The 114,533-nt window shown below is 59.8% G+C and carries 105 protein-coding genes and 1 pseudogene (2 of these 106 running past the window's edge); 57 read left to right on the top strand and 49 right to left on the bottom strand.

What is annotated here, in order from left to right; translation table 11 throughout:
• On the top strand, positions 1-1,417 hold the 3' portion of the coding sequence (locus ACP7B9_RS04085; protein WP_425861004.1) for a beta-galactosidase. The gene continues 674 nt to the left of window position 1, outside the view; only the last 1,417 of its 2,091 coding nucleotides appear in the window; its start codon lies beyond the left edge, outside the window; the stop codon is at positions 1,415-1,417.
• A gap of 99 nt (positions 1,418-1,516) precedes the next feature.
• Here ACP7B9_RS04085 and ACP7B9_RS04080 read toward each other — a convergent pair whose 3' ends face one another.
• From ACP7B9_RS04080 to ACP7B9_RS04065, 4 genes are read right to left on the bottom strand one after another with little or no spacing between them, the layout of a single operon-like run.
• On the bottom strand, positions 1,517-2,281 hold the full coding sequence (locus ACP7B9_RS04080) for an ABC transporter permease (RefSeq protein WP_425861002.1): 765 nt from the start codon (positions 2,279-2,281) through the stop codon (positions 1,517-1,519).
• A complete protein-coding gene (locus ACP7B9_RS04075) occupies positions 2,278-3,111 on the bottom strand; it encodes an ABC transporter ATP-binding protein (RefSeq protein ID WP_425861001.1) in 834 nt (277 codons plus the stop codon). The genes ACP7B9_RS04080 and ACP7B9_RS04075 overlap by 4 nt, the downstream gene beginning before the upstream one ends.
• 33 nt (positions 3,112-3,144) lie before the next feature.
• A complete protein-coding gene (locus ACP7B9_RS04070) occupies positions 3,145-3,501 on the bottom strand; it encodes a DUF1048 domain-containing protein (protein WP_425860999.1) in 357 nt (118 codons plus the stop codon).
• 2 nt (positions 3,502-3,503) lie between these two features.
• Positions 3,504-3,854, bottom strand: a complete 351-nt coding sequence (locus tag ACP7B9_RS04065; RefSeq protein WP_425860997.1) for a PadR family transcriptional regulator — start codon at positions 3,852-3,854, stop codon at positions 3,504-3,506.
• Between the two features lie 131 nt (positions 3,855-3,985).
• Between ACP7B9_RS04065 and ACP7B9_RS04060 the strand changes: the two genes are divergently transcribed.
• Together ACP7B9_RS04060 and ACP7B9_RS04055 are read left to right on the top strand one after the other, a co-directional pair.
• On the top strand, positions 3,986-5,035 hold the full coding sequence (locus ACP7B9_RS04060) for a saccharopine dehydrogenase (RefSeq protein WP_425860995.1): 1,050 nt from the start codon (positions 3,986-3,988) through the stop codon (positions 5,033-5,035).
• Positions 5,032-5,637, top strand: a complete 606-nt coding sequence (locus ACP7B9_RS04055) for a TetR/AcrR family transcriptional regulator (RefSeq protein ID WP_425860993.1) — start codon at positions 5,032-5,034, stop codon at positions 5,635-5,637. Before ACP7B9_RS04060 ends, ACP7B9_RS04055 begins: the two co-directional genes overlap by 4 nt.
• Positions 5,638-5,718: 81 nt before the next feature.
• Here the strand turns inward: ACP7B9_RS04055 and ACP7B9_RS04050 are convergent, their stop codons facing one another.
• Positions 5,719-6,321 (bottom strand): TetR/AcrR family transcriptional regulator, encoded by a 603-nt coding sequence (locus ACP7B9_RS04050; protein WP_425860991.1) that lies wholly within the window; start codon positions 6,319-6,321, stop codon positions 5,719-5,721.
• 104 nt (positions 6,322-6,425) lie between these two features.
• Here ACP7B9_RS04050 and ACP7B9_RS04045 point away from each other — a divergent pair, with 104 nt between their 5' ends.
• The gene (locus tag ACP7B9_RS04045) at positions 6,426-7,220 is read left to right on the top strand and encodes an SDR family NAD(P)-dependent oxidoreductase (protein ID WP_425860989.1); all 795 of its coding nucleotides are present in this window, start codon (positions 6,426-6,428) and stop codon (positions 7,218-7,220) included.
• 253 nt (positions 7,221-7,473) lie between these two features.
• On the opposite strand, the gene ACP7B9_RS04040 is transcribed toward ACP7B9_RS04045, so the two are convergent.
• The gene (locus ACP7B9_RS04040) at positions 7,474-7,950 is read right to left on the bottom strand and encodes an Lrp/AsnC family transcriptional regulator (protein WP_425860987.1); all 477 of its coding nucleotides are present in this window, start codon (positions 7,948-7,950) and stop codon (positions 7,474-7,476) included.
• Between the two features lie 135 nt (positions 7,951-8,085).
• Here ACP7B9_RS04040 and ald point away from each other — a divergent pair, with 135 nt between their 5' ends.
• Positions 8,086-9,204, top strand: a complete 1,119-nt coding sequence (ald, locus tag ACP7B9_RS04035; RefSeq protein ID WP_425860985.1) for an alanine dehydrogenase — start codon at positions 8,086-8,088, stop codon at positions 9,202-9,204.
• Between the two features lie 62 nt (positions 9,205-9,266).
• Here the strand turns inward: ald and ACP7B9_RS04030 are convergent, their stop codons facing one another.
• The 7 genes from ACP7B9_RS04030 to ACP7B9_RS04000 form a co-directional block, all read right to left on the bottom strand.
• Positions 9,267-10,364 (bottom strand): FUSC family protein, encoded by a 1,098-nt coding sequence (locus ACP7B9_RS04030; RefSeq protein WP_425860984.1) that lies wholly within the window; start codon positions 10,362-10,364, stop codon positions 9,267-9,269.
• A 42-nt stretch (positions 10,365-10,406) separates the two neighbouring features.
• Positions 10,407-11,810 carry an alanine racemase gene (locus ACP7B9_RS04025; protein ID WP_425860982.1) on the bottom strand — a complete coding sequence of 468 codons (1,404 nt, stop codon included), beginning with the start codon at positions 11,808-11,810 and terminating at the stop codon, positions 10,407-10,409.
• A gap of 6 nt (positions 11,811-11,816) precedes the next feature.
• Complete coding sequence (locus ACP7B9_RS04020) at positions 11,817-13,457, bottom strand: FAD/NAD(P)-binding protein (RefSeq protein ID WP_425860980.1); 1,641 nt, start codon at positions 13,455-13,457, stop codon at positions 11,817-11,819.
• On the bottom strand, positions 13,454-14,404 hold the full coding sequence (locus tag ACP7B9_RS04015; protein ID WP_425860978.1) for a pyridoxal-phosphate dependent enzyme: 951 nt from the start codon (positions 14,402-14,404) through the stop codon (positions 13,454-13,456). Before ACP7B9_RS04015 ends, ACP7B9_RS04020 begins: the two co-directional genes overlap by 4 nt.
• A gap of 155 nt (positions 14,405-14,559) precedes the next feature.
• Positions 14,560-15,012: a hypothetical protein gene (locus tag ACP7B9_RS04010; protein ID WP_425860976.1), complete on the bottom strand. Its 453-nt coding sequence runs from the start codon at positions 15,010-15,012 to the stop codon at positions 14,560-14,562.
• A 126-nt stretch (positions 15,013-15,138) separates the two neighbouring features.
• Complete coding sequence (locus ACP7B9_RS04005; protein WP_425860974.1) at positions 15,139-15,612, bottom strand: hypothetical protein; 474 nt, start codon at positions 15,610-15,612, stop codon at positions 15,139-15,141.
• 64 nt (positions 15,613-15,676) lie between these two features.
• Positions 15,677-15,943: a DUF7218 family protein gene (locus tag ACP7B9_RS04000; RefSeq protein WP_425860972.1), complete on the bottom strand. Its 267-nt coding sequence runs from the start codon at positions 15,941-15,943 to the stop codon at positions 15,677-15,679.
• A gap of 914 nt (positions 15,944-16,857) precedes the next feature.
• Between ACP7B9_RS04000 and ACP7B9_RS03995 the strand changes: the two genes are divergently transcribed.
• Complete coding sequence (locus ACP7B9_RS03995; RefSeq protein ID WP_425860970.1) at positions 16,858-17,304, top strand: hypothetical protein; 447 nt, start codon at positions 16,858-16,860, stop codon at positions 17,302-17,304.
• A 125-nt stretch (positions 17,305-17,429) separates the two neighbouring features.
• Here ACP7B9_RS03995 and ACP7B9_RS03990 read toward each other — a convergent pair whose 3' ends face one another.
• Positions 17,430-17,939, bottom strand: a complete 510-nt coding sequence (locus tag ACP7B9_RS03990; RefSeq protein ID WP_425860968.1) for a DUF6328 family protein — start codon at positions 17,937-17,939, stop codon at positions 17,430-17,432.
• 157 nt (positions 17,940-18,096) lie between these two features.
• Here ACP7B9_RS03990 and ACP7B9_RS03985 point away from each other — a divergent pair, with 157 nt between their 5' ends.
• The 5 genes from ACP7B9_RS03985 (at position 18,097) to ACP7B9_RS03965 (ending at position 24,176) form a co-directional block, all read left to right on the top strand.
• Entirely contained in the window at positions 18,097-18,771 is a 675-nt protein-coding gene (locus tag ACP7B9_RS03985) for a DUF6766 family protein (protein ID WP_425860966.1), read from the top strand.
• 193 nt (positions 18,772-18,964) lie between these two features.
• Positions 18,965-20,629 (top strand): ABC transporter substrate-binding protein, encoded by a 1,665-nt coding sequence (locus ACP7B9_RS03980; RefSeq protein WP_425860964.1) that lies wholly within the window; start codon positions 18,965-18,967, stop codon positions 20,627-20,629.
• Positions 20,630-20,653: 24 nt separating this feature from the next.
• The gene (locus tag ACP7B9_RS03975) at positions 20,654-21,631 is read left to right on the top strand and encodes an ABC transporter permease (RefSeq protein ID WP_425860962.1); all 978 of its coding nucleotides are present in this window, start codon (positions 20,654-20,656) and stop codon (positions 21,629-21,631) included.
• Positions 21,628-22,521, top strand: coding sequence for an ABC transporter permease (locus ACP7B9_RS03970; RefSeq protein ID WP_425860960.1), 894 nt, complete (start codon positions 21,628-21,630; stop codon positions 22,519-22,521). Before ACP7B9_RS03975 ends, ACP7B9_RS03970 begins: the two co-directional genes overlap by 4 nt.
• Complete coding sequence (locus ACP7B9_RS03965) at positions 22,518-24,176, top strand: dipeptide ABC transporter ATP-binding protein (RefSeq protein WP_425860958.1); 1,659 nt, start codon at positions 22,518-22,520, stop codon at positions 24,174-24,176. The genes ACP7B9_RS03970 and ACP7B9_RS03965 overlap by 4 nt, the downstream gene beginning before the upstream one ends.
• A 12-nt stretch (positions 24,177-24,188) precedes the next feature.
• On the opposite strand, the gene ACP7B9_RS03960 is transcribed toward ACP7B9_RS03965, so the two are convergent.
• Positions 24,189-25,079, bottom strand: a complete 891-nt coding sequence (locus ACP7B9_RS03960) for a potassium channel family protein (protein WP_425860957.1) — start codon at positions 25,077-25,079, stop codon at positions 24,189-24,191.
• A 19-nt stretch (positions 25,080-25,098) separates the two neighbouring features.
• Positions 25,099-25,281, bottom strand: a pseudogene (locus tag ACP7B9_RS03955) (ABC transporter); the annotation flags it as partial.
• Between the two features lie 339 nt (positions 25,282-25,620).
• On the opposite strand from ACP7B9_RS03955, the gene ACP7B9_RS03950 reads away from it, so the two are divergent.
• Both ACP7B9_RS03950 and ACP7B9_RS03945 read left to right on the top strand, forming a co-directional pair.
• Complete coding sequence (locus tag ACP7B9_RS03950) at positions 25,621-27,027, top strand: TrkH family potassium uptake protein (protein WP_425860955.1); 1,407 nt, start codon at positions 25,621-25,623, stop codon at positions 27,025-27,027.
• A 27-nt stretch (positions 27,028-27,054) separates the two neighbouring features.
• The gene (locus ACP7B9_RS03945; RefSeq protein ID WP_425860953.1) at positions 27,055-27,243 is read left to right on the top strand and encodes a hypothetical protein; all 189 of its coding nucleotides are present in this window, start codon (positions 27,055-27,057) and stop codon (positions 27,241-27,243) included.
• Between the two features lie 8 nt (positions 27,244-27,251).
• Here the strand turns inward: ACP7B9_RS03945 and ACP7B9_RS03940 are convergent, their stop codons facing one another.
• The 4 genes from ACP7B9_RS03940 to arsB all read right to left on the bottom strand — a co-directional run bounded on the left by ACP7B9_RS03940 (position 27,252) and on the right by arsB (position 30,894).
• The gene (locus ACP7B9_RS03940) at positions 27,252-27,677 is read right to left on the bottom strand and encodes a low molecular weight phosphatase family protein (protein ID WP_425860951.1); all 426 of its coding nucleotides are present in this window, start codon (positions 27,675-27,677) and stop codon (positions 27,252-27,254) included.
• A 130-nt stretch (positions 27,678-27,807) separates the two neighbouring features.
• A complete protein-coding gene (locus ACP7B9_RS03935) occupies positions 27,808-29,313 on the bottom strand; it encodes an FAD-dependent oxidoreductase (protein ID WP_425860950.1) in 1,506 nt (501 codons plus the stop codon).
• A 14-nt stretch (positions 29,314-29,327) separates the two neighbouring features.
• A complete protein-coding gene (locus tag ACP7B9_RS03930; protein ID WP_425860948.1) occupies positions 29,328-29,750 on the bottom strand; it encodes an arsenate reductase ArsC in 423 nt (140 codons plus the stop codon).
• A gap of 64 nt (positions 29,751-29,814) precedes the next feature.
• Complete coding sequence (gene arsB, locus ACP7B9_RS03925) at positions 29,815-30,894, bottom strand: ACR3 family arsenite efflux transporter (RefSeq protein WP_425860946.1); 1,080 nt, start codon at positions 30,892-30,894, stop codon at positions 29,815-29,817.
• Between the two features lie 98 nt (positions 30,895-30,992).
• Here arsB and ACP7B9_RS03920 point away from each other — a divergent pair, with 98 nt between their 5' ends.
• A complete protein-coding gene (locus ACP7B9_RS03920) occupies positions 30,993-31,343 on the top strand; it encodes an ArsR/SmtB family transcription factor (protein WP_425860944.1) in 351 nt (116 codons plus the stop codon).
• Positions 31,344-31,359: 16 nt separating this feature from the next.
• On the opposite strand, the gene ACP7B9_RS03915 is transcribed toward ACP7B9_RS03920, so the two are convergent.
• Both ACP7B9_RS03915 and ACP7B9_RS03910 read right to left on the bottom strand, forming a co-directional pair.
• Positions 31,360-31,767, bottom strand: a complete 408-nt coding sequence (locus ACP7B9_RS03915; protein WP_425860942.1) for a VOC family protein — start codon at positions 31,765-31,767, stop codon at positions 31,360-31,362.
• 237 nt (positions 31,768-32,004) lie between these two features.
• Entirely contained in the window at positions 32,005-32,859 is an 855-nt protein-coding gene (locus ACP7B9_RS03910; protein WP_425860940.1) for an NAD-dependent epimerase/dehydratase family protein, read from the bottom strand.
• A 356-nt stretch (positions 32,860-33,215) separates the two neighbouring features.
• On the opposite strand from ACP7B9_RS03910, the gene ACP7B9_RS03905 reads away from it, so the two are divergent.
• The 7 genes from ACP7B9_RS03905 to ACP7B9_RS03875 all read left to right on the top strand — a co-directional run bounded on the left by ACP7B9_RS03905 (position 33,216) and on the right by ACP7B9_RS03875 (position 41,984).
• The gene (locus tag ACP7B9_RS03905; protein WP_425860938.1) at positions 33,216-34,688 is read left to right on the top strand and encodes a GH32 C-terminal domain-containing protein; all 1,473 of its coding nucleotides are present in this window, start codon (positions 33,216-33,218) and stop codon (positions 34,686-34,688) included.
• 53 nt (positions 34,689-34,741) lie between these two features.
• The gene (locus ACP7B9_RS03900; RefSeq protein WP_425860936.1) at positions 34,742-36,079 is read left to right on the top strand and encodes an ABC transporter substrate-binding protein; all 1,338 of its coding nucleotides are present in this window, start codon (positions 34,742-34,744) and stop codon (positions 36,077-36,079) included.
• 70 nt (positions 36,080-36,149) lie between these two features.
• Positions 36,150-37,031, top strand: coding sequence for a carbohydrate ABC transporter permease (locus ACP7B9_RS03895; RefSeq protein ID WP_425861762.1), 882 nt, complete (start codon positions 36,150-36,152; stop codon positions 37,029-37,031).
• Positions 37,028-37,927, top strand: a complete 900-nt coding sequence (locus ACP7B9_RS03890) for a carbohydrate ABC transporter permease (protein ID WP_425860935.1) — start codon at positions 37,028-37,030, stop codon at positions 37,925-37,927. Before ACP7B9_RS03895 ends, ACP7B9_RS03890 begins: the two co-directional genes overlap by 4 nt.
• A complete protein-coding gene (locus tag ACP7B9_RS03885) occupies positions 37,927-38,946 on the top strand; it encodes a LacI family DNA-binding transcriptional regulator (protein ID WP_425860933.1) in 1,020 nt (339 codons plus the stop codon). Before ACP7B9_RS03890 ends, ACP7B9_RS03885 begins: the two co-directional genes overlap by 1 nt.
• Before the next feature lie 10 nt (positions 38,947-38,956).
• Entirely contained in the window at positions 38,957-40,396 is a 1,440-nt protein-coding gene (locus ACP7B9_RS03880) for a glycoside hydrolase family 32 protein (RefSeq protein WP_425860931.1), read from the top strand.
• Positions 40,397-40,421: 25 nt separating this feature from the next.
• Complete coding sequence (locus ACP7B9_RS03875; protein ID WP_425860929.1) at positions 40,422-41,984, top strand: glycoside hydrolase family 32 protein; 1,563 nt, start codon at positions 40,422-40,424, stop codon at positions 41,982-41,984.
• A gap of 561 nt (positions 41,985-42,545) precedes the next feature.
• Here ACP7B9_RS03875 and ACP7B9_RS03870 read toward each other — a convergent pair.
• Together ACP7B9_RS03870 and ACP7B9_RS03865 are read right to left on the bottom strand one after the other, a co-directional pair.
• Complete coding sequence (locus ACP7B9_RS03870) at positions 42,546-43,421, bottom strand: MBL fold metallo-hydrolase (protein ID WP_425860927.1); 876 nt, start codon at positions 43,419-43,421, stop codon at positions 42,546-42,548.
• A gap of 41 nt (positions 43,422-43,462) precedes the next feature.
• A complete protein-coding gene (locus ACP7B9_RS03865) occupies positions 43,463-45,139 on the bottom strand; it encodes an FAD-binding dehydrogenase (RefSeq protein ID WP_425861760.1) in 1,677 nt (558 codons plus the stop codon).
• Here ACP7B9_RS03865 and ACP7B9_RS03860 point away from each other — a divergent pair.
• Complete coding sequence (locus tag ACP7B9_RS03860) at positions 45,120-45,929, top strand: TetR/AcrR family transcriptional regulator (protein ID WP_425860925.1); 810 nt, start codon at positions 45,120-45,122, stop codon at positions 45,927-45,929. The two genes, ACP7B9_RS03865 and ACP7B9_RS03860, sit on opposite strands and share 20 nt — an antisense overlap.
• A gap of 251 nt (positions 45,930-46,180) precedes the next feature.
• On the opposite strand, the gene ACP7B9_RS03855 is transcribed toward ACP7B9_RS03860, so the two are convergent.
• The gene (locus tag ACP7B9_RS03855) at positions 46,181-47,272 is read right to left on the bottom strand and encodes an SDR family oxidoreductase (RefSeq protein ID WP_425860924.1); all 1,092 of its coding nucleotides are present in this window, start codon (positions 47,270-47,272) and stop codon (positions 46,181-46,183) included.
• An 878-nt stretch (positions 47,273-48,150) separates the two neighbouring features.
• Here ACP7B9_RS03855 and ACP7B9_RS03850 point away from each other — a divergent pair.
• On the top strand, positions 48,151-49,686 hold the full coding sequence (locus ACP7B9_RS03850) for a stealth family protein (protein ID WP_425861759.1): 1,536 nt from the start codon (positions 48,151-48,153) through the stop codon (positions 49,684-49,686).
• Positions 49,687-49,718: 32 nt separating this feature from the next.
• Here the strand turns inward: ACP7B9_RS03850 and ACP7B9_RS03845 are convergent, their stop codons facing one another.
• Positions 49,719-50,660, bottom strand: coding sequence for a phosphodiesterase (locus ACP7B9_RS03845; RefSeq protein WP_425860922.1), 942 nt, complete (start codon positions 50,658-50,660; stop codon positions 49,719-49,721).
• Between the two features lie 208 nt (positions 50,661-50,868).
• Here ACP7B9_RS03845 and ACP7B9_RS03840 point away from each other — a divergent pair, with 208 nt between their 5' ends.
• The 4 genes from ACP7B9_RS03840 to ACP7B9_RS03825 all read left to right on the top strand — a co-directional run bounded on the left by ACP7B9_RS03840 (position 50,869) and on the right by ACP7B9_RS03825 (position 54,508).
• Complete coding sequence (locus ACP7B9_RS03840; RefSeq protein ID WP_425860920.1) at positions 50,869-52,284, top strand: flavin-containing monooxygenase; 1,416 nt, start codon at positions 50,869-50,871, stop codon at positions 52,282-52,284.
• 168 nt (positions 52,285-52,452) lie between these two features.
• Positions 52,453-52,842: an MmcQ/YjbR family DNA-binding protein gene (locus tag ACP7B9_RS03835; protein WP_425860918.1), complete on the top strand. Its 390-nt coding sequence runs from the start codon at positions 52,453-52,455 to the stop codon at positions 52,840-52,842.
• Entirely contained in the window at positions 52,839-53,198 is a 360-nt protein-coding gene (locus ACP7B9_RS03830; RefSeq protein ID WP_425860916.1) for an MmcQ/YjbR family DNA-binding protein, read from the top strand. Before ACP7B9_RS03835 ends, ACP7B9_RS03830 begins: the two co-directional genes overlap by 4 nt.
• The gene (locus tag ACP7B9_RS03825) at positions 53,195-54,508 is read left to right on the top strand and encodes a replication-associated recombination protein A (protein ID WP_425860914.1); all 1,314 of its coding nucleotides are present in this window, start codon (positions 53,195-53,197) and stop codon (positions 54,506-54,508) included. The genes ACP7B9_RS03830 and ACP7B9_RS03825 overlap by 4 nt, the downstream gene beginning before the upstream one ends.
• Before the next feature lie 173 nt (positions 54,509-54,681).
• Here ACP7B9_RS03825 and ACP7B9_RS03820 read toward each other — a convergent pair whose 3' ends face one another.
• Both ACP7B9_RS03820 and ACP7B9_RS03815 read right to left on the bottom strand, forming a co-directional pair.
• Positions 54,682-55,959 carry an FAD-dependent oxidoreductase gene (locus tag ACP7B9_RS03820; protein WP_425860912.1) on the bottom strand — a complete coding sequence of 426 codons (1,278 nt, stop codon included), beginning with the start codon at positions 55,957-55,959 and terminating at the stop codon, positions 54,682-54,684.
• Positions 55,952-57,262: an MFS transporter gene (locus ACP7B9_RS03815; RefSeq protein WP_425860910.1), complete on the bottom strand. Its 1,311-nt coding sequence runs from the start codon at positions 57,260-57,262 to the stop codon at positions 55,952-55,954. The genes ACP7B9_RS03820 and ACP7B9_RS03815 overlap by 8 nt, the downstream gene beginning before the upstream one ends.
• 48 nt (positions 57,263-57,310) lie before the next feature.
• Between ACP7B9_RS03815 and ACP7B9_RS03810 the strand changes: the two genes are divergently transcribed.
• The 4 genes from ACP7B9_RS03810 (at position 57,311) to ACP7B9_RS03795 (ending at position 60,905) form a co-directional block, all read left to right on the top strand.
• A complete protein-coding gene (locus tag ACP7B9_RS03810) occupies positions 57,311-58,108 on the top strand; it encodes an IclR family transcriptional regulator (RefSeq protein ID WP_425860908.1) in 798 nt (265 codons plus the stop codon).
• A 114-nt stretch (positions 58,109-58,222) separates the two neighbouring features.
• On the top strand, positions 58,223-59,356 hold the full coding sequence (locus tag ACP7B9_RS03805) for a cupin domain-containing protein (RefSeq protein ID WP_425860906.1): 1,134 nt from the start codon (positions 58,223-58,225) through the stop codon (positions 59,354-59,356).
• Complete coding sequence (locus ACP7B9_RS03800; RefSeq protein ID WP_425860904.1) at positions 59,353-60,186, top strand: fumarylacetoacetate hydrolase family protein; 834 nt, start codon at positions 59,353-59,355, stop codon at positions 60,184-60,186. Before ACP7B9_RS03805 ends, ACP7B9_RS03800 begins: the two co-directional genes overlap by 4 nt.
• Positions 60,186-60,905 (top strand): maleylpyruvate isomerase family mycothiol-dependent enzyme, encoded by a 720-nt coding sequence (locus tag ACP7B9_RS03795; protein ID WP_425860902.1) that lies wholly within the window; start codon positions 60,186-60,188, stop codon positions 60,903-60,905. Before ACP7B9_RS03800 ends, ACP7B9_RS03795 begins: the two co-directional genes overlap by 1 nt.
• Before the next feature lie 110 nt (positions 60,906-61,015).
• Here ACP7B9_RS03795 and ACP7B9_RS03790 read toward each other — a convergent pair whose 3' ends face one another.
• Positions 61,016-61,981: an aldo/keto reductase gene (locus ACP7B9_RS03790; protein WP_425860901.1), complete on the bottom strand. Its 966-nt coding sequence runs from the start codon at positions 61,979-61,981 to the stop codon at positions 61,016-61,018.
• Positions 61,982-62,010: 29 nt separating this feature from the next.
• Positions 62,011-62,322, bottom strand: coding sequence for a hypothetical protein (locus tag ACP7B9_RS03785; protein ID WP_425860899.1), 312 nt, complete (start codon positions 62,320-62,322; stop codon positions 62,011-62,013).
• Positions 62,323-62,495: 173 nt separating this feature from the next.
• On the opposite strand from ACP7B9_RS03785, the gene ACP7B9_RS03780 reads away from it, so the two are divergent.
• Positions 62,496-63,110: a TetR family transcriptional regulator gene (locus ACP7B9_RS03780; protein ID WP_425860897.1), complete on the top strand. Its 615-nt coding sequence runs from the start codon at positions 62,496-62,498 to the stop codon at positions 63,108-63,110.
• A gap of 186 nt (positions 63,111-63,296) precedes the next feature.
• On the opposite strand, the gene ACP7B9_RS03775 is transcribed toward ACP7B9_RS03780, so the two are convergent.
• Positions 63,297-63,662, bottom strand: coding sequence for a VOC family protein (locus ACP7B9_RS03775; protein ID WP_425860895.1), 366 nt, complete (start codon positions 63,660-63,662; stop codon positions 63,297-63,299).
• A gap of 71 nt (positions 63,663-63,733) precedes the next feature.
• Here ACP7B9_RS03775 and ACP7B9_RS03770 point away from each other — a divergent pair, with 71 nt between their 5' ends.
• The 3 genes from ACP7B9_RS03770 (at position 63,734) to ACP7B9_RS03760 (ending at position 65,998) form a co-directional block, all read left to right on the top strand.
• Positions 63,734-64,702 (top strand): helix-turn-helix transcriptional regulator, encoded by a 969-nt coding sequence (locus ACP7B9_RS03770; protein ID WP_425860893.1) that lies wholly within the window; start codon positions 63,734-63,736, stop codon positions 64,700-64,702.
• Positions 64,703-64,969: 267 nt separating this feature from the next.
• Positions 64,970-65,230 carry a GlsB/YeaQ/YmgE family stress response membrane protein gene (locus ACP7B9_RS03765; RefSeq protein WP_425860891.1) on the top strand — a complete coding sequence of 87 codons (261 nt, stop codon included), beginning with the start codon at positions 64,970-64,972 and terminating at the stop codon, positions 65,228-65,230.
• Between the two features lie 333 nt (positions 65,231-65,563).
• Entirely contained in the window at positions 65,564-65,998 is a 435-nt protein-coding gene (locus ACP7B9_RS03760) for a nuclear transport factor 2 family protein (protein WP_425860889.1), read from the top strand.
• Between the two features lie 328 nt (positions 65,999-66,326).
• Here ACP7B9_RS03760 and ACP7B9_RS03755 read toward each other — a convergent pair whose 3' ends face one another.
• On the bottom strand, positions 66,327-67,472 hold the full coding sequence (locus ACP7B9_RS03755; RefSeq protein ID WP_425860887.1) for an NADH:flavin oxidoreductase: 1,146 nt from the start codon (positions 67,470-67,472) through the stop codon (positions 66,327-66,329).
• A gap of 389 nt (positions 67,473-67,861) precedes the next feature.
• Between ACP7B9_RS03755 and ACP7B9_RS03750 the strand changes: the two genes are divergently transcribed.
• The 4 genes from ACP7B9_RS03750 (at position 67,862) to ACP7B9_RS03735 (ending at position 71,518) form a co-directional block, all read left to right on the top strand.
• Positions 67,862-68,728, top strand: coding sequence for an alpha/beta fold hydrolase (locus tag ACP7B9_RS03750; protein ID WP_425860885.1), 867 nt, complete (start codon positions 67,862-67,864; stop codon positions 68,726-68,728).
• Between the two features lie 43 nt (positions 68,729-68,771).
• Positions 68,772-69,767 (top strand): NADP-dependent oxidoreductase, encoded by a 996-nt coding sequence (locus tag ACP7B9_RS03745; protein WP_425860884.1) that lies wholly within the window; start codon positions 68,772-68,774, stop codon positions 69,765-69,767.
• Between the two features lie 65 nt (positions 69,768-69,832).
• Positions 69,833-70,690, top strand: a complete 858-nt coding sequence (locus ACP7B9_RS03740; protein ID WP_425860882.1) for an alpha/beta fold hydrolase — start codon at positions 69,833-69,835, stop codon at positions 70,688-70,690.
• Positions 70,691-70,726: 36 nt separating this feature from the next.
• Entirely contained in the window at positions 70,727-71,518 is a 792-nt protein-coding gene (locus tag ACP7B9_RS03735) for a strictosidine synthase (RefSeq protein ID WP_425860881.1), read from the top strand.
• Positions 71,519-71,838: 320 nt separating this feature from the next.
• On the opposite strand, the gene ACP7B9_RS03730 is transcribed toward ACP7B9_RS03735, so the two are convergent.
• From ACP7B9_RS03730 to ACP7B9_RS03710, 5 genes are read right to left on the bottom strand one after another with little or no spacing between them, the layout of a single operon-like run.
• Positions 71,839-73,080 carry an MFS transporter gene (locus ACP7B9_RS03730; RefSeq protein WP_425860879.1) on the bottom strand — a complete coding sequence of 414 codons (1,242 nt, stop codon included), beginning with the start codon at positions 73,078-73,080 and terminating at the stop codon, positions 71,839-71,841.
• Between the two features lie 30 nt (positions 73,081-73,110).
• Positions 73,111-73,857, bottom strand: a complete 747-nt coding sequence (gene narI / locus ACP7B9_RS03725) for a respiratory nitrate reductase subunit gamma (protein WP_425860877.1) — start codon at positions 73,855-73,857, stop codon at positions 73,111-73,113.
• A gap of 3 nt (positions 73,858-73,860) precedes the next feature.
• Positions 73,861-74,481 carry a nitrate reductase molybdenum cofactor assembly chaperone gene (gene narJ, locus ACP7B9_RS03720; protein WP_425860875.1) on the bottom strand — a complete coding sequence of 207 codons (621 nt, stop codon included), beginning with the start codon at positions 74,479-74,481 and terminating at the stop codon, positions 73,861-73,863.
• The gene (gene narH / locus ACP7B9_RS03715; RefSeq protein ID WP_425860873.1) at positions 74,478-76,208 is read right to left on the bottom strand and encodes a nitrate reductase subunit beta; all 1,731 of its coding nucleotides are present in this window, start codon (positions 76,206-76,208) and stop codon (positions 74,478-74,480) included. Before narH ends, narJ begins: the two co-directional genes overlap by 4 nt.
• Positions 76,208-79,921: a nitrate reductase subunit alpha gene (locus tag ACP7B9_RS03710; RefSeq protein ID WP_425860871.1), complete on the bottom strand. Its 3,714-nt coding sequence runs from the start codon at positions 79,919-79,921 to the stop codon at positions 76,208-76,210. The genes narH and ACP7B9_RS03710 overlap by 1 nt, the downstream gene beginning before the upstream one ends.
• A 625-nt stretch (positions 79,922-80,546) precedes the next feature.
• On the opposite strand from ACP7B9_RS03710, the gene ACP7B9_RS03705 reads away from it, so the two are divergent.
• From ACP7B9_RS03705 to ACP7B9_RS03690, 4 genes are all read left to right on the top strand, one after another.
• Complete coding sequence (locus ACP7B9_RS03705; protein WP_425860870.1) at positions 80,547-82,016, top strand: DUF4389 domain-containing protein; 1,470 nt, start codon at positions 80,547-80,549, stop codon at positions 82,014-82,016.
• Positions 82,017-82,027: 11 nt separating this feature from the next.
• Entirely contained in the window at positions 82,028-83,671 is a 1,644-nt protein-coding gene (locus ACP7B9_RS03700) for an ABC1 kinase family protein (protein WP_425860868.1), read from the top strand.
• Between the two features lie 144 nt (positions 83,672-83,815).
• The gene (locus tag ACP7B9_RS03695) at positions 83,816-84,286 is read left to right on the top strand and encodes a pyridoxamine 5'-phosphate oxidase family protein (RefSeq protein ID WP_425860866.1); all 471 of its coding nucleotides are present in this window, start codon (positions 83,816-83,818) and stop codon (positions 84,284-84,286) included.
• Positions 84,287-84,520: 234 nt separating this feature from the next.
• Positions 84,521-85,222 (top strand): response regulator, encoded by a 702-nt coding sequence (locus ACP7B9_RS03690; RefSeq protein ID WP_425860864.1) that lies wholly within the window; start codon positions 84,521-84,523, stop codon positions 85,220-85,222.
• On the opposite strand, the gene ACP7B9_RS03685 is transcribed toward ACP7B9_RS03690, so the two are convergent.
• Positions 85,216-86,937 (bottom strand): GAF domain-containing protein, encoded by a 1,722-nt coding sequence (locus tag ACP7B9_RS03685; RefSeq protein WP_425860863.1) that lies wholly within the window; start codon positions 86,935-86,937, stop codon positions 85,216-85,218. The genes ACP7B9_RS03690 and ACP7B9_RS03685 overlap by 7 nt on opposite strands.
• Positions 86,938-87,124: 187 nt before the next feature.
• Here ACP7B9_RS03685 and ACP7B9_RS03680 point away from each other — a divergent pair, with 187 nt between their 5' ends.
• On the top strand, positions 87,125-87,607 hold the full coding sequence (locus tag ACP7B9_RS03680) for a pyridoxamine 5'-phosphate oxidase family protein (RefSeq protein WP_425860861.1): 483 nt from the start codon (positions 87,125-87,127) through the stop codon (positions 87,605-87,607).
• A gap of 51 nt (positions 87,608-87,658) precedes the next feature.
• Here ACP7B9_RS03680 and ACP7B9_RS03675 read toward each other — a convergent pair whose 3' ends face one another.
• The 3 genes from ACP7B9_RS03675 to ACP7B9_RS03665 all read right to left on the bottom strand — a co-directional run bounded on the left by ACP7B9_RS03675 (position 87,659) and on the right by ACP7B9_RS03665 (position 90,899).
• Positions 87,659-88,579, bottom strand: a complete 921-nt coding sequence (locus tag ACP7B9_RS03675) for a carbamate kinase (RefSeq protein WP_425860859.1) — start codon at positions 88,577-88,579, stop codon at positions 87,659-87,661.
• A gap of 2 nt (positions 88,580-88,581) precedes the next feature.
• Positions 88,582-89,505: a universal stress protein gene (locus ACP7B9_RS03670; protein ID WP_425860857.1), complete on the bottom strand. Its 924-nt coding sequence runs from the start codon at positions 89,503-89,505 to the stop codon at positions 88,582-88,584.
• 884 nt (positions 89,506-90,389) lie between these two features.
• The gene (locus ACP7B9_RS03665; protein WP_425860856.1) at positions 90,390-90,899 is read right to left on the bottom strand and encodes a universal stress protein; all 510 of its coding nucleotides are present in this window, start codon (positions 90,897-90,899) and stop codon (positions 90,390-90,392) included.
• Positions 90,900-91,160: 261 nt separating this feature from the next.
• On the opposite strand from ACP7B9_RS03665, the gene ACP7B9_RS03660 reads away from it, so the two are divergent.
• The 7 genes from ACP7B9_RS03660 to ACP7B9_RS03630 all read left to right on the top strand — a co-directional run bounded on the left by ACP7B9_RS03660 (position 91,161) and on the right by ACP7B9_RS03630 (position 99,574).
• Positions 91,161-93,629, top strand: a complete 2,469-nt coding sequence (locus ACP7B9_RS03660; protein ID WP_425861757.1) for a phosphoketolase family protein — start codon at positions 91,161-91,163, stop codon at positions 93,627-93,629.
• A complete protein-coding gene (locus tag ACP7B9_RS03655) occupies positions 93,626-94,066 on the top strand; it encodes a universal stress protein (RefSeq protein WP_425860854.1) in 441 nt (146 codons plus the stop codon). The genes ACP7B9_RS03660 and ACP7B9_RS03655 overlap by 4 nt, the downstream gene beginning before the upstream one ends.
• A gap of 31 nt (positions 94,067-94,097) precedes the next feature.
• Complete coding sequence (locus ACP7B9_RS03650) at positions 94,098-94,820, top strand: VIT1/CCC1 transporter family protein (RefSeq protein ID WP_425860852.1); 723 nt, start codon at positions 94,098-94,100, stop codon at positions 94,818-94,820.
• A gap of 259 nt (positions 94,821-95,079) precedes the next feature.
• Positions 95,080-95,550: a pyridoxamine 5'-phosphate oxidase family protein gene (locus tag ACP7B9_RS03645; protein ID WP_425860850.1), complete on the top strand. Its 471-nt coding sequence runs from the start codon at positions 95,080-95,082 to the stop codon at positions 95,548-95,550.
• A gap of 174 nt (positions 95,551-95,724) precedes the next feature.
• Complete coding sequence (locus ACP7B9_RS03640; RefSeq protein ID WP_425860848.1) at positions 95,725-96,351, top strand: hypothetical protein; 627 nt, start codon at positions 95,725-95,727, stop codon at positions 96,349-96,351.
• Between the two features lie 26 nt (positions 96,352-96,377).
• On the top strand, positions 96,378-98,861 hold the full coding sequence (locus ACP7B9_RS03635; protein ID WP_425860846.1) for an Ig-like domain-containing protein: 2,484 nt from the start codon (positions 96,378-96,380) through the stop codon (positions 98,859-98,861).
• Between the two features lie 173 nt (positions 98,862-99,034).
• Complete coding sequence (locus ACP7B9_RS03630) at positions 99,035-99,574, top strand: flavodoxin family protein (protein WP_425860845.1); 540 nt, start codon at positions 99,035-99,037, stop codon at positions 99,572-99,574.
• Positions 99,575-99,754: 180 nt separating this feature from the next.
• On the opposite strand, the gene ACP7B9_RS03625 is transcribed toward ACP7B9_RS03630, so the two are convergent.
• Positions 99,755-100,432, bottom strand: a complete 678-nt coding sequence (locus ACP7B9_RS03625; RefSeq protein WP_425860844.1) for an NADPH-dependent F420 reductase — start codon at positions 100,430-100,432, stop codon at positions 99,755-99,757.
• A 255-nt stretch (positions 100,433-100,687) separates the two neighbouring features.
• Between ACP7B9_RS03625 and ACP7B9_RS03620 the strand changes: the two genes are divergently transcribed.
• A complete protein-coding gene (locus ACP7B9_RS03620) occupies positions 100,688-100,924 on the top strand; it encodes a hypothetical protein (protein ID WP_425860842.1) in 237 nt (78 codons plus the stop codon).
• A 116-nt stretch (positions 100,925-101,040) separates the two neighbouring features.
• On the opposite strand, the gene ACP7B9_RS03615 is transcribed toward ACP7B9_RS03620, so the two are convergent.
• Complete coding sequence (locus tag ACP7B9_RS03615) at positions 101,041-102,255, bottom strand: MFS transporter (RefSeq protein ID WP_425860841.1); 1,215 nt, start codon at positions 102,253-102,255, stop codon at positions 101,041-101,043.
• A gap of 29 nt (positions 102,256-102,284) precedes the next feature.
• Positions 102,285-103,172 (bottom strand): dihydrodipicolinate synthase family protein, encoded by an 888-nt coding sequence (locus ACP7B9_RS03610; protein ID WP_425860839.1) that lies wholly within the window; start codon positions 103,170-103,172, stop codon positions 102,285-102,287.
• A gap of 125 nt (positions 103,173-103,297) precedes the next feature.
• Between ACP7B9_RS03610 and ACP7B9_RS03605 the strand changes: the two genes are divergently transcribed.
• Positions 103,298-104,695 (top strand): PLP-dependent aminotransferase family protein, encoded by a 1,398-nt coding sequence (locus ACP7B9_RS03605; protein WP_425860837.1) that lies wholly within the window; start codon positions 103,298-103,300, stop codon positions 104,693-104,695.
• A gap of 118 nt (positions 104,696-104,813) precedes the next feature.
• Here the strand turns inward: ACP7B9_RS03605 and ACP7B9_RS03600 are convergent, their stop codons facing one another.
• Positions 104,814-106,556: a serine hydrolase gene (locus ACP7B9_RS03600; protein WP_425860836.1), complete on the bottom strand. Its 1,743-nt coding sequence runs from the start codon at positions 106,554-106,556 to the stop codon at positions 104,814-104,816.
• 140 nt (positions 106,557-106,696) lie between these two features.
• Between ACP7B9_RS03600 and ACP7B9_RS03595 the strand changes: the two genes are divergently transcribed.
• The 4 genes from ACP7B9_RS03595 (at position 106,697) to ACP7B9_RS03580 (ending at position 109,911) form a co-directional block, all read left to right on the top strand.
• Positions 106,697-107,644, top strand: coding sequence for a hypothetical protein (locus ACP7B9_RS03595; protein WP_425860834.1), 948 nt, complete (start codon positions 106,697-106,699; stop codon positions 107,642-107,644).
• A 426-nt stretch (positions 107,645-108,070) separates the two neighbouring features.
• The gene (locus ACP7B9_RS03590; RefSeq protein WP_425860832.1) at positions 108,071-108,565 is read left to right on the top strand and encodes a MarR family winged helix-turn-helix transcriptional regulator; all 495 of its coding nucleotides are present in this window, start codon (positions 108,071-108,073) and stop codon (positions 108,563-108,565) included.
• A gap of 117 nt (positions 108,566-108,682) precedes the next feature.
• Complete coding sequence (locus ACP7B9_RS03585; protein ID WP_425860830.1) at positions 108,683-109,489, top strand: MBL fold metallo-hydrolase; 807 nt, start codon at positions 108,683-108,685, stop codon at positions 109,487-109,489.
• Positions 109,480-109,911, top strand: coding sequence for a nuclear transport factor 2 family protein (locus ACP7B9_RS03580; protein WP_425860829.1), 432 nt, complete (start codon positions 109,480-109,482; stop codon positions 109,909-109,911). The genes ACP7B9_RS03585 and ACP7B9_RS03580 overlap by 10 nt, the downstream gene beginning before the upstream one ends.
• Before the next feature lie 947 nt (positions 109,912-110,858).
• Here ACP7B9_RS03580 and ACP7B9_RS03575 read toward each other — a convergent pair.
• From ACP7B9_RS03575 to ACP7B9_RS03560, 4 genes are all read right to left on the bottom strand, one after another.
• Positions 110,859-111,782 carry a 3-hydroxyacyl-CoA dehydrogenase gene (locus ACP7B9_RS03575; RefSeq protein ID WP_425861755.1) on the bottom strand — a complete coding sequence of 308 codons (924 nt, stop codon included), beginning with the start codon at positions 111,780-111,782 and terminating at the stop codon, positions 110,859-110,861.
• A 75-nt stretch (positions 111,783-111,857) separates the two neighbouring features.
• Positions 111,858-113,054, bottom strand: a complete 1,197-nt coding sequence (locus ACP7B9_RS03570; RefSeq protein ID WP_425860827.1) for a thiolase family protein — start codon at positions 113,052-113,054, stop codon at positions 111,858-111,860.
• A 35-nt stretch (positions 113,055-113,089) separates the two neighbouring features.
• Entirely contained in the window at positions 113,090-114,274 is a 1,185-nt protein-coding gene (locus ACP7B9_RS03565) for an acyl-CoA dehydrogenase family protein (protein WP_425860825.1), read from the bottom strand.
• A protein-coding gene (locus ACP7B9_RS03560) for an acyl-CoA synthetase (RefSeq protein ID WP_425860823.1) crosses the window boundary here: on the bottom strand, positions 114,271-114,533 show its final stretch. Its footprint extends 1,264 nt past the window's final position; 263 of the gene's 1,527 nt are visible here — the last part of the coding sequence; its start codon lies beyond the right edge, outside the window; it ends in the stop codon at positions 114,271-114,273. The genes ACP7B9_RS03565 and ACP7B9_RS03560 overlap by 4 nt, the downstream gene beginning before the upstream one ends.

The raw sequence follows: 114,533 nt of genomic DNA, 5'->3' as shown, positions 1-114,533 counted from the left end.
CTGGCAGGCGGACATTGTGCGTGAGTATTCCAACGATGAACAATTCGTGACCACCTGCATCTCCTACGAGCGCCCCACGATCCAAGACGAAGAACTAACCAAGCACCTAGATGTGACCGCGGGCAATCCTTACTACCGCATGCAGGACCAGCTTGCCCTTCCCGTCACCAACGACGGAAACCAGTCGTGGACAACCACGGGCACGTGGTCCTTGTACGCCACAGCAGATCGAATGTTTGCCTCAAAGCAGGCACCGTTCCTTGTCACCGAAACGAATGCCCAAGCCATTGGCATGTCATGGAACAACGAGCCGGCCTTCGATGGCCAATGGCGCCAGGCTGCGTGGGCGCTCGTTTCCCGTGGGGCAACAATGATCGAATATTGGCACTGGCACACTCTTCACTTCGGCGCCGAAACATATTGGGGTGGTGTGCTGCCGCATAGCGGAGAACCGGGCCGCGTCTACGCCGAGGTGGCCCAGATCGGCGCGGAATTTGCTGCTGCCGGAGAACTGGTCGCCTCACTGACCCCGGACAGCGATGTTGCCATCATCTATTCCAATGATTCAAAGTGGGCGCTTTCCGAGTACCCCCAACTCAATCACGACGGCGAACCCGACCGCAGATCCTTCCAGTCCATCTTTGATTCCTTCTACCAAGGCGCCTTTGACGCTGGACTCCAAACCCGCATCATCCACGGCTCCCAGCTCACTGAGAACCACGATCCCGCAGTATTTGCGGCGGCTCATCCCGTGCTCGTCGCAGCTGGATTCTCCATCACCACCGACGAGCAGTTGGCATGGCTGGAAAATTACGCCAAAGCTGGCGGACACCTGATCGTTGGTATCCGCACCGGATACGAGGATCACGAAGCCCGGGCGCGGACGGACCGGAAGCCGGCCATTCTCTCCGACGCAACCGGAGTTTGGTACGACGAGTTCAGCACCATCAACGCCGCACTGCCCATCATGTCCGCTGGCGACGCAGTCTTGGAAGGTAACGCAACAAGGTACATCGACGGGCTGCAAATACTAGATGCGGAGGTTCTCGCCACGTACAAGCATCCGCATTTTGAACGGTGGCCGGCAATAACCACCCGCCCCCACAGCAACGGCAGGGTCACTTATGTGGGAACCGTCCCGGATGCTGCGCTGGCAAAGTCATTCATGTCCTGGGCCGTCAATATGTCCTCGCAGTCTGCCACAAAAGACTGGTCGCCTGCTACTGAATCGCAGACGTCAACCAGTGCGACATCGGCCAACGGAACCAGAATACGATTTGTCCACAACTGGTCGTGGGAGCCAAGCAGCTTCACTATTCCGGCTCAAGTTCGGGACCTCATCAGCAATGAAGCGTATGACGCGGGTACGGTACTTGACCTGCAGGCTTGGGATGTGAGAGTCCTGGCGGAAATCTAGTCCTCGCGCTTAGAGAAGCAACTGGAGGCCGAAACGGCCCGGCCTACCACCGACTGTCGAGGGTGATAGGCGGGCCGTTGTTCCTAAGCCTGGCGTTCGTTAGCTGATTCTTCGGCGATAGATGCTGTTCGCGAAGGCATAGGCCACGGCTAGGATGCCAACCAGCCAGGCCAGTGCAATCCAGATTCCGCTGCCGACGGGCTGCTGGGCGAACATTGCCCGAAGGGTGTCGACGACAGCTGTCACCGGCTGATTTTCGGCGAACCACGCTACCGGCCCGGGCATGGACGCCGTCGGCACAAACGCCGAGCTGATGAACGGCAGAAAGATCAACGGGTAGCTGAAAGCACTCGCGCCGTCGACCGTTTTGGCTGAAAGTCCAGCAATCACCGCGATCCAGGTCAGGGCCAGGGTGAACAGGACCAGGATGCCGGCCACCGCCAACCAGAGCGCCAATGATGCTCCGGTGCGAAAGCCCATGATGAGCGCGACGCCGATAACGATCGCCACCGAGACCACGTTCGCGGCCAGTGAGGTCAGCACATGCGCCCAGAGTACGCTCGACCGGGCGATCGGCATGGATTGGAAACGTTCGAAGATGCCGCCCTGTAGGTCGAGAAACAACCGGTACGCCGTATAGGCGACGCCGGATGCGATGGTGATCAGCAAGATCCCGGGGAGCATGTAGTTGACATACGATTCCTCGGAACCAGTGTTGATCGCTCCCCCGAACACGTAAACGAACAGCAGCATAAGCGCGATCGGTGTGACGGCCGTGGTGATGATGGTGTCCGGACTACGCAGGATGTGGCGCAGCGAGCGGCCGGTGAGAACGGCGGTGTCACCAAGGATGTGGTTGCTCATCGTATTTCCTTTCCTGCGCGGACGGACCCCTCGTCGCGATTGTCCGATCCGCCGTCGGACACCCCTTTGTCGGAAACGAGAGCGAGGAAGACCTCCTCGAGTGAGGGTTGCTTCTCGACATACTCAACCTTGGCGGGCGGGAGGAGTTGCTTGAGTTCGGCGAGAGTGCCGTTTTGGATGATCGTGCCCTGATGCAGGATTGCTATCCGGTCCGCCAGATGTTCGGCCTCGTCCAGGTACTGCGTGGTGAGCAGCACCGTGGTCCCGCCCTTGGCTAGTTCCTTGACCGTTTGCCACACCTCGATGCGGGCCTGCGGATCGAGTCCGGTTGTCGGCTCATCGAGGAATATGACCGGCGGGTTGCCGATCAAACTCATCGAAATGTCTAGCCGACGTCGCATGCCGCCCGAGTAGGTCCCCGCCTTGCGGTTCCCTGCCTCGGTGAGTGAGAACCGGGCCAGCAACTCATCGGCGATTTCACCCGGATTCTTCAGGTGCCGCAGCTGTGCGATCAGGATCAAGTTCTCCCGGCCAGTGAGCACCTCATCGACGGCTGCAAACTGCCCGGTCAAGCTGATCGATTGCCGCACTTCCTGTGGGTTTGTGGCTACATTGAAGCCGTTGACAGCCGCTGAACCGGCATCGGCTTGGAGCAGGGTCGACAAGATACGCACCAGCGTTGTCTTGCCTGCTCCGTTCGAGCCAAGCAGTGCAAAAATGCTGCCGGCTTTCACGGTGAAGTCGACGCCCCGCAAAACGTGCAGGTCCTTGAACGACTTCTCGATGCCCTCCACCCGTATGGCGGGTTCGAGGGCCTGGTCTGTTGTCATGAACGTTTCTCTCTTTGTTTTTGGTCTTGGCGCTTAGTCTGCGACGCCGTCGATGGTGTCAGCTAGGCGCTTGCGCTCTTTGTTGATCCACTGGCCGTCGGAGTAGTTCTCAATGAAGGTTTCAGCGAAGTCAACCGGGTCATCCCCAACAATGTCTCGGATGGGACTGCTGTCGGCGGCAGCGCGCTCGATCAGGTCGATGAGGTCCTCAAACATCTGCATGAAAATATCCCCCTTGACGATCGACCCTGCGTACATGAAGTAGCGCTCGAGTCCGTCGATAGTGGTTCGGTAGTTCTCTGGGAGCAGATCCTTGCGGGCCTTGTATTGGCGCCAGCGCTTCTTGTCCTCGAACGATCCGGTGAGCTTTTCAATCCATTCTGCAACCATGATCACTTTCCTTCTTTCTGTGGGTTTTTGATGACGTCGTGGAGATGGTCAATGCGTTCCGAGAGGAAGTTCCACGTTTTCCAGAACTCTTCTAGGTACTCGCTCCCTTGGGGGTTGAGCGAGTAGACCTTCCGAGGCGGACCCTTTTCTGAGGGGACCTTCGTAACGTCCACGAAACCGCGCTGTTCGATCCTGACCAGCAAGGCATATACCGTGCCCTCGACGATCTCGGAGAAGCCCTGGTCTCGCAGCCGGGCCGTAATTTCGTAGCCGTACGCCGGCTTGACCGCAAGAATCGCCAGGATGATGCCCTCAAGCGTCCCCTTGAGCATTTCTGTTCTTTGCTTGCTCATGGAACCCCCCTTCTCACTACTTGGTGATATTGACTACCACTAGATAGTAACACCGAATAGCGCTCCGGCAACAGGGTCAGGTTAGGGTTTGGTGATTCGACTTAATAGGTCGCCTGACCTAAATTTGTTGCATGACAGATAATCTGCAGTACTCACCCAACGGACCCATCCTCATTGTCGGCGGCTATGGCACAGTGGGCAGCGAACTCGCACGGCTCTGCGCGCCCTCATGGCCGTTACTCCTGACCGGAAGAAACCCCGCAAAGGGGGAAACGCTTGCGGCCGAGCTTGGAGCCACCGTTCGACGCTGGGACCTTAGCGACCAGGAACCTTTCTCCGCCTCGCCCAGGGCCGTCATCAGCACGGTCAACGACCCCGAAGATAGAGTCCTACGCGCAGCCGTACGCGGAGGTATTCCGTACGTGGATGTCACCCGCTGGACAAGTCGAATGATGCGGGCAGCAACGGTGGCGACGGTGCTCCAGCCGACGGCGCCCGTTCTCTTGTCGTCAGGCTGGATGGGCGGGATCGTCAATCTTGTGGCAGCTTCCTTAAGCCACGAACTCGGCGGCGCACAAAACGTGGAGGTCGCGATTAGGTATGACGTCAATGATCGCGCCGGGAAGGATTCGGTGGACTTCATCGATCGACTCGGCCACGACTACGAGGTGCGCCGCGACGGGAAACCGGAAATGGTCAGTCCCCTCTCCGACGCCCAGTGGGTTGACATCGGCGGACATCGCACGAAGGTGGCCCTGCTGGATACGCCGGAACAACTCACACTGCCCCTCACCTTGGGCGTGAAATCCGCCACCACCCGAATCGGTTTTAGTTCCAACACCTCAACCACGACACTGCTCGCCGCCAAGGCCCTAGGATTCTTTCGCTGGGGTCGCGGCGAAAGATGGACGGGTCTGCGACGCTCCCTCCTTTACTCCCCTGGACAAGGCGGAAGCGCCGTCATCCGCATCGACGCCCGGGGTCATGAAGAATCCCGCTCGTTGACCATTACTGACCCCGCAGGCCAGGCCCACCTGACTGCGCTGGGGGGCTATCTTGGACTCCAGCAAGTCCTGGCCGCTGACGCCACCGCGGGCGTAATGTTCCCTGAATCCAGGCACGACATTGCTGGCGCCCTTGCCGAGCTGCAGTCCCACGACGTTTCCATCCAAGCCGCATGACAGCGACTAAGGGTGAGTTGCGAAAGGCTGCTCTTCTCGATGCCACCGAACATGTACTGGTGACTTCGGGCAACGCCAATGCCACGATGCGCAACTTCGCGACTGCCGCCAACGTCAGCATTGGCCATTTGCAGCACTACTTTCCCGCCCGCTCGGATCTGATGCGGGCTGTGCTGGAACGCGTACTTCAACGGTCCCTAGCGTGGATGCGTGAAACCACGGGAATTGACCTCGAAATCGGCGACAATACAGCTATCTCCCGGACAGAGAGCGGCAGGATCGTCGCATCTATGATGCAGCAACAAAATGATCCAGCAACTGTCCGGCTATACGTTGAAATCTGGGCCTTGGCGGTATCGGACACCGAGATAGCTACCGTGCTCCGAGATTTCTACAGGCAATACGCGCAGTACGTTGAAGTCATCATCAGGCGTGCGCAGCCCGGGTTGGCTGCCAACGTGCACCAAGCCAAGGCCAACGCCATTGTTGCTCTTCTCGAAGGAGCGGTGATTGTCAGCGCTGGTTTTGCAGGCCTACAGTCCAAGGGGACCGACAACGAATTGATGGGCGCCATTCAAGGCCTCATTCATGGGCCGAAATAAGATAACTGTCGACGGTGAGACTAGGCGAGGGTAGACAACGAACCATGTCATGGTGCGTCGTAGCCTCCGCCACCAAACTTCCTACAATGCAGGCATTCCTGCTGCCATTCCTGCCCACAAAAGGTCGGTTGTAGCAATAGTCAGTGCCTCGACAGACGTTCCGTCGATGAGCTTTCCGGCCGCCAAAACGGCGGCTCCATGCAGGCTCACGAAGCAGACAAGCGCCAGCAACTCCGGGTCCCCCGCCCCTAACTCACCGGCACCCTGAGCTTCAGCGATCATGACCCGGGCGACCCGAATGCTCTCCTCGCCGATACTGCGCAGATCATCGCTGGCGTCAGAGTGATGCTTGGTTGAATGCATCACAGCCAACAACAAAGGATGAGCGATCGCAAACTCGATGTAGGCCTTAGCGATTCGCACAAAACGCGATCTGTAGTCTCCGATGATTTGAGCCGCTCCGACTATTTGGGTGTTCATGGAACGAAAGCCCTCAAGGGCGAGAGCATCAAGAAGTGCCTGCTTATCTCGAAAGTGCTTACCGGGCGCCGCGTGACTCACGCCAAGGTCCCGGGCCAGCTGGCGCAACGAGAGACCATCGACTCCCGCTTGCTCGATGAAATCCATGGCTCGAGCAAGAAGTGCCTCTCGGAGCTTCCCGTGGTGATAAGGCTGATCTGTCATATCTCGATTGTAGCAATTCGGTTGTCGTTGACAACAATGGTGACACTGCCTACTATGTTGCCAGCGACTACTTCTAGTCGTTCTATGACAGAGATGGAACCACCATGAGCACTCCCATGACCTACTCCGATACAACCGCACTAATTACCGGAGCGAGCTCCGGGCTCGGTGCCGAGTTTGCCACTCAGTTCGCGGCCAGAGGGGCCAACCTTGTCTTGGTGGCCCGGCGAACGGACAGGCTTGAAGCTCTGGCCCGAACCCTTCGCGACACCCACGGCATAAACGTGACAACTCTCCCCAAAGACTTGAGCGTTCAGGGTTCCGGAGCGGAAATTCGAGATGAGCTCGCAAGACGGGGCATTAGCCTCGACACACTCATCAACAACGCCGGCTTCGCCACGAGCGGACCCCTAGCCGAGGAGGAACCAGCGGTCATCGCCTCGGAGATCTCTCTCAATGTGGCATCTCTGGTTGACATCACCCGAGCCTTCCTTCCTGAAATGCTCGTCACCGGGAAGGGAGCTCTCGTCAATGTGGCCAGTACTGCCGCTTTTCAACCCGTACCTGGGATGGCTGTTTACGGGGCCACCAAGGCCTTTGTTCTGAGTTTCACTGAGGCGGTCGCCTATGAGACGAAGAAATCCGGACTTCGCGTGCTTGCGCTCTGCCCGGGCGCTACCCGTACCGAGTTCTTTGATGTACTCGGGAGCGAGGCCGCGGCGGTGGGTCGCCTGCAGAGCGCCAGTGCCGTCGTTGAGACTGCACTCCGGGCTCTCGATCGCAGCACTACGCCTGTAAGCGTGGTCTCAGGATTGGGCAATCGCATGCTGGCAGGCATCGCCCAGCGCCTGCCCCGCCAAGTCTCCCTCGCCATGGCTGGCAACGCTGTACGTGAGTAGTCCCACGCTCGGACGCAATCTCAGCAAGTCGAAAATATCTTGGCACCTTGCACTACCGGTGACCTTGAAGCACTCCGAGCCACGAAAGTTCCAGACGGGGATCGGGCGCCAATGCACTCCGATCCCCGTGGGCGGTGGGGCTTCAACGAGCCTCAGATCTAGCCACGTAGCTTCCTTTCATCGGCGCTTGGGCTAGGAAGCCAACGTGCACGAGCTTGTCGGTGAAATAGGTACCCACAACCAATGTGACGACCTAGCCCAATGACTTTCCCCGCACATGTTCGAACACCAGGTTTGTCTGCGTGCCAGCTACTGCAGGATTCGACGAGAGATGCTCCAGAACGAACTGCCGGACGTGTTCGGTATCCCGAGCCGTGACGTGAAGGAGGAAGTCATCCGCTCCTGCTAGGACGAAAAACTGTGAAATCTCAGGGACGGCACGAAGTTCCTCGCCAAAGGCCTTCATGAGGTGCCTCGCACCTGGACGGAGCCGCACGCTAATGAGCGCTTGAAGTGAGCGCCCCAACGCTTCCGGGTCAACGTCAATGGTGAAACGCTCAATGACGCCAGCGTCTTTTAGCGCCTTCAGCCGCGCAAGACAGGTCGACGGCGCAATGCCCAAGAGATCGGCCAAGGACTGATTCGTTTGCCGCGAGTTCTCCTCCAGGAGGGCGAGCAATTTGTGATCAATGGCATCCAAAGCCTGCCGCAGTTTCTTCGGTTCGAGCATGTCGATTCATCCTACTTTCTGAAGAAAACATCCAATATAGTCTCCATTCTCGTAGATTCTACGTGGTCTATGGTGTGACTCAATAGATACTGTCATTCTTGGGACATAAATTTCCTACTTCTTCGAAAGGCAACCATGATCATCTCAGTCCCCAAAGAGATTAAGAACAACGAATTCCGCGTCGCCATCACCGCTGCTGGTGTCCAGGAACTTCGAGCCTCCGGTCATGGCGTTCTAGTCGAGGCCGGCGCCGGAATTGGGTCAGGCATCAGTGATCAGGAATACTCATTGGCCGGTGCCGAGATCGTCCCAGACGTCGACGAACTGTGGGCCCGCGCAGACATGGTCATGAAGGTCAAGGAGCCCATCAGCTCCGAGTACGGCCGATTCCGTGAAGGCCTGATCCTCTTTACCTACCTCCACCTGGCAGCAGAACCGGAACTCACACGTGCGCTCATTGAAGCTGGCGTGACGGCCATCGCCTACGAAACAGTCCAAACCACCAACCGTGCTTTGCCGCTGCTGGCTCCCATGTCAGAGGTTGCAGGCCGGCTGGCCGTACAAGTTGGGGCCTCCTCACTGATGGCACCCGCCGGCGGTCAAGGCATTCTCCTCGGCGGCGTTCCTGGTGTCCGGCCAGCAAAGGTGGTGGTGCTCGGGGCAGGTGTTGCCGGAACCAACGCGGCCTCGATGGCGATGGGTCTTGGCGCCGACGTCACGATTCTGGACATCAATATCGGCCGCCTGCGGGAGCTTGATGCCCTGTACCAAGGGCGCCTCAAGACGGTCGCCTCCAATAGCTACGAAGTAGACAAGTCCGTTGTGGATGCCGATCTCGTGATCGGCTCAGTACTCATTCCGGGTGCGAAAGCTCCAAAATTGGTCAGCAATGAGCTGGTTTCGCGTATGAAGCCGGGCTCAGTGTTGGTAGACATTGCCGTGGATCAGGGTGGCTGCTTCGAAGATAGCGTCCCCACCACACATGAGGCACCGACGTTCAAAGTTCACGACGCCTTGTTCTACTGTGTGGCAAACATGCCTGGAGCCGTGCCCAACACATCCACCTATGCCCTGACAAACGTGACCCTGCGCTACGCACTTGCGCTCGCGAATCTTGGCGTGAAAGCTGCTTTGGAGAGCGATCCAGCGCTGGCTGCAGGCCTCAATGTCATGGGCGGGAAAGTTACGAATGCGTCAGTGTGCAACGCACACGGCATTGAACTAGCTGTGTGGCAGGAGCTTGTCCCGGCTTAGTGCGTGAGCCCTAGTCAGCGTAGCCAAACTGGGGCTCATTTGGGTGCGCGCCACCGGCCTGCTCAAACCGGCTGGTCAGGATCGTCTTTGGGTAACAGTCTGTGACGGAGGGCTGTCAGAATCCGCTGTACATCAAGTGCCACGGCTGCTCCCGAGGTTGCGGCGGAAGCATCGGACTCGGCAGCGGTGGAGACCGCGGCATTGAGTGCCGCAAGGCTGTCGTCGGCCGAGTCCAATATCCCAGCCATGGCAGCATCCTCTTCCCAAGCCCGCAGCACCTCCGCCGTCGCAGTTAAACATATGCTCAACGGTTCGCGCAGATCGGCCTTAAGCTGCAGATTGAGGGGACCATCCCAGATAGCGGCGGCGAGCACCTCTGACAGATCGCGAATGTAGTACGTTATTCGCTCCAATACGGCCAGATCCTCATAAGTTTGGGCGACAAATTGGTGCCGCGACCGTCGATAGGCTCGTGGGTTGGCCCGGTGGCTCTCCCCCGCTGCATCAACCGCCCTGCGGATCTCTCCTATGACAACGTCCAAGTCGTGCTGGCGACTGGCCCAATCCTCGTGTTCTGGAGGCCATTCCTCAACGAGTGCCTTGGCTGCGTCCCGAAGTTGAGTCATAAGAGCGTTGCGGCCGCGGGAAATCTCCTCCCTGGCCGTATCCAACGTCAGTGGCGGAAAAATGGTGACATTGACAGCCAATCCAACCACCACTCCGAGTGCCATTTGTACCCCGTATCCAACCGAGAAGGTTTCAGCGTTTTGGCCACCAATGATCAACACCAGCAACGTTGCAACAGGCACATATTCACGACCGGCACCCAATCGAGGAAGCCCTGCCAGAAGTACGCCCAGCCCTACAGCCACGGAGATCGTAATGATGTTGGGGGTGCCCAATAGCAAAACCCCCGTGGCCAGCATGATCCCGAAGAGTAGCCCAACGAGTGTCTGCAGGCCCGAACGCACTGAACCCATAAAAGTGGGATACATGCTGACCAAAGCGCCTAGAGGTGCGTAATAGGGGTATTCGTCCACAACCCCAGGCATATATGGCGCCAGAATCCAGGAAAGGCCGACTGCCAACGCAGTTTTGGCCGCAAGCAAGGCCCTTTGAGCCGCCCTAGATGATGTCACCCACTTTTTCAGCTCACCCATGGATCTCCCTCTACTAATAGCGTGGTCCAACGTCCGTACGAGCTACATCTTGTCGATGTCGTCCCCCTGCCAGGCCGCACCATCCCACAGCACATTGGCGGCGAGGGGCAGTTGGTGTGAGGCGCTTTCAACAATATGCATGAGGTAGCCGGCTGTATTGGGGAATGCAACGATGTCTCGGGCGCCCACTCCCAGCGGAAATTCGAAGCGGCGTCGTAGCAGGAGCTCCTCCTCAATGCAGTAAGCGCCCACAAGGAATCCGCTGCCAGGAGTTCTTTTTCGACGCACAGGGTCCTCATGAACCAGGACCGGATCGACCAAGAAGTCAGCGGACGTGGACCGGCACTGCGTTCGATTCATGTGTAACCCAACCAGCGGCACTCCGTCGCTGCGATTTTTGGTAAACGCGACCTCAGCGAGGGTCAATCCGCACCCATCGAGCAGTGACCTGCCCGGCTCACAACGCAGCTGAATTTGAGCAGCCCGCAGTGAGGAGGCGATGGACGACGATCCGGATTCGGGTTCGAAGTCGAGTATCCGGGTCAGCCAATGCCCCCTCACGAGGTCCTGGTGATACGGGTAGACGCCAGCAGTCGGAGCACCTCCGGACACGCCAAGCCTGTCTGATTTCCACGTTAGCGTCTCATCACCGGCGGGCAATTGTTCCAGGATTGACCAAAACTCTTCCCATTGCGATCCGCTATACAGATACGACATGGGTATTCCGCCCCCCATGTCGACGAATGTCGGTTGATGGCCCATGATCCGCAGCTCTTGGATAACCTTCAGTGCCTCGGTAATTCCGTGAGCGCGTGCGGACGCTTCGTAACCGTTGAGGTGGAAGTGAATGCCAGCAACCCTGATACGCGCCCCCGGCTCAATTTCGGAAAGCACTTCCAACCATTGGGAAGCAAGGAGTCCAAAGCGTGTAGGCGGGATCGAGGTGTGGGAGATGGCAAGGCGTAGGGCCACGATGAGGTCATCGCCCCGGTCACCGGCGAGGTCCAACAGGTCACGTAACTCGTCGTCGTTGTCAATGCTGATGGTCACTCGGGATTTCATGGCCAGCTGGAGTAATTCCTTGGATTTCACTGCAGCAGTGACGATGATGCGCTCTGCGGGAACGCCACGGTGAAGGCATTGGCGCAGTTCATTCAGGCTTGCAACATCGAGGCCACATTTTTCGCGGATCGCGGCGTCGATCGCCCCCATGGTCTTGTTCGCCTTACGCGCGAAATAGATTTGAAAGTCAATACCGTGGTCCGCTGCCGAGGCACGCAAATCATTGACATTTGATCCCAGTGCTGTGAAATTGTGGACATTGACAGGGGAACCGTGGCGCTCAATCAGTTCCCGGCACTGTGTGGGACTGTTGAGGAGTTCCTCCATCCATGGTTCCAGTCGGGCAGTCAACCGGGCAGTCCCGTACATTTTTTCGTTCATCATGGCTCCCTAGGGCTCGGCTGGTTCGGTGATGAGGGCTGCGACTCGGCGGGCCCACAAGCGGTAGTCCCCATGGAGGCCACGATTTAATGTGTCGTGGCCCAACGTCGGGTCCTCGGTGAGGCGGCCTAGTGCAGCCAACGATTCATTTCTGGACCCGTCATTGGCTAGGCACGTTCCGTCCGGCTCGGTAAATAGACCCCGCTCACCGGGTCTGATCAAGACCTCGCCGGCGTCCAGGAGTCCAGCGATCACTTCACTGTTGGGGCGGCCACCGGCAACCCGAAGGGCTCCAGGCCCTGGAGTTACTGCATCAATCAAGACTCCTTCCGTGGGCCAATCGTCACCTGTTGATTGATGGAGAATCCCAGCGTCAAAGAGGGCAAGCAACTTATGAGTTGTGAACTCCGGCGGGCCGAAGGTAAACCTTTCGAGGTTGTGTGCCACGCGGCAGAATTCCCGCCACGCTTGGCTACTGCGTGGTAATCGGTCCATCGCCTGTACCAGCTCGGCATAAAGTCCCGACCAGACCCTGGCCCAAAGCCACCCTGTGGTGAGTGGAGCCTTGCGGTGATTCACGGCGACGCTGTTCCGAAGATGCCCAAGGGCGTCCAGAGGCATCGCCACACTCGCACCGTCTGGCCCAGCTTGAACGGACCGTCCCGTCAATGCGGTTCGCCACAGAGAAAGCGGCGTCACCGGAGAGCCCATGATTCGAGCACATTCTTGGGCGCAGTGAAGCAGAACCGTCCACAGCCCGGCTAGGCTCACACCGCCGTCGGGCAAAGTGTCGTCGGGCATGGTGGCGCGGACCTCCCCTGCCCACTCGCGGATCAGCCGCTTGTACGGTTCCATGGAAGCGGAAATCTCTGCCGGAACGGTCTCGCTCTTTGGGTCCATGAGGAAACCGCTTCTGGAGGTGAGGGTGATGCGCCGCGGCTCACGTCCGCAGGCAACATAGCGCAGGCCTTCAACCATTCCGCCGTCGTTCTCCGACTGCCGCCAAGACCCTCCCCGCCCCTCGGTAAGGAGCAGCGCCACATCGTAGGCCGTCAGCGCAGCACCGCGAATCCAGACATCGGACTCCGGAGGAATATCTGACATCGATAGCGAGGAGTAATCACCAATGAGAGGGTGCTGATTGAGCGCACCCGGCAGCGGTTCCCAGAGAGGATCATGGGCCAGTCCGTGTCCCATAGCCAGGAGAACTTCCTCATACTGACCAGTTCCAAATGTCCCACTCACTTGCCAATGCGACTCTTCTCGTTCAATGGCTGTGACGGCGAAGGGTTTATGGATCAACGTCATGTTCGCGCATTGGGTCAAGAGTTGGTACTGCTCGCGCAGGTACCGGCCCACCAATGCCCGCGGTGGATATTTTTCTCCAGGGGATTCTGGTGCCGTCCGGGTCACCCACCCTGCGAAATCTTCGCTACTGATCGAGGATGATGCATCCACAATGCCCGCAGCAACGTTCAATCGCAGAACCTCTGGCTGATCGGTTCGCCATACACTGCCAGAACCAGGCGGCGAAGGATCGTAAACGTCGACGGCGATGTGCGAGTCCGCGGTCGACGGCAGGCTGTCGTGGAGTGCGAGGAGGGCAAAAAGGCTCTTCGGTCCCCCGCCCACCACGGCAATTCTGATCATTTCTCCGAACGATCGCTCGGCTCGGTGTTGCGCTCCAGCTCAGGTTCTTCATTGAGCGTGGAGCGAACCCACTCGTCGTTGTAGACAGTCTGCAGATAGGGCACACCGGTGTCGTGAACCACGAAGGCAATCCGGGCTCCTGCATCGAGAGTTGGCACCAACTGTCCCATGGCGGCAACTATGGCACCGGTGGATGCGCCGGCCAGAATTCCCTCCCGACGGGCGAGAAGTCGACAGCCACGTACCATCTCAATTTCCGGGATCTGGAAGACCATGTCTGGTTCTGCGGCTGAGGCAAGTTCTGGCAGGATGCCGGCACCGAGGCCAGGTAAGCGACGAATGCCGGACTCGCCGCCGAATAGAACCGAGCCAATGGCATCCACGGCGACGACTTTCGTGTCTAGGCCCTGTGCCCTTATATATTGCTGGCACCCAAGGAGTGTGCCGGTGGTGCTGGTGGCCACGAACAGATAGTCGAGATTGCCTCCTGAACCCGCAACAATTTCGGGCATGGTGGTACTAAAGTGTGCGCGGGGGTTGGCGAGCGATCCATATTGGTTGGTGGTCACAGCACCTGCGTGCTTGGCCAGTAGTTCCTGCACGCGTTGGCGACGCGCGGCGAGCTTGTTTCCTGCGGCAGGGGTCACCACACGGTCGACCGTTGCCCCATAGGCTTTCATGAGCTCCAGCGCCAACGGATTGGCATTCTCATCGACGACAGCAATGAACTTGATCCCACGCACAACACACTGCCGCGCCAGTGCAATTCCCAAGTTTCCAGAGGTTGACTCGATAATCATTCCGCCAGCGTGGAGCTGACCCGAACCTAGGAGTTCCTCAATGAGCCCGTTCGCCGTGCGTTCCTTAGTGCTGCCAGCGAGTTGGAGCAGGTCAAGCTTGGCGTAGATGGTGATGTCATGATGCTCAAAGAGACGGCTGACTTCCACCGTCGGAGTGACACACGGATTTAGCGTTCCTTGACTGTTCAAATTAGTTTCTCCCAGTTGTGCCTCGACGCACTTTCACGCCAATGGGTCGACGATAACATGCAGTCGGGGCTGATTTTTGGTTTCCTCAACGGCGCAAAAGCGGAACTGCATGCTCATTGATCAGGTGCTTCGGCTGGCACGGCTTCATGGTTCGCCGTCCCGTGGGTCCTGCGGTCCTCTTTCATCTCAGCCTCGAACAAGTGCCGTTTACCGTCTACAAGGGCCTGACGGACTTGCCTCTCTGCTTCCTTGAACTCGGCGTAATACCCGTCGTCATAGTCTTCAACGATCTGAAATGTCCAGCGTCCGCTGATGACATTGCGGCCAACTATCCGTTTTTCCAGGTTCCCTGCCAGTTCGTGATGGCCAGCATCACGAAGCATCGACACGGCCTCCCCCAGGGCCAAGTCTGCCCTTCCAGTTAAACGGTGAAAGCCATACAACAGGCCTCTTGCGTGCTCCACGGTTTCAAGGGCTTCAGATAGTTTCCCCAAGGCCGCCACGGTTGCGTCACTCACGCCATCGCCGCGTTGATGCTCGGCATCGGGTCCGTCGTGCTCAGTCATTCGATGTGCTCAGTCATGAGTCCCATGGTCCACAGAATAGAACAAAATAGATCCACATCGCCGAAGCGGCACGCAACTCCGGGTACGGCTTCTCGTTTCATTTGCTTCGATGGATCACTCGGCGGATCATTCCTTGGCAGTTCCCACATCTTCGACGTAGCTCTTTCCATCGCTATCGGTGAAAATCACCAGGCCGGGATCAGGCAAATTCTCTTGAGCTTCCATCGCGCGCCGAGTGGGCGGCTCATCAATCGCGGACCGTTCGGCATCACCGTAGAGGGCGCCAAGTCCCTTGGAGTCATCCGTTGCTTCGCCGAGAGGAATGGCCTCACCTTGTCCCCTCGAATTTTCCGCCTCGTCCACCGAGCTCTTGCCCATGTCGGCAAACGTGTGAACCCCTGAACGATGCCAGCTCACCTTGACCATGGCGGATCCGTCGTCCGGGGTTTCAACGGACGTCTCAATTTCAGCGTCCGGTGCGCCCATTTCGCGCAGTTTGGTTTCGTAGGAGCCGGTCAGTTCCTCGAGCGTCTCCGGGGTCCACTCACCTTCAGGCATACGTGTGGAAATCTCTACTGGTTCGGTGCTGTTGCTGTCCATCTGGTTCTCCTTAAGGTAGTCACAAAAACTTGGCCTTGCTAGAGACGGGGGCTAGATGCAGGGGTTAGGAATTGCGCAGCGAGGAGATCAGCTCATCCTTGCGCTGCCTCGAATATCCGGTAAGCCCAATTTCTTTGGCCTTGCCCCTCAGCTCCGCCACGGTCCATTCCTCATAGTCCTTTGATTTTCCGCCCTTGGCTGCCACGGCAGATCTGCCACGTTTTGCCGCCGCGTTTGAAATTCTGGCCGCCTTTTGTTCAGATGCGCCATCCTCTCGCTGAGCCGCGTACATCTCTGGATCTTTCAAACTAGGATTTCGTTTCGTGGGCATGATCCCAACCTTCCGTGCCTCTCAATGAGAAAAATGAGAATTCTGGGGGTATCTAGTTTCTGGCGACACCAGGAGTGAGCCGGGTGAGCCGCTGGCGAGTTTCCGCAGTGGCGACGTGTTCAAACAAAGTTTCTCCTCCGCATTCGCATTGGGAAATATCGTGACTCCTTGGACCGATGGACTGTAACCACCGCTAGCTGGCTGCACGCCACACCGCAAGTGTCACGCGGAGATTCCCGGCGTCATCGGTCATCTTGACTCTAGCGAGGCCAGCCAGAAATTTCCATGACACTGACGACGTCGGACGCCTGGGTTTAGCTCTAGGGCCGCGGATTTCCGGGCCTTGAATGCCCAAAAAACGGTTCAGAAATCCCTCGCGCGGCGTCCGGTCCAGCACGCCTTCCGCTCAAAGAACCACCGGGCAACCCTAGACTCATCCGGGAGTGCTGGTTAGCATGGAAAACGTTCCGGCCCCTGAGCAACGGGGGCGGCACACGTGAAAGTGCATGAACCCACGAACAGACACCACTGATGAGAGGGAACAGCCATGAATGAACACCAGCCCACCGTGCCCGAGCCATTTCCGGGATCGCCAGACCCCACCGATCCTCCGTCACCTGAGCCGCCTCAGCCGGACGAGCCAAATACGCCTCCGGCCCCCGTTCCAGAGCCGAACTACCCCGGTCACCCTGACCCGTTTTTCCCGGAAGCTCCCCCGGTAATTTAGCGCTCGAACAGACGTTTCCGGGATGTCGTTCCGATCATTGGCGCGCCTTCCTTACGGTAAAAGTCCATCGCACCCGCAAGCTCCCTACAGGAACTACGTACAGGAACTATGTACAGGCCCGCCGAACTTAGAACTAACTTAGAAGCTCCGAACACGACCAGCCATCCAGTCAATAGAGGAGAACATCATGAGCATCAATGAATCCACCAGTCACCACGGCGAACCCGAGGAAGGCGGCTACGGATCCCCCAGTCCGGAAGAGGAAATGCCGGATGATGCGGCCACCAACCCTGGGTCGCCCGATCCCACCCTTGCAGGTCAGGAAAGCGATGAGGAGGCGCTCCAAGACGACAAAAGCTTGGGCGCCCCGGACCGGAATTTTTTCCAGGAAGAGGATACCGGCAGCGACGGCGAACCGGGGGCTGGGCGTTTAGGTGGCACGGATGACCAGCTGCGCGAAGAACTGGACCGTTCAGGGCCCGATGAGACTACCTCCGCAGCAGACAGCGATGCGCCGATTGACGTCCCGTCCACTGACGCACCACTGGACGAGGGCAATTCCGGTCCAGGGAGGCCCGAGCGCGAGTCGTTCTCCTCAGAGTCTGATGCGGATGCGGCTGGCGACCCTTTGTAGCCGGCCGCAGTAAGGGGACGCAGTAAGGGGAAACAGTAGCGGGACACGCTAAGGTGGACGGCAACATGAGCTTTGAAGCAGATTAATCCCTTCAACACGCCTGGCCCTCAACAGGCCTGGCGTGGCTACGTCCGGGAGCGAACAGACCGCGGATACAGCAACAGCGCAAGCAACGTGCCCACGGCAAACAGTCCCGCCGTAATTGCTGCTGCCATGCCACCCAGCACCAAGTAGAAGATCAACGACGTGGTCCCGGCCACCAGCATGGCGACCAACCACAACACGAGCGAAACGACCCTATGCCCGGACTCCACCAGGCGGTCTTTAATTCGCAGGCCAAACAACTTTCTATGCATGGCGACCGGCACGAGCATTAAGCACGTGGCGACGGCGGCCAGTACCACCAGAGCAAGATAGAGAGTAATGCCCAACTGGTCCAATTCCTTGAACCGTTGCTGGAATGGCAGTGTCAGCAGAAAACCGGCAATAATTTGCGTGCCAGTCTGCATGACCCGGAGTTCTTGCAACAGGTCGTTCCAGTTTCGATCACGTTGCTCATTGCGGGTTTCGTTCCGACCGCTATCTGCCGCTTGCCCGCCCTCGAATCTTGAATTTCCAGTATCCTTTGGCTGCATTTTTGCCTCATCTCTGCTTTGACTAGGACACGGTACACGCGTTGGCGGCGAAAGGAGCAACCATGAGGTGGCAATTTTTCGGGTACCTAGCCTGCATCGTAGCTGTCTTGGTATTTATTCTGATCGTCGGTTTTACAGATAGCTAGGAGGGGTGCCTATGAAAAGAACATTGCACGAGAATGGTCTTGGCCTGTTCTTCGCCGTGATATTTCTACTGGCCCTCTTTGGCCAGGCGGTCACAGGGCACGCACTGTTTAACGAAGAGCAGCTCACTGCTGGTTTTCCCACCGTCAGCTTCGGACAATACATATCATCGTCCAGTTTTGGTGTGGACGTGGCGGAGAACTGGCAATCCGAATATCTTCAGTTCCTGCTCTACATTGCGGCAACTATCTGGTTGGTACAGAAGGGGTCTCCGGAGTCCAAGAAACTCAACAAGGCTGGAACGGGCACCGACAAGGAACAGCTGACTGGAGCCTTCGCCACGAGCGAGTCGCCTGCATGGGCCAGGATCTCTGGCTGGCGACAATGGCTCTTCTCAAACTCTTTGCTCCTCGTCATGTCCACCATCTTTTTCCTTTCGTGGTTCGCCCAGTCCGTGGCGGGCGTGAGCGCATTCAACGCCGAGCAGCTTCAGGATAAGCAGGAAACGCTCACCTGGGGCCAATACGTGATCTCCCCCGAATTTTGGAACCGAACCTTGCAAAACTGGCAATCGGAGTTCCTAGCAGTCGGCTCCATGGTGGTGCTTTCTATTTACCTGCGTCAACGCGGATCCCCTGAGTCCAAACCTGTCGGCGCCGCCAACGACGCCACCGGAATCACCGGGTAGTCAATCCGCTTTGCCTAGGACCTTCTCAGGGCGGCTACTATGATCTGCCCCACAAGCCACTGAGCCTGACGCACCACAAACGCTAAGGTTGATGGCGGTGCACTCCACTGCGTTTCTCGAGGCCACATGTCGAGAGGAACGGATGGTAAATAATCGTGCATCGATCCCTTCGCCGGTTTGCAGGAAGAACTTCATGACGCTCGCTCGCCCTTTGGCTAATAGATTTTTCCCGGCCGCGACGGCCTTGGCCGCGGCACTCGTTCTCGCTGGTTGCACGCCGGCAACCCCCACCCCGGATGGCAGCGCCGACGCTGGCACGCCTGTCACGGGCGGCACCTTGGTCTACGCTTCGGGAGATGCCGAACCAAGCTGCCTGGATCCGCACGTTGGTGGAAACTACCCGCAGGCACTCGTTGCCTCCCAGTACCTTGAGACGCTCTACACCAAGAACTCCGACGGCGAGCTGATCCCTTGGCTGGCCGAGGACTCCACAGTCTCCGACGATGGTCTGACCCGCACGGTGACGATCCGTGACGGGATCACTTTCACAGATGGCACTGCCCTGGATGCAGCAGCCGTCAAGGCAAACTTTGAACATCTTCTGGATCCGGACACCGCCTCCTCCACCGGATTCCTAGCTTTGGGCAAGATCGATTCCATGAAGGCCATCGATGCCCGCACCCTCGAGCTCAAACTCAAGACACCGGACAACTCCCTGCTCGAGTCCTTCTCGATGCCGTGGGTGGCCATCGAATCTCCGACGGCGCTCAAGCGCACTCAGGCTGAAAACTGTGTTTCTCCGGTGGGCACCGGTCCGTTCAAGATTGAGTCCTGGAAGAAGCAAGATTCCGTAAATCTGGTACGAAACACCGACTACGTCCTCCCCGACCCGACGGCTGCACATGCGGGAACCGCCTACTTGGATGCCATCACCTGGCGGTTCATTCCCGAGGCGGCAACTCGCTACGCGGCGCTGCAAGCCGGCGAAGTGCAGATCATTGACAACGCCCAGCCGGACACCATCGCCGCAGCTGCCAAAAACTCCACCATCAAACACCTAGATGCACCGCGCCCCGGAGCATCCAACCGGATCGAGCTGAACTCATCTAAGGCACCCTTCGATGACGCCAGTGTCAGGGAAGCTTTCATCCACGCGGTGAATATTAACGCAAGCATTGACTCCCTCTTCTTCGGCACCGCCACGCGCTCGTATTCTCCCCTCTCAAGCGCCGAACCGCTGGCCTACTCTGAAGAAGCCCTCTTCGAGTACGACCCTGCGAAGGCCGGCGAACTTCTCGATACCGCAGGCTGGAGTGAACGTGATTCCGCTGGATACCGTGTCAAGGACGGCAAGCGACTATCCCTGACCTTCCCGGTCAGCACCAGTCAGTCGATCCCTGCCGAACAGTCAATTTTTGAGCAGATGCAAGCTACCGCCAAGGAATCGGGCATCGAGATAAAGATCAACCTGCTCGATCTCTCCAGCTGGTACGGCGACTTGGCCAAGAACAATTACAACCTCGTCTCGGCTCCGTACACCAAGGTTGGTCCGAGCGTTCTGTCCGTCTTGTTCCACTCCGATTCGACTACTCCTGCACCCTCGGGCTATTTCGCTAATCATTCCCAGGTCAAGAACCACGATCTGGACGAGTTGCTTGATAAGGCAGGGTCCACCAAGGACGAGGCCGAGCGCAAGGACCTCTACGCCCAAGCTCAGAAAATGGTTCTTGAGGGCTACTACCTGCTGCCGCTCTACAACCAGCAGAACCACTTCCTCTACTCAGACAAGCTTAAGAATGTGGGCGCGACCACGGCAGTGGCCACGCCCACGTTCTTTGACGCCTGGCTGGCCAACTAACTTCCATCCAAAGACAGCCCACCAGTGAGTACTTCTGCAGCCACGCGCACCCGGTTACCTGACAGTGTTGGGCTAATCCTGCGATGGCTGCTAGCTAAGTTTGCTGGGGGCATCTTCGTACTCTGGGCTGTCGCCTCAGCAATCTTCTTCGGTATCCGTTTGATTCCGGGAAATCCTGCAGAAGCGATCATGGGCGGTCCAGGTTCCCAGGCCTCAGCCGAGGCCCTCGCAGCTGCCCGCACTCACTACGGACTGGACCTGCCGCTGTACGTCCAGTACTTTCGCCAGTTGGGGCAACTGGCGAAAGGCGATTTGGGTACCTCCTATTCGCTCAAGAGCCCAGTGTCCGAGGTGCTTGGCGAGCTCCTCCCCTCCACGCTGGTCTTGGCGGGGTTGGCGCTGCTGTTTGCTTGGATCTTGGCGCTTGTCCTCGCCATGCTGTCCACACGCAGCGGGGCGCTCGGTTCGGCGCTGGCTTCGGGACTGGAAATCGTCTCGGCGGCCGTGCCACACTTCTGGCTGGCCAGCGTGCTCATCATGGTATTTTCAACTTTGCTGGGCTGGCTTCCCCCGGTAAGCACCAATACTCTTGCCGGCCTAATTTTGCCTGTCATCACCTTAGCCCTGCCACTGGCAGGCTTTTTGGGCCAAGTCATGCGAGACACCATGATGGAAGCACAAAGGTCAGCCTTTTCCTTGTCCGCCCGGGCGCGCGGAGAATCAGAGATCGGCCTGTTGCTGCGTCATTCCCTGCGGCACTCCGCCCTTCCCGGCATTGCACTCTCAGGGTGGGCCTTGGGTTCGCTACTCTCCGGTGCCGTTGTGGTTGAATCCATCTTTGCCCGTCCGGGGCTAGGCCGCTCGCTGCTCTCCGCCGTCACGTCCCGAGACATCCCTTTGGTTACAGGCGTAGCGCTGGTATCGGCTGGCGCCTACGTGGTGATCATGGCACTGTCGGACCTTGCCGAACGCTTCGCCGACCCACGGATTGGCCGATCATGATCAACCACGAACCGCGCGTGCCGACGACAGATCCGGTAGTGACCCCGCGCGTAGCTCAAACATCTCGCAGGGACGCCAACGTGGTGCGAGGACTACTCAGACAGCTTCCCCGAGGGCTAGCCGCCGTCGTGCTTCTCTTCTTTATCCTCTCAGCCATCGCACCAAACTTGCTGGCGCCGGTGGATCCGCTAGCCATCAATCCTGTCGAAGCATTCTCAGCTCCCGGTGCCGGGCATCTACTGGGCACCGACGAATCGGGCCGTGACATTTATTCGCGCATCATCCACGGCTCAAGGTCCTCGTTGCTCATAGGGGCGGCGGCAACAGCAATTGGGCTCGGTCTCGCTCTGGTTCTTGGGACCATCGCCGGTTTTGGTGGACGGTGGCTGGACTTTGGCGTTGGCCGCGTCCTAGAGGTGCTCTTTGCCTTGCCCGGACTCCTATTGGCGTTGGTCTTCATCGCCCTCGCCGGACCAGGTGTTACGACTACCGTCATAGCCGTTGGCCTGACATCGGCGCCCGGATATGCCCGGATGATCCGTGCGCAGATCATCGCCCTACGTACCTCTCCCATGGTTGAGGCCGCAACCGTTCTTGGGCGTAGCAGGGCCCGTATTCTTGCCGTCCACATCCTGCCCAACGCACTCGCCCCCATTGCCGTACTTGCAACACTGGGACTGGGACAGGCAATTCTGTGGGCGGCTGCCCTGAGTTTCCTTGGACTCGGAGCACCTCCGCCAGCACCGGAATGGGGCACCATGCTTTCGGCCGGACGCACGTACCTTTCCCTAGCATGGTGGATGACGTTTTTCCCCGGATTGGCCATCGTGCTCGTTGCCGCAAGCTCAACCGTGTTCGCCCGATCCCTGAAGCTCGGAGGCACCCGATGACCAAGACCGAACCCATCTTGCGAGTCGAGGATTTACACGTCTCATTCGCCGATACCAAAGTTGTGCGCGGCGTTTCCCTCACGGTGAACCCTGGGGAATGCTTGGCGCTGGTAGGCGAATCGGGGTCGGGCAAATCGGTGCTCGCCAGATCCATGATGGGCCTAGCCGGCGCTGGATCCACGGTGCATGCCAACACCCTTGACATTGCCGGCCGAGACGCCCGAAATCTATCCCAGCGAAGCTGGCGTGCACTCCGCGGCAAGCACGTTGGTCTCATCTTGCAGGATGCACTGACATCGCTGGACCCGCTCCGAACCGTCGGCAAGGAAATCGACGACTCGCTCCGCCTGCACACGAGAAGCTCCGGGGCCCAACGCGCCGCCCGCGTTATCGAGCTACTAGAGGCAGTGGGTATGGATGACCCGGCACGCCGGGCAGGCCAACGCTCGGGAGAACTATCCGGAGGCATGCGCCAGCGGGCACTGATTGCCGCAGCCATTGCCTTGGATCCTGTGCTGATCATTGCTGACGAACCCACCACCGCGTTGGATGCGACGATCGCCGCATCAGTCATGGAACTCCTCGGCAGTCTGCGCCAAGCCGGTTCAGGCATGCTCTTGATTAGCCATGACCTAGCGGCCGTGGCAAACGTGGCCGATTCGATTGCCGTCATGCAGGCCGGGCGCATCGTGGAGCAGGGCTCGCGAGAACAGGTCCTCATGGATCCTCAACACGCGTATACGCGGGCGCTGCTGGCGGCAGTTCCAGCAGGCAAGCCACGCTTCACACGGCTCTCCCCCGACGACGACGCACCGGCGCCCTCGTTGCCTCTGCCCGGCAAAACGGTGCCGCCCCGGGGTGAGTTGGGCGCCGTCGTTCAGCCGCTGCTGCGCGCACGTGGACTCTCCAAGAGCTTCAGCAAGTCTAAGTCCGCCAAATTCCAGGCAGTGCACAACGTCAGCTTTGAGCTGTTACCCGGCCGCACCCTGGGCGTCGTGGGCGAATCCGGCTCGGGGAAGACCACCACAGCACGCATGGCCCTGGGATTGCTGCCCCCGGACACCGGAGACGTCGAGCTCTTCGGTGAACCCTGGAGCTCAATTCCTGAATCCGAACGCCGAATCCGTCGCCCGGCCCTTGGCGCTATTTACCAGGACCCGCTTTCGTCCTTCGATCCGCGGCTAACCGCTGCTTCGCTGTTGGCCGATGCCTTGAGTTTTGGTGCCACTCGGAATCCACGCGGGCACACGAGCCGAATCGCCGAACTGCTTCAGATGGTGGGGTTAGCGGCCGGGCTGGCCGGACAAAACCCCGCCACACTCTCGGGAGGACAGCGTCAGCGCCTGGCCATTGCCCGCGCCTTGGCCCCGGGCCCGAAGGTGCTGATTTGCGATGAACCGGTCTCAGCCCTGGACGTCTCCGTGCAGGCCCAAGTCCTAGACCTCCTTGATGAATTGCAGCAGCGACTCGGCCTGAGCTACCTGTTCATCTCCCACGACCTCTCGGTTATCAGGCATATGAGCGATGAGGTGCTGGTCATGCGCGCGGGGCAAATTGTTGAGTCGGGCGCAACCGAGCAGGTGTTCACCGATCCACAGGACGACTACACACGCACCTTGTTGGCCGCCGCACCGCTCCAACTGCGTGAACGCTGAGCTCCAAGGAGATCAAGGTTCCGGGAGAGGATTGCGACGGTGCCGATGATGCTTCTCGTAGCTTTGAAATACAGCGTCTGAGGTATCTCCCGAGTGCCGAAAATTCTCGCGCAGCACCCCTGCGAAATCGTCAAGGGCGTCGTAGAGCATGCGTCCTGCGAAGCTGAGATCTGTGTTCAAACTGGATTGGGCCTCCGCGGCCAGCTTTTGGGCATAGACGATGGTGGCCGGCAGAGACTCTCTTGGATGAGCTTCGTGAAAGTAATAGGTTTCGTTAAACGACACCAGGTCTATGCTGACCGCGGCAACATTTCTGGCGAACCCTTCAAGCAGCACTGTGGCATGGGCAGGGTCTAGCAAAGACAACCCTTGCTGGTCTGCGGCCTGCCTGAAAAGATTCAGTTCATGAGCAAGAGCGCGGCGACGACTCAGGGCCGGGTAGGTTTGTAGGATCCACGAGACGGTGGCAGTCAGCAACCCGAATCCAGTCACGGCCTGCGCCGCCGTAACGAGTCGAAGCACTTGGCCTGCTGGTACTACTTCTCCGTAGCCCACTGTGGACAAGCTGACCATGGAAATGTACAGGGCCTCCATGAGGTCCCCCCGGCGCGGCACGCCTTCGGCATAAACGAACCCGCTAGGAAGATGTGGCAGGTACACCATGGCCCACCCCACGATGGACAGCAGCGCCCACGTTCCAATCACGGCCCCCATGGCCGCAGGTGCCGCAACGGTTGAGGCCCGGCCCGCGAATCGTCGGGACAACAGCCACAACGCCCGCATGATCAGCCGACAGACCGGACCCGTCCCATGCGGCGAGAGGAGCGTTTGAAAGACATCAGCGGCCATCAGCAGAATCAAGCCAATGCCCACCACGGTGACCACAACGTCCAGGAAGTCCATGCTTCAGCCTACGCCCGGGCAGGCTGCCAGCCTCTATCACCCGGCCCGCACGAATGATCGTGACCCGAACACAGAGTTGCTCAACCTCGCTGAGGATACGACTGGACAGCAGAACGGTGGCAACGTCCGCGCTGACTCGGTGAATATGCCGCCTGAACACCGAATCCATGAGCGGATCCCGACCGGAACTGGGCTCATCTATCAGTTCCCGACGTAGCCGATCGTCGGATCCCCCACGCAGCCCCGTCAGCTAGTCAATGACTTCTAGGCCGGAAAGATTTGGACACAGGCTCACGTCCCCGGGGCATAGGTGATGTCCCGGGGATCCGGTGGCTTTAACGGCTGTGTCTGTTATTGACGTCAGGGCGGTTCCCGTTTCTCGGTCCAGCGACATGAATCTGCGGCGTAAGGGTTTCGTAAAGAGGCCCTCAGGCGGCGGTTATGCGGTGCTAGGCTCTGTGGTGAGCTCAGCTGCGGACCGGCAAAACAGGCTTCTATCGGCGCAGAAAAATACCGAGAATATAGCGAAGAAGGGCCCCCAATGCCGGGAACGGTCAGCAAGGCGCCGGACCGGTCACGTGACCGTGCAAAGTCGAGGCTAATAAGGGAGAACACCTTAGCCCGCGCGCTCCTTCACCCGTTCCGCACGGTTCCACTGGCATTCCTCGCCGCGATCATTGTTGGCGCCAGCCTGCTCATGCTGCCCGTCTCACGAACGGATATTGGCGCTGACATTCTCATGCCGGCCCTATTCACGGCCGTCTCTGCGGTTTGTGTCACAGGTTTGGTCACCGTGGATACAGCGACGTTCTGGACTCCCTTCGGACAGACAGTGATTCTTGGGCTCATTCAGGTTGGCGGATTCGGCATCATGACGCTTGCAACGCTGCTGGCCATGCTTGTCCGAAAGAGCATCGGTATCAGAGGCCAGCTCGTGGCGCAGACAGAATCGCACACCTTGAATCTGGGTGACGTGCGCTCGGTGCTGCTCCGGGTTGCCAAAATCATGGTATTTTTTGAGGTCTCCACCGCGGCAGTCCTTTCGCTACGCTTTTGGCTTGCTTACGACCACAACCTAGGTACCGCACTCTGGCACGGAGTCTTTCATGCCGTATCCGCATTCAACAACGCCGGATTTGCCCTGTACAGCGACAACCTCATCAGCCTCGCCGAAGACCCGTGGATCATCGTTCCGATTTGCGCGGCCATAGTAGTCGGCGGGTTGGGATTCCCCGTGATAATTGAGCTTCTCCGGGGTCGCAAGAACAGCAGGGCTTGGACCGTTCATGTCCGACTGACCGTATACGGGACGCTGCTGCTGCTCGCCATCGGGGTCGGATTCTTTGCGATCTTCGAATGGAACCGCGCGGAGACGCTGGGCCAGTTATCTACCGGGGGCAAGTGGTTGGCGGCGCTCGCAGGTGGAGTATTCCCCCGAACTGCCGGATTCAACAGCATTGATTACGCCGATGCGGCTCCTGAGACCCTCCTGATGACGAACATCCTCATGTTCATCGGTGGCGGCAGCGCCGGTACCGCCGGAGGCATCAAGGTTGCAACGTTCCTCGTCCTCGGATTTGCAATCTGGAATGAAATCCGTGGTCGGGAGCAGGTGACAGTGGGCCACCGGGCGATCAGCTCCGCCGTTCAACGCCAGGCAGTCACCGTCGCTCTGCTCGGGGTTGCCGCGGTTATTGGCGGCACGCTCCTCATTCTGATGTTCACGGACCATAGCCTTGAAGCCGTACTGTTCGAATCTGTTTCCGCGTTCGCTACCGTGGGGTTGAGCACCGGTATTACGCTGACGCTGCCGCCCAGTGCCCAGATGGTGCTCATAGTGCTGATGTTCATAGGTCGCATCGGCACCGTCACCGTAGCCTCCGCTCTTGCCGTTTCGTCGCGACCACGCCGGTTCAGGTTGCCGGAGGAACGGCCCATCATCGGCTAGGTAACGCTCGCAGGCCGAAGCCAATCTGTGATTGCCTCCTATGTGTTCAACGGCGAATTGTTCTCCGCTTCGTCCAACGAGTTGTACGTACAGTCCAAATACGCACACGATCTCGCGCACGGCATTGTTGACATGCAGTCGTCACAACTGTGGGATGCCTGCGCCATCGCCGCCCAAGGCACGCTCACGCATGAACGCCTTGGTGGCAAGCTATGAGCAGGTCATTAAAACTTTGCCGGACTGTTGCCCAGTTCTTCCGCGAGCAGCGTCACCCGGTTCTTGATGTCGTCACGGACCAGGCGCATCCGTTCCATGCCTTCGATACCGCGTTCGGAAGGTTCGTCCGTATCCCAGTTCCGGATCTCAATGCCAGGGACCGGCTCGACGACGGCCTCGCCGCCGAGTGTAATGATGACACCCACGTTGGCGAGCATGTCTGCCGTAATGGGTTTGGTGTGTTCACTGCTAATGTCTATCCCAACCTCGGCCAGGGAGGCCACGGATTGGGCGTTCAGGGCGGGGCCGGGCTTGGTTCCGGCCGTGTAAACGGTGACGGTGTCGCCTACGAGGTGCCGCATGAGCCCACCCGCCATCTGGGATTTTCCGCCATTCTTCACGCACACAAAGAGGACGCCTGGTTTGTTAGTCATCAAAAGAACTTCTTTCACTAGTTTGCCGAGCCTGCAGCGGTGAGTCCACTCAGGAGGTAACTGACGAGAACATCAATCTCGTCGCGGCCAGAAAGGACTGGATCATTGGAGCCCTGGCCGCTTCATTCTCCTACTCGGTAAGGGTTGCGGAGCGTCCGTGGGCCAATCCAGTGGGGATTCCGATGAGAACAGGTTCCGGTGTTCCACAGCAGGACACCGGCACTTCCTGGGCTGATGAGCCATCTTCAGCTGGAGCGCCGCAGCCACCAGTGGTGGGCAGGCGAAGCAAAACTAGCTCAGGGGTGACGCAGCAGGAATCTGCCGCCTTGTCCTGTGCTGTGCCGTTTGCTACCGGGAGATCGCAGCTGCCACCCAGGTCGGTGGAGCAGACACCGGTTTCAGGCAATTCGAGGTGCACCTGGTTGGCGGCAGTTTGGTCTCCGGCCAGGGCAGCGACGATGGAGCGGACTTGTTCGTATCCGGTGGCGAGCAGGAACGTTGGGGCTCGCCCGTAAGACTTCATCCCGGCAATGTAAAAATCCTTGTCCGGATGAGCCAATACGCTTGCGCCATGGGCCGGGACTGTCCCACAAGAATGGAATTCGGGATCGATCATCGGCCCCAGGTCTCGGGGAGCCTCCACGATGGGGTCAAGTTCCAAACGGATCTCACGCAGAATCTCCAGATCAGGACGGAACCCGGTAGCCGGGATCAACACGTCCACATCCAAGGTCAGATTCCCGTCCGGGGTGGTACCGGTAACGGCAAGGCTCTCACCAACGGTGAAGGAGGTGGTGGTGAAGGAGGTATGCAGTTCAATGTGCCCATCCTCGACCAAGCCACGCAGTCGGGAGCCGAGCCGGCCACGGGCCGGCAACCCGTCTAGGTCGCCACCGCCATAGAGCCGCGACGCATCCGAGCCGCGGACCGCCCAACTAATCCGCGTGCCCGGCTCATTCTTGGCCAACTGGCCCAGTGATAGCAGGGTATTGGCTGCCGAGTGGCCAGCCCCGATAACCAGAACATGCCTGCCCACAAACCGAGCTCGGTCTGCACCGGTGACATCGGGCAACGGCTCGGTGATGAGTCCGGCCACGATGGCATCGTCCTCACCGCGGGCTGGCAGCCCGGCCTGGCCGAGCGGGTTGGGCTGCGCCCACGTGCCCGAGGTATCAATCACGGCACGCACGTGATGATCAGTCACGGATCCGTCCGCCGATTGAACACGAACAAGGAAGGGCTGATCATCGCGATCACGCGAATGAGTCTTGTCCATACCCACCCGGCTCACAGCCGTCACCATCGACGACAGATGCAGAGCTGCACTGATCGCCGGCACGGCGGCCAGCGGGTTCAGATACTTTTCCACGAGTTCGGCACCGTAGGGCAACGAAGTCAGGCGCGGTGCCTCCCAGCCGGTGGGTTCGAGCAGACGCCGTGATGCCGGATCGATGTTGTGCTCCCATGAGGAGAACAAGCGGATGTGCCCCCACTTCTGAACCGCCGAACCAACGCTATCCCCCGATTCAAAGATCACCGGGGTGATCCCGCGCTCCACGAGATTGGCGGCCGCCGCCAGCCCCACTGGACCGGCGCCGATGATGGCAATAGGCAAGTCGCTACGCAGCTCAGACATGGCAGGAACCCTTTCTAGTTAGCGGGGATGAGATCGGCGATGAGCGCCTGGATACGTGACTTGATATCGTCACGGATCGGACGCACAGCTTCAACGCCCTGGCCGGCCGGGTCTTCCAGTTCCCAGTCTTCGTAGCGCTTTCCGGGAAAGAAGGGGCAGGTATCGCCACAGCCCATGGTGATCACGACGTCGGACTCCTTCACCGCGTCAGTGGTGAGAATCTTGGGGATCTCGGTGGACATGTCAATGCCCTCTTCCGCCATGGCCTCAACGGCAGCCGGGTTGACCGAGGCGGCCGGCTGGGACCCAGCCGAGCGAACCTCGATAGCCCCCTTGGAAAGACTGGTGAGGTAGGCGGCGGCCATCTGTGAGCGGCCCGCGTTGTGGACGCAGACAAACAAAACGGAAGGCTTCTTAGTGATTTCGGTGGTACTCATGAGTTCAGGCTCCTCAAGGAAATGATCGGATTGTGGGTCAAACTTTGCGTCAAACAGGGAATGGTTAGGAGGTGAAGAATCGCTTGCGCGCCCACAGGGCAACATAGACCAAGGCAACCAGGACGGGCACTTCAATGAGGGGCCCGACGACGCCGGCCAGGGCTTGGCCGCTGGTGACACCAAAGGTGCCGATCGCGACGGCGATGGCGAGCTCAAAGTTGTTGCCGGAGGCCGTGAACGCCAATGTGGTGGTCTTCGCATAACCAAGTTTTAGGGCACGGCCAATCACCATACTGACACCGAAGACGACGATGAAGTACACCAGAAGTGGCAGGGCGATTCGGGCTACATCCAGCGGCTTGGAGGTGATGGAGTCACCTTGGAGTGCGAACAGCAGCACGATGGTGAACAGCAAGCCGTACAGTGCCCACGGGCCGAGCTTCGGAAGGAATTTGCCTTCATACCAGTCGCGACCCTTGGCCCTTTCACCGATCGTGCGGGTGAGGAATCCTGCCAGCAGGGGGATGCCGAGGAAGATCAGCACCGAGGCGGTGATGGCCCAGAAGGAGAAGTCCGCGGACGTCGACGGAAGTCCCAACCAACCCGGCAGCACCTGGAGGTAGAACCAGCCGAGGACACCGAAAGCGAAGACTTGGAACACTGAGTTGATCAGAACCAGCACCGTGGCGGCCTCGCGGTCACCGCAGGCCAGATCATTCCAGATCATGACCATGGCAATACAGCGGGCCAGGCCAACAATGATCAATCCGGTGCGGTATTCGGGGAGGTCAGGAACAAAGATCCACGCCAACGCGAACATGAAGGCCGGCGCTGCCACCCAGTTGATGATCAGCGAGGTGATCATCAACTTCCGGTCGCCCAGTACTTTGCCGGTTTCGTTGTAGCGAACCTTGGCCAACACCGGGTACATCATGACCAACAGGCCGATGGCGATGGGCAGAGACACGGAACCAACCTTCACCGCGTCCAATGCTGTATTCAACCCTGGAATGAACTTGCCCAACAACAAGCCGGCCGCCATGGCGGCGATGATCCACACGGGCAAGAACCGGTCCAGGGTGGAAAGCTTGCCAACAACGGCAGCATCCCCAGGGATGGAAGGGGTGGTGGTCGTGGTACTCATACAGCTCCCGGGCAGTTCAGCAAAAGATTGACGATTGTCGATACAGCAAGTATTTCTCGCTATATCGACAATTGTCAATCTATGGGCATAATGGTTACATGACCACTGCATTAACGATCGAGACGGCCACAGCTGAACTCTGTTGCGAACCTAGCGGGCCGCCTGCGCTCACCGCCACGGACGCTCAAGAATCAGCGCGTGTCCTCAAGGCGCTGTCGGATCCGAACCGATTGCGTCTGCTCTCCATCGTCAAGGCCGGTGAAAGTGGAGAAGCCTGCGTTTGCGACCTCACCGAACCCTTGGAGCTAGGCCAACCCACGGTCTCCCATCACCTGAAAATCTTGGTCGATGCCGGGCTATTGGAGCGGGAGAAGCGCGGTACCTGGGCCTATTACTCCATCGTCCCAGGAGCACTTGATCGGGCCGCCGCGATGATTACACAGCTATAGGCAGCACCGAGATCTATCACGTAGCCGACTCCGGCTCGTAGCCAATGAGCCAGTGCAATCCATGCCGGTCAATGACCTGACCATCTGTGGCGCCCCAAGGCTTCTGGGCCAGCGGGTCGACGACAACTCCGTCAATGGCGAGTTTATCGAACCACTCGTGGAGCACGTCTGGCTTAGCAGTCCCCAAAAGTGCGAGCATGAGGCCTTCGAAGCGAACGCTCTTTCCGCCTTCTGGAGCATCAGAGCCCGCAAGTGCTACAACGCCTTGGAGCTCTCCATGGGCAATGGCCTCCGGAGGTCCACCGTCAGGGGAAAACTCTGCGTAGGTATACAGATGGAGCTTTCCACCAAACACCTCCGCATAGAAACCGAGCGCCTCACGCGCCGTGCCGGGAAAACTGACATAAATCATAGGTGCGGCCATGACCGAAGCCTACAAAATCCACTGATCGCTTGCAATAGGCGAACAACGGCTTCGACGGACGCCAACTAGCCGATGCCAGCGGGCCTGGCCCTAGCGGCCTCCTCGGATATTTCGACTCAGCTGTTCCACGTCCACCGCGCCAACGCCATCCGTGAAGGGCTGACTCCATTCCACGCCTGGGGTTCTCTCCCAAGGGCTGCCACTTCAACAGTCCTATTCCGGCATCCAAGGCGCGCGTCAGATGTCGGCGACATGGTTCCGCCAGCTGTGCTCCGGGAGGTACCCCAGGAGTCGTTTTGCCTTGTCAATGGAAAGCATGGTCTCGTGTCCGGAAAGCTCCTTGCGGACCTCAACCCTCGGAAACACCTCGGTGGCCAGGTCTGCACTGGAACGCAGCATGACAGTGTCATCATTGGCAACGATGAACGCCTGAAATCCCGGCTGGCCATTCTCTAGCGCCCGAGCCACCGCCTGCGCACCATCCCGGCCATCAACGTATCCCCAGAGGTTCCATTTGCGCGCCATGACGTCGCTATCGAACGACGGGAATGCGGCATAGTCCGCAACGTCCATAACGTTGGAAAAGCGCAGCGCAATAATGCTCAGTTCCGGGTCCCAGCGGGTCAACTCAATGGCCATCTGCTCTTCCAGATGCTTGACCAGAGAGTATGTGCTTTCCGGCCGGGCAGGGTATTCCTCATCGACGGGAATATAAGGCGGGTCTGTGTCGAACGGCAATCCCAGCACTGTCTCACTCGAGGCGTACACCACCTTTTTAATGCCCGCCCGCCGCGCCGCCTGGAACACGTTATACGTGGAAAGCATATTGTTCTCGAACGTGGCGGCATCCGGAAGAATCCCCGGCGCCGGAATGGCACCCAAGTGCACAACGGCATCGAAGCCACTGTGTCTGTCATCCAAACCCAACAGCACGTCCACGACCTGACCATAGTTGCGCAGATCCACGATCACCAGTTCCGAGCTTCGTTCCCCCGCACGGTCCAGGTTCAACACCTGGTGCCCGTCCGCGACCAATCTGCGCACGACATGCCGCCCGAGCTTTCCGCTTCCGCCTGTCACTGCAATTCTCATCCGAACTCCTCTATCTTCGTCATTGGCTCGCACAAGTACGCGGATCCACCCTGACCTCCAGCTCCTAGCGGCGCCCGCCAAGTGGTCTAGGCCACTACGATATCGACATCCAGCTGCCATGTCAGCAATTGAGCCACCCCCTGCTGTTCCTAGGAATATTTTTCCTAGGAACAGCAGAGCTACCCTCACGGAACTCATGGCGCCGTTCGACACAATTGCGCTCAGCGGGAGTTGATACAGATCACATTTGGCCCCTATGAGAATTTGTTGAGGAATTTCCGCTTAACCGCTTGACCAGCATCGAATCAAGCCCTTATGGTCATGAATAACCGCTTAACCACTCACAATGAGGTGACATGAATCATCGAGGCTTTTACAAACCAAACGACGCATGGGTAGGAGATGTCATCCCCTGGGAAGAGGACGGCACGTTCCACCTGTTCTACCTGCATGAGACCCGCAAATCCCCCAAAGAGGGTATGCCGTGGCACCGGGTTGTCACTGAGAATCTTGTCGATTTTCAAGAAACAGGGGAAGCCCTCGCATCCAATGGCCCTGCGTCGGCCGACTTCAATATCTACACCGGAAGCATTGTCCTCGACGGCGAGGGGTCGCACCATGCCTTTTACACAGGCCAGAACCCTGCCAAGACCGGCGAGGACGGCCAGGCGCTCCAATTGGTCATGCATGCGACCAGCCAAGACGGCATGCAGTCCTGGCAACGCCGTGATTCAGACACCTTCGGAGCTACCGCCGGCTATGAGACCGCCGACTGGCGCGATCCCTTTGTCTTTTGGGATGAAGACACCCAGCTCTGGCGCATGCTCATCACAGCACGCCACGCCAACGGACCAGCCCGACGACGGGGTGTGATTGCGCAGTGCACATCACGCGACCTCGTCCGATGGGAACCGGCCCCACCCTTCTGGGATCCACGGCGTTACATCGCCCACGAATGCCCCGAGGTATTTCAATGGGGCGATTGGTGGTACCTGGTCTACTCCGAGTTCAGCGATGCCTTCACCACGCGCTACCGCATGGCCCGGAGCCTGGCCGGCCCGTGGCTAGTTCCGGAACACGATTCACTGGACGGACGCGCCTTCTACGCAGCAAAGTCGGCCGCTCGGGATGGTCGCCGCTTCTTCTTCGGTTGGATCGCCTCACGAGAAGGCGGGACCGACGACGGCGCCTGGCAATGGGCTGGCACGATGTCAGTGCTTGAAGCAGAACAGCGCGACGACGGCACACTTGCGTTCCATCCGGCCCAAGAGCTGCGTGAGACGTTCTCCGAGGAAGCCGATGAATCTTTCGCCGCAACGGTCCTGACTGCTCCTGACGGCTACGCCGATCAACTCACGGAGAAAGATACAGCGAAGGCATTTAGGATTATCGCCCGATTCGACATCGCCGGGCCCACGACTGAATGTGGTGTGGTGTTGCGGGCCAGCGCGGACGGTGACGAAGGCTATTGCCTGCGCCTGGAACCGAAACGAGGCCGGCTGGTGTTCGACCGCTGGCCACGACAGCCAACGGGCACAGAACAGTGGCAGATCTCGGGCGACGTGCCTTACGCCGTCGAACTTGAACGGTCTGTCTCCCTAGAACCCGGCGAGCACGAGTTGGAAGTCATCGTCGATGGTGACCTCTGCATCGCAACCGTTGATAACAGCACTGTGCTGAGCACGCGCCTTTATGACCGCCCAACGGGCCGCGCTGGCGTGTTTGTCGGCGAAGGCACCACGACCGTCACGGACTTCAAAGTATTCAATCGTGAAGAAGCGGCCGCGACCAAGCCATGGGAAAACGGCTTGCTCGCCGCAACTCTCTAACTTTTCTTTCAGCAAAAACCCGGCCCCGCCGATCAATCAATGGAGATTTCGACATGTCATTCACCAAACGTTCCATCGCACTCTTGGCCGCCGCTTTCGCTGCCACCTTGGCACTGAGCAGCTGCGCAGGATCAGCCGGCACTGCCGATCCGAACAACGTCAACCCGGAAGGCGAAATTGTTCCGCGTGAGATTTCCTGGTTGCTGTCCCGGCCGGCCGACGGCGGCGTGATCACGGCGATGCAGCAAATCGCCGCAGACTACGCCAAAGATCACCCCGGGTTCTCGCTCAATCTCATCACAACACCTGACCGCCCCTCATATATCCAAAAGTATGAGACGCTGGCCGCCGCGAAGAAGCTGCCCGAACTCTTTGACACCGACGCAACACCATTCGCCCAAAAGTTGGCCAGTCAGGGGCGCATGGTCAACGTTGATGCCCTCCTGACGGACCTCGAGCTGGCCGACGACTACCGGCCTGCAGCGCTCGATTACCAGCGCTTCGACGATGGCTCGTTGTACATGGTTCCGTTCGAGTTCCAACAGGAGTACTTCTGGTACAACTCAGCACTACTCAAGAGTGCCGGTGTTGAAACGCCCAAGACCCTCGATGACTTCCCGCAGATGTGTACAGACCTTCGGGCTAAGGGCATCACGCCCATCGCTCTCGATGGGCAGGATCAATGGCCACTGGAACGCTACATGGCTTACTACCCGTTCCGGATGTCTGGGCCACAGTACGTTTTGGATTTGAAAAATGGCGACGCTACCTTTGCTGACCCTGAAGGCCGGGCAGCTGCCGAGTGGCTCTACAACCTCGGCAAGGCAGGCTGCTTCCAGGAAGGTTTCTCCTCGACCGGTTATGCAGATGCCCAGGCGCTGTTCACCTCCGGACAGGCTGCCGTGTACAACATCGGCACGTGGGAGCTAGGTAACCTCGCTACCGAAAAGCTCGACCCGGCAGTACGCGATTCGGTTGATTACTTCACTCTCCCGACCATCGACGGTGCCGCCACCGCGGCGAACGAGTTCGTCACGCCGTCGGGCATTGGTATGGCCGTCAACACGCAAACCTTTGATCCTTTGGTACGCGACTTCCTTGCCTTTGCACTCAAGGAATACCCCGAGGTCTACGCGGCAACCGGGGCATTGTCGCCAACCACAACGACCAAGACCACCATCCCCGCAGATGCGACCGAACTGTACAAGCGCTCCGTCACGCAGGCGGACGAAGTAGGCAAAGCCATCGCGATGCCGTGGGATACCCAGCTCGATCCGGCAACCAACACGCGCTTGCAGCAGGAACTAACCCTTCTGGTGCAGGGCGACATCACACCCGATGAATTCATCAAGACCATGGATGCAAGCCTCGCGGAGAACAACAATGGCTAGTACCACCCACACACGAGTGGCCAAGATACCCTCCGGGCCACCCCGAAAGCCCAAGTACGTCCGGTCATCGATGCTGCCAGGACGATCCGGCCTTTCAGTTGCGGTGTTCCTCATCCCACCGCTACTGCTCTACGGACTCGCAGTCCTGCTGCCCATCGTTCAGTCGCTGGTCCTGAGCTTCTTCCGCTGGGACGGCATCACCGACATGAGGTTCATCGGACTGGACAACTACGTCAAGATGTTCACCCGCGACGACGTCTTTTGGACGGCCTTCAGAAACGCAATCATCTACCTGGCGATCTGCCTCGTGCTGCAACTCGGCGGCGCGCTCGCCGTCGCCGGACTCCTCACAGGCATCCGCAGGGCCCGGGAACTCGTCAAGACCCTCTACCTTCTGCCGGCAGTGATCTCGACAGTCGCCATCGCCATCCTCTTTCAACGCATCTATTCACTGGAACCGGTAGGTCTGCTCAACCAAATCCTGGATTGGGTGGGGTTGGACGGCTTACAAACCGCCTGGCTTTCCAATGTCCAAACGGTCCTGACAGCTGTTTCCATTCCTGAAGGGTGGCGGTTTACCGGACTCTATATGCTCATCATCTATGCCGCCCTCATGGCCGTTCCCCGCGAACTCGAGGAAGCCGCGCGCCTTGACGGAGCATCCTGGTGGCAGGTGTTTTGGCAGATCCGTTTCCCACACATCCGGCCCGTCTGGATTACGACGACGATCATGGCCACGACCTTCGCACTGCGCGGATTCGATATCCCCTATCTACTCACCAATGGCGGGCCCGGCCAGGCCTCTGAGTTGCTGACCACGTATATGTACAAAACCGCGTTCGTGCACACTGATTATGGCTATGCCAGTGCGATCTCGGTGTTCATTGTCATCGAGTGCCTCGTCGCCGTGGGCCTCATCTTCCTACTCCTTCGTCGAAAGGACGCCTCATGACCGCGCCAGTCCTCACCGCGCCCATTAAGGCCACCCCTGTGAAACCGCACGTGCCGGCAAAGAAGCCGACGAGGCTTCGCGTGCAGCGGATGCTCCTGACCGCGACGATCGTGCTCATCGTGATCGTCCAGGTGTACCCGATGGCATGGCTATTTCTGACCAGCTTTCGAACGGCCTCAGATTTCGCATCGGGCAACCCCTTTGCCTTGCCGACTGCCTACACCTTGGAAAATTACGTCCGGGCGTTCGCCACTGGAAACCTGGGGCTGAACATTCTCAACAGCCTCATCGTCACGCTCGGAGCCAGCGTCCTCATTGTCATTTCGGGCATGATGGCTGCCTTCGCGCTTCAGGTTCTTGGATTCCGTTTTAGCGGCGTGGTGCGGGGACTCTTCCTCCTGGGAATCATTGTTCCCGTTCAGATCGCGCTCGTGCCGCTCTTCATCGACTACTCCAAGATCGGACTCTTGGACACGCACCTGTCGATGATCATTCCGCTCGCCGCGTTTGCGATGCCCATGGCCGTGTACCTCTTCACTTCGTTTTACGAGTACATCCCCCGGGAAATGTATGAAGCTGCCTCCCTTGATGGGGCCGGGCCGTTCCGAATTTTCGCACAGATCACCTTCCCGCTCTCCGTCAACACCATCATCACCGTAGTGCTGGTCAACAGCATCTTCATTTGGAATGACTTCATCTTTGCCAACACGTTTGTTCTCTCTAACGGTCTCAAGACGATCCCACTGGGTCTTCAGAACTACATTGGAGCCATGGGTAATACGGATTGGACAGCGACGTTCGCCGCCGTTTGCGTGACGGTGACACCGTTGCTGCTGGTATTCCTCGTTTTGAATAAGGCCATGATTAGTGGACTCGAGAGCGGAGCAACCAAGTGATGACCAGCCCGGAGAACGGTAAGGCTGAACACGCAATTACCATGCGCGATGTGGCCAAGGCGGCCGGCGTCTCGGTCGCCACGGTATCGGTGGTCCTCAATAACAAGCCCGGTGCCCGCATTGGTGATGATGCTCGACGGCGGGTGCAAGAGGTAGTCGCCGAACTCGGCTACCGACCCAATGTGCTGGCAAAAACCCTCGCAAATGGCACCTCCCGCTTCATTGGCCTCGTCGCAGACGCGATCGCCACAACCCCTTTCGCCGGTCAAATCATCCACGGGGCACAAGATGAGGCTTGGAAGAATGGCTACGTCCTGCTGGTAGCCAACACCGACGGCAACAAGGCCGCCGAGGATGAAGCGATCGCCATGATGCTCGAGCACCAGGTACACGGGATCCTCTACTCAACCTGGTATCACCGAGAGATCAGCGTTCCCCCATCGCTCCACAAAACCACAACTGTGCTCGTGGATTGCTTCGCCAGCGGCAGCGGGCTACCCGCCGTCGTCCCGGATGAGACACAGGGCGGGCGCACCGCAACTGAGGGCCTGCTTGCCGCGGGCCACCGCAGGATCGCCTTCATCAACACCACCACACCATCGCCGGCGCAAAGCGGACGCCTAGCCGGCTACCGCTCGGCACTCGAGGACGCTGGTATTGCATACGACGACTCGCTGGTGTTCCCTGCCCTTCCCGAGCAGGAAGGCGGATACGCCTCGACAGCCAGCATTCTCGAGTCAAAAGCGACGGCAGTCTTCTGCCACAACGACCGTGTGGCCATGGGGCTCTATGACGGACTTCGCGAACACGGACTGCGGATTCCCGAAGACATCGCTGTGATGGGCTTTGACAACCAGGATGTCATCGCCGCTCACTTGCGCCCCCCGCTGTCAACGGTCGCGTTGCCGCACTACGAGCTTGGCGCTGCGGGCGTTCGAATGCTTCTTGGCATCGACAGCTCGTCCAACACGGTAGCTACGCTCGTAGCTTGTCCGCCAGTTCAACGGCAATCGGTCTAGGGCGGCCTCCGTGGAAATCAGGAAGCTGCCAATACCGAGACCTACGTTCCACTTCACTCCGCAATCTAACTGGATGAATGATCCCAACGGGCTGGTCTTTGACCGGGGTCTGTGGCACTTGTACTTCCAGTACAACCCTGAAGGCCCGGATTGGGGCAACATGAGTTGGGGCCATGCAAGCAGCACGGATCTGCAGAATTGGACCGAACACCCCGTAGCCCTGCCTTATCGCCAAGGAGAGCAGATCTACTCCGGTTCCGTCGTTGCTACGCAAACCAACGGTGATTCACTCCTGACCGCGTACTACACCAGTGCCTTCGAAAATGGCCGCCAGGCACAGTCGCGGGCGACCAGCAGCGACGGTGGTTTCACCTGGGAGCAGGACCCGCAGAACCCTGTGCTCGACCGTGGGACAAACGCATTCCGCGACCCAAAGGTGATCCGATATACCGACGACCACGGCGATTTTCGGTGGATCATGCTCGCAGTCGAGGCAGAGGATCGGCAGGTACTCTTTTACCATTCCACTGACCTGCGCTCGTGGACACACCAGAGCACCTTTGGGCCTCTGGGTGATGACCGCGTGGTCTGGGAATGCCCGGACCTTGTTCCGCTGCCAGTGGATGACGATCCGAACAACATCAAATGGGTGTTGTTCATCAGCAAAAACCCCGTGGGCGAGGACGCGGATCCTGACGGCTCATCGATGAGTTACATCATCGGAGACTTTGATGGGACGGCATTTACCACCGAGACCACCGAACTCTTGCGGTTGGATCATGGGCGGGACTTCTATGCGGGTGTAACGTTCGACAACGCACCGGGAAACGCCGCCATCATGATCGCGTGGATGAGCAATTGGCGCTACGCCGGCGCTTTCCCATCAGCTCCCTGGCGCGGATCGATGTCACTGCCACGACAACTGTCCTTGCGCACCAGCGCAGGTGTGGCCCGTCTCGTGCAGGAACCACCTGAATTCATCCGCACATCTCTCGCCGAATCTCAACCTGTCCCCAGATTGGACACGGCACAGCCCCTGAGTTTCGCGGTAAGTGGACATTCGCTCATTGACCTCCGCTGGGATCCGGCAAGCACAGGAACCCTGCGGCTGAAGCTGCAGGGTGATGCAGATGCGCAGGTCAGCATAGAACACTCACCCACGTCCGGAGCCCTGCACCTCACCCGGCAAGGACGAGACACACAGGCCGTGCATGCTGATTTCCCATCGACCAGCACCGTGCCTCTTGACGGCACCGCACCCGTGCGACTGCTGCTTAGCCTCGACGGACCGTTGCTGGAGGTATTCGTGAACGACGGCGAATCCACTGTTTCCAACCTCGTGGTGCTCGGATCGGGCACCGTCACCGCAATGATCACCACAGATGAGCCAGGCCAAGTGGCCGTCGCCATGATCAACATTCCGGCGCTAGACTGCGCCCGCCAAGACTAGAAAGACTAGAAAGGAAACCACCAAGATGCATCCCATAACCCGACGAAGTGTTATGCAAGGCGCCGGTGCCCTCGCAGTATTGATGACAGGTGCCATGCCCGCGACCGCCTATGCCGAAGCCCAGACTCAGAGTTCACTGCGAGCAAAGTTTCATATGACGCCGCCAACGGGCTGGCTCTGCGACCCGCAAAGGCCTGTCACCACCAACGGCGCCTACCAGCTGTACTACCTTCATTCCGGCCAAAACAACGGACCAGGCGGCTGGGACCACGCCACCACGAACGACGGCGTGGCCTTCACCCATCACGGGACCGTCATGCCACTTCAGCCAGACTTTCCCGTGTGGTCAGGCTCCGCCGTCGTCGACACGGCGAATACGGCCGGGTTCGGAGCGGGCGCGGTCATCGCACTGGCAACGAAACCAACAGGCGGCATCCGCAAGTACCAGGAGCAGTATCTGTACTGGTCCACCGACGGGGGCATCACCTTCACCGCGCTTGCTGATCCTGTCATCGTCAATACCGATGGACGCACCGCCACGACGCAGGCCGGGATAGAAAACGCTGAGTGGTTCCGCGACCCAAAGATTCACTGGGATGGCGCTCGCAGTGAGTGGGTGTGTGTAATTGGCCGTGCACGCTACGCGACGTTCTACACCTCAGCGAATCTGCGTGACTGGCAGCTCCAGCGCAACTTTGACTACCCAAACCATGCGCTCGGCGGCATCGAATGCCCGGACTTGTTTGAGATGACAGCGGGCGATGGCACCCGCCACTGGGTCCTTGCGGCCTGCATGGACGCTTATAGCATTGGCCTGCCGATGAGCTATGCGTATTGGATGGGTGCGTGGGACGGTGAGCAGTTCCTCACAAATGACCTCACCCCGCAGTGGCTGGACTGGGGCTGGGATTGGTATGCGGCGGTGACCTGGCCATCGGTCGAAGCTCCAGATTCGCGCCACCTCGCGATCGCCTGGATGAACAACTGGAAGTACGCTGCCCGCGATGTACCCACAGACGCAACGGACGGCTACAACGGCCAGAACTCGATCGTGCGCGAACTTCGTCTCGAGCACCAGCCGGACGGCCGCTACAGCCTACTCAGCAGTCCGATCGAAGCACTCGGAAACTATGTAACAGCAACCACCACTTTTCCTGATCAAGTTGTCACCAATAGTGTGGTGCTGCCATGGAACGGGCGGGCCTATGAGCTCGAGCTCGACATCACGTGGGACACCGCGAGCAACATTGGTGTGTCAGTTGGCCGCTCCGCCAACGGCTCGCGGCACACTAACATCGGCAAATATGGCGCGGGGCTGTACGTCGACCGCGCATCCTCTGACCTCTCGGGATTCGAACTCACACCGTACTCGCGGGCGGCCGCGCCGATCGACGCTGGAGCCCGCTCCGTCCATCTGCGGATCTTTGTTGACACTCAGAGCGTTGAAGTGTTCGTCGATGGCGGGCACACCGTGCTGTCGCAACAAGTACATTTCACCGAGGGTGACACCGGAATCTCCTTCTATTCAGATGGTGGTGCGGCCACTCTTACCGGCATCACGGTTCGCGAATTCGGCGATGTCAGCTAGTCTCCCCCGCACCACACCTAAGAGGAATGGCCAGCATTACAGTTGGGCTGAACCGTGTTCAATCCCGCCGTAGCGACGACGCGCCACGGATTCACTGAAGGAAAAATCCTAGCCCCTAGTGAGGGGGTGGTACCTGGCAACCTTTAAAAAGGAAGCCGGCACGTATATGGCGGCTTCAAACTACGGACGCTCTAGTCCATTCTGGCGGGAAGGGTTTTGAGCCTGTCGATCGAGTTCGCATGAAGCACGGGCCCACCTAACTTCGTCGGCCCTATCTCATATCGGGAGAATTTCCTTTTAATCGGTGGCAAAGACAGGCCAGCAATCCATCTCGCACGCCGGATTGAATGTCGTGTTGCATCAGGCCGGCGCGCTACTTGCGTTGCGGGCAGATTACGCCGGACTCTCCGCAACTACCACGACGAATATTTACTGAGGATTGCTACTGAGGTATCCGATGGTTTGAGCTCGGCGTCTTCCACAAAGCGGACTGGGCACCACGAGCGTCGACCTCCTAATGGACACAAGAGGGTGTCTTGAAGCGTCACAGATGCCGCGTTTCTAGGCTCTAGAAGGTGCTCGGGGCATGAAGAGATCAAGGGTTTCAAAGGCTTTTTGGACGATGAGCAGGACGTCTTCTTCTGCGCATCTGCGCTCCACGTAGTTTGTCATGACAGAGAATTTGTCGATCACAGGTGGTAGTGCACGCAGGTTTCTTGATAGGGGACGCCCGAAGTCATCCCAGTGGACGGGGATAATGCAAGAGGGGCTCGTGGCGGTAACGACGTGATGCCAGTAGTCATCTCTGAACTCCTCAGTTTGCGTCCCAAGGATGCCAACGCCGAGATAGAGCACGTCGACGTCAAGGCCAGTGAACTTGTTGGGCACGAAGTTGGCGCTCGGGTGTATGAGTACTGTTCCGGTGGGGTGAGTGATGTGGAACGAGTAGCAGGTGCCATCACGATAATTGCTGGCTTTTGTCGGAGTGACCAGAGGCGTGTCGATCGCACCTGGATACCTATTCCCAGGGCTATGGATACCTTCGATGACTCGAACTGTGAAGTCGCCAAAGCTGAACTCCTCGCCGTCGGCGATGACACTCATACGATCCTCGCCTAGCTTCGCTCCTCGCCCAACATTGAGACTGGATTCCGAACCATAGAGGGTGCCGCCAAGTTGTTTGATGACTTCTGGTGAATCCATCACGTGATCGTAGTGGGAGTGGGCGACGAATAATGCATCGAGCGCACTCACCCCTCCTCGTGCCAGGAGTTCTTGGATACGGCGGGGATTTGGAGCAATTCTTCCTAGGAGGGCGCGGAGAAGCGGTGGGCGGGTGAGGAATCCGTCGATCATGATGTGCGAGGTGCCATCCGTGAGGTACACCGTGGATGTTCCAAAGAAGGTAGCTCGCACTCCGGGAGAGTTGTCAGTCATGGGTGCACCACGTCGGCCTTTCGTGTTGGGCGGGGTAACTGTCAGAGCTGGCGGGCAATTGAGCGGCCCACAGTCCGGCCGGTAAAGATGCAACCGCCCAGGAAAGTCCCCTCGAGCGCGTTGTACCCGTGGGCCCCTCCGCCACCGAACCCGGCAGCTTCACCTGCCGCGTACAAGCCGTGGATTGGCGAGCCGTCCTTCGCGAACGCTTGTCCGTTCAGATCTGTTTGAATCCCGCCGAGGGTTTTTCGCGTGATCACGTGAAGCTTCACGGCGATCAAGGGACCATGTGCCGGGTCCAGGAGTTTATGTGGCTTAGCCACACGGAACAGCTTGTCTCCCACGTAGCGGCGGGCGTTGTGGATGCCCATCACCTGTGTGTCTTTCGAGTAAGAGTTGGTCATTTCTGCGTCTCGCTGCACAATCTGGCGTTCGATGTCGTCGTAGTTGAGTATCGGGTCATCGGTGATCTTATTCATGCCAGCGACCAGAGCACGGAGGTCCTCTGCCACGACGAAGTCCGCACCGTGCTTCTTGAATGCTTCCACAGGCGGTGTGGCGTTGCGACCGAGCCGGCTTTTCAGCATCAATTTCAGATCCCGGTCCGTAATATCGGGGTTCTGCTCGGATCCGGAGAGGGCGAACTCCTTCTTAATGATGTCTTGGGTCAAGATAAACCAGGAATAGTCGTACTTCTGAATGTCCGGGGTGGTTCGGAGCATCGTGAGGGTTCCGATGGTGTCGTACCCGGGAAGGCCGGGTGAGGGCAGGCGCCGACCGAGGGCGTCGAACCACATCGAAGACGGCCCGGGGAGAATGCGGATGCCGTGGCTTGGCCAAATCGGGTTCCAATTCTGAACGCCTTCGGTGTAGTGCCACATGCGGTCGCGGTTAACGAGCCGGACGCCAGCGTCGTCGGCGATGTCTAGCATCCGTCCGTCGACGTGCTTGGGCACCCCGGTGATCATCGTCTTGGGGGGTGTTCCTAGGCGCTCGGGCCACCACTTGCGAACCTGTTCGTGGTTGCCGCCGATCCCACCCGAGGCAATCACCACGGCCTGTGCAGTCAGCTGGAATTCGCCGACCTTTTCCCGGTTTGAGGTCACGCCACGCTTCGCGGAGTCGGGCGCCAATCTCGTTCCGTGTACTCCGGTTACCGTATTGCCATCCATGATAAGACCGTCGACTTGATGCCGGTAGTAGAAGGTGACGAGGTTACTTTCGGCAGCCTCGCGTGCTTTATCGGCGAAGGGTTCAGAGATGCCCGTGCCCGTTCCCCAGGGGACGTGAAAGCGTGGAACGGAGTTGCCATGGCCACCGGCCTTGCCATCACCGCGTTCGGCCCACCCGACCAACGGCGTGAATTTGATGCCTTGCTCTTGTAGCCATCGCCGCTTTTCGCCTGCGGCGAACTCTACATAGGCCCGCCCCCACTTCTTGGCCCACTCATCCTGAGGCAGGTCCCCGGTGAGTCGATCCCAGCCTGCACTGCCCTGCCAGTCTTGCCACGCAAGCTCGAAAGAATCCTTCACTCCGTAGCGTCGCTGCATTGGAGTATCCACCAGGAATATGCCACCGAAGGACCAAAAGGCTTGGCCACCGAGGTTCGCGGAGTTCTCCTGATCAACGATCGCGACCCGCTTGCCGGCCCGGACAAGTTCGTTCGTGGCAACGAGGCCAGCCAAGCCGCCGCCGACAATGATGACATCAGCATCCATCTCGATTCTCACTTTCCCTTTTCACGTTGAGTCGGCGGCGCATTGTCTCCGGGGACCTCGCGTGACGAGCAGCAACTACAATTTAGATACACACTGTACTAAAATCAGACTGTATCGCAATGGATGGATGAAGGAAAGTGTTATGACAGCTAGGAATCAAGTCGCGCGTGTGCCTCGCAAGCGCAGTGAAACGCGCCCCAGGATCCTTTCAGCCGCGCGTCAGCTAATGACCGAACGTGGCCTGGACGGAGTCAGTATCGAGGCGATCGCTGAGCACGCCGGCTACACACGAGGGGCGTTCTACTCGAATTTCGCTTCCATGCATGATCTTTTGCTCGCACTCTACGAGCAACATTCCGACGAGCTAATTTCGGAACTGCGATCCAGCACAAATGACGTATCGCAACCTGGAGTCTTCGACAGCTTGGAAGCAGCCATAGCCCACGTAGTCTCGGCGCTTCCCTTCGATGTTCAGTGGTTTCGCATCCGCACCAACCTCGCTGTTCAAGCCGCGCGGGATCCTGAGCTCTCGCTGCTCTACCTCGAACGCGAAAGCGCACTTCGGGAGCAACTCACCCCGAGCCTCATGGAAGTCGTCAACGCCTTCGGCTGTGAACTGACGGTGGACCCGGACACCTTTACCCGCGCTCTGGTCGCCGCCCACGACGGTGCCCTCGCCAACAGCTTCGCCGATACTGAACCGAGGGGCATCCGTGTTGTTGTGTGCACAGCAGTAGTCCTCGGACTCACCCGGCCCACAGCCGCGCCTCCTCAGCCCCAATACGCATGAGTCAAGATGGAAAGTTCGCACTCTTGGCGGGGAGTGCGGGCTCGTTGTTACTCGTCGCTAGGCGCCTTGTGCACGCTCGGTCGAACTTCAACTATCAATCCCTTTCGTGAACCGCACCTCGGCCTCATTTCTCAATGTCGGCGTCCGTATATGGTGGCTCCGCCAAAGGACGGCCAGCATCCCTGACGGCGCCTTCCTAAGCGAATGTGTTGCGTCATCACCACGCAACCACGGCTACCAGCGGGCATCCCTTAGGGGATGAGTTGGTCGGCGCGATAGCGGTCGAAAAGCGAGATGAAAGCGTCGAATGTCCGACGGTACCCGGTAAAGCCTGCGGCCCGGCTTTTGCCCATGTCGGCCACCACCTCAATGTTTCGTCCGAGGTCACCGTCCGTATGCCACCATGAAGCCATCCGGTCTAGGCGCTGCTCTGCTAGCCCGTGCTGCATCGCTAGCTCGCGCCACTGATCTTCTCGCCCCTCCATGGCCTCTTCGAGGGGTCGTGGAGCCTGATCGTACCCCTCCCATTCGACGCCGAAATGAGCTGCGAGCTTTGGCCACATCCAGCGCCACCGGAACACGTCCCCGTTGACGATGTTGAAGGCCTCGTTGGCCGCACCGGGGGGCGTCGAACCCCACAGCATGTGCTCGGCAAGGAGACCGGCGTCTGTCATGTCGGTCAGCCCGTTCCACTGAGTCTCAGAGCCCGGGAAGACAAATGGCTCTCCCGTTTCCCTGCATAAGGTCGCCTGCGCGGCGAGCGTGAGTCCCATGTTCATGGCGTTACCTACGGCGTGTCCAATGACGGTGTGTGCGCGGTGCACGGACCAGGTGAAACCCTGCTCCGCGGCCGCCGCGAACAGCTCGTCTTCCTGGGCGTAGTAGAAGTTCCGGACGGGCAGTCGCGGTTCCTCCTCGTGGAACGGTGTATCCGGCATATCGCCGGCAGCGTAGGCCTCGAATGGGCCGAGATAGTGCTTAAGCCCCGTCATGAGGGCCACATGTGCCACGGGCTTGCCACGAAGAGCGGCCAGAAGGCTGCGCAGCATGCCAGCATTGACGGCAATGTTCTTTTCCTCCGAATCCTGCCGCGCCCAAGCCGTGAAGAAGACATGTGTCGGACGCTCCGGAGCGAGAACGGCTGCTACAGACTCGGTGGAGGTCAGGTCCGCGGAAAGCCAACGCACACCGTCGCGATTGGCACCGGGCCTGCGGGACAGTGCAAGCACTGACCAGCCAGCGCCGGAGAGGGACTCCACAAGTGCGGAGCCGGCGATGCCCGTCGCACCGACCACAAGCGCCGTTCGTTGTCCATCCTGGGCTGTTTGGTTCACGATAGTCATACTGGTGGCAAGCGGCCGTACAGGCGAGATATTTCCGGCTACTCATTCAGGGTCACCCGTTGCTAGGCCACGCTGTCAACCGGCGGACAGCCCGGAAGTTCTGATTCCATCCCCGCTGACCAACAGCAAGTGCCCGAATCTACGGACGAAAGGCTGAGCGAGATTCGCTATCCCATAATCTCTGACACTTCTTCTGCACTCAACCGTCGGTGGGCATAGGCAAGACGGATCGCCTTCCGATCCAGGTTGATGGCCTCAATTCCCTTATGGATAAGGAACAGCCCGACCTTTTCTGCCATCCGTGAAGAAACCAAATTGTGTTCAATCAGTAAGCCACAACGGAGTGGGCCGGGCGCGTTTTCTTCTCCTGTCTGATGGCCTCAAGCGAAAGTTCGGTGGCAAAGCCCAACCCATGCGCCCAGTTCATCCCGGTTCCACGAGAGAATCCACCCATCGAGCAACAGGCGAGTCCGTTTGATTCCGGCATGTCTACGGCTGGGAAACGAGTCAAGGCTCGGGGATTACAACAGCTCGAGTGCAAGCCAGCAACTTCGTCAGCCGTCGGCCGGTCCAACGGCACGCGATTCGTCTCACTAATCAACCGGATGAACCTAGCTACAATCTTCATTTTCTAGCGGACATGAAATACTGTCCCCAGGCAGCACCCCGGGATGACCGGCCAAGGCACGGTCGTGTGCATCGCGACCGTAGTGGCCAGCTCGGCTCGGATTCGCCTGTATTTTTGGTCCGCCCCGTGCCGCGCAAGGTCTATTATTCAAGGAGACCCCACTTTTTTAATCACAGCATTGGAGCGCCCCATTACAGATGTGAACGCCGCACACGACGTCTTCTACGGCAATCCGGCAAGCGACGACGACATTGACCTCGTAGAGGAAACGCCGCGGTCCGCCGTCGTCCGTTTCAAGGACAGGCCCGACGTCGTCCGCCACCGCGGTAGGTACGTCTTGATCAACCGCGACCGCACTCCCAACGAGGCCATGGTGGATGACCTGCTGTTCATTCGCGCCGCGTTGGAGGCCGCGCAGCTGGACTACCTGTTGGTGCGCGGCAACGACGAGCGCCCTGTGATTTCCGTTGATTGGAAGAACCGTGCCGAGCTGCGCGAGGCACTCGTGACGGCCTGCGCCAACGAACCGTTCTACGCAATGACAGTGGATGCGCGCAAGAAGTCGGCGTTGCTGGTGGCTGACGGAACACTGGCCAAGAACCGCAAATCCCGGATCCTTCGGTTGTACCGTCCGCGGTTGGAGCCCGACGGCGGACTGGGCTATGGCGCGTCGCTGGGGGTACAGATCGAGCTCTGGAGCTTTGAGGGCGAGCACTTGATTCTGCCGGTGGAAAACTCACTGACCCGGCGCACATTGCTGGCCCAGGATGCGGTACGTGGCACGGTGGAAAGGTATGGGCACGTTTGGCCGACCATTGAGAACATGTTCGCCGATCATGCCTCGGACATCGGCTTCGATATTGACCTGGTGTTCTCTTGGGTTGATGGCAGCTCACCGGAATACATTGCCGCCCGGCGCGCCCGGATGAAGGGTGTGGTGGTGGGCGAAGGCGACGACCATGAGGCCCGGTTCCGACAGATCGACGAGCTCAAGTATGCGCTGCGCTCCGTCTACACCTTTGCGCCGTGGATTCGTCGCATCTTCATCGCCACCGACTCCCCCACCCCGTCCTGGCTGGCCGACCACCCCTCTGTGACAGTGGTGCGAAGTGAGGAATTCTTCGCCGACCCGTCGGTACTGCCAACGCACAATTCACAGGCCGTGGAATGCCAGCTGCACCACATCGAGGGCCTGTCGGAGCACTTCCTGTACTCCAATGACGACATGTTCTTCGGCCGTCCCGTCAGCCCGGACATGTTCTTCACACCCGGCGGCATCACGAAGTTCATCGAAGCCGAGACAAGGATCGGCCTCGGCGAGAACGACGCCGAACGCAGCGGCTTCGAAAACGCCGCCCGGGTGAACCGGAAGCTACTGTGGGAACGGTTCGGGAGAATCACCACCCGTCACCTAGAACATGCCGCCGCACCCCTGCGCCGAAGCGTCATGGCGCAAATGGAACGCGAATTCCCGTCGGAATTCAGTGCGACGGCGGCCAGCACCTTCCGTGCAGCGGAAAACATCTCCGTCACCAACTCCCTGTATCACTACTACGGGTTGCTCACGGGCCGGGCCGCCGTTCAAACCGGTGCCAAGGTGCGGTACATCGATACAACTGCGCGGTCCGGCTTGAACTACCTGCCCAAACTGCTGGCCAAACGCAACATGGACTTCTTCTGCCTCAACGACGGTAGCTTCCCGGAGGTCCCGGCAGCCGAGCGCGCCGAATTGGTCACCGATTTCCTGCAGAAGTATTTCCCGATCACGGCGCCCTGGGAAAAATAGCCCGCCCTGCCGAGCGACACGATTCCTGAGGTTTAGCGCTGCGCCAGCCCTCGACGTCGTGTCTGGATCGGGATACCCGTGGTGCGCGGCGCGTGGTCGGGGATGCGCACCCCGGCCGCACTCAGGCGGACGCGAGTTTCCTCGGCGCTGACCTCCTCGCCGACGGTCAAGCCGGCGCCCAGCGGCACGGTCGAGTGGACGATGGTGTGCTCATAGACGTGGACGAGGTTGAAGGACTGTCCTCCGTCCCGGCCACGAGTGCCGCCGACCGGCACGTTCAAGTCCTGGGTGTAGCACGTGGCCGAGGCGACGGATACGGGGATTCCGGCAAACATAGCGGTGGTCGAGTAGTGCAGGTGGCCGGCCAAAATGGTGCGTACGTCAGAGCCGCGCAACACAGCCGCCAGCTCAGACTGGCGGCGCAGCTCGACCAGCACGGCTAGGTCCAACACGCTGGGGACTGGCGGGTGGTGGAGTGCCAAGATGGTGCCGTCCGGAGCAGGAGTGGCAAGTTCTTTGGCCAACCACTCCAGCTGGTCCGCAGCGAGCTCGCCGTGGTGGAACCCGGGCACCGAGGTGTCCAAAGTGATGACCCGCAGTCCGTTGAGGAAATAGCTGCGGTCTATGGGAGTGCTGTGTGCGGCTTCTCCCAGCAAGCCGGCGCGGAAGTTTCCACGATGGTCATGGTTCCCCATAGCCCAAATCACCTCGGCCCCCATGGCCGTGCAGGCGGGCTCCACGATCCGGCGCAACTTGGCGTAGGCCTCAGGTTCGCCTTTATCGGTGAGGTCGCCGGTAAAGATGACCGCCTCCGGGCGGGCACCCGATGCCGTGATTTCGGCGAAGATTTGGCGCAACCGCTCTTCACTATCCACGGCCCCGTAGAGGGGATCCGGGCCGCCCAGCAGGTGGGTGTCGCTTAGATGAAGCAGGAAGTGGCGCGGCCTGGGATGTTCGGCCTCGATGATGTCCATGACTGCCTTAATGGTCGGTTGGATGCGGCGACTGCCCCATTCCTCTCATATAGCTCTATCCAACCACCGTCCCGGTGAACTGCAGGCTAACACGGCCGAGAATTTGGAATAACGTCTCGGGTTTCGCGCCCCTTCCCTGCCTGGTTCGCCAGCCCATGCCACACTCAAGTCCTCGCCGGGAGTCCACCTTCACTGCAATACTGCTGACATGGCCTACTTCGTGAAGCCCGAACACCTCGCCGGTGCGGTGACGGCGCCTATCCCGCCGGACGAGTCCCTGCCGCGTGCTTGCGTTATCGGTGCCGGGTCCTCTGGCCTCGCTGCTGCCAAGGCGCTCCATGAGGCCGGCGTGCCATTCGACTGCTTCGAGGGCGGGAGCGCTGTTGGCGGCAACTGGCTTTTTGACAACCCGAACGGACTCTCGGCCTGTTACGAGACGCTAGAGATCAACACCTCTTGCCCCCGCATGGCCTTCTCTGACTTCCCCATGCCAGCGGACTATCCGCCGTATGCCGGTCATGAACAAGTGCACGCCTACTTCGAAAAATATGTCGATCACTTCGCTTTCCGGCACACGATCACCTTCAACACGAAGGTGGAGGAGGTCACCCGGGAGTCCGACGGCGGATGGCTCGTACGTACGATCGGCCCGGACGGCGAACGGCGGCACAAGTACGCCGCGGTGCTCGTGGCCAACGGGCACCACTGGGATCCGCACTGGCCCGAACCCACATACCCGGGAACCTTCGACGGGGAACAAATACACGCCCACGATTACCGCTCCGGCGAGCAGCTCGAGGGCCGCAACGTCGTCGTCGTTGGCGCAGGCAACTCGGCCATGGACATCGCCGTGGAAGGCTCCGACCGAGCCAAAAGCGTCGCACTGTCAATCCGTCGTGGCCAGTGGGTGCTGCGCAAAATGACCTTCGGACGCCCAAGCGACCAGATCACACTGCCTGCCTGGCTGCCGTGGTGGGTGACTGCCCTGCGACTGCGCATCGGGGCGCTCACCTCAGGCAGCCTCCGGAGATACGGCCTGCCGCAGCCGCCGCATAAGCCCGGCCAATCGCATCCGGTGCAATCGGATCAAATTCGCGCGCGCATCGCCGCCGGCCGGGTCACGGTGCACGCTGGCATCGAGCGTTTCGACGGCGGTGACGTGGTGTTCCTTGACGGCAGCCGCGCAACGGCCGATCTGATCGTGTGGGCGACGGGATACAAGGTGACGTTTCCCTTCCTTGATTCCAGACTCGTCGCTGCGTCAGACAACGACCTTCCTCTATGGAAGCGAACGGTTCATCCTGATCTGCCTGGACTGTTTTTCATTGGCTTGCTGCAACCGGTCGGGGCCGTGATGCCGTTGGCCGAAGCTCAAGGTGCATGGTTGGCTGAGACTTTGGCCGGATACTACGCTCCCCCATCCGGGATCGAGATCCGGGGGCAAATGGCCCGCGACCATGAGCGCAATAAGCGACAGTTCTACGCCTCGCCGAGACACACCATGGAGGTCGATTTCGACCACTACTTGTGGGATCTTGGACGCGAACGCAGCCGTGGCCGGCAGCGGGCCCAGGACGGTGAAAGTCCGGCGCGCACGCGCGCATCCGACGGGAACAACAGCTGAGCCAGCGGATCGATCTGACAGGAAAGGTCGTTGTTGTCACCGGCGGCGCCCCGGATCGGTCGGCTCACCCTTCCGCACGCCATCCCCCCTCGATGTCAGACTATGTACGTAATATGAAACGAAGATCCATACAGCCCAGAGACGGTCAGTGATCTTAGGAGGACCACCATGCAAGGCGACACCCTCCAGCAACACGCCCGGGACCGCGTCGATGAGCTTCCGGACGCTGAACTCGGATTCCCCTTCGGGCCCGACTGGGAGGTATTCAAAGTCCGCGGCAAGGTCTTCATGCTGATCACCGACATCACGGGTGATCCGATCGTGATCGTCAAGGCAGATCCGGAGGACAGCAAGACTCTCCGCGAGAACCACGAGGACATCACGCCGGGTTACCACATGAACAAGCAACACTGGATCACCCTGCATCCAGGAGGCGAGCTGCAAAAGGGTCTTGTCGATGACCTCGTCACCGAGTCCTACCTGCTCGTGGTCGAGAAACTTGCTCGCGCGAAACGACCCGTCGATCCCGAGATCTTCGGCGACCGGAGGGGCCTGTGAAACTCTCGGGCGAGCAGTTGCAACAGCACGCCCGCGATACCGCTGTATTGCTCGAGTCCGTCACCAGTGGACACCCGTTCACTCCGCACCTGGAAGTGTGGAAGGTGCGTGACAAGGTTTTTCTCATCGTCACCGACGATGATCCGAAGCTGCAGATCATCACTGTGAAAGCCGATCCCCGCCACGGGGACGCGCTCCGCCGCGACTTCGATACGATCTCAGCAGGCCGATATTTTAACAAGCAGCATTGGATCTCTATCGGATCCGGCGCCGGGATTACGAAGAAGTTGATCGGAGACTTAGTGCACGATTCCTATGACCTCGCCGATGATCTCAACCGGAAGCGGCAGTCATGAGTGACACGCCGTCGCTGTTCGACGTCGATGACACCTCGAGGCCGCTGGCTGACCGACTCCGGCCGCGCACCCTGGACGAGGTCCTCGGGCAGGACCATCTGTTAGCCGCGGACGCACCCATCGGGCGCATGGTCGACGCTCAGAGACTTGTATCGATGGTGCTGTGGGGACCGCCCGGTTGTGGGAAGACCACGATCGCGCGACTCCTCGCCGAGCAGACCAACCTTGCGTTCGAACAGCTCTCCGCCACCTTCTCCGGCGTCGCCGACCTACGCAAAGTGTTCAGCGCTGCCCAGCGCCGGCGCGAGATCGGGCAAGGCACGATGCTGTTCGTCGACGAGATCCACCGCTTCAATCGAGCCCAGCAAGATTCGTTCCTGCCGTATGTCGAAGACGGCACCGTCGTGCTCGTCGGCGCGACCACAGAGAACCCCAGCTTCGAACTCAACGGCGCGCTGCTGTCCCGCAGTCAAGTCTTCGTTCTGAAACGCCTCGACGATGCCGCGCTCAGCACCCTCATTACCCGCGCCGAAGCGCTCATCGGCCGCCCCTTGCCGCTGACTGACGAGGCCCGTGAGGCGCTGACGGCGATGGCTGACGGTGACGGCCGGTACTTACTGAACATGATTGAGCAGGTGCAAGCCCTGCCCGCACCCGTGGACCCGGCCGACCTCGCGGCCGCCGTGCAGAAAAGGGCGCCGCTGTACGACAAAGCGCAGGAAGGCCATTACAACCTCATCTCCGCGCTCCACAAATCGATGCGAGGTTCCGATCCCGACGCTGCCCTGTACTGGTTGGCACGGATGATCGACGGCGGTGAAGACCCACTGTTCATTGCCCGCCGCATCACCCGATTCGCCACAGAAGACATCGGCATGGCCGATCCTGACGCCGTCCAACAAGCCCTCGCGGCCTGGGACGTCTACGAACGTCTGGGCTCACCTGAGGGAGAACTCGCCATCGCCCAAGCTGTCATCTATCTGGCGACCTCGCCGAAGTCGATCGGCGTGTACCGAGCGTTCAATAGGGCGCGCGCCGCTGCAAAACGCACCGGATCGTTGATGCCGCCGGCACACATCCTCAACGCCCCGACCCGGCTGATGAAAGACCTCGGCTACGGCGACGGATACCAGTACGATCCCGAGACCGAGACCGGTTTCTCCGGCGCAAACTACTTCCCCGATGGCCTGCCCCGGGAGAAATACTACGAACCCACGACGCTCGGGTACGAGCGCGCCATCACCGAAAGGTTGCGTCACTGGGCCCAGCTTCGCGATGGCGATACTCCCCTCGAATCTGACGCGGACTAGCTTAGTTCCCGAAGGAACCCCACGCACCGCTCCAGACCGGGGATGCTAGCTGACTCGAAGCCAGTAATGCATTCAATATCGATCCCTAGAATTCAAGGAGCCCTCGCAAGATTAGAAGGATCACATGAGAAAGTGCCCGCCCAAGTGTCGGGGCGGGCACTTCATTGCCTTAACTAGCCTGCAAGGACTTTGCTGCTCGGAGCATCCGCAGCCGGCACACCAGCACCTTCCTGGCCGTACAGCCAGTCGTTGTACTGGTAGTTGCCATCGCCGCGGCTCTTGAACAACAGGTTCCGGAGCGTGCGAGCCAGGCCGGAGACATGCCAGGACTCGCCCCAGACGCGGGCGGTGCGCTGGACGCGGGCCGTGCGGCTGGCGCGTGCTTCGTTGAAGTCCTTGAAGGCACCTTCCCACGCACCGGCGTCGATCCCGGCCTCCGTAAAGACGGTCCCTTGCGTCACTTCTTGCAGAACTGCAGCATCTTCGAGTGCCTGGCAGGCGCCCTGGGCCAAGTACTGCAACATGGGGTGCGCGGCATCGCCAATCAAGGTCATGCGGCCGCTGACCCAGTTCTCGATGGGGTTCTTGTCGTACATGGGCCACCGGATACCCGTGGCCAGGTTCTTCAGGGCTTCCTGCACGGCCGGGACGCAGTCCTTGTAGGCCTCTTCCAGTTCATCAACGCCGCCGTACTGCTCCTCGCCACGCTCAAAGGAGGCGGATTTGAAGACGGCCACTGTGTTTAGGAGTTCGCCCTTGCGCAGCGGGTACTGGACCAGGTGACAGTTCGGGCCCAAGTAGACGATGACATCTTCCAGATCGGCTTTCGGGGTGGCGTCCGTGATGGGCACAGTGCCCCGGTAAGCCACATACGCCGAGGGTACGGGAGTATCTTCCGAGACGGCCTTGCGCAGGGTTGACTTCAATCCGTCTGCAGCGATGACGGCGTCGGCCTCGTAGATGTCGCCGTTGGCGGCAAATGCGCGCGCCTTGTCACCGTCGGTCTCCACCTTCTCAACGAAGACGCCGTTGAGTAGGTTCACACCGGACTCTTGGCAGGCCTCCAGCAGGATCCGGTGGAGGTCGCTGCGGTGGATCACCACGTAAGGGGCACCGTAGCGTTCTGTAAATTCTTCCCCAAGCGACTGGCGTGTCAGTTCTTCGCCGGTGGTGGCGTCGCGGAACACGAGGTGCTTTGGCTGAACGCCGATCTCCAACGCTTTTTCCAGCAAGCCCCAACGCTTCAGGACGCGGGAGGCGTTCGGTGCCATCTGCAGCCCGGCACCCACTTCACCAAAAGCCGGAGCATTTTCCACGAGCGTGACAGTGGCGCCGTTTTCGCGCAGGGCGAGGGCTCCGGCCAATCCGGCCATGCCGCCACCAATCACCAGAACGTCCTGTGCCGGGGTGGTATTGATCTTCTCGGTGGTGGAACTTGATGCGTTAGACATGGCTGCTTCCTGCGGTTGTGGGTGAGGGTGATGAGGAGGGAGATGAGGAGCTGGCCTTGACCTGAACCGAGATGACCCAGAGTAGGACGGCTGCAATAGCTGCGGCGCCGGCGAAGGCCAGGAAGTTGGAGTTCACGCCAAGCCCCGCGGCGAGCAGGAATCCGCCCGCCTGGGGTGCTGCGACGGCACCAATGCGTCCGACGCCGAGTGCCCAACCGAGCGCTGTACCGCGCAGGTGGCTTGGGTATCGGGTAGCGACGGCTGCGATGATCAGGCACTGCGTGCCGTGGGTGCCGACGCCGGCCAGGACCAGCATGGCGTAAACAAGGAATACGGGAGGACCGGTCATGATGACCGCCAAGGCTACTGCTGCGACGGCTGCCGCGACGATCCCGGTGCGGATGGGACCAAAGCGGCCACCGGCCCAGGCCGTGATGACAGAACCCGCCACGGCGCCGAGGTTCAGGGCGATGGCAAAGGTCAGTGCCGAACCGAGGTTGTAGCCAGCCATTTGCATGAGATTAGGCAACCAGGTACCCAATCCGTACCAGGCAAACAACGTGGCAACGGTGGCCAGCGCAAAGAGCACGCTGGCACCCAGGTAGGGAGCCTTCAGCAAGGCGCCGAAGCCACCACGCTCTCCCGTCGAACGCGGAGCGGCCGTCTTGGGCAGGTATTTGAAGCCCAAGGGAACAACGACGACCAGGGCCAGGCCGGCGATCAGGAACATGACGGGCCAGCCGAAAAGCGGGATCAACGGGATGCCAACAAGTGCCGCCAGCGTACCGCCAATGGGGACACCGGACATCATCAAGGTCGCAATGGCGGAACGCCATTTCTCGGGCACCAATTCGGCGACGAGTGCGTTAGCAGACGGCACCAGACCGCCCAAACCAATGCCGGCGAGTAGGCGCAGTCCGCCAAAAACGTAGGCATTGGGGGCGAAGGCACATGCGGCGCTCAGAACCGAGAAAGCAATGGCGCACGCCAGGATGGTTCGTCGGCGCCCAAGGGCATCAGCGAGCCGGCCAGCTGCGATGGCGCCAATCATCATGCCCACAAACGCCAGGGAACCGACGGTACCGGCGGTTGCCTTGGTCAAGCCCCATCCGGTGTCGTTGATCAGCGAGGACTGGACGGTGCCATAGACAATCAGGTCGTATCCATCAAAGACCACCAGCAGCCAGCAAACCAGAACAGCCATCAGTGATGCACGCGGGAACTTGGCCGGCTGCGCTGCTGGCCTGGTTCGGGTCACACCGGCGGTTTTGCCGGCCGTGACGGGGTTGTTTGTGTAATCCATCTCATAAGGGTGGCCCACTTCACATCCGATAGGCAATATAATTCTAGTGTGCAGAATAATGAGTTTCGAAAAAAGCCCATGTATCCCATCGAGGCCGTGGACAACGCCCTGCTCCTGCTGCAGCTCCTACGTGACGGCGGCAAGCTCCGGCTCAAGGATGCCGCCGCCGAGCTGGGCGTGGCCCCGTCCACCGCCCATCGACTCCTGGCCATGCTGGTCTACCGTGGCTTTGCCGTCCAAGATGAGTTCAAAAACTATGTCCCCGGTGTGGCTATTGGCGTAGGACCTGCCGGGCTTGGCTGGACCAGGCAGCTGAGACAACTGGCCCAACCCCATATGGAATTACTTTCCAGCCATCTCAACGAAACAGTCAACCTCATGGTCCGTGTAGGTACCAAGGTTCGGTTCCTCAGTACCTCCGAAGGAAGCAACGCACTGCGAGTGGGAGACCGGCAAGGCAGCGTCATGCCTGCCCACAAGGCCTCCGGCGGCAAAGCCATACTTGCCGAACTGGACGCTGACATGGTCCGCAAACTATTTACCAGCAGCAGTGCCGAAATTGGCGGCGACTACATTACTGAAGCGGAATTCCCTGGCTTCACGCGGGAACTGGAAGCTATTCGTCGCAATGGCTTTGCCGCCAACTTCGAAGGTACCGAAGAAGGTATCAGCGCCTTGGGCATGGCTCTTCATAATGGCGCTGGGAAGGCGGTCGGCGCCATGAGCGTAGCAACGCCCGTGGCACGTTTCCGCCCGCTCTTTGACGCCGGACTGGTGCAGCGCCTGGCCGAGGCCAGACGCCAACTGGAGCTGGACATTGCCACCAACCCTTTCAATAGGGACTAAAAGATCAATTCTGCTAGGCAGAATTTGTTTGATGGAGTGGCCCACCCCCACCTAGGGTTGTGACGAGAGCAACATTCTTATCCATCACCGAAGGTCACAGCAGGAGGCCCCCAAGTGTCTATCAATGCCGATAACATCACGCATGAGTCAGTTGCGGCCGGGCAGGTAGTGCCCGAGGCGACGCCGGAAGAGGCTGCCGCGTTGGAGGTGCTGTACCAGGACTTCGAATCAGAGAACCTGATCCCGCTGTGGACGCAGATCGCTGATCTGATGCCGATGGTTCCGACCCCGAAGGCTGTTCCGCATGTCTGGCGTTGGGACACGCTGCTTCCCCTAGCTGAGCGCTCCGGCGACCTGGTGCCCGTGGGGCGCGGCGGGGAACGCCGCGCGATCGCCTTGGCGAATCCGGGTCTGGGCGGCAAGCCGTATGTCACCCCAACACTCTGGGCTGCGATCCAGTACCTCGGCGGACACGAAACAGCACCGGAACATCGCCACTCACAAAACGCCTTCCGCTTTGTGGTTGAAGGCGAAGGAGTTTGGACTGTTGTTAACGGTGACCCCGTTCGTATGTCCCGCGGTGACTTCCTGTTGACTCCGGGGTGGAATTTCCATGGCCACCATAACGAAACTGATCAGCCCATGGCGTGGATCGATGGCCTGGATATCCCGTTCGTGCATTACACCGATACGGCATTCTTTGAATTCGGCACCGAGCGGGTCACGGATGAATCCACCCCTGACATCTCCCGCTCCGAACGGCTCTGGGCGAACCCGGGTCTGCGCCCGCTCTCTGGACTCCAAAACACCATCTCCTCCCCCATCGGCGCTTACCGCTGGGAACACACCGACCGCGCACTGACCGAACAACTCCTCCTCGAAGACGAGGGCCACCCAGCCACCGTCTCCCAGGGCCACGCAGCCGTGCGCTTCGTGAACCCGACCACCGGCGGGGACGTCATGTCAACCATCCGCGCCCAGTTCCACCGCCTACGCGCCGGCGCTTCCACCGACACCGTCAGGGAAGTCGGCTCGAGCGTTTACCAGGTCTTCGAAGGACGCGGCTCGATCATCATCAACGGCGAAACAAACAACCTTGAAAAGGGCGACCTCATCGTCGTCCCGTCCTGGGCTGCCTGGTCAATCCACGCCGAAACCGAATTTGATCTCTTCCAATTCGGCGACCACCCCATCATCGAACGCCTCAACCTCAACCGCAGCTACACCGAAGGACGCGCCACCTCATGAAACTTCTCACTCTCCGCACCCCCCACGGCACCACACCCACCCAGGCAGTCCGCCAAGACGGCGATACCCTGACCGAGATTGATGGTTACGCCTCCGTCGGTGAATTGCTGAAGAACCCGGACTGGAAGGCCGTTGCGGCTGCCGCCAACGGTGCTACCCACGCCTACGACGGGGCTGATCTGGCTGCCGTCGTGCCCGCACCGGGCAAGATCATTTGCGTGGGCCACAACTACCGCAACCACATCAAGGAAATGGGTCGAGAAGTTCCCCCGTACCCGACACTGTTCGCTAAGTACGCCGAATCCCTGATTGGCCCCAACGATGATCTGGCGTTGCCGCCGGAATCAGACGCCGTGGACTGGGAAGCAGAGCTCGCCGTGATCATCGGCAAGCCCGGTCGCCGCATCTCAGAGGCCGACGCTGGCGAGCACATTGCCGGGTACGCCGTGCTCAACGATGTCTCCATGCGCGACTACCAGTTCCGCACCATTCAGTGGCTTCAGGGTAAGACGTGGGAGAACAGCACACCGTTCGGCCCGGCCCTGGTCACCAGTGACGAGTTCACGGCCGGCCCGCTCATGACCAGCGCGGTCGACGGAGAGATCATGCAGTCCACCCCGACCGGCGACGTGGTCTTCACTCCGGAATTCCTGGTTCATTACATCTCCACCATCATCACCTTGAACCCGGGCGATGTTATCGCGACCGGTACCCCCGGCGGTGTGGGCCATGCCCGCGATCCGAAGCGCTACCTCGCCGAGGGCCAGATCCTCGTCACCACGATCGAGGGCTTGGGCACGCTCACTAACAAAGTAGTCAAGGAAGTCTGATGGTTGCCCGCCACGATTTGACCACCGATCCGGACCTGCAGGATGCTCTCCTGCAGGCCCGGCGCGGTACGGCGTTCTTCGCCCGCAAACTCAATGAGCTGACCGATGAGCAGCTCGACGGCGCTTCGCTCCTGCCGGGCTGGAGCCGCCGACATATCGCGGCGCATATTGGTTACAACGCGCGTGCGATTGCGCGTTTGATTGAATGGGCTGCGACCGGGGTGGAGACTCCCATGTACTCCTCCCCCACCGCCCGCAATCAGGAAATCGACTTTGGTGCGACCCTGTCCCCCATCGCGCTGCGTAATCTCACCGATCACGCAGCCGTGCACCTAAGCGTGGAATGGCGCGACCTGCCCCATGAGAACTGGTCCAATCTGGTCAAGACCGCCCAAGGCCGCACCGTTCCAGCATCGGAGACTGTGTGGATGCGTACCCGCGAAGTCTGGCTCCACGCCGTCGACCTAAACAACGGCGCGACCGTCTCAGATATCCCCGCACCCATCCTGGAACGGCTCCTGACCGACATCACCGGCGCCTGGAAAACCCGCGGCACCGACACCGGACTCATCATCGACATCGAGGACACCGACACCCGATACGGCGACACAGACAATCCCAACGCCGTCGTGGTCTCCGGACCACTAACCGCCATCACCGCGTGGGCAGCAGGCCGCGGCACCATCACCAACGCACCCACAGCACCCGCCTGGATCTAACCCTCAGACTGTCGAGCGAGCGGGCACGCAAGCAACAAGGAAGTGGTGGGCTTAGGCCAAAGGCGCGGGTGCCTGTAGTGAAGGTCCCGCGCCTTTGTGTCGTCAGCTGGCTATACCCAGTCGATCTCCATGCCCTCGGGGTAGCGGGAGCCGAAACCACCGACAGGAAGGATCTCCTTGATACGAACCAAATCGGTCTCGGTCAGGATGAGATCGGCTGCGCCGGTGTTCTCCTCGACGCGCTTGGCGCTGCGGGTGCCGGGGATGGGGACAATGTGCCCACCCTGCGCGAGTAGCCAGGCGAGAGCGAGCTGCGCAACGGTGGCCTCCTTTGACGCGGCGAGTTCCGTCAGCTGACGCGTGGCCTCGACGTTCTTCTCGAAATTGCCAGGCTGCCAGCGGGCGTCCCAGCTGCGCATGTCGGACTTGTCATACGCGGAAGCCGGCTTCGCACTGCCTGTGAGGAACCCGCGCCCAAGGGGCGAGTAGGGCACAAAGCCGATTCCGAGTTCGTTCAGGACGGGAAACAACACCTCCACTTCGCGCTCGAAGAGGGAGTACTCGGTCTGGAGCACCGAGACGGGCTGAATGGCATGGGCACGCCGGAGCGTCTCCGGGCCCGCTTCGCTGAGGCCGAAGTACTTCACCTTGCCGGCGTCAATGAATTCCTTCACGGTTCCGGCGACGTCCTCGATGGGCACGTTGGGGTCAACTCGGTGTTGGTAGAGCACGTCGATGTGGTCTACTCCGAGACGACGCAAGCTGTTCTCCACGACATCTCGGATGTGCTCGGGACGGCTGTCGAGACCGTAGTCGGGTGCCGTAAACCCGAACTTCGTGGCGATGACGACGTCGTCGCGAAAGGACTTCACGGCGCGTCCGACGATTTCCTCGTTCGCTCCCCAGCCGTACATCTCGGCGGTATCGAAGAACGTCACGCCGAGGTCGTGAGCTTTTTGGATCGCTGCAACGCCTTCTTGTTCGTCACCAGGGCCGTAGGCGAGTGAGATTCCCATCGAGCCGTAGCCGATGGCGGAAGTTGTTAGGCCTTGCTGGCCAAGCGTTCGTTTCTGCATGTGATGCCTTTCAGTTTTCAATGCGCTACTCAGTCGGTTTCGTTTTCTTGGCGCCGTGAGTTATCGGGCGACGGACTCGTAACGGTCCCACCAAGACGCGATGGGTCCCAGCGCGTTCTTGGTTCTGCGGTCAGTGCGAGGTGGCGGCCAATCGCTTCCTCGTTCTCATAACGCTCGTGCTGCAGGATCGTCCCGTCAGCGGCACGCGCTAGGTTGTATTCCAAGACGTACGGCTCTTCTTTCTCGGTGACCGGAAGTACGGTTGCGAGGTACTTCTCGAACAGGTCCTCATCGAGGACACGGTAAGTGAAGAAAAAGTCGATCTGGTCAGTGGTTGGCAACGCTATTCCTTGCGTGAGTGGACTTGGCTGTCCCGTTCATTGGATTCGTGTCTGCATGACTTGGTGTCTTCGTTAGTGGTACTGACGGCAACACGCCTCTTCGATTTCGTGACATTGTCAGTATATGCGCTTTGTGTCAGCGACTGTCAAGAACTTCGCTGTATGCTTAAGATGTGAGTGAGATTAAGATGGCCGGTCGTGGGTTACGGCAGCGGACCCGAGATGCAGTACGGCAGCAGATCGCCGAGGTAGCCCTCGTAATGTTCGACGAGCAGGGATTCGACGAGACAACCGTCGACCAGATCGCAGCGGCTGTCGATATCTCGCCTCGGAGTTTCTTCCGGTACTTCGCGTCGAAGGAAGACGTTGTCCTTGGAGACCCAATGGTCTACGGCGAACCCGTTCGACAGCGTCTTGCCAAGAGCTTGGAATCGATGCCGGTTTGGGAGGCCCTACGGTCGGCATTCGAGGCAATTGTCGAGCTCAGCGAATCGAACCCAGAGTGGGTTTTGCGCGCCACACGAGTCATGATCTCCTCACCATCTCTGCGTGCTCGAAACACGGAGAAGCACTTGGCCTGGATGACCGTTCTCGTCCCCCTTGTCGCCGAGGCCCTCACGGGCCCGGAGGCAGACCGCCAGTATCACGCACGGGCAATCACACTGTGCGCCCTGACCTGCCTCGACGTCTCCTCAGCCGAACTAGTTCAGCGCGAGGATGCCACCGCATCGGGCGCGCTGCTTGACGATGCCTTCCGGATACTCAGACCTGCCGCGCTGGTCAGCTAGGACCCTTCGCGCAATCGGATAGAGCCAGCGCACCTGTCAACCCGCAAGGGGACGTCCGGGCAACCCTTTCGCCGATCAAAAATAAGGGGAACTACGCCCTGAGAGCACACACAAACCCGGGCCGGGTCGAGGATCCGGCCCGGCCCGGCGGCAGCACTCTGAATAGAACCGTTCCTGGGAAGTCCCTCAATCGACAGGGGAAACGCGGATGAGATTCCCGTCAGGATCAGCGATGACGAAGGTGCGGCCAAAGACGTCTTCGTGCGGTTCTTCGACCACTGTGACGCCCTTGGCCATCCACTTGGTGTAGCAATCGTCTACCGCGGCTTTTGAACCTGACAGCATGAGACCGATCTCGCTGGTGCGGGGCGTTGTCGACGTGAGCGTGTCGCCGCGGCCGGACCACAAAGCGAAAATCACACCCGGTGCGACTTCATAAGGAATGTAGCGGGGCGTGATAGCTACTGGCTCCATATCGAACAGGTCACTGTAAAAACGGGTGGCCCGCTCGACGTCTGTGACGTAGATAAGGAAGAGGTTTGGTGTTGTCATGGCAAGCTCCTGCGTTGGGGTATTCGGTCATAAACAGACTGCCACCAATACATGACATCTAGTGTCGTGTATTGAGCAATAATGGTGAGATGAAGTCCCAGCGCCTACTCTCGATGATGTTGTTGCTCCAGACCCGTCACCGAATGACCGCCCCAGAATTGGCCGACGAGTTGCATGTGTCGGCGCGAACAATTCTGCGCGATGTGACGGCGCTGGCGGACGCCGACGTGCCCGTGTTCGCCGAACGTGGCCGCTACGGTGGCGTAGTTCTGCTGCCGGGATCGCAACTTGACGTTTCCAGACTCAGCATTGCTGAACTCGATGCGTTGAAACTTCTCGGGCTAGACCCTGGTCAGGCGCGGCAGCTTGGCGTAGAAGTTGCAACCCGAACGGCCCACCGCAAGCTCGCTTCGCGTCGCCCTTTGGCAGACCAGTCAATGCTTCCGTTGTCCGAGTTGGTCATCGTGGACAATATGCCTTGGTTCAGCTCCGAAACACAAGGCGCCAGCGTCGCCGATCTCGGCAAAGACCTGCAATCCGGACGGCGTTTGCGGATCTTCTATCGGAGTAGCGCCGAGCGGGGTGCGTCATGGCGCACCGTGGACCCGTACGGTCTCCTAGCGAAAGCCGGCCGTTGGTACCTGGTAGCAGATTTCAACGGATCAGCACGGTTGTTTTCGCTGGAGAGGGTAAAGGACTGGGAGGTCCTCGCGGACCGCCGATGCCTCCGCCCGGGTGAGTCACTGCTCACCGTGAGCCGTCACCTCAGCGCAGGCGTGGAGCGCCGCGGTGGCATTACCGTCACTGCGGTGCTGTCGCTTAACAGGGTTGACTTGGCCCGGCGTATCCTAGGATCACGACTCATTGGCAGCAAACCACTGGACTCTGGCACCGTCGAGATCACCGTAGCCTACGACCAAGTGGAAGCCGTGCGCCAGCTGCTGCAATTCGGCGCCCACCTCCGCGTCACCGGCCCGCCCGAGGCACAAGCCGTGATGCGCGATGTTGCCACCGCCACGGCAGCTTTGTATCAAGGTTAGGCCGGGCCCTAGTCGCCCTAACTCCGTCACGCTTTGACTTTGCATTTCGACTTTAGGTCAAAGCAGCAGGTGACGTGCCTTGGCAAGCCAGGGTCTGGCGAAATACTGCCTATTCAGACAGAGAACCTTCGGCAATTCTTTGTTACGCATAGCATGCCACGCAGAAGAAATGTGATGGAAAAGTAGACCGAGCGACTACTGGCCGGTAACGTATTAGCCGCATCGCTATTCGATGTAGAAATAGAACCGTCAGTGGAGGGATAAATCATGGGATTCATTGGATGGATTGTGTTGGGCCTTATCGCAGGCGCCATCGCTAAAGCAATTAAGCCGGGAGAACAGGGTGGCGGCTGGCTCGCTACCTTGGTACTTGGTGTTGTTGGCGCGATCCTTGGCGGCTGGATTGGCAGCGCACTATTTAAAGTCAACATCAGCGAATTCTGGTCACTGTCAACATGGCTGCTCGCCATTGGCGGGTCCCTGATCGTCCTGATCATCTGGGGATTGTTGACACGCAAGAAGGCATGACAAGTACGGTGAGGGGAGGTGTTGGCCTGAAGAGGCCAGCACCTCCCCTCACTTGCACCCATTTCAAGAAGGTCGACTTCCAGACCGTTAATCGCAGCCTAGCCGCGACTAACCATTCCCGTTGCCCCGAGCTTTCGGGCACATCAGGACAGGATGAGAATTGTACGGAGACCTCTACCCTGACTGAGATCTTCCAAGGCCGCTGCAGCCTCGCCGAGAGGCTAATCCGGCCGATGAGCTCCAGAACGGGGCAAGCCGGGGAGCCGTGCCCATACCGGCCATCCCCGCCCCTCCCCCACAGTCGCCCCGTAAATTAGGATCTACGCCGTAGCAATGTTCACCTTTTCAGGCTGTGCCAAGGAGCCCAATTGGCCCAGTACCACTAGCCCCGATGCCAATTTCCCAGCCACTGCAGGTGAAATCCGCGCCGTCTTTGAGGACGAATGTGAAGCCATGGTTCGAGGTGACAGCGATGCGCTTAACGAACTTCTCACCTACGAATTCACTCTCACCCACATGACCGGGTACGTCCAGCCCAAGGATGAGTGGATGGACGATGTCCGCACCCACCAAATGCAATATCACTCCATGGGACAAGTCGACTTGGTGGCGGACCTCGATGCCGGAGCGCCCGTCCTCACCGCCCGTACCATCACCGACGCAACAATTTGGGGAGGCCGTGGCACATGGCAACTTCAGCTTCGGAGCTGGTTCGAGAACATAGATGGAGAATGGCTAATTTCACGCACTGTCGCGTCGGTCTGGTAGGACGCCGTTGCACAGCCCTGCACTCGCGGGCAGGACTGTGCATGGCCTTCGCGTTCATTGACGCTGAACGCCCGACGACGTTTGACGGTCACGCTGTCAGCCTGCCGACCGGGGGTGGTTTCCCGCGCAATTTCCAGCGCGAATTCCACTTCCCGCTCCGAGGACGAAGACGATTGCCACAAACCGGAGCGTGCTGACACCCAGAAAGGGCACGGCGATCCCGCTTATGGTCACACCTAGGGCAAAGCCGATTTGGGCGAGGATGATGCCGAAGAAGTCGCGAGCTATGACTCGAGACTTCCTACCTACGGGGTCAGCCTGGTATTCCTCAGTTCAACGTGCTGAGGTGCTCCCGGGAGTACGAGATCCGGTCGTCGAGTCGACCGCTGGAGACCTTGTTCACCCATTCTGGATCAGAGAGGAGCGCACGACCAACTGCCACAATGTCGAACTCTTCGCGCTCGAACTGCGCCAGCAGTGGCTTCAAATCGGTGTTGGCAGCCTTAGCATCCTTGTTCCATGCGTCCGTGAAGACCGCGTCCAGTCCAACCGAGCCAACCGTGATGGTCGGCAGGTCGGTGATCGCCTTGACCCAACCGGCAAGTCCGCACTCCCCTTCCACGCCAGAGAGTTCCGGAAATGCTGGCTCCCAGTGTCTGCGCGTCGACGGATGCAGCACATCAACGCCGGCGTTGACCAGTGGTGCCAGGACCTTCTCTAGCTGCTGCGGTGTTTGGGCGATGCGTGCGTCGTAGTGGCCTTCTTTCCACTGCGAGAACCGGTAGACGATTGCGAAGTCCGGCCCCACAGCCGCACGAATCGCAGCGATGACCTCTGCCGGGAAATTGGTGCGCGCCTCGAGTGAGCCTCCATACCCGTCCTCGCGAACGTTCGTCTGTGCCCACAGGAACTCATCGAGGAGATAGCCGTGAGCACCATGGAGTTCGACGCCGTCGAAACCAGTCATCTTTGCGTTCACGGCTGCGTCAACCCAGAATTGCTTGAGTTCATCAAGGTCGGAACCGGTCAAGGCTCGACCAAGGGGTGACCCATCAAGGCCCAGTCCCGACGGGCTGACCGTGACAACACTGGGGTTAAGACTGGGCTCGTTGCCCCGCTTTACACCCAAGTGCCACAACTGGGGAATAATCGAGCTGCCCTCGGCATGGACCGCGTCGACAACGCTCTTCCAACCAGCGAGACTTTCCTCGCCGTAGATTCGAGGAACGCGCGTGTCCGGACCCGCTGCAGGATGAGGAATCAGGGTGCCTTCCGTGATGATCAATGAAGTACCTCCGGCCGCGCGCTTGCGGTAATACTCGGCAACATCATCTTGAGGAACACCACCTGGTGAAAATGCACGCGTCATCGGCGCCATGGCGAATCGATTGCGTAATTTGAGGGACTTCACCTCAATCGGGGTGAAGAGTCCGGATACTTCAAGGGCGGGGTTCTGTACTGCTGATTCCATCATGTGAGGGGAACCTCCCTGGGATACCCCGTATTCCTGATGCGACCACAACTTGAGCCTTGTCACATGGAGGAATCTCTAATCCATTAACAACATGAATCCTAGGCAAGCCCATGGGCGGACGAGCCCCGGCACCTTTTCATGAATGCACCGGCTGGCTGCAAGGCTCGAAGTCTGGATTCATCCGGCCGGCACCGCCAACGAAGCGCTGCTAGAGCAGCTGGTCAGGAAATCGCAACTCCCGTTTTCACGGGGTGTTGCACCGGCCACTAGAACGCGCCCTCCCCCTTGACAGAGTAATTGATTATGTTCATTATTGAGTATACTCATGTTTAGTATTAGCGGAACCCCGCCGAATAGCTACCCAGCACAGTTTGGAGCAAGCAACCGTCATGGCGAACACACAGCAAGGACAGAACTCCGTTCCGGTGCGATTCGTCGATTCTTCTACCCGCACCGTGGCTGCGGCGGGAGTGGAATTCGTCTACCGCGAACTCGGCAGACAGCACGGCGGCGTACCCCTAATCGGACTGACGCATCTGGGAGCCAACTTGGATAGCTGGGACCCGGAGGTCGTAGACGTCCTAGCCGAAAGTCGGAGAGTCATCCTGATCGGGTACCGCGGCGTCGGGGCTTCCAGCGGGTCGGTGCAAGACCGTTTCGAGGACATGGCCACGGACATAATCTCCGTGATTCGGGCGCTGGGGTTGTCTCGAGTGGATGTGTTCGGGCTGTCAATGGGCGGCATGGTCGCCCAGGAGATACTGCGGCAGGCTCCCGAGCTACTGGAACGGGTGATCTTGGCCGGTACTGGTCCGCAGGGCGGACCCGGGCTGACGTCGATGACTAAGGTCATGATCCGGAACATCCTCCGCGGTCTGATCACGTTCACGCCCGCCACGACACTATTGTTCTTCACCCGAACGTCTAATGGCAGGCAGTCCGCGAAGGCCTATCAGGCCCGGATCAAGCAGCGTCATACTGGTCGCGACAAGCCGGTGGCCCCATCAGTGATGCGCGCTCAGCTGCGCGCGGTGAATCTGTGGGGCCAAGAGCAGCCGCAGGACAACACGTTCACTGGCCCGGCACTCATCCTGCACGGCGACAGCGACCGGATGGTCCCACTGGAAAACGTTGACCCACTGTTGGCCCGGTTCCCACACGCCGAGGTACGCGTCTTCACCGACTCCGGCCACGGCGTCGTTCCTCAGAACAGGCACGCTGTCACCGACATCATCACGCGGTTCTTGCAGCGCTGACAGCCATTACCAACCCCAAGACTCATAACAAGGAGAAATCATTATGCGAGCGTTCGTTTTCGATAAATACAAGGCACCCCTGCACGAAGGCCAGGTTCCCGAGCCCACCGTAGGCGAGCGAGATGTCCTCGTGCAGGTGCTCGCAGCGGGAGTGAACCAGCTCGATGAGAAGATCCGCGAAGGCGAATTCAAGGCGATCCTTCCTTATACAACCCCTCTGACTCTGGGCCACGACGTCGCCGGCACCGTCATCAGTACGGGCAGCAAGGTGACAGGGTTCAAGCCTGGCGATCAGGTGTATGCCCGCCCGCGGGATCACCGCATCGGCACCTTTGCTGAACGCATCGCGATCAACGAGGCCGACCTCGCCCTTGCACCCTCCACAATCAGCGCCGTAGAGGCAGCATCGCTGCCTTTGGTGGCCCTCACGGCGTGGCAGGCCCTCGTCGTCAGAGGGAACGTTCAACCTGGCCAGAAGGTCCTCATCCACGCTGGCGCGGGAGGCGTCGGCTCGATCACGATCCAACTCGCCAAGCACCTCGGCGCCCATGTCACCACCACCGCCTCCGGGAAGAACGCGGACTTCGCCAGAGAACTCGGCGCCGACGTCGTCATCGACTACCGCACCCAGGACTTCGAGAAAGAACTCTCCGAGTACGACCTAGTTCTGGACAGTCTTGGCGGGGAGAACCTCGAGAAGTCCTTGCGCATCCTCCGCCCTGGCGGGAAGGCAATCGGGATTTCCGGCCCTCCCGACCCTGCCTTCGCGAAGAAGTCGGGCTTGAATCCGGTACTGCGCCTGGCGATCACAGTGCTGAGCAGCAAGATCCGTAGGCAAGCGAAGAAGCTTGGCGTGAGCTACGAGTTCCTCTTCATGGACGCCAGCGGCGACCAGCTCCGTCAGATCGCGACGCTCGTCGACAACGGCGCGCTGCGCCCGGTCGTAGGAAAGACTTTTCCCTTCAATGAGACTCCACAGGCCCTCGACGCACTGGCCAAGGGCGGCATCCGCGGAAAAGCCGTCATCACCGTCCCGTAGCCGCACCGCCCCAGACCGACAGATCAGCACCACGCCAATGTCACGAGCTACTAAGAGAGAACATCATGAACCCAGCTAACGAAGCTGTCATCACGTCCTACGCAAAAGCCCCAGCGAAGACCATCACGGCAGGAGGCGTCACGTTTGCCTACCGCGAGCTCGGCCCGAAGGGCGGTGTTCCCGTCGTGTTCTTCGTGCACCTGGCGGCAACCCTAGACAACTGGGACCCGCGCATCATCGACCCGATCGCTCAATCTCGGCATGTCATCACCTTTGACCAGCAAGGCGTCGGCGCCTCCTCCGGCACAGTACCCGACACCCTAGAGGAAGCCGCGGACGACGCCTACAAGTTCATCACCGCGCTCGGATTCGACAAGATCGACATCTTCTCATTCTCAATGGGCGGGATGATCGCCCAAGACCTCATCGTCAAGCACCCAGACCTGGTCGGCAAGCTCGTCCTCACCGGGACAGGAGCACGCGGAGGGAAGGACATGGACAAGGTTGTCGGAGTGACTTACTACGACATCTTCCGCTCCATCATGACCCGCTCCGATCCGAAGGAATTCCTCTTCTTCAACCGCGACAGCGTTGGCAAGCAGGCCGGGAAGGCGTTCGTCGAACGCCTCAAGGAGCGCACCACCGACCGCGACAAGCCCATCAGCAACAAGGCATTCAGCCGCCAGCTCAAGGCCATCCAACGGTACGGGCGTTCCGCGCCGTCGGACTTGTCAGTGATCACCCATCCGACCCTGATCGCCAACGGCGACAACGATCGCATGGTCCCCTCCATCCTCTCGGCCGATCTGCATCAGCGCATCAAGGGCAGCGAGCTGATCATCTACCCCAACTCCGCTCATGGCGGTATCTTTCAGTACTGGGAGAAGTTCGCACCCATCGCCGCGAAGTTCCTCACCATCTAGACCGCCGAGCCCACCGAACCCCTGTAGGAGAACCGCATGAGCGACACGACCCAACCGGTCCCGTCCAAGCACTTCACATCCTCGATCCTGCTGTGGATGCGCACCGACAAGCTTCGCCAAGATGGTATGGATCGGTGGAAGGGGCCGCACTCAGGCATCATCGCCGCGACCCCCGGCCTCAACGAGTATCGGCAGATCCACCTCGCCGAACAGAATCCCGGCCGCTGGCCCGTCGCTGCTGGAATCGAGACCGCGATCCCGGATGATCGGAAGATCGACGGGATCGCGGAAGTCACGTTCGAGAACGCCCTCGCCCCCATCGCGGGGCGCAAGCAGACTGCGCTGGCATACGAAGATGAGGTCAACATCTTCCGGCGCACACTCCTCCACGCGGGCCCTCCCGGAACGTCCCGTTGGTACGACGTCTCCCCCGGTGAGAAGCCCACATCCTGGTCGATCATCTACCTGCGTCGAGGGAAGGATGAAGGCACGATCGCATTCCACAAGTTCCTCAAGAAGGAACTCACCCCTGTACTGATCGAGACGGGGCTAGTCACGAAGTTGCGCACACAGGTTTTCCTGCCCTGGAATGAGAAGACGTGGGACACCCCGAACGTTGCCCACGACAACCCCTCCGAGCACCACCTGCACGCTTCCGTGATCCTCGGATTCTCCGACGACGCTGCACGCGATGCGTTCTACGCCGGCAGCACCGCGCAACTCACCGAGCTGCTTGCCCCGCACGTATCCGCGATCCACGCATACGACGTCGAAGCCATCCTCACGTTTGTGCGGGACGGTCAGGTCCTCCCCCACTACGACGACTGACCGCACCCTCTCGACACATGCCCTCCCCAACGCACCGGACGGGCCCCGGTCTTTGCTCGAGTCAGTTGCACCGTGATACGACCGGAATGCGCCGTGGTGTGGAAACGGCCACCCTAAGTTCCCGTCCGGTTGAAATATCCAGTGGGTGGAAACTATGACCCGTACTTGTTTTGGTGCTGAAGACGATTTATCTTTCGCATGGGCAACCCAGCTACTCGAATACCCGGTGCCAGACTCCACGGAAGTGGGTTCAAGCTATTTCATGGACACCTTGATTAGCGGAGCCGGACGCAAGTATTCTTCGAGTTCGAATCCCCTGCTCATTTCAGAATCTGGGTCCCTTGCCTTGCGGGTGTCTTCACAAAAAACAACGTGAACACCAGGGCCACAAGTGCGGTGGCCACGAGCAACGACAAGCCGATGGCGTACTTGTAGTTCGCAGCATCAGGATCGTACGTCATGCCCATGATCAGCGGCGGAAAGTATCCGCCCAGCCCGCCTGCAGCGCTGACTATGCCGCTGATGCTGCCCACCTTGCCCTCCGGGGCCAGCACGCCCACCCACGCAAAAACGCCACCCGTGCCCAGCCCCAAGGCCGCCGCCATGGCGAGAAACACCGGGCCAGCCTGCACATCCGCGACCGGTTCCAGGGCCACCAACCAGCCCAGCACAGCCACCCCCGCCAGCGAGATGAGGACTACGGGCTTGGAGCCGATTTTGTCCGCAAGAACGCCACCGATAGGCCGCGCGATCACGGCAGCCACGGCAAATCCGGCCGTACGGGCACCCGCAGCTGACGGATCAAACGCGTAAACGTCGCGCAAATACGTGGGCAGGTAGGTGGCAAAGGAGACAAAGCCGCCAAACACTACTGCGTACAGGAAGCACATTTTCCACGTCACGGCCAGCTTGGACGCAGCCAAAAGCTTGGGCCTGACGGGATCCGTGCTGGGTGTCCAGCTAGGGGCGTTCTTCATGAAGAACCACACCAACGCCGCCATGAGCGCCAAGACGCCGGCAATAACTAAATGTGTGGGCACGTAGCCGATGGACTTCACTAGGCGCGGGTTCAAGAACGCGGCCAGCGCGGTCCCGCCCATGCCGGCGCCAAAGACGCCTGTGGCAAAACCTCGGCGGGCAGGCGGATACCAGGCGCTCACAAACGGAATGCCCACAGCAAACACGGTGCCGGCAACACCGAGCAGGAAACCGGCTGCCAGCACCAGCACAAACGAGTTCAGGGCTCCACCCAGAGAAACCAGCAGCACCATGGGAATGGTGGAGACCAGCACAAAGGTGAACATTGCTCGTCCGCCGAATTTGTCGGTCATGGTGCCCACCACGATGCGGCCCAGCGATCCGACAAAGATGGGCATGGCCACCAGGATGCTCATGGTTCCGGCGGACAGCTCCATGTTCAGGGCGTAGTGGGTGCTGAGCGTGGCGATCACGTTCCACGCCCAGAACCCCACCACGGACGCTGCGGTGGCGAGGGTCAGGTTCAAGGCCTGGCCCTTAGGTGGTGGCACTACTACCGCCGTTGCCGGCTTGTGCTGTGTCATGGTCTCTCCCTCAAAGTCATGGCCGGGTTCTTAGCGTTGTCGGGTGTCCCGGTCGCGAGTGCCAACATCAGACCAGCCTTTGCGGTTGCGGACACTGGGGCCCTTGTCGCGGGAACGGTAGACAATGTACGGGCGGAACAGGTAGTGCAAGGGTGCGGTAAAGGCGTGCACCAGGCGGGTGAACGGCCACACGATAAACAGCGACATGCCCACCAGCGTGTGGATGTGGAACGACGTCGGCGCTGCGGCCATCGCCGCTACGTCAGGCTGGAAGATGAACAGCGACCGGAACCACGGCGAGACGGTGTCACGGTAGGTAAGCCCGTGCTCGTCAAAGAACACACTCGCCAGCGTCGTCCACAAGCCGAAGACAATGGCCGCCAGCAGCACCACATACATGAGCTTGTCATTTTTAGTGGTGGCCATGAACACCGGGCCGGTTTTGCGGCGGCGGTAAATCAGCAAGACGATACCGGTGAGGGTGCCCACCCCGGCGATGGAGCCGACAAACAAAGCGTTGAAGTGGTAGAGGCTCTCGGACATGCCAAGAGCCTCAGTCCATGACTTCGGGATGACCAGACCGAAGAAGTGTCCGGCAATGACTGCCAGCAGGCCAAAGTGGAAGATGGGCGAACCAATGCGCAGGAGCTTGGATTCATACAACTGTGAGGACCTGGTGGTCCAGCCGAATTGGTCATAGCGGTAACGCCAAATGGAGCCACCGACCAAGACAACGACCATGACATACGGCAGCACGCCCCACAAGAAAATATCCATTGCTTAGGCCCCTTTCATGGGCAGCAACCGGGGATCATAAGGATCCAAGCCCACGGATTCGGTGGGCGGGCCATGGCCGGCCATCCGCATGACGGCCTGCTCATCCAGGGGTGATGCACCCGGCAATGTGCCACACACGGCGGCCAGGATGTCCGTGTGTGGCAATTTGTCACGGAGCAGCCCGAATTTGATCAGTTCCACGCTGGGCCGATATTGCTGCAACAAAGCCTGCCCTCCGGCCAGGTCAACGGTGGCCGCATATTCAAGGACCATGGGCAAATAGTCCGGCAGTTCGCCGTGGGTGTTCACCAAACTGCCACTGCCGCGGTACACCTTCTTAAACGCACCCAGTACTTCACCGCGGCGCCGGGTGTCCCCGTCAGTCCAATAGGAAAGGTGCAAGGCATGACGCTTGCCCAGATCAAATTCCTGTACGTACTGCCCCTGCAAGGCCATCAGGTCCATGGTCTCAAACTGACGCAGCACAGCCTCAAACGGTGCCAAGGCCCCGCCGAACTCGCCCAGCGCCGACCGCATCAAAGGCACCCGGGCGAGCAATTCGTCGTCGGGGTAGGAAAGGCACCAAGCCGCGGCCAAGTAGGTGACCCGTACCTTCTGGCTCATGCCCCGCCACCGCCATCCGGCGCGGCGGCGGCGGCGGGGCCGGCGGATGGTGCCGACGGCTCACGCGGGTGCTGCTGTGGAAACAACCCGGCTGGTGCACCATTGCCATCCCAATTGAGCAAGTTCACCCGACCCTTCAATGTGTCGGCGCCAGCCACCGAATCGGAAGTCTGCCTGTCCTGCAGAGCGTGGAAGGTCTCAACGGCCACTGGGGTGGGCCGCCCGCTGGCCTCTCCGAACGGGGAGTCACCCATTGCACCCATGCCCGGGCCGCCGTCGAAGTCCAACGAACAACCCATCTCTTCCAAGTCGTGGGCCTGTTCGGCGTGCGCCTTGGGGATGACATAGCGCTCGTCGTACTTGGCGATGGCCATGAGCCGGTACATCTCGTACATGGTGGCCCCGTCCATGCCCACCGAGGCGGGGATGGAGTCATCGGGGTCGTTGCCCATCGAAATACCGCGCATGTAGGAGCGCATTGCCGCCAACTTTCGCAGCACCTCCGTGACCCGCTCCGTGTCCCCTGCCGTGAACAACTCGGCCAGGTACTCGACGGGGATCCGCAGTGCTTCAATGGCACCGAACAGCACGTCCTGATCTTCGGCGTCGTGCCCTTGATCGCGGAGCAAATCAACCACAGGAGAGAGCGGCGGGATATACCAAACCATGGGCATGGTGCGGTACTCAGGGTGCAGGGGCAGCGCCAGCTTGTAGACCTTGGTCAGCGCGTACACGGGCGACTTTTGCGCCGCCTCAATCCAGTCTTCGGCGATGCCCTGCTCTCGGGCCGCGGCCATGACAGCCGGGTCGTTGGGATCAAGCAGGACATCCATCTGAGCCTCGTATAGGTCCTTCGGATCGGTGACCGAGGCAGCAGCTGTGACGGCGTCGGCGTCGTACAGGAAGAGGCCCAAATACCGTAGCCGGCCCACGCACGTCTCCGAGCACACGGTGGGCAGGCCCACCTCGATGCGGGGATAGCAGAAGGTGCACTTCTCGGCCTTGCCGGTCTTGTGGTTGAAGTAGATCTTCTTGTACGGGCAGCCCGTCACGCACTGGCGCCAGCCACGGCACTGGTCCTGATCCACCAGCACGATGCCGTCTTCCACGCGTTTGTATATGGCGCCCGAGGGGCAGGAGGCCATACAGGAAGGGTTCAGGCAGTGCTCGCAGATGCGCGGCAGGTAAAACATGAACGTCTTTTCAAACTCAAATTTGATCTTGTCCTCGGACTCGCGGCGAATCTTCTCAACGATGGGATCCAGATGGCCCATTTCCGCGGTGCCGCCGAGGTCGTCGTCCCAGTTGGCGCTCCAGGTGATCTTGGTGTCCTTGCCGGTGATCAGGCTTTTGGGCCGCGCCACCGGGAAATCGTCGCCGAGGGGCGCATCGACCAGCGTCTTGTAGTCGTACGTCCAGGGCTCGTAGTAGTCCTTCAGCTCGGGCTGGACAGGGCTGGCGAAGATCCCCAATAGTTTCTTGACGCGCCCGCCAGCCTTCAACTTCAGACGGCCGCGTTTATTCAGCTCCCAGCCGCCCTGCCACTTTTCCTGGTCCTCGTACTGGCGCGGATAGCCCTGACCGGGACGGGTTTCCACATTGTTGAACCAGACGTATTCCACGCCGGCCCGGTTGGTCCACGCCTGCTTGCACGTGACAGAGCACGTATGGCAGCCGATGCACTTGTCCAGATTCATGACCATACCCATTTGAGCCATAACACGCATTAGTACTGCACCTCCTGGGAACGACGGCGGATGGTGGAAACGTTGTCGCGCTGGTTGCCCGTGGGGCCAAGGTAGTTGAAAGCATAGGTCTGCTGCCCGTAGGCGCCGATCAAGTGCGAAGGCTTGACCAGCAGACGCGTGAGCGAGTTGTGGATGCCGCCGCGGCGGCCGGTAGCCTCCGACTTTGGCACATCAATGGTGCGCTCCTGCGCGTGATAGACATACACAACACCCTCCGGCATGCGGTGGCTAACAACGGCCCGAGCCACCAACACGCCGTTCATGTTCACGCACTCCACCCAGTCGTTGTCCATCACCTCAATGGATTTGGCATCCTGCGGACTCATCCACACCGTGGGTCCACCGCGGGAAAGCGAGAGCATCAGCAAGTTGTCTTGGTATTCGGAGTGGATGGACCATTTGGAGTGCGGTGTCAGGTAGCGGACCACCACCTCTTTCTCGCCATTGGGCCCGAACTTCGGTTCGCCAAACAACCGCTGCATGTCCAGCGGCGGCCGGTAGATCGGAAGCGCCTCGCCAATGTCGATCATCCAGTCATGATCAAGAAAGAAGTGCATGCGCCCCGTCAACGTGTGGAACGGTTTGAGTCGTTCAATGTTCTGTGTGAACGGCGAATACCTGCGCCCGCCAGTCTCCGAGCCTGACCATTCCGGGGACGTGATGACGGGCACCGGACCGGCCTGGGTCATCGCGAAGGAAATATGCTTTTCCTCAGATCCCTCTGCCAGGTCCGCCAGCTTCACGCCCGTCCGCTTTTCAAGCTCCTTGAACCCTGCAACAGCCAACTGGCCGTTGCAGGTTCCGGAGAACGTCAGGATGGCTTCAGCCATCTTGGCATCCGTGTCGATGGCCGGCCGTCCGTGGGCAAACCCGCCCATCATGACCCCGTTCGCCTTGGCCAGATGACCTAGCGCTTTGTCCAGTTTGTAGTTGACGTCCTTGACAGTAAATCCGAGTGTGTCTGCCAGAGGTCCGACGGCGGCCAGCTTGTGGGCGATGGCTGTATAGTCCCGCTCCACAACAGTGAAATTGGGCATGTTTTGCCCGGGCACCCCTTCGATGCCATCCTCACGCCAGTCGCGGACCACGCCGCCGGGCTGGGCGATCTGGCCCACCGTGTCGTGAATAAGCGGCACGCTGACCAGGTCCTTGCGGGTGCCCAGATGCACGGCGGCCTGGCGGGAGAATTCCTCTGCCAGCAGCGTGAACATCTCAAAATCAGTTTTGGCCTCCCACGGCGGATCGATGGCCGGGGTAAACGCGTGCACAAACGGGTGCATGTCCGTGGAGGAGAGGTCATGCTTTTCATACCAAGTAGCGGCAGGGAACACGACGTCGGACAACAAGGTGGTGCTGGTCATCCGGAAATCCGCGGACATCAGGAAGTCGAGTTTGCCTTCCGGGCCCTTGTCATGCCATTTGACATCCCGCGGTTTCAAGGAGGCCTCACTGTCCTGACCCATCACGTTATTGTGCGTGCCCAACAGGTTGCGCAGGAAGTATTCGTTTCCCTTGGCCGAGGATCCAAACAGGTTCGACCGCCACAAGATGAGCGTGCGAGGCCAGTTTTCCGGGGCGTCGATGTCCTCGATAGCTGGCTTCAGGGTCCGATCCTTCAGTGAGCGCGCCACCCACGTCTTCTCATCGGGAGCCTCCCCCGCGGCCACAGCGGCTGTTGCCTGGTCGGCGATATCCAGGGGGTTCTCATCGAAGTAGGGGTAGAACGGCATCCACCCCAGCCGCGCCGACTGCGCCAAGGCGTCGGCCGTATGCATGCCGTCCAGATGCCCGGTGGACAGCGGCGACTTCAAGGCGTCCGCGGAATAGCCGTCCTGGCGCCATTGGTCGGTGTGCATGTACCAGTAGCCGGTACCGATCATGGTCCGCGGCGGTCGCGACCAGTCCAGCGCATTGGCCAACGACACCCAACCTGTGAGCGGACGAGTCTTTTCTTGGCCCACATAGTGGGCCCAGCCGCCGCCGTTGCGTCCCATGCAGCCGGTCAGCATGACCATGGCCAAGATGGCCCGGTAGGTCGTGTCACCATGGAACCACTGACAGATTCCCGCACCCATGATGATCATGGACCGTCCCTTTGACTGCTCAGCATTACGGGCGAATTCACGAGCCACACGGATGCAGGCCTGGGCCGGAACGGAGGTGATTTCCTCCTGCCATGCCGGAGTGTACGGAGTGTTTGCATCCTCGAAGTCTTTAGCCCAGTCACCGGGCAGCCCCGGGCGGCCCACACCATATTGGGCCAGCATCAGGTCAAACACCGTTGTAACTAGGTGACCGTCAACCATGGCCGTGGGCACACCCCGTAGGAGCACTGAGCCGGCACCCTGCGGGTCCTCGAAGCACGGTAAGAGAATTTCGGTGGTTTCGGAGGAGACTTCCATGAGACTCAACGCCGGTTCAACGCCTTCTAAGTCAAGGTTCCATTTGCCCTCGCCGGTCTTGGAATAGCGGTGTCCCAGAGTGCCATTGGGGACAATCGCATGCCCCGTGACCTTGTCAAAAAGCATTGTTTTAAACGCGGCATCCTCCACCCCTTCCTGGCCGGGGATAAATGCTGCGGTGAGGAACTTTCCGGGACTGAACGTCCCGTCGTCGCGCTTCACCAGTCGGATCAGGAAAGGCAGGTCGGTGAATTGGCGGACGTAGCTTTGAAAGAACGGCACCTGCCGGTCGACGAAAAATTCCTTGAGCATCACATGGCCCATCCCCATGGCCAGAGCGGCGTCAGTGCCGGCCGCCGCCGGCAGCCACTCGTCGGCGAACTTCGTATTGTCCGCATAGTCGGGACTGACGGCGATGACCTTCGTGCCGCGGTAACGCACTTCTGTCATCCAATGAGCATCGGGGGTGCGCGTGACAGGGACGTTGGAGCCCCACATCATCAGGTAAGTCGCGTCCCACCAGTCGCCGGATTCCGGGACATCGGTCTGGTCACCAAACACCTGGGGACTGGCAACCGGGAGGTCTGCATACCAGTCGTAGAAGGACGTCATGACACCGCCAATAAGCTGAACAAAGCGGGTGCCGATGGTGTGGCTGACCATTGACATGGCCGGGATGGGCGAAAAACCGGAGACCCGGTCAGGGCCGTAATTCTTGATCGTGTTCACGTGGGCCGCGGCCGCTATTTCGAGGGCCTCGGCCCACGATGTGCGGACCAAGCCGCCCTTGCCACGGGCATTTTGGTACGTTCTGCGTTTTTCCGGGTCGCCGGCCACCTCGGCAAACGCTAGCACGGGGTCCTTAAGTCGCGACTTGGCCTCGCGGTACATTTCCAAGAGCACGCCCCTGGCATAGGGGAATCGAACCCTGGTCGGAGAGTAGGTGTACCACGAGAATGCGGCGCCGCGGGGGCAGCCGCGCGGCTCGTACTCCGGACTGTCCGGACCGACTGACGGGTAGTCGGTCTGTTGGGATTCCCAAGTGATAATCCCATCTTTGACGTAGACCTTCCAAGAACAGGAGCCCGTGCAATTCACCCCGTGTGTAGACCGCACCACCTTGTCGTGGCTCCACCGGTCGCGGTAAAAGACATCGCCCGCACGGCCGCCCTCCCGGAATACGGCGCGTGAATCAGCCGTCTCATCCCACTTGGTGAAGAAGCGGCCCAGCTTCAACATGACGTCAGAGGCAGGCCCGTCAATCCCGGCAACAAATGGTTTGGCAGTCATGGCCCCACCCTAGGGTGAGGGCCAACGCATTACTAGGGCCTTAGGAATAGTCAATAAATGACTGAAGCAATTCTTGAGTACAGAAAACATGCGATTTTCACACTTCGGGGACGGCATTGCGGTGTGCGATGAAGGGACGAATGGCACTGTTGATACTCACGTGTGGCTGCCACGATGAAGTCACCAGTCAGGGTTGATCACCTAACGCGTCTCATTCGAGCCACACAACCGGATTGGAAGGAAAGGTTGTGCCCTGTGGCTCAAATAGCAGAATTGGGGATTTATTGTGGAGCCGTGGAGCGCCCGTGGTGCCAGGCGTGCGGAACTGGCCAATTCCTGCTCATAGAGTCCGTAGCTCCATGTTTGTGCGGCCATGCCGGGGCCGTGGGTCTAAGTTATTCGTGCCTCGAGTGTGACGGTTTTTCTGCTCACTGCGTCAATGTCAGCGACGTGGGCGATGCATTGGAGCACATGGTGACAACTCTGCGGCGGGGAAAAAGCTTAGATGGTGAGACCCGACGCAACGACTAGGACGGCTCGATCAGGGCACTTAGCCGTGACCTTAGCCTCTAGTGACGCCGCAGCGGAAGCCACACAGTGGTAGGTGATGAAAGAGGTGTGAGGCATGACGAGCAAGTCGACTGTTGACAATTCGAATCGACCTTCAGGCGATGCGCAAGGTGGAGGGGCTGGGTTCGTGGTGGCACTGGTACTCGGTACGCTGCTGGCATTATTTGGTGCCGGCGGGGTCATCGGTGGCGTGGCCTCGGCTGTGGTGAGTTCCCAGCAGGATTCGCAGGGCTACTTCACTTCCGGGACGCGTGAATTCGCCACTACCTCCTATGCGCTCTCCTCTCCTCCAGCCCAGCTTGGGGTCGAGGCGATTCCCTTTGACCTTGGCAGTATTCGGCTTAGTGCCGCCTCCGCTGCGCCAGGGGGCAAGGTGTTCATTGGGATTGGGCCCAAGTCGGAGGTGGAGAGCTATCTCAACGGTGTGCACGCAACAGTCATCACCGGCGTCGAAACCCGGCCGTTCCGGGTGAGCTACAGCGATGTTCCCGGGCAGGCCGCACCCGAGCCGCCCGGGGAGCAAAGTTTTTGGGCTGTGCAAACGTCCGGGACCGGGGCACAGCAAGTCACCATGGACCTGCGCAGTGGTGATTGGGTCATGGTGATCATGAACGCCGATGCCACCCCAGGTGTCACCGTCAACATGTCAGCCGGGTTCCACTCCGAGTTGTTCGGAGCGATCACACCTGCGTTGTTGACGGGCGGGCTGGCAGCCCTGATCATCGGGGCGGGCTTGATCACCCTGGGTGCCGTGGGCCTAGGCAGACGGCACCCTTCGTCCCGGCAGCCGACGCCTGGCAATCCGGTCACGGGCGACGGCGTGTCCCCGACCGAGCTGGCCTACGCGAATGGCTATCCGGCGAGACTCACCGGACAGCTTGACCCGCAGCTTTCCAGGGGGCTGTGGCTGGTCAAGTGGCTTCTGACATTGCCGCACATGATCGTCTTGTTTTTCCTGTGGTGCGCTTTGGTCATCACCACAATCTTTGCCGGCTTCGCCATCCTGTTCACCGGCCGCTACCCGCGCTCGCTCTTCAACTTCAACGTCGGAGTCCTGAGATGGAACTGGCGAGTGACCTTTTACGCCTACTCGGCGCTGGCCACCGACAAGTACCCACCCTTCACCCTTGCCGCAACCGAGTATCCCGCCGATTTCGAGGTTGACTACCCTCGTCAACTCTCCCATGGACTAGTGCTGGTCAAGTGGTGGATCTTGGTCCTCCCCCACCTATTGGTTATAGCCATATTCACCAGTGCGGCGTGGTCCATGTCTGACCCGAGCGGTGATTGGCAATCGGGCTACGGCCGTACGGTCGGGTTCTCCCTGCTCGGCATTCTGGTGCTCATTGCCGCCGTCGGGCTCCTGTTCACCGGGCGATACCAACGACCGCTCTTTGGTCTCATTATGGGCGTCAACCGGTGGATCTACCGCGTCGCCACTTATACCCTCTTGCTGCGGGATGAGTACCCGCCGTTCCGCTTGGATCAGGGCCCCGATGAGCCGGCCGGGGCGGATCACCACTGATGGGAGCACTCATGGGCAACCATTTTGAGCGGTACGCCGAGGTAGCGGAAATCTTGGCACGGCATGGTTTCGGCTCGCTGCTGGCCAAGATGGGTCTTGGCCAGCTACATCTGGGCCAAGGACCATGGAAGCCCACAGATCTCTCCATTCCCGAACGGCTCAGGCGCGCACTGGAAGAATTGGGACCAACCTTCATCAAACTCGGACAGGTGCTTTCCACAAGGCCCGACATCCTTCCGCCTGACTATCTCAGCGCACTGTCCAAACTTCAAAGCGGGGCACCGGAAGTTCCTGCAGAGATCATCACCTCACTCATCGAACAGGAGCTGGGTGGGACGACTAAAGAACTCTTCAAAACGTTTAGCGCTACTCCACTAGCCAGTGCCTCGATTGGCCAGGCCCATGCAGCAACACTTCATGACGGCACCGCCGTTGTAATCAAGGTCAGGCGGCCGGGCGTGGTTGCTCAAGTTCAGGAAGATCTGGAGATCCTTCAAAACCTGGCCCATCAGGCAAGCAGGAACTGGACGGCGGTAGCGGACTACAACCTTGAGGCAATTGCCGCTGAGTTCGCCGCAACACTTCGGGCCGAACTCGATTACCTGCAAGAGGGACGCAACGCGGAACGATTTGCAAGAAACTTTGCCGACGACCCCAGCATTCATATTCCCAGAATCTTCTGGTCCACCACCACCTCCCGGGTACTGACCATCGAAAGAATCTTTGGCCTGAAGATCGACGGCGTCGAAGTTCTCGCCATGCCTGCCCTCGAGCGAACCCGCCTGGCAGATCTGGCAGCCAGAGCCGCGTTCAAGATGATCTTTGAGGACGGATTCTTTCATGCCGACCCCCACCCGGGAAATCTCTTTGTTGAATCGGCTTCACGAATAGCGTTGATCGATTTCGGCATGGTGGGCGAAATCGACAACGAGCTCCAGGGTCACCTGGGGAAACTACTGCTGGCATTCAGCATTGACGACCCCGACCGCATCGCCAGGGCACTGCTGGAACTCTCGATCAACCGACCCACCGCAGATCGCGGCCTGTTGCGGCAAGACATTCTGCGCTTCATGCGGCTCTATCAGGGACGCCAATTGGGCCAAATCGAAATCTCGCCTCTGGCCACCCAAATGCTAGCTCTCCTGCGCAATCACCATCTTCAGCTACCCGGGGAAATAGCCATGCTAACCAAGATGATCTTCATGACAGAAGGACTGGGAGCGCGGCTCAATCCGAGCTTCAACCTTGGCACGGTGGTTAAGCCCTATGCCAGAAGATTGGCCTTAGCCAGGGCGAATCCACGCACTCTCCTGCGCAACCTCTCCCAATGGGGTTTGGACGCCGCCGACCTCGGCGCTGATCTACCCGAAAAGCTACGAAAGTTGCTCGATCTTCTCGATGACGGCGTCGAGGTTCACCTGCGCTCAGAGGAATTGGGGCCTCTGGTGACACGCGCCGAAAGAATCGGAAATCGCTTAATTGCAGGGATGATAGTCGCAGCATTTGTTCGAGGAATTGGAGAGCTTACGGCAGCCGACCGGAATCGTCTGAGGGCATGGCAAAACCCCCTGGTTGCTGGCGGTGTTGGCGTGGTCACGGCGTTAGGCGGCTACTTGACGTGGACCGCAAGGCGCAGTGGCGGTGGCAAGCGCTAGTTCAGCCAAGGCTTTGGTCGCCGTGGGGACCTGAATAGCCACAAAATTCCCCGCTCAACCTCGCCCTAAATGCGCCGGGGCGCTCCCCCAACAGCAGGTCTTTGGACTCTATTGGCGCCGCTCCTGCCAGCCTAGGCTCAGACCATGATGAACAAACCAGCCAATGCCTCATCGAAGGAACTAGATGCCCACGAATGCTGGGCACTGCTTCGTGGCGTTTCTGTAGGAAGACTGGCGGTCTGGGTCACCGACCATCCCGATATCTTCCCCATAAACTACGCGGTGGACCACGGAACACTTGTGTTTCGCACAGGTCTGGGGACCAAGCTCTCCGCGGCCGTTGGTGAAACCCCCGTGGCCTTTGAGGCTGACGGAGTCGATCGCGGCAGCGGTATCGCTTGGAGCGTTGTGGCCAAGGGCAGTGCAGTTCCCATCAAGGCAACGGAAGATGTCTTGGACAGTTTTTCGATTATGCTCTTCCCTTGGCAATCCGGACGCAAGGAAACGTTTGTCCGCATTGAGCCAACATCAATCACGGGCCGAAAATTCACGGTGGCCGATCCAGCGCAGTGGTGGACAGCCCAAGCCGCAGCACCCCGTACCAGCCCGGAATAATAGTTCTGGACCTCAAAGCTGCAGTGCTTCTCCGAAAGGCAACAAAGCCATGGAACAAATCACGAACGTTGGCAGCGGAAATGACCCGAGCGGCACTGAGGACTTTGTGCCCTTGGCTGTCAATCGTGAGTAAGACAGACTGGCAGGATGGATGCAACAGCATCATGCACTGCCAATCTTTAAGCAAGAAGATTCCCCCAGCGGGAACCACGACTACGGAGGGAAACGAAGACGATGGATGGGCTAGTTACCTCCGCACCGCAAAAGATCACCACGACACCGGCACCGATCACCGTTTTTATCCTCGACGATCACGAACTTGTTAGGCGGGGACTCAAAGAACTGCTCGAAAGTGAGGGCTTCAAAGTTATTGGGTCCACCGGCTCCGCGCTGGAAGCAACCAGGCGCATCCCGGCCCTGCATCCTGACGTTTCGGTATTGGATGCCCGGCTGCCCGATGGCACGGGCATAGAGGTCTGCCGTGATGTCCGGTCGGTGGATCCAACCCTGCAATGCTTGATTCTCACCAGCTACGACGACGAACAGGCGCTGCGTGGCGCTGTCCTAGCTGGCGCCTCCGGCTATGTGCTGAAGGAAATTGACGGCACGGATTTACTTTCTTCCCTGCGTCGCACCGCCAAGGGTGAAACACTTTTCAACCCCGATGTCTTAGCGAAAGTAGTTCAGGGCCTTGCAGAGCCTGAACGGACAGATCCTAGGATCTCCGCCCTGACCCCGCAGGAAGGGCGCGTACTCAAACTAATAGGACGCGGTTTGACCAATCGAGAGATTGGCAGTGAAATGTTTCTGGCCGAGAAGACAGTCAAGAACTACGTGTCCTCACTGCTGGCAAAACTGGGTTTTGAGCGACGCACGCAGGCTGCCATTTTCATTACAGACACACGATGGCAGCAGGCACCTGACCTCCGTCAATGAGCATCCGCGGCCGGCACGCTCCAGATCAGCCTGGTTCCAGTATTTTCGCCGCTCTCAAGCTCTAAAGTTCCGTGTAGCATCTCGGCCCGCTGTTCCATGTTGAGCAGCCCGCTTCGGTGAGTCAGATCCCCCACACCAATTCCGTCATCGTCAATGGTGACGCTCACATGCTCGGCCGTGACGTCAACGGACACCTCAATTGCCCCTGCATCAGAATGCCGAACTGCGTTGCTCAACCCTTCGGACAGCACCGCTAGCAGATGCTTGGCCGTTTCCTCGGAAATCGCAGAGTCTATGGGCCCGGCCAAATTCAACCGGGGCGCGAAGGCGAGCGTTTTGGCGGCATTGCGAACTGTCCTTAGGATCAGGTCGCTGAGCAACTCAGTTTCACCGGAGCTGACCCGCAACGAATAAATGGTATTGCGCAAGTCCCGAATAGTTTCGTCAAGTTCTGTGGTGACAGCCCTAATTCGCTGGGACGCCGTTTTGTCCGTAATGAACCGCTGCAAACTCTGAATGCTTAAGCCTGCGGCAAAGAGGCGCTGGATGACCACGTCGTGCAGGTCCCTGGCAATCCGATCCCGGTCTGTGAATATCATGATCTGTTCACGCAACCGGTGAGTCCTAGCTAGTTCCAAGGCCAAAGCGACGTGGGAACCAAACACGGCGCTCATCTCGATCACGACCTTTGAATAGCTTCCGGAACCCTGACTGCGCGCCAAGATCAGCAGCCCTTGATTATCGCCTTGAGGTCCCAAGGCAATGACAATGATTGGCCCAAACGCCTTACCTTCAACTTCACCAAGCAGGTCGCTGGCATCGGCGAACACAGTCGGTACTCCGGTCCGCAATACCTCCGCGATCACTGGAGAGTCCAAAGCGAGCGAACGGCCAGCAAGTAGCGGCGCTCTCTCACCGGCTGCCGCTGCGACATACAGTTCAGGTCCGCCATCGGATGAGACGCCGATCATGGTCAGGGCAGAGTCCGACTCCGTCAAGGCGGTGGCAGCAATCATGTCCAGGCTGCTTTCAGTGATGTTACGTTCGTCATCCATCATCTTGCCTGTCACATCCATGCACGCTTCCAGCCAACGTGAACGGCGCCTGGCATCTTCAAACAAGCGGGCATTTTCAATGGCGACCCCTGCCGCGGCTGCTAGGGCTACTGCCAATTCCTCATCCTCAGCGGTGAAATCTCCACCCCCGGCCTTTTCTGTCAGATAGAGGTTCCCGAAGACCCTTTCCCTGACTCGCACGGGAACGCCCAGAAAGGTCACCATGGGCGGGTGGTGTTCCGGGAAACCATAGGAGGCGGGGTGATCGTGCAAATCGTGGAGGCGCAACGGGTGCGGGTCGCTTGTCAGCAGTCCCAGGACACCATGTCCGGTGGGTAAGGGACCTATCTTGGTTTTGAGTTCCTGATCTATGCCAACGGTAATGAAATGACTCAGCGATTGATCGTCACCGATGACTCCCAGCGCTGCGTAGCGTGCGTCCAGAAGAGTGCAGGCTGACTTAACCACCCTCTCCAGAACCGCATCTAGGCTGAGATCCTCAGCCACAGAAACCACGGCCGCCAGCAAGCCGCGCATTCTTTCCTGTGTGGAGAGCAATTCGCCAGCTCGGTCTACGAACTCCCGCAGTAAGTCCTCAATCCGGGTACCTGCAGCGGCCGGCAACAGCGGCACCGCCTTGTCCGCATCAGAATCCTGCACCAGACCCACCTTCGAACGGCCATCAGCCGTTGTGTCAAAAAACTTAAAGAGCCCCGCCTTTACTCACAGGCTACCCCGTTGCCAGCCTGACGTCCGCACACGGCGGGAATGGTTCAGCCGTTCAGATACAGGAGCTGGGGACTTTAGACCCTACGTTCCCAAGATCAAGAGGCCTAGAGTCGATTTCATGACTATTAGGACGCCACCATCAGGGACAACGCCGGAGATTGAGTCGCTGTCCAAGGACCAATGCTGGGAATTGCTGCGTGGACAGGTCATTGGGCGCCTGGCTGTTGTTGCCGATGCTCACCCCGACATTTTTCCCATCAACTATGCAGTGGACAACGGCTCTCTGGTCTTCCGAACTGCCGATGGCACCAAACTGCACGGCTCAACGAGCAACACACCTGTTGCCTTTGAAATTGATGGCTACGATCCATCAGCCGAGCAGGCGTGGAGCGTAGTTCTGCGGGGAACGGTCATTGCGATCAGGGCTGGCTCCGGGCTTGCCGAGGCGGAAAACCTCACACTTGAGCCTTGGCAGGGCGGCATCAAGAACCACCTGATGCGGATACTGCCACTAAACCTCAGCGGCCGGAGGTTCAAGGTCACCCGACCTGATATTTGGAGAACCCCATTATCCGATGCACGGCGTGCCTCCTTCGAGTAGCGCCAGCCCGAGCCGTCTGGCTGGAACTCATGCCGGCCAAGAATGCCACTACTAGGGTGCCGTGCTGCCAGACCCAAGGATTTCAGTCCCACTCTTTCCATTCATGATTGCGTCAAGATTGTCCAGGGAACCGATGAGGGCGCGCCCGCCGCTGGCAGTCACGAAGTCCGCTGCGGCCCAGACTTTGGGCCCAATGGAACCGTCCGGGTAGCGGTTCCCCTCGATGTCCTGGATTTTCAGGGTTTTGAGGAGTTCTTGGTTCGGCGTCCCAAAATTGCTCATGACTCCAGGCACGTCCGTCAAAATGACCAGCATCTGCGCATCAATGTCGACGGCGACCCTGGCGGCTACGTAGTCCTTGTCCACGATCGCCTCGATCCCACGAAAGCCGGGCTCATCTGGCACAACCGGGACTCCGCCCCCGCCAGCTAGGACCACAGTTACACCGGCGTCGAGCAGGGAGATTGCTTGTGCGGACTCAAGAACGCGGATGGGCAGCGGCGACGGAACCACCCTGCGCCAACCGGGACCATCGGCTGCGATAGTCCAATCATGCTTCTTTGCAAGAGCGTGCGCGCTGGACTCGTCATAGAGTGATCCCACAAACTTCGTGGGCTCCAAAAGGCGCGGATCTGTGGGCTCCACAAGAGTTCGCGAGACGAGCACAACAACATCCTTGGCCAAGCCCGCATGACCCAATGCTTCCTGCAACCAGAAACCAATCAGTCCCTGGCTTTCAGCAACCAAATCCCACAAAGGGTAGGGGGAAGTCAGCGAGCTGTCGTTGCCGGTCTCCATCGCCAACAATCCCACCTGCGGACCATTGCCGTGAACAATGACCACCTCATGTTCTGCTGCAAGTGCCGCCAGTGCCGGAGCTACCAAAGCTAGGCGGGCGACCTGGGTCTTGGCATCCGGTATCTCTCCCCGGTGAAGAAGCGCGTTACCGCCAATGGCCAAGACAAGGCGCATGCCTAGAACCCCCCTGGGGAACTCTGCGCAGGCGCAAACATTCTCTTGCCTGCGCCGTGGTCCTTGTACTGTTGGGCGGCTGAGCCTGCCTCTTCCTGCTGGGTAAGGATAAGGGGGCACGGAACCTCCAAAAGGAGGGCCTGCGTTGTCGAGCCCATGAGCGCATGGTGTGCGGCTCCCCTGCCACGGTTTCCCACCACGAGCATGGCGGCTCCCTTCCCGGCCTCGATCAGCACCCGAGCCGGCACATCGTGCTGCTCGAATCGATCGAAAACTGTGAGGTGTATGTGCCGGGCACGCACAGCGGCCACAACAGCTTCCAAGATCATGCGCCCCTGCCTGCCAATCTGCTGGGTTCTCTCGGATCCATCGGTACTGGGATGGGCCCACCTTGCCGGGGAATGTGAGACACAAATGACGGTGAGTTCCTGCCGGGTGCGTGCAGCCTCTGCGGCTGCAAAATACGCGGCGGCAATGGACTCGGGGGAACCATCAATACCAACCACGACGCCGGCGTTCGCGGGACTCTGCCGCGTCGGGATGACTGCCACGGGGCATCGGCCGATCATGGCAAGTTGAAAATTGAGCGTGCCGAATCCCCCACTGTGGCCATCGGCCGTTCTGTCCGTCCCGACCGCCACCATGGAGGAACGAGCAGAAAGTTCTGCCAACACTTGGGAAGGCTCGCCATAATGGAGGCTGCTGCGCACCTCCACGTCGGGGGCAAAGCCGCGCACACTCTTGGCTTCACTGTCCAGCATGCCCACTAGGGACGCCCGGAGACTCTGGTATTCAATGCTCTCGGGCGAGACCGAGTACTCCGGCACGGCGTGGACCAGCAGGAGGGGCAGTTTTTGTAGCTGGGCCCGTCGCGCTGCCCATTCGATGGCAGCGCGACTGGCGGGTGAACCATCCACACCCACCATTATCTGAGGTTCTAGGACCATTGGTCGTTGCCCTTTCTGTGTTTGTACCAGGTCATGGCGTGTCCATATAGATGCACAATGCCCGTGATGAATTACGACGCTATGTCCAACGCTAGGGCTTACTGCTTGTTGAGAAGAGAGTCCAAAGACCCTAATCTTCGCCCGTACTAATCGTGGCGAGGTGGCAATCTTGAGACGAGTGGGTCCGGAAAAACGGGACAGGCAGCGGGTCGCATCCCAGCACCGGGCCAACGGGTGGCGCGGCAGGTAAGTGCCAAGGGCCACCACGCCAAAGGGTGCCGCCCGCAACGGTAGGCAAGAGAACCGTCTAAGACCGCTTTGGATTTCAGTTTGTGACTGAGGCTCCCCCCAAGCCCAAAGCGGTCGTGCCGAACTCGGCACGACCGCCGGTGGCGACCACAGCTCCAGCGCAGCTGCCGGACTGCACCACAGTCCCCATGAAGAGACATTTTGCCGTCTCACTCAGGGAGACCACCCCCAAAAAATGGAGCAGGGGCCCTCTCCTCCGAGATGATCGAACCCGATCCCAGTCGAACCCCGTCACCAGACACTAAATCCACCACGTCGATTTGGCATGCGGTGCCGTCCCGAAGGACCACAACCGTGTGCGTAACGCGTGAAAGAAGAGTCTCGGCGGCCCGTTCAGCTCGAAATTCATTGCTGAACCATAAACCACCACTCACCAACAAAATGACAGCAATGACGACCGAATTCGTGGCATCCCCCAAGAACAAGGACTGCCCTGCCGTGACAATCAAAAGGTTCAAGATGGGACTGCGACATTGCCTTCCCCGCACCAACCAGGGTTGGTCTTTTGCGTGCGCAACGCGTTGGGGCCAACTACGCTCAGCCGGCGAGCCGCCTCAGCTGTCGCTGGCGGGACCGTCATCGTCCTCATGGCTTGCACCCACCGACACCGGCACCTTCCATGCATCCCTCTCGCCATGAACCACCAGCACCGGACAGCCTGCGTGTTCGGCACAGGCTGAACTGACTGAGCCCAACAGCATCCCCGCGAACCCACCATGTCCACGGGAGCCAACAATGAGCATCTGAGCGGACTTGCTGTGCTCCATCAACACTTTGGCGGGTGTGCCGCGAATACACACCCCGCTAAATCCCTCGGGCGGGTTGCCCCCAAATGCATCCTGCACGGCGTCCTTGAGAATCTGGCGAGCCCCTTCGTCAGGGTCCCAATCAGGGACTATGTACGAGCCAAAGACCGTCTCCATGTGCCAGGCGGTGACGGCTGTGATGGTTGCGTCGAGTGCGTGCGCCAGCGTTTGCGCCCATTTTAGGGCTTGCACGGACTCGGGTGAGCCGTCCACACCAACCACGATGCGCGAACCCTCGTGGACTGTCTTTTCTTCCATGGCTTGATCCATCTTTCTCACGCTTTCGCTTTTCTCAATGTCTTTCCAGTTCAATGATCGACACTGGCGAGGGCTGCCGCACAGGGTCAAAAGTCCCTAACCATCGGATCTGGATAGTGCCATTCTTTAGTTGGCGGACGTGTTCTTCCTGCGTCCGCGGGCCTGCTCTTTGGACCCGATCCACCACATGAGGACACGGAGACAGCATTGAATAGCCACCTCGCCCAAAGCAGCCATGAAGCGCAAAGCGATGCCGAACCCATACAGGCCACAGGACAAACCACGGAGGAGTTTGAGCTTCTTAACCGGTACTGGGATGCTGCCAACTACCTGACGGTGGCTCAGATCTACCTTCAAGAGAATGCTCTTTTAACTTCTCCCCTTACGCCGAAAGACATCAAGCCGCGGTTGCTGGGCCATTGGGGAACCAGCCCCGGACTGTCCTTGATCTACGTCCATTTGAACCGGCTCATTCGCAATACCGGGGCCAAAGTCCTGTTCGTGGCCGGGCCTGGACATGGTGGACCGGCAGTGATTGCAAATCTCTATCTGGAGGGGAGCTACGCTGCAATCTATCCCTCCGTCAGTCAGAATCCCAAGGGGTTGCGTCGGTTGATTCGGCAGTTTTCCACCCCCGGAGGCATACCGAGTCATGTGGGTCCCGCCACGCCCGGTTCCATCCATGAAGGCGGGGAGTTGGGCTATTCTCTGGCGCATGCCACCGGAGCCGTCATGGACAACCCGGAACTGATAGTTGCGTGCGTTGTTGGGGACGGGGAAGCAGAAACCGGCCCCTTGGAGGGTGCGTGGAAGGCACCGGCCTTCCTCAACCCAAGCAGGGACGGGGCCGTTCTCCCCATACTTCACCTCAACGGCTACAAGATCTCCGGCCCTACCGTGCTCGGTCGACAATCCGACGAGCAGGTCATGGCGCTGCTCGGCGCACACGGCTGGGACCCCGTGGTGGTTTCCGGTAGTGATCCTGCACTGGTCCACCCCATGATGGCCCAAGCGCTCGAGAACGCACACGCCCAGATTGTCCAGATTCAAAACCAGGCGCGCCAGAATGGTGTCAGCGCCCCTGCAGCATGGCCCGCCATAATCCTGCGCACCCCGAAAGGGTGGACGGGTCCAGACTTTGTTGACGGTGTTGCCATGGAAGGGACGTTCCGTGCCCATCAGGTACCCCTGTCAGGAGTTCGCGAAAATCCGACCCACCTGGCCCAACTCGAAGCGTGGCTGCGCAGCTACAATCCCGAAACACTCTTTGACTCGCAAGGCCAGCTGGTGCCCGAGCTGGCTGCCCTAGCCCCAGATGCGGATCTACGCATGGGCACCAACCCGTGGGCAAACGGCGGCCCTGATGTGGCACCTCTACCAATACGTCCATTGGAAAATTACGCATTGGACGTAGGCACGCCGGGGTCCATGAAACACGAGACCACAAGACCCTTGGGTGAGATGCTCCGTGACATCTACACAGACACGGCACAGGACCCCCGTTTTAGGCTGTTTAGTCCGGACGAAACCAACAGCAACCGTCTGGGCGCCGTCTTTGAAGTCACCGAAAGATGCCTGATGGGGTCGGCCCGGGACGGCGACGACCACCTGTCCCCGAGTGGTCGTGTCATGGAAGTCCTCTCCGAGCACCTCTGCCAGGGCTGGCTTGAGGGATACATTCTTACAGGGAGGCACGGCCTGTTCGCCACCTACGAAGCCTTCGCCATGGTGAGCGCATCCATGACCATCCAACATGCAAAATGGCTCCAGCATGCCCGTGGGCTGCCGTGGCGGCAACCCGTTCCAAGCCTAAACATCCTGCTCACCTCTACCTGTTGGCGCAATGACCACAATGGATTCAGCCATCAGGGGCCGGGTTTGATCGACACGGTGCTCTCCCTCTCTGGTTCTGTTATCCGCGTCTACCTTCCACCAGATTCAAACACTTTGCTGGCGGTAGCCGAACATGTCCTGCTCAGCAAGGACTACGTCAACTTGGTGGTGGTGGACAAGCAGGCCCACCCCCAATATTTGAACCTAGATGACGCACGCCGGCATGCTGCCGCGGGTGCCTCCATCTGGAGCTGGGCCGGAAACGAAGACACACCCGGCACGAGAATCACCCACCGCAGCGCCCTATTTGGCACCGAGTCCTCCATCATCACGGCTGACGATCCAGCGTCGGGGACTCAGCCTGACATTGTTCTAGCCTGCTCCGGCGACGTCCCGACAGAAGAGACCTTGGCAGCAGCCTGGTTGCTTCAACATCATGTTCCCGGGCTAAGTGTGCGCGTGGTCAATGTGATCGACGCGTTGGTGCTGCCACCCCCGGACGTGCACCCACACGGCCTGCCCAACGTTGACTTTGAAAAACTGTTCACCACAAACGGTGAAGTAATTGTCGCGTGGCACGGATACGCCCGCGCGTTCCATCAGCTCTTACATGGCCGGGTGAATCCTGGGCGGTTCCATGTTCGGGGGTACAGCGAACAGGGAACCACCACGACTCCGTTTGACATGGTGGTACTCAACAAGATGAGCCGCTACCACCTTGCCTTGGAGGCCCTGCACCGGGTTAGCGGGCACTTTGACGGCACCCATGAATTGGCAGAGCATTGCCGAGCGATGCTTTCCAACCACGAGAAGTACATTCGCGAGCATCTAGAGGATATGCCGGAAATCCGCGAATGGGTCTGGACACCCCCAACTGAGAGCCGAGACGCATCATGAGCATTGAACAAGAACCAGCCACTGTCCTCGTCGGGGTCGACGGTTCCGACTCGTCCATCGAAGCCCTGCGCCAAGGTGAAAAACTGGCCGTTGCACTGGGTGCACGAGTGAAGGCCGTGGCATGTTGGAATTTCCCGACCGTTTACCAGGTCCCCTTTTCCCTGGGAAGTATTGACTTCAAGGGCGCCGCACAAGATGGCTTGGACAAGGCCATTGAGCGTGCATTTGGCTTGGACTGGCCGGAGAACTTCACCGCAGACCTTGTCCAGGGCTCAGCGCGCCCAACCTTGATTGAAGCCAGCCGCGACGCAACACTTCTGGTCCTGGGACGGCGCGGGATTGGCGGATTCAAAGGACTACTGCTCGGGTCCGTCAGTGCCGCCTGCATAGCGCACGCCCATTGCCCGGTAGTCATTGTGCACGCAACTGCTGCATGAGCACACAGGGTTGCCCTGCTAGCTTGGGCAAATGAGCAACTTATTCGGGTCCCATGACAATGAACCACACACGGCCAACATCGCCGGGCGGTTGAACTGGCTGCGGGCAGGGGTACTTGGCGCCAATGACGGCATTGTGTCCGTCGCCGCAACGGTGGTTGGCGTAGCCGGTGTAACCAACCTTGCCACCCCGATTCTTGTGGCTGGGGTGGCCGCGGTGGTTGGAGGGGCAATTTCCATGGCCTTGGGTGAATATGTTTCCGTAAGTAGCCAACGCGACAGCCAACTGGCCCTCATCGAGAAGGAACGTCAGGAACTGTTCGAAGACCCGGAGGGAGAGTTGGCCGAACTCACAGGCCTCTACCGGGCCAGGGGTCTCAGCCCGGCCACGGCGGATCAAGTGGCCCTCGAGCTGACCGCCCATGATGCCCTGTCGGCGCACTTGTCTGCAGAACTGAACATTAGCCAGCATGAGGAAGCCAACCCCTGGCAAGCCGCCTACGCCTCCGCGGCTGCTTTTGCCGTTGGCGCCGTCCTCCCCCTGCTCGCCATTTTGTTGCCGCCCGCGGAGTGGCGTATACCTGTCACGTTTCTGGCCGTCCTTGTGGCCCTAGCTCTGACGGGCACGTTGAGTGCCGCCATCGGAGGCAGCTCCAAAAAGACTTCGGCAACGCGACTCGTCATTGGCGGTGCCCTTGCCCTAGCGGCGACCTACGGTATCGGCAGCGCCCTCGGGGCCAGCGGCGTCATGTAGCCACGGTCTGCCTCTTGCGGCGTCAAGCCTAGCGCCAGCTAGCGCACAAACGAACCTCAGCACGGGCCATCTCGGTGTCCAACGGGCCGAGGTACCAAGGCAGAATTCTCGTACGAACACCTCCCGAGATCGGCAGCTATAGTTTGGCAAGCATCTCCACCGGCGACCCCACGATCGGCCGTACGAGTTCCGTGGAGCCCTTGAAGTTGGGTCTTTGGACCCTAGTTTTGCCAGAGAGCATCTTCGTAGAATCGTATACATGAGAGAACGTACACTGGCCCCCAAAGCAGACATCCTTACGACCGAACAATGCTGGAAGCTCCTAGCAGAGACCTCGATCGGCCGCCTGGCCGTAACCGTGAACGGCCGCCCCGACGTGTTCCCGGTCAACTACAAAATCGATGGAGAATCACTCATCTTCCGGACAGGGGACGGCACCAAGCTGCACGCGATCGGCGAAGACGCGAATGTCGCCTTGGAATCGGATGCCGTTAGCGCTGAGTTCGGCATAGCGTGGAGTGTGGTTGTCAAGGGACGCGCTGAGCCTGCCTCACTAGAGAGCGCCGCGCTGAACTCCACCGTTCGCGGATTGTTTCCTTGGCAGGGCGTCGGAAAGAATCACCTGATCCGAATTGTTCCAGAAACTGTGACGGGCCGGCGCTTTACCTTAGACGCCTCCATGACCTGGAATGTTCCTCTAGCCGCCGCAATCCGTGCCGGATTGGAATAAAGGGGCCACCTTGGTGGGTGGCATGCCACGAATGTGACAGCTGTCACGAGAGAACTTGACACTGCCGCACAGTTGGCAGTTTTAAGGCTTGGGGGCTTGCGGATACCTGGGAGGGTCTGCCTGTCGAACTAGGCAAGAAATTCAACTACTTCAGTTCCACGACAGGTCTCAGTCATGAAAACCCCCTCTTCGCGCACCCGCAAGATCGCCATGTTCGCCGCCGCTCCACTTGCGGTATTGATTGCCGGGGGGATGGTCTGGCAGGGTTCCCAAGCCGCCTTCACGGCCTCCACCCGAAATGCCGGCAGCTCTTGGAGCACCGGCAACGTCGTTCTCACCGATGATGACCTGGGGGCGGCCGCTTTCACAGTGGAAAACATTGTCCCCGGTCAGACCGGCCAGAAGTGCATCGTGGTCACATCCCAATCCAACGTTCCGGGCGAAGTGCGGGCCTACACGCAAAACCTGATCAGCGCCAAGGGTCTGGAAGACCATATCTTCTTCGACCTAGAGCAGGGCACGGGCGGCTCGTTCAACGACTGCACCGGTTTCACGCCGACCGCCAACACAGTGCCTGAGATGCGCATCTCCACCCTGGCCTCGGTCAACCGCGACTTCACCACCGGTGGTGCCTCCTGGAAAACTGCTGGAACACCCGGCGAGACCCAAAGCTACCGCGGGACCTGGCGGTTCGATACAACCGGCCTGGGCCAGGACGAGATAAACGCCTTGCAGGGTGCGCGCGTAGGCATCGACCTCGTGTGGGAGCTCCAGTCCGACGCCGCCCCCAAGCTGCCGTAGCCGGCGGGCCACGGCAGCTTTAACCTGTGAACCGGGAGGAATCCGGGTCCGCCCGGGAACCCTCCTGGCAGGGCCCGCTGCTGTCCGCAGACGGCTGGACGCTCTTTACAGCGTCCCTTGCATCGCGACTTTATCTAGGCGTGATGTTGTGTCTTGCCCTGATAGCCGTCGTGCCCGCCTTGCTGGGCTGGCACGGCACCGTGGTGCAGAGCGGGTCCATGGAACCGCACATCAGCGCCGGCGATGTTGTGCTCGCTACCGGCTTCGGCTCCACCCAGAATGTCCCAGTGGGTGGCGTGGTGGAGTTCACCAGCCCCGCGGAGGCCGAGCCAAGCGGGGTGGAGAAGACCCGCCTGCACAGGATCGTTGCTGAAAACCCGGACGGCACATTTGTCACCGCCGGCGACGCCAACGCCGAAGTGGACAGCACACCGCTCAAACGCGCGCAGATCACCGGACAGGCAAGACTTCTTGTCCCTTCGATCGGGCTGCCTGGACTCTGGTTGGGCCTCGGAAACTTCCCCGCACTGGCGTGGTGGAGCGTGCTGACACTGCTCGCCGTCGTCGTAGCCGTGTACGGCACCCGCACCTCCAGAGACCCCGCAGAGTCAGCGACCACTGACACAGACACGGGCGAAGAAGAAGACGACGGCGGCTCCCCCCAATCTGCTTCGCCTCCCCCGGTCGCCCGTTCCATGCGCTGGAAGGCTGGCAGCGCCGTCGGCCTCGTTGCAGTCCTGACAGTGCTGATGTTGGTCACCTCGACATCGTTCTCATCAGCGGCATTCACGGCCACCACGGCGAACGCCGGCAACACCTTCGGCACGGCCGCGGACTGGGAGCCGCCATCGGTCACCCTGACTAGCCCCGGGACCATAGTCCGGGGAAGCGTTGCACTGACCGCAGTTGCCAGCGATGCCGGGACAGGCATACTCAGCGTGGCCATTCAGTACCTGCCATCCAACGGCGCGTGGACCACACTCTGCACGCGGGCGGCCGAACCCTATTCCTGCACGTGGAACACCCAGACTGGGCCGGATGGCAGCTACAGTCTTCGTGCCGTTGCCACAGACAACACCGGCCTCACCACCACCTCAGCTCTAGTCCAAACCACCGTGGCCAACTCCTTCGCAGTGGTTCTCACCGACCCCGGCGAAATAGTTCGCGGCAACGTGAACCTTGCTGCCACGCTTTACAGCCCTGGCACCACCACCTACAACGTCCGGCTGGAATATTCCCTGGCGGGGGCCAACAAGTGGAACACGCTGTGTCTGAAAGTGACTTCCCCTTACCAATGCATCTGGGCCACCGTCGCCTTCACCAACGACTTCTATGACCTGCGGGCCGTGGCCGTCTCCGGTCTCACTTCCACTTACTCGGAAACCATTACCGACGTGCTGGTGGACAATCTGGCGCCTACGGTGACCATGAGCGATCCCGGCACACCCCTGCGTGGAGTCAAGACCTTCGCGGCCGTTGCAGCGGACGAACACTCGGGCGTCAGTCAGGTGCAGATCCAGTACGCCCGCACGGGCTCCAGCACCTGGACAGAGCTCTGCACTGCCACAGAGCCGCCCTACTCCTGCGAGTTCAACACCGTGACCCTCGCCAGCGCCTCCTACAATTTCCGAGCCGTCGCCGTGGATGCGGCGGGCAACAGCACAATCTCGGGCCCCGTCGTCAACAGGGTAGTGGACAACACCGTCTCATCCGTGTCCGTGGTGGATCCCGGGGCCTATCTGACGGGCAACGCCACCCTCATGGCAGCGGCGAACTCGACGGCGGGCGTGAGCAGTGTCCGAATCCATTCATCGCCCGCTGGGACGAACACGTGGACCACTCGATGCAGCCTGGCCACAACACCATACTCCTGTGTGTGGGACACACGGACCGCGACTGACGGACTCTACGATTTCCGGGCCGTCCTCACCGACGGTGCAGGCAAGGAAACAACTTCTGCCCTCGTAGCATCGCGTCGCGTGGACAACAGCCCGCTGCGCGGCGCAGACGTCCAAGCCGCCAACGGGACGGGCGTCGCGGGCAAGTTCGACGCCGGCGACATCTTCAGCCACACTTACAGCCAACAGGTCAATCTGGCTTCCGTTACCCCGGGATGGGCCGGCGCTGCCCTGCCCGTGACGGTCCGGTTGCGCGACGGCAACGTCCAAGGCGTCGGCACGGGCAACAACGCTGACATGGTGGACATCCTGCGGCCGGGAAGCACCGTCAACCTGGGCTCGATTAACACGAAGGGGAACTACTCCAAGAACAAAAAAACCATCACGTTCAACGCCACTATGACGGCAACAACAGTGACCACCGCCGGCATCCCCAGGACCGTTATCACCGTGACGCTGGCGGCTCCCACCAGCGGGGCGGGGAATCTCACCACCGCCAGCACAGCTGTCGCAATGGTGTGGACGCCGTCGTCGTCGGTCACCAGCACATCCGGCGTTGCGTGCTCCATCGCACCAATAGCCGAATCCGGCACACTCGACAGGGACTTCTAACCACGACGAATACTTGGGTATGCGAGGGGTGCCATGGATTTTGAGAGTTGCCCGGAAATGAACCCCTACCTCCCACCAAGGCAGGGACGTTTGCCCCTAGCGGTACGCACGAGGATAGGCAATTCTTGAAAGGATCCCCAGCACCATTCACCACCCCATGAGAGGTACTCAAGATGAGCATCGTCGTTGTTTACGAATCCATGTTTGGCAATACCCGCAGGATTGCCTTGGCCATCGCTGAAGGGCTCGGCCCCTTCGGACTTGTGACCACCGCAAACGTCAACGACTCGCGGGCCAAGGAAGCCGCACGCTCCGCCAACTTGCTTGTTCTCGGCGGCCCTACCCATGTGCATGGCATGACAAGGCCCTCCTCACGCGAAGAGGCCACAACCTGGGCCAACGACAAATCAAGGAACTTGACCCTCGAACCGCTGGCGCGTGGGACAGGAGTACGCGAATGGATCAAAGACCTCGACCTTGTGCCTGCCCTGTCGGCGGCCTTCGACACCCGAAGGGACATGGCTCAAATCCTTTCCGGGGCTGCGTCAGGGCACATCGAGCACGCCCTCACGAAACGAGGCTCACTCGAAGTTATTTCACCAGAGAGCTTCTTGGTGTCCAAAGACAACACCCTTGAAGACGGTGAACTGACCCGGGCTCGCAAGTGGGGCGCCAGCGTTGGCAAAGCCATGGAACAGTTCCTCCACCACTGAACCGCACGCCCGACAGGCCTCGCTGGATCGTGCATCGTTTCCAACAATTGTGCTGTTGTCTTGTGGAATCTGCCCACCGTTATTTCTTGTTAGTCCCTTGCCCGAACCGTGACTCTTCAGAAGTTGGGATTCGGGGAAGATGCGATACTGGTGCTCCTTGCCGCGGCGATCCCGTACGGCTTAGCGGACGATTTTGAAGTTGAAGGCAGACGTGCCGAGCGTTTCCCAGAGGCGGAGCCAGACTGGCAGGAGCATTTCGGCGCCCCGCGCGGTGGTGATATCGCCGAGGTCGATGACGTCCCGGTGGCCGAACTCCTTTAGCAGCGCGGTGACGGTTTGCTTGGCATCGGCGTCGTTCCCGGAAACGAAGACAGTACTAGTCTCCGACAGTTGGTCAGGACGCGCCATGAGGTCCGCGTTGAGGGTGTTGAGGGACTTCACGACGCGGGCGGCGGGGAACGCTCGCTGGATCTGTTCACCGAGGGAATCAGTGTCCTTGACGAACAGGGTAGGCGGCATGCCGTGGCTAAAGTCGAGGGGGTTGGCAAGGTCGAGAATGATCTTTCCACCCAGGTTCTCCGCACCGACAAGGGCCAAAACATCCAGGGAGGCACCGCCGTTGGTGGCATTGATGATGAGTTCGGATCCGGCAGCGGCGTCGGCAAAGCTTGTCACGGTCACGTCGGGATTCCCGGCTGCCCAATCGGCGAAGGGCGCGTTACCCATGCCGTCGACTTCGGTGCGGGCAAGTGTGGCCTCGGCATCGCGAGTGCCGATGGTGACACCGTGACCAAGTTCGACGAGCCGCGCAGCGATGGTGCGGCCGACATTGCCGGTTCCGAGGATGGCGGTCTTCATGCGTTGATCTCCTTGTGGATTCTTCTGTTGCAAAGCTTCAACCCAGTCTGACGGATCGTTATCAATAGGCTGTAACGGATCGATCCGTCTGTCAACCTTGGGACGCAGTTGATTGAGGCGTATCAGGGATCCGGGACAGCTCAGTCCCTTTTGGAGCGACGCCACGGCCTTCGATCCCGACCGGCGTGGCCGTGTTCGCCGTCGGCCCTTCTACTGAAGGTTCCCAACCAGGGGCCCTGGTGTCAGAATGAGGCCATGAACATCGAGAACTGGTGGCCCCTTCTGAACCCATCCACCCAGCAATGGTTGATCAACAACAACGGAGACGTTGTGCCGCCGTCCATCCTTGATCAGATCACGGCTCTAGCAGGCCATCCCACGGCAGACACTTCTTGGGTTGGATCCAACGTTCCAGAGGAATTTTGCCTCTCGGATGAAGCAATCGACTGGATAGAAAAAATAGCGAACGACGAGGACTCGGAGAGCACGTAGTTGATCCAAATTCGGATTGCCGCTCACCTGACATCAACGAAGCAGACGGTCCCGCAGGAGGATCAATATGCGGGATCGTGAAAGCCGCCAACGGAATGTAACAATGAGAGGGAATTTCACTGGGCGTCGTGCTGTCGGTCAAGGACCGAAACGAATACGGCCGCGGCGATAAGCCCGGATGCTAGGAGCAGGGGCAGGTCGATTGCGGGCGCGATAATGGCCCCTGCCAATGCTGTTCCGGCTGAGCCTGCGGTGATCTTCGACGCGCCGATCCAAATAAAGACCTGACCGCGCGCTGCCGCTGGTGCATACTCGCTTCGGGCAGCCAAGGTTGCAGCGAAGAAATAGGAGTTGAGTATGCCGACGAAGCAGTACGCTGCCACGGCCGCTGGGAAGGTCCCAGCGAAAGCAGCCCCGCATAGGGCCGCCCCTACGGCGGCACCCAGCCACGTCATCAACGAGTCCGCATCAGTTCGCATGGGCCGAATCATCACCCCTGCCGATCCTAGAAGTCCGCCGAGTCCATACGCCGCGGTGAGTATTCCCGCAGCAGCCGGCTCAACACGTAGTTCCCCGGTGGATGCTACCGCGGTGATGGGCAGCGCCGCGACAGCCAGAGCGATGACGCTAGTCATGTAGAGCGTGCGCCGCAAGGGACCGCTTGAGACCATCATCAACAGTGTCTGCCCGGGGCGGGGTACTTCCGAGGGAACAGCCGCGGGAGGCGAATACGGCAAAAGCCTGACAACTGCCGCGGCAACAAAAGTTGAGCCTGCGAGGAGCAGTGCCGCCAAGCCGGGATTCGCCCAGGCCGAGACAGCTGCCACCAGGGAAGGCCCGATGGTGCCCCCTATTCCGTACGTCGCAACATCCCACCCTTGGGCGCGCCGCTGACTGATCCTGTCACTGCCCGCGATGGCAGCCAAGCGGCTGCTGATACCACCGGTCAGCAGCGGGCCAACCAGGCCGGAGGCCACGAGCAGCAATCCAGGGATAATCGGCCAGGTCACCGGATACAAAAGAACAGCGGCCGCCAGCGTTATCCCGTGAGCCATGCAGGCCCAAGCAATCACTGTTCGGCCATCACGGGCGGTGTCCAGACGCCTAGCAATGAGAGGGCCAAAGAGGTGCGGTGCTGTGATGCAGGCGCCGAGAATTCCGGCCAGCCAGCCCGGACCTCCGCTGGCGGTTACCAACAGGACAATGGCGACGACGGCACCGCCGTCCGCGCTTCGAGCCAAGGTGGCTGCAAGGACGTAGCGGGCAAGACCGCCCGGGGCGGGATCCCCCGGATCCCTTCGTGTTTGGATTTTACTGACAGGAAAGCTCACGACGTCGTCCCTGAAGGAACCGTCATCGACTATGCCTCAAGCCCAATGAGGCGGATGGCGTCGGCTACTTTGTCCCGTCCTTCGCTGTCCAGACCGCGCAGCGGCCGGGGCAGCGGCGCTGACGATACGAGTCCAAGATCTTCGGCGAGGGCTGCAGTTACCCGCAGGCTGCCGTAAGTTCGGAAGAGTGACCACAAGGGCTCAAGCTTTGCTGATGCCTCACGGGCCTGATCCGCGCGGCCGGCGGCTGCGTGCTCAACAATGGTCTTTGCTTGCCGCGGGAGCACACCTGCGATGACCGAGTACCAGAGCTCGCAGCCGGCAAGCAACGCTTCGGCTGCGACCCAGTCCCCACTGATGCCCACTGTTGTTCCCTGCGGCAGTCCTGAGCGGAGCATGCCCAGTCGAGTCGCAACGCTTCCGGGAGGAGGCTGTGGGATCTTGATGGACGCGATTCCCGGGATACGGGCAATGCGGGCGTGCAAGTTATCTGTGAAGGTGAAGCCGGTAGTACCCGGGTTGTCATAGACGACGATGGGAAGTGCTGATTCAGCGGCAACGTCCTCGTACAGGCCAATTGCTTCCGCCTCCGTCAGCCGCTGGTAGGAAACCGGAGCCAAAAGTAGCGCCGATGCGCCAGCATCATGCGCGTCCCCGGCTAGCGCCAGCACGTCACGCGTACGTACTGCCCCCACACCAGCCAAGACCGGAACGCCGGCGGCGGCAGTAACTGACGTCTCAAGGACAGCGCGACGCTCGTCGCGAGAAAGATAGGCGTAATTTCCTGTGGATCCAAGGACACCCAGGGAGTCCACACCTGCCTCAGCTGCGCGGGCCACCAGACTAGCCATGGCATTCAGATCGACGCTGTCACCGTTCATGGGAGTAAGGGGGAATGCACTAAGGCCATTGAACACGGAATCCTGCTTTCATGTGGCTGCGCAGACCGGGCCGAACGCAACGTAAAGATTATTACTTGGTTTATCCTCCCAAACTCGTTGGTCCTAGACTAGGTCCAAGATTCACCAACTCTGGAGGTCCAATGGGCGAAGCTGAAATACCTATCGAACTTAACAGGCAGAGTTCCGTTAATCTGGCCGCGCAGGTGGCCAACCAACTACGCGCTGCCATCCTCAAGGGCCTTCTTCAACCCGAACACACCCTTCCCGCTACCCGAAGACTGGCCTCAGAATTGGGGGTTTCACGCGGGGTGGTTGTCCGGGCGTTCGAACAATTGTCCGGCGAGGGATTCCTCGAAGGAAGTGGAGCTGGCGGGACCAGAGTGGCGGTCCGCCCTGACATTCAAAGCCCGCCATTGATTCAGAAGCGGCCAAGCAGCAGCCCGCCCCACGGTGACTTGATTGATCTCACCCCGGGGCGCCCGTCCGCATCCCCTTTCACCCACAGGGAATGGCGCCACGCATGGAAGGAAGCCCTTTCGGAACAGGGAACCACGCTCCTGCCACCAGCCCTAGGGACGTTGGCGCTGAGGGAAGCCGTCGCGCAACATGTGGCAGTGTCCCGAGGACTCAATGCGGAACCGGAGGACATCATCATCACCGGCGGCACCAGCGATGCGCTTCACCTCGTCGTTGATATGCTCCGTGGACGGCGAGATCATCCGCGCATCATGGTGGAAGATCCGGGTTACCCCACGGCCCGTCGTGTCATGAGCGCAGCCGGTGCGCGACTGCTCAGCATTCCCGTGGACGAAAATGGTCTGCGAAGTTCACAGCTGGAAAAGATCAGACAGATACCTGATGCAGTCCTCATAACACCCAGTCACCAATACCCACTGGGAGGCAGAATGGCCGTCCAAGAACGGCTGGGCCTGTTGAAGTGGGCTGATACCAATGGGGTTCTCGTGTTGGAAGATGACTACGACAGCGAATTCCGTCACAGCAGAATGCCCCTTCCTGCCGTCGCCTCCTTGCCGACGAATGCCGATGTGGTGCTCGTGGGAACCTTTTCGAAAACCCTGAGCCCATGGTTGCGCTGCGGATACCTAGTGGTACGCGGCTCTGCCGGACAGCGGATCAAAGCAACACGCGAAGCACTGGACACCCCGGTATCTGGCGTCCTGCAGTCAGCCCTTGCCCACTACATTCAAGGAGGCGGGCTTTCCCGACACATCACCCGCGCCAGACGCGAGTACTCACACCGCCGTTCCCTGATCATGGACCGTCTGGGGTCACGTGAGGACCTGGAACTTTCCGCTCTCGATGGTGGGCTTCATGCGGTCATCCGGTTTGAAAAGCCCAACGCCGCAGAACTGGCCGGCGAAGCCCTGAAGCAGGGCGTCCGCGTTGTACCCCTGGCCGGTTATTACTCCGAACGCACTCCAACGAACGGCTTGATCATCGGTTACGGGGCTGTCACTGACCTCCAACTAACCAAAGCGCTCGGGATTTTGGCCAATCTGCTGGACTCCACGTCGTGACAGCCAACGGGTTCCGACGTCCTTTACTAGAGCCTCGAGTTCCCTTGTTGTTTGGTCTCGTCCGATAGGGGTGATCACTCGCTATTGCACGACCCATTCCGGGTCACGGATCCGCAGTTCAGTCGGTCCGGGTGAACTCGCCGAGCCCGTTCGGCTCCTGCCCATGCTCCGGGAACTTGTTGAAGTACGTAAGGGTGACCCCATTGATCTGGCCGCCCTTGCGGACGAAGACTGCCGAAGAGAGTGAACCGGGGAGCGCATTCTCACCCGTCGGAACGAAGGACAGCGTGTCGCCGTTCCACGGATCGATCTTGAACGTGTAGCCGCCCTCGGGACCGAGCACCCCGGTGAGGGTACCGTTCTCCTCGGTGACGACGAATTTGCCGAAGTACGGACTCGTGTACGTGCCGACGTAGTCGCCGGCCGGACCCGCAGCCGCGGCATCTGCGGGCGGTTCCTGGCCGACGAGGTCGCCCGCCGGGTCGGCGAAATCCTCAAAGAAGGTAGACAACATGTCCAACCAGGGGCGCGTCACCGCGCCGAACTGTACGAGGTCGACGAACTCCGAAACGATCGCTTCCGGAACGCCCGACGGCGCGCCGTTCGTGAGCACGACTATCCCGAGGTTCAGATCGGGGATCATGGTGGCATTGGTGGCGGTACCCCACCCGAATGCGCCGGAATGGCTGATGTTGACGCGGCCGGTCACGGTGGCGCTGACGTTCGTACCGAAGCCGTAGTGCGAGGTGCGCGATGTCAGGTTCCTGGCATCGCCACCGGTGATCGAGTGGGCGGAATAGGTCTTTGCCAGCACGAGCGGGTCGATGAATTCAGCGCCGTCGACCTCGCCGTTGGCCAGCACCATATTCATCCACTTCGCAATGTCGCCGGCAGTGGTGGCGACACCGCCGGCAGGAGCCTCGGCATCAGCGTCACGGTCGAACAGCTGCTCGTACTTTCCTTCTCCGGTACGGGCGTGCATCGCCGCGCGATCATCTGAGGCGAGGTATTCGTCGTGGACGGTGGTTGTCGAAGTCATGCCGAGCGGCTCGAACAGCAGTTCGTGCGCGGTCTGCGCCCACGTTTGCCCGCGCGACGCCGCGACCGCCTCGGCGCCCACCGTCAGCCCGAAGTTGGAGTACTGGTAAGTGTCGCGGAACGACGCCAGAGGAATCTGGTTCATGTGGGCCATGATGTAGTCGACATCGAAGCCGACGTCCTCGAGTTTATCGCCGGCACCGGTTGGAATGCCGGTGCGGTGCGAGAAGAAGTCGGCGATCTTTCCATGCTCGGTCACGTACGGATCGTTCAGCGCGAAGTCTGGGAGGTATTTGACGACCGGATCTTCCCAGGACAGATTGGCGTCTTCGGTGATCGCTTTGGCCACAACGCTCGAGGAGAGGGGCTTGGACAAAGACGCGATCTGAAACACGGTGTTGACGTCTACAGGTTCCTTCGTCGTCAGGTCCCGCACACCGTAACCCTTTTCGAACACGACTTTACCGTTGGAGACGACAGCGACTCCTGCGCCGGGCACTCCTGTCTGCTTGAGCGCCTTCTCGATGGACTGCGGAAGCGCAGCGACGGCCGCAGCCACAGCCGTGTCTCGATCCGTGTAGAGATCGACGACGTCCTGGTTGGGTGCTTCACCGACTATGACGGCGGGCCCGCTCGAGGACGACTGTGCCGCGGGCGCACTCCCCGTGCACGCCGTCATGGCCAGCGTGAGTGCTGCCACCGCCGAGACTGCGACAATGCTTACGATGCCCTTGTTCGTGCTGCTCATGCCGTTCATGTCGCTGCCTCCGGTTGACAATCTGCTAGCGGAGCCATGGCTTCCTACGCGAGCATACGAAGCCATGGCATCCGATCCCCCAATGATGATAATTGTGCATGGACAGAAGCGGACAAAACAACCACCGCTTCCGGACGTGACCTTTAGAGGGCGTCCGGATCCGGTCAAATGCGCCATAATGGTGTCCACACGCTCCGGAGGTGGACATGAATGATAAGGAACTGCTGGAACTGATTTACCGCAGCCGACCTAAGACGGTGGCGGAGCTCTCCACCACCGCGCACGCCGATGAGGGTGAGACCGCCGACGCCGTTGCTCGTCTCGCGCTGCGAGGTGCGGTCTCCGTGCGCGATGGCACAATCGCGTATGCCACGCCGGCGATGTGGACGGCCGACGTTGTCGAACGCGAAGTGCATGCGATGCGGCAGACGGCGGACGAGGCCGCCTCGCGAATTGAGTCGCTCGTGGCAGACCTGCCGACGTTGCTCCGTCACTGGGCTGTGGGCGAGGCATCCGGTGATCTCGTTCCCGTTTTCGTCCGACATGGGCCGAAGGCGGCAGAAGACCTCTGGTACGACATCGCACGGGAAGGGAGCGACACCGCCTGGTCAGTACTTCCCGATCTCGGACGCTACTTGCAGACCGATCCCGCGCGCGCCAGCCGTTTCGCGGAGATGTTCGCCGGCAAGCGATCGGTGCGAACCCTTGTCCCGAGTTCCATAGCAGAGGACGCCCGGCTCGTGGCGATCGCCGAGCGCTACGCGGCCGTCGGGGTGGAATTCCGCCTTCTCGACGACCTTCCGAGTTGGTTCTGGATCGACGGCGACGTGCTCGCATTGCCGGTCGAATGGGGCGAGGGGTGGCCGTCCAGCGTGGTTGGTGTCCGTAACGCGGCCCTCGCCGAGCTGGGACGAAGCCTGTTCCGCGAGCTCTGGCGTCGCGGCGAGCCGATCGGTGGTGTGGAGCAGCCGTGGGCGCCGCTTCTTGTGCTTATGAAGCAGGGCATCACTCTCGACGCGGCATCTCGCAGGCTCGGGATCAACCCGCGAACGGGGCGGCGTCGCATTGCGGCGGCGATGGAGCAATACGGCGTATCGACATTGTTCGCCTTGGGCGTGGCGTGGGCCGCGGACGGGAAGCCAACCGCACGTTGAGCGGTGGTTTGCTCCACAGCCGTCGCGTCAGGACCGATCGAAGAAGGGAAACAAATTTCGGGACGTATCGAAGCACAACGTCATTGAGGACTGGGGGTGAAATCACTGGGCACCAGGCCTTCCAGGGCCACTCCCCCTACTCTCATGGAAAGACAGATTTTGGTCCTGGTCCCGGCCTGCGCAGCTAGGACAGGTTTCATAAATTCCCACACCATACAATCGGGGCTCCCGCGACCGAGAAGGAACAGGCCGCCACCAGAGGCAAGGCCGGGCATCCATCAGGAGGACTCAGGCGCACCACGAACCAGATGTAAGGGAAATTTCACCGAACATTCACGGGGTCTAGAGTGATCAAGGCGGTCGGCCTGCTCTGTGAATGCGCCGGCTGTAGCCTTGACTGTTTTCCGGCTCGCGTATGGTTAGTTTGTGAACAATGCTATGGAATTTAGGTCCGGTCAAGAGGCCTCCAATGATCATCGAGTCTTGGTATTTGGGCGTCTTCTTGGCGCAGCGAATCGCCTCGAATATCTTCTTGGCCGCGATTTGGAGCAAGAGATCGGCATCACTCACTCCATCTTTGAGCTCCTCCTTCTTGCCGCGAGAGCCGGAGACGAGGGGCTACCTGTGCGGGCCATCGCCGAGGCGAGAGTCCTCACCTCCGGTGGCGCCACTCGACTGGTGCAGCGGGCTACAGCCCTGGGACTAGTTGACCAGGAAGGTTCAATCTCGGATGCCCGAGTGCAACTGATTCGACTCACCGACCACGGTGAAAGCGTGTTGCTCCGGGCCAGTACGCGTCACGCAGAGAACATCGAAAAATACATGTTGAATCTACTCACTCCCATGGAGGCGAAAGTGTTTGGTACCGCCTTGAAAAAGATCAGCAAAAACGCTGCGCAACAGCTGCCAAGCATGCCATGATCAGTACGCAACGACCCTTGGGAATACCTGACTAGTCAGCTATTGTTGGAATTGAATGAGCGTGCAATATGCGACTCAATCCCGGGTTTCCGGGTTCATCCGAGAAAGGTTCACCGCATGTCACTGAATTTTGAGGTCTTCGACCTCGACTTCCCTGCAGGTTCACCCAACAAGTCAGCAACATTGATCACAGGCCCTACCAAAGCCTTGCTTGTCGATGCCGGTTTTACTCGCGCCGACGGACACCGACTTGTAGCGGCAATTCTTGACTCAGGCAAAGAATTGGAAACTGTCTTCGTCAGCCATGCCGATCCTGATTACTACTTCGGCCTGGAAGTCATTGCGGATGCGTTCCCGGCGGCCACGATATTGGCAACGCCCATCGTGATTGAGCACATAGAAGCCAGCTACCAGGGCAAGCTGCAGGCGTGGGCGGCATTGGGCGCCAATCTTCCCACACGTCTGCCCGCGATCAAGCCTCTGACGTCAGAGGACCTAGAGATCGACGGTTACGTCTTTGAACTTCGTGGCGGCTCAGAAATCCTTCCCGACCGGCACTACCTCTACAATCCCGACTATAAGGCAGTCCTAGGTGGCGTTCTGGTTTTCCAAAACGAGCACGTATGGACCGCGGACACAGCCACTCCGGAACAGCGTCAGGCATGGATTGACCTACTGGATCAAATGCAGGCTCTAAATCCGGAGCTCGTCATTGCCGGGCACCGCCTGCCAGGAACGGCCAATGACGCATCTGGAATTGACTACACGCGGGCCTACCTCAAGGAATTTGAGAGCATCATTGCCCACTCCCCCGACGGCGCTGCCGCCACGACCGCACTGATCGAAAGCTACCCTAATTCCGGGATGCTTATTGCCGCGCAAATCGGACCAAAGGTCGCAAAGGGAGAAATGACATGGGGCTAACCAACACCACTGAACCCGCACTTTCAACAGCACCACGCGACGTCGTTCGCCGGCAGTACCTTGCCTCCGCAGCGGGAGACCTTGATGCGCTCCGCGCCACGATGGCCCCGGATGTCGAGTGGACCGAAATGGCAGGCTTCCCGCTTGCTGGAACCTACCGGACCCCCACTGGAGTAACTTCCAATGTCATGGAAGTCCTGGGCAAGGACTGGGAAGGCTGGGCCGCGCACGACGATAGCTACGTCGTCGACGGTGAAAACGTGGTGGTACTGGCTAGGTACACAGCCACCCATCGGGCCACGGGAAAGCCTCTGAACGTGAGGGTAGCCCATCACTTCATCGTTCGGGGAGGACTCATTGTCCGGTTCGAACAGTTCGTCGATACAGCATTGGTCGCCGAAGCAAGTCAACCCACAGCCTGACACACAGTTCAAACTCGGCTGGCGGCGCCAACGCAAATCGTTCCGGTGCCTCCAGCGGGTCTGCCCAAGGCTTAGTTGACAGCTTGGGCAGACCCTCCAGCATGAACGTCTCAAATCCCTGACATACTCCACACATTGCGAGAGCCATGAGTTTCCGCCTACCCGGGTTCTGGAAGTCACGGGGACGCTTGTTGGTGCCCGCAGATAGCGAGCCGGACTTATGAGCACAATACGATTGCTCATACTCTTCTAGGGCGTGGAGGCGCAGTCCGTAAAAGCAGGCGCAAGCATTGGTCGCTGGCACAGTTGCACGCAGAAGCAATCTTCGGGTCCTGGACTGCTTGCCACCCCAAGTCATGTAGTTAAGCCTTCGGCGGACCATGAACTAGGTGTAAGGGATATTTCACCGAACATTCAAAAAGGAGCCGCCAATGACAAACCACTAAATCGGGATCGGAGTACCTGGGCGCCGCATAACAAGACCCCTCAGGGAGCAACCAGTCAAGATCCCATGTTAATTCTTCGTTAAATAAAAGTGGCAGGTTTTAAGCAAAGAAAACCCCCTGTTTCCAGGAGTTCTTCTTCGAACAAATGTGCCCAAGGTGGGATTCGAAACAGACTCTAGCTCCCGGAAACAAGCGGAAGTTAGCCAACCACCGCGGCAGTACGGCTCAGTACGACGCAGTACGAGCCAGTCCGGAAGGAAATGTGTTGACACTGTCAACACACCCCATCGAACCTACTATTCTGAGCCAATTTCGACCGCAGAAATACTATTGGGCTGCCCATAGCCGTACGCCAGGTATGGGGCACCGTCGAGACGAAATGAAGCTAAGAGTCACAGCTGGATCACACGCAATAGCAGCGAAAATTAGTCCGCCTGCCAGGGACGTGGCTGATAACCTCCAGAAACCATCATGCCGCTCAGGAACAGCCCTCGAACCGGGCTACTCGTAGTCGTAGAACCCCTTCCCCGTTGCGCGTCCCAACCGTCCCTGATCGATGAAGTTGCGCTTGAGGGTGTCCGCGAATTCCCGCAGCTCCGGGTCCTCACTCTGGATGTTGAGGTTGTACGGGGTTTCCATGCCGATGATGTCGTAGATTTCGAACGGGCCAAGTGGTGCGCCCGTGGCCCTGCGCCACGTCGCGTCGATGACTGCCACGTCGGCGACGTCGCGCACGTAAAGCTTTGCGGCCGACGTCATGAACGGAACCAGTAGCGAATTCAGGATGTATCCAGGCTGTTCCTTCTTCAGCTTGATGGGCATCATGCCGATTTCCTCGGCGAAGACGGCCACGGTGTCCAGGTACTGCGGGTTGGTCCCAGCATGTCCCATGATCTCACCAGTGTTCTGGCGCCAGACCTCGTTGGAGAAGTGCAGGGCCAGGAACTTTTCCGGACGACCCGTGGCATCTGCGATGTCGCTGGGCAAAAGTGTTGAGGAGTTCGTGGCAAACACGGTGTGCGCTGGCGCCAGCGCTCCGGCCCTAGCCCAGGTGTCGCGTTTGATCTGCAGAACTTCGGGGACAGCCTCGATGACGATCTCGGCATCCTTCAGGGCATCGGCCAGGTCGCTGGAGGTACGGATTCGCCTCACTGCGGCGTCAAGCTTTTCTGGGGTGGCCTCGGGCAGGTCTCGAAGGTACAGGGGCTTGAGGTATTCCCAACGAGCCGTCAGTTTGGCCAGTATCTCGTCGTTAAGGTCATAGGCGACGACGTTCTTGCCTTGATAGGCGGCTTGGAAGGCGATCTGCGATCCGAGGACGCCGGTGCCTAGCACTGTGAGGTTTTCCATGGTGACTCCTTTGATAGTGGTGTAAGTGCTGGCGAGAAAGCCGTAATGGCGATTCCACCAATGCCACCGGTCGATGTGGAGGCGTGTCCTAGTGCCCCCTCGACCGGGACGTTTGTCATTGTGAGACGTGATCTGGGGAAGATGAGTGGCTCAGAATGCCTCGAAGAGCCCGGCGGCGCCCATGCCGCCACCAATGCACATGGTCACCACGGCGTACTTGCCGCCGCGTTGCCGGGTTGCATGCAGTGCATGCCCGGCCATGCGAGCACCGCTCATACCATAGGGGTGGCCAATGGAAATGGCTCCCCCATCGACGTTGAACCGTTCCGGGTCGATACCGAGCGCGTCGCGGCAGTAGAGGGCCTGGGAGGCGAATGCTTCGTTGAGTTCCCAGAGGTCGATGTCCTCGACGGCCAGCCCGTGTCTGGAAAGCAGTTTCGGAACGGCGGTGACCGGGCCGATGCCCATCTCCTCGGGCGCGCAGCCGGTGACGGCGACACCGTGGAAGATGCCCAGCGGTTCAAGTCCGCGGCGGGATGCCTCGGTTGCGTCCATGAGGACGACGGCGGCTGCCCCGTCGGAAAGTTGGGACGCATTGCCAGCGGTCACACTGAATCGGCCAGGTTGATTGCCATCCCGATCCATCACCGGGCTGAGTTTGGACAGCGTTTCGAAGGTGGACTCCGGACGGTTTCCCTCATCCCGGGACAAGATTGCGACCTCGCCTGTCTGTTCGCGCTCCTGCAAAGCGCCATGGTGAGCGGGCAGGGCCACGATCTCGGCGTCGAATGCCCCTCGTTGCTGGGCCGCGGCGGTGCGCCGTTGGGACTCGGCCGCATATTCGTCCTGGGCCTCGCGGGAGATTCGGTAGCGGCTAGCAACCAGCTCGGCAGTTTCGAGCATGCTGGAGTACAGGCCTGGAACATTGGCTTTCAGCCATGGGTCCTGGGCCCGGTGGGCGTTGAAGTGCTGGTTCTGCACGAGGGACACGGACTCGGCTCCACCGGCGACAACGATGTCGGCGTCACCTCCTTCGATCATGCGCGCGCCGAGGGCGATAGCCATGAGTCCGGAGGCGCACTGCCGGTCCACCGTCATCCCTGGCACTTTGGCAGGCAGCCCTGCGCGGAGGGCGGCCTGCCGGGCCAAGTTCATTCCCTGGCTACCCTGTTGGAGGGCCGCACCCAAGATGACGTCCTCGATATCTCCTGCTGTGAGTCCGGCGCGCTGGACCGCGTGTGTGATGGCGTGGCCAGCCAGAGCCTGAGCCGGGGTGTCGTTGTAGGAACCCTTGTATGCCCTGCCGATCGGGGTGCGGGCGTAGGAAACGAGGACGGTTTGGCGCACGGTGGTTCTCCTTATGGGTTTCATTGCAGCTGGTTTCAGACGAAGGCGGAGATCCCAGTGAGGGCCCTGCCAACAATCAGTGTGTTGATCTGGTGGGTGCCCTCAAAGGTGTAGATCGCCTCGGCGTCCATGAAATGCTTCATGACTTTGTTTTCCAGCTCGATGCCATCTCCGCCGAGCACCTCACGGCACAGGGCGACGGTTTGGCGGGCTTGCGAGGCGGCCATCAATTTCACTAGTGAGGCGTGTTCCTCTTGCAACTCGTCCCGGTCGGCCAGCCGGGCGGCCTGGACCAAGACTCCCAGAGAGGCGGTGATGTTTATTTCGGATCGGACGAGCAGGTCCTGCACAAGTTGGAACCGTGCCAGCGGGCGGCCGAATTGGTGATGGTCGATGGCGTGGGCCAAAGCCGCGTCGAAGGCCCCGATCGCATTGCCCAGTGCCGTCCAGCCGACCTCCAGACGCGTAAATTTCAGCACCTCGGAAATCTCCCGGAATGAGCTGACACCGGGCAGCCGGGCCGTGTCCGGGACACGGACGTCGGTGAGGGTGATGTGGGCGTTCTGCACGGTGCGCAGACTGTACTTGCTGTCAATCTTCTCCGCCAACCATCCCGGCGTGTCTGTGGGGACGATGAACCCCAGGAAACGACCCTCCCCGCCCTGCTCCTTGGCCCACACGACAGCTTGATGGCCCCAGGTGGCGTTACCGATCCACCGTTTAACACCGTTGATCACCCAGTCGGTCCCTTCCCGTCGGGCCGTGGTGCTCATGCCGCCGGCGATGTCGGAACCCGAGCCCGGTTCGGTGAGCGCGAACGCCCCGACTAGAGTGCCGTTGGCCACCGCAGGCAGGATCGCGGCTTGTTGGGCGGGCGAACCGAAGCGGCGCACCGAGAGGCCGAACAGTGAGCCGCTGACCCCGGCGAAGGTGGCCAGGGAGGCGTCCTTACGGGCCAGTTCTGCGGTGAGCATCCCCCGCAGCAGGTGACTGGGTTCCGTTCCTGTGTGCAGGTGCCGACCCAGTTGGCCTGACTCTGCCAATGGTTGTACAAATTCGAACGGGAATTCCGCGTTCTCCCAGGCTCGGTTCAGCGTGGTGTCATCCAGGCTGTCCAGGGCTGTACGAAAATCTTCCAGTACCGCCCCCTCCGCCGGATCCAGCAGTGTCTCGAAGCGCAGCAGGTCGTGGATCTGCGTGGCGGTTGTGGTGGTGCTCATCGGGAAACTCCTTGATGCGCGCGTAGCTCGGTTTTCAGCAGCTTGCCGGTGGATGTGCGTGGCATCTGTTCGACGAACTCGATCTGCTTGGGGATTTTGAACCGGGACAAGGCTTGACCGACGGCCGTACGGATGTCCTCGACAGTGAATTCAACCTCGTCCTCAAGCACGATGAAAGCCTTGCCGACTTCGCCCCATTGTTCATCGGGAACCCCTATGACGGCGGCCTCGGCTACCCCGGGAACGTTCAGCAGGGCGG

Source organism: Arthrobacter sp. TWP1-1, from assembly GCF_049897845.1.
Classification (GTDB): domain Bacteria; phylum Actinomycetota; class Actinomycetes; order Actinomycetales; family Micrococcaceae; genus Specibacter.
This window is presented reverse-complemented; position numbering and strand designations above follow the sequence as displayed.

What these genes read in the sequence shown, in the direction of transcription:
- ACP7B9_RS04080 (WP_425861002.1), bottom strand. Translation starts at nt 2,281, where the DNA reads ATGAGCAACCACATCCTTGGTGACACCGCCGTTCTCACCGGCCGCTCG.
- ACP7B9_RS04075 (WP_425861001.1), bottom strand. Translation starts at nt 3,111, where the DNA reads ATGACAACAGACCAGGCCCTCGAACCCGCCATACGGGTGGAGGGCATC.
- ACP7B9_RS04070 (WP_425860999.1), bottom strand. Translation starts at nt 3,501, where the DNA reads ATGGTTGCAGAATGGATTGAAAAGCTCACCGGATCGTTCGAGGACAAG.
- ACP7B9_RS04065 (WP_425860997.1), bottom strand. Translation starts at nt 3,854, where the DNA reads ATGAGCAAGCAAAGAACAGAAATGCTCAAGGGGACGCTTGAGGGCATC.
- ACP7B9_RS04060 (WP_425860995.1), top strand. Translation starts at nt 3,986, where the DNA reads ATGACAGATAATCTGCAGTACTCACCCAACGGACCCATCCTCATTGTC.
- ACP7B9_RS04055 (WP_425860993.1), top strand. Translation starts at nt 5,032, where the DNA reads ATGACAGCGACTAAGGGTGAGTTGCGAAAGGCTGCTCTTCTCGATGCC.
- ACP7B9_RS04050 (WP_425860991.1), bottom strand. Translation starts at nt 6,321, where the DNA reads ATGACAGATCAGCCTTATCACCACGGGAAGCTCCGAGAGGCACTTCTT.
- ACP7B9_RS04045 (WP_425860989.1), top strand. Translation starts at nt 6,426, where the DNA reads ATGAGCACTCCCATGACCTACTCCGATACAACCGCACTAATTACCGGA.
- ACP7B9_RS04040 (WP_425860987.1), bottom strand. Translation starts at nt 7,950, where the DNA reads ATGCTCGAACCGAAGAAACTGCGGCAGGCTTTGGATGCCATTGATCAC.
- ald (WP_425860985.1), top strand. Translation starts at nt 8,086, where the DNA reads ATGATCATCTCAGTCCCCAAAGAGATTAAGAACAACGAATTCCGCGTC.
- ACP7B9_RS04030 (WP_425860984.1), bottom strand. Translation starts at nt 10,364, where the DNA reads ATGGGTGAGCTGAAAAAGTGGGTGACATCATCTAGGGCGGCTCAAAGG.
- ACP7B9_RS04025 (WP_425860982.1), bottom strand. Translation starts at nt 11,810, where the DNA reads ATGATGAACGAAAAAATGTACGGGACTGCCCGGTTGACTGCCCGACTG.
- ACP7B9_RS04020 (WP_425860980.1), bottom strand. Translation starts at nt 13,457, where the DNA reads ATGATCAGAATTGCCGTGGTGGGCGGGGGACCGAAGAGCCTTTTTGCC.
- ACP7B9_RS04010 (WP_425860976.1), bottom strand. Translation starts at nt 15,012, where the DNA reads ATGACTGAGCACGACGGACCCGATGCCGAGCATCAACGCGGCGATGGC.
- ACP7B9_RS04005 (WP_425860974.1), bottom strand. Translation starts at nt 15,612, where the DNA reads ATGGACAGCAACAGCACCGAACCAGTAGAGATTTCCACACGTATGCCT.
- ACP7B9_RS04000 (WP_425860972.1), bottom strand. Translation starts at nt 15,943, where the DNA reads ATGCCCACGAAACGAAATCCTAGTTTGAAAGATCCAGAGATGTACGCG.
- ACP7B9_RS03995 (WP_425860970.1), top strand. Translation starts at nt 16,858, where the DNA reads ATGAGCATCAATGAATCCACCAGTCACCACGGCGAACCCGAGGAAGGC.
- ACP7B9_RS03990 (WP_425860968.1), bottom strand. Translation starts at nt 17,939, where the DNA reads ATGCAGCCAAAGGATACTGGAAATTCAAGATTCGAGGGCGGGCAAGCG.
- ACP7B9_RS03985 (WP_425860966.1), top strand. Translation starts at nt 18,097, where the DNA reads ATGAAAAGAACATTGCACGAGAATGGTCTTGGCCTGTTCTTCGCCGTG.
- ACP7B9_RS03980 (WP_425860964.1), top strand. Translation starts at nt 18,965, where the DNA reads ATGACGCTCGCTCGCCCTTTGGCTAATAGATTTTTCCCGGCCGCGACG.
- ACP7B9_RS03970 (WP_425860960.1), top strand. Translation starts at nt 21,628, where the DNA reads ATGATCAACCACGAACCGCGCGTGCCGACGACAGATCCGGTAGTGACC.
- ACP7B9_RS03965 (WP_425860958.1), top strand. Translation starts at nt 22,518, where the DNA reads ATGACCAAGACCGAACCCATCTTGCGAGTCGAGGATTTACACGTCTCA.
- ACP7B9_RS03960 (WP_425860957.1), bottom strand. Translation starts at nt 25,079, where the DNA reads ATGGACTTCCTGGACGTTGTGGTCACCGTGGTGGGCATTGGCTTGATT.
- ACP7B9_RS03950 (WP_425860955.1), top strand. Translation starts at nt 25,621, where the DNA reads ATGCCGGGAACGGTCAGCAAGGCGCCGGACCGGTCACGTGACCGTGCA.
- ACP7B9_RS03940 (WP_425860951.1), bottom strand. Translation starts at nt 27,677, where the DNA reads ATGACTAACAAACCAGGCGTCCTCTTTGTGTGCGTGAAGAATGGCGGA.
- ACP7B9_RS03935 (WP_425860950.1), bottom strand. Translation starts at nt 29,313, where the DNA reads ATGTCTGAGCTGCGTAGCGACTTGCCTATTGCCATCATCGGCGCCGGT.
- ACP7B9_RS03930 (WP_425860948.1), bottom strand. Translation starts at nt 29,750, where the DNA reads ATGAGTACCACCGAAATCACTAAGAAGCCTTCCGTTTTGTTTGTCTGC.
- arsB (WP_425860946.1), bottom strand. Translation starts at nt 30,894, where the DNA reads ATGAGTACCACGACCACCACCCCTTCCATCCCTGGGGATGCTGCCGTT.
- ACP7B9_RS03920 (WP_425860944.1), top strand. Translation starts at nt 30,993, where the DNA reads ATGACCACTGCATTAACGATCGAGACGGCCACAGCTGAACTCTGTTGC.
- ACP7B9_RS03915 (WP_425860942.1), bottom strand. Translation starts at nt 31,767, where the DNA reads ATGGCCGCACCTATGATTTATGTCAGTTTTCCCGGCACGGCGCGTGAG.
- ACP7B9_RS03910 (WP_425860940.1), bottom strand. Translation starts at nt 32,859, where the DNA reads ATGAGAATTGCAGTGACAGGCGGAAGCGGAAAGCTCGGGCGGCATGTC.
- ACP7B9_RS03905 (WP_425860938.1), top strand. Translation starts at nt 33,216, where the DNA reads ATGAATCATCGAGGCTTTTACAAACCAAACGACGCATGGGTAGGAGAT.
- ACP7B9_RS03900 (WP_425860936.1), top strand. Translation starts at nt 34,742, where the DNA reads ATGTCATTCACCAAACGTTCCATCGCACTCTTGGCCGCCGCTTTCGCT.
- ACP7B9_RS03895 (WP_425861762.1), top strand. Translation starts at nt 36,150, where the DNA reads ATGCTGCCAGGACGATCCGGCCTTTCAGTTGCGGTGTTCCTCATCCCA.
- ACP7B9_RS03890 (WP_425860935.1), top strand. Translation starts at nt 37,028, where the DNA reads ATGACCGCGCCAGTCCTCACCGCGCCCATTAAGGCCACCCCTGTGAAA.
- ACP7B9_RS03885 (WP_425860933.1), top strand. Translation starts at nt 37,927, where the DNA reads ATGACCAGCCCGGAGAACGGTAAGGCTGAACACGCAATTACCATGCGC.
- ACP7B9_RS03875 (WP_425860929.1), top strand. Translation starts at nt 40,422, where the DNA reads ATGCATCCCATAACCCGACGAAGTGTTATGCAAGGCGCCGGTGCCCTC.
- ACP7B9_RS03870 (WP_425860927.1), bottom strand. Translation starts at nt 43,421, where the DNA reads ATGACTGACAACTCTCCCGGAGTGCGAGCTACCTTCTTTGGAACATCC.
- ACP7B9_RS03860 (WP_425860925.1), top strand. Translation starts at nt 45,120, where the DNA reads ATGATGACATCAGCATCCATCTCGATTCTCACTTTCCCTTTTCACGTT.
- ACP7B9_RS03865 (WP_425861760.1), bottom strand. Translation starts at nt 45,139, where the DNA reads ATGGATGCTGATGTCATCATTGTCGGCGGCGGCTTGGCTGGCCTCGTT.
- ACP7B9_RS03855 (WP_425860924.1), bottom strand. Translation starts at nt 47,272, where the DNA reads ATGACTATCGTGAACCAAACAGCCCAGGATGGACAACGAACGGCGCTT.
- ACP7B9_RS03845 (WP_425860922.1), bottom strand. Translation starts at nt 50,660, where the DNA reads ATGGACATCATCGAGGCCGAACATCCCAGGCCGCGCCACTTCCTGCTT.
- ACP7B9_RS03840 (WP_425860920.1), top strand. Translation starts at nt 50,869, where the DNA reads ATGGCCTACTTCGTGAAGCCCGAACACCTCGCCGGTGCGGTGACGGCG.
- ACP7B9_RS03835 (WP_425860918.1), top strand. Translation starts at nt 52,453, where the DNA reads ATGCAAGGCGACACCCTCCAGCAACACGCCCGGGACCGCGTCGATGAG.
- ACP7B9_RS03825 (WP_425860914.1), top strand. Translation starts at nt 53,195, where the DNA reads ATGAGTGACACGCCGTCGCTGTTCGACGTCGATGACACCTCGAGGCCG.
- ACP7B9_RS03820 (WP_425860912.1), bottom strand. Translation starts at nt 55,959, where the DNA reads ATGTCTAACGCATCAAGTTCCACCACCGAGAAGATCAATACCACCCCG.
- ACP7B9_RS03815 (WP_425860910.1), bottom strand. Translation starts at nt 57,262, where the DNA reads ATGGATTACACAAACAACCCCGTCACGGCCGGCAAAACCGCCGGTGTG.
- ACP7B9_RS03800 (WP_425860904.1), top strand. Translation starts at nt 59,353, where the DNA reads ATGAAACTTCTCACTCTCCGCACCCCCCACGGCACCACACCCACCCAG.
- ACP7B9_RS03795 (WP_425860902.1), top strand. Translation starts at nt 60,186, where the DNA reads ATGGTTGCCCGCCACGATTTGACCACCGATCCGGACCTGCAGGATGCT.
- ACP7B9_RS03790 (WP_425860901.1), bottom strand. Translation starts at nt 61,981, where the DNA reads ATGCAGAAACGAACGCTTGGCCAGCAAGGCCTAACAACTTCCGCCATC.
- ACP7B9_RS03775 (WP_425860895.1), bottom strand. Translation starts at nt 63,662, where the DNA reads ATGACAACACCAAACCTCTTCCTTATCTACGTCACAGACGTCGAGCGG.
- ACP7B9_RS03765 (WP_425860891.1), top strand. Translation starts at nt 64,970, where the DNA reads ATGGGATTCATTGGATGGATTGTGTTGGGCCTTATCGCAGGCGCCATC.
- ACP7B9_RS03760 (WP_425860889.1), top strand. Translation starts at nt 65,564, where the DNA reads ATGTTCACCTTTTCAGGCTGTGCCAAGGAGCCCAATTGGCCCAGTACC.
- ACP7B9_RS03755 (WP_425860887.1), bottom strand. Translation starts at nt 67,472, where the DNA reads ATGATGGAATCAGCAGTACAGAACCCCGCCCTTGAAGTATCCGGACTC.
- ACP7B9_RS03750 (WP_425860885.1), top strand. Translation starts at nt 67,862, where the DNA reads ATGGCGAACACACAGCAAGGACAGAACTCCGTTCCGGTGCGATTCGTC.
- ACP7B9_RS03745 (WP_425860884.1), top strand. Translation starts at nt 68,772, where the DNA reads ATGCGAGCGTTCGTTTTCGATAAATACAAGGCACCCCTGCACGAAGGC.
- ACP7B9_RS03740 (WP_425860882.1), top strand. Translation starts at nt 69,833, where the DNA reads ATGAACCCAGCTAACGAAGCTGTCATCACGTCCTACGCAAAAGCCCCA.
- ACP7B9_RS03735 (WP_425860881.1), top strand. Translation starts at nt 70,727, where the DNA reads ATGAGCGACACGACCCAACCGGTCCCGTCCAAGCACTTCACATCCTCG.
- ACP7B9_RS03730 (WP_425860879.1), bottom strand. Translation starts at nt 73,080, where the DNA reads ATGACACAGCACAAGCCGGCAACGGCGGTAGTAGTGCCACCACCTAAG.
- narI (WP_425860877.1), bottom strand. Translation starts at nt 73,857, where the DNA reads ATGGATATTTTCTTGTGGGGCGTGCTGCCGTATGTCATGGTCGTTGTC.
- narJ (WP_425860875.1), bottom strand. Translation starts at nt 74,481, where the DNA reads ATGAGCCAGAAGGTACGGGTCACCTACTTGGCCGCGGCTTGGTGCCTT.
- narH (WP_425860873.1), bottom strand. Translation starts at nt 76,208, where the DNA reads ATGCGTGTTATGGCTCAAATGGGTATGGTCATGAATCTGGACAAGTGC.
- ACP7B9_RS03710 (WP_425860871.1), bottom strand. Translation starts at nt 79,921, where the DNA reads ATGACTGCCAAACCATTTGTTGCCGGGATTGACGGGCCTGCCTCTGAC.
- ACP7B9_RS03705 (WP_425860870.1), top strand. Translation starts at nt 80,547, where the DNA reads ATGACGAGCAAGTCGACTGTTGACAATTCGAATCGACCTTCAGGCGAT.
- ACP7B9_RS03700 (WP_425860868.1), top strand. Translation starts at nt 82,028, where the DNA reads ATGGGCAACCATTTTGAGCGGTACGCCGAGGTAGCGGAAATCTTGGCA.
- ACP7B9_RS03695 (WP_425860866.1), top strand. Translation starts at nt 83,816, where the DNA reads ATGATGAACAAACCAGCCAATGCCTCATCGAAGGAACTAGATGCCCAC.
- ACP7B9_RS03690 (WP_425860864.1), top strand. Translation starts at nt 84,521, where the DNA reads ATGGATGGGCTAGTTACCTCCGCACCGCAAAAGATCACCACGACACCG.
- ACP7B9_RS03680 (WP_425860861.1), top strand. Translation starts at nt 87,125, where the DNA reads ATGACTATTAGGACGCCACCATCAGGGACAACGCCGGAGATTGAGTCG.
- ACP7B9_RS03675 (WP_425860859.1), bottom strand. Translation starts at nt 88,579, where the DNA reads ATGCGCCTTGTCTTGGCCATTGGCGGTAACGCGCTTCTTCACCGGGGA.
- ACP7B9_RS03670 (WP_425860857.1), bottom strand. Translation starts at nt 89,505, where the DNA reads ATGGTGGGTGTGGATGGTTCACCCGCCAGTCGCGCTGCCATCGAATGG.
- ACP7B9_RS03665 (WP_425860856.1), bottom strand. Translation starts at nt 90,899, where the DNA reads ATGGAAGAAAAGACAGTCCACGAGGGTTCGCGCATCGTGGTTGGTGTG.
- ACP7B9_RS03655 (WP_425860854.1), top strand. Translation starts at nt 93,626, where the DNA reads ATGAGCATTGAACAAGAACCAGCCACTGTCCTCGTCGGGGTCGACGGT.
- ACP7B9_RS03650 (WP_425860852.1), top strand. Translation starts at nt 94,098, where the DNA reads ATGAGCAACTTATTCGGGTCCCATGACAATGAACCACACACGGCCAAC.
- ACP7B9_RS03645 (WP_425860850.1), top strand. Translation starts at nt 95,080, where the DNA reads ATGAGAGAACGTACACTGGCCCCCAAAGCAGACATCCTTACGACCGAA.
- ACP7B9_RS03640 (WP_425860848.1), top strand. Translation starts at nt 95,725, where the DNA reads ATGAAAACCCCCTCTTCGCGCACCCGCAAGATCGCCATGTTCGCCGCC.
- ACP7B9_RS03630 (WP_425860845.1), top strand. Translation starts at nt 99,035, where the DNA reads ATGAGCATCGTCGTTGTTTACGAATCCATGTTTGGCAATACCCGCAGG.
- ACP7B9_RS03625 (WP_425860844.1), bottom strand. Translation starts at nt 100,432, where the DNA reads ATGAAGACCGCCATCCTCGGAACCGGCAATGTCGGCCGCACCATCGCT.
- ACP7B9_RS03620 (WP_425860842.1), top strand. Translation starts at nt 100,688, where the DNA reads ATGAACATCGAGAACTGGTGGCCCCTTCTGAACCCATCCACCCAGCAA.
- ACP7B9_RS03605 (WP_425860837.1), top strand. Translation starts at nt 103,298, where the DNA reads ATGGGCGAAGCTGAAATACCTATCGAACTTAACAGGCAGAGTTCCGTT.
- ACP7B9_RS03600 (WP_425860836.1), bottom strand. Translation starts at nt 106,556, where the DNA reads ATGGCTTCGTATGCTCGCGTAGGAAGCCATGGCTCCGCTAGCAGATTG.
- ACP7B9_RS03595 (WP_425860834.1), top strand. Translation starts at nt 106,697, where the DNA reads ATGAATGATAAGGAACTGCTGGAACTGATTTACCGCAGCCGACCTAAG.
- ACP7B9_RS03585 (WP_425860830.1), top strand. Translation starts at nt 108,683, where the DNA reads ATGTCACTGAATTTTGAGGTCTTCGACCTCGACTTCCCTGCAGGTTCA.
- ACP7B9_RS03580 (WP_425860829.1), top strand. Translation starts at nt 109,480, where the DNA reads ATGGGGCTAACCAACACCACTGAACCCGCACTTTCAACAGCACCACGC.
- ACP7B9_RS03565 (WP_425860825.1), bottom strand. Translation starts at nt 114,274, where the DNA reads ATGAGCACCACCACAACCGCCACGCAGATCCACGACCTGCTGCGCTTC.